The following is a 112,669-nucleotide window of genomic DNA, read 5'->3' on the forward strand; positions in this document are numbered from 1 at the left end:
TCGAAGCCGAGATGGTCGGCCGCGGCGACGACGTCGGCCGCGAGGGTGCCGAGGCGGTAGTCGCCGGACCAGCCGCTCTCGCCGTGACCTCGCAGATCCAGCGCGATCAGCCGGGCGGCGCCGCGCAGGCCGAGGCAGACGAAGTCCCACGTGTGGGCGGTCAACGCGCCACCGTGCAACAGCAGCACCGGGGATCCCGGTCCGCCCCAGTCGAACGCGTGCAACCGGCAGCCCGCCCGGGAGAAGTGGATCTCGCGGGGCGGAGCCGGATCGTCGATCGCGACACCCAGTGCCGCCGCCAGTTCGGTCATCGCCGGAATCGCCAAGTGTCCCCGCACGCGCCGCCTCCCTTACCTTGAGCAATCAAGGTAAGGGAGACTGCCTTGACCGGTCAAGGTAAGGTGGGCGCATGGCCGCCCGAGTACGACGTCAGCCCGAGGACGCCAAGCGGCTGATCCTCGAGGCGGCGAGCAGGCTGCTCGCCGCCGGCGGCCCCGCCGCCGTGCAGGTGCGCGCCGTCGCCGCGGAGGTCGGCGTGTCCGACGCCGCGGTCAACCACCACTTCGGCACGCGTGACCGGCTGCTGGAGTCGCTGCTGCGATTCGGCGGGGCCAAACTGAAGGCCGAACTGCACGTCGTGCTCGACACGTGGGCGGGCGCCCCCATCGATCCCGCCGAGCTGGTGCGCACGCTGGCCGCGCTGTACGCGGGTGGTTACGCCGAACTGGCGCTCGCGCTGCACCGTTCCGGCTGGCGGGACGCTGGTAGCGGAATGCTGGACGAGGTGGTGGACCGGCTGCACGCCCAGGCTCGGCAGCAGTGCGAGGCCACCGGGCGGACGCCGCCGTCCCGCGAGGCGATCCAGCTGACCGTGTGCGCGCTGCACCAGGCCGTCGCGACGGAGCCGTTGTTCGGCGACGAGTTCCGCCGGAGCGTCGGGCTGGACGACACCGCCCGCGATCGTCTGCTCGACTGGTGGATCGAGACCCTGCGCGCGACCGTCGCCGGACAGGGCTAGCCGATCAGAGCCCCTGGGGAGATCAGCCGGCCGATCGGCGGTTCCGCTGGGCCGTCGCGGCGATCCCGTCGAGCAGGGCACGCAGGCCGAGGTCGAACGCGCGCACCGCGGCCTCGGCCGCGCTGCGGTCGAGGCCGCCGTCGTGCCAGGTCTGTTCGATCGCCGGGTAGCGCGCCGGGTCGAAGGTGGTCTCCCAGAACTCCTGGCGGGCGGCCCACCAGTCGTCGCCGGACAGGCCGCTCAGCCGCTCGGCATGGGTGTGTTCGGCGAGGGTGGCGGCCGCGGCGTCGACGAAGGTGACGATGGAGTCGCTCGCCGCGGACGTCTCGGCGGCGGACAGCCCGGTCATGGACAGAGCGGCCAGCAGGAAGTCGGCCCTGGCGAGCAGGCCGGGACCCAGGGGCGGTCGTACGGTCGACACCATGCGCAGCCACGGGTGGCGTTCGTGCAGGGCCGTGTTCTGCTTCGCGTAGTGCTCGATCCGGTCCCGCCAGGAGCCCGATCGGGTCAGGTCGAGCTCCTGCCAGGCGGCGTCCACCATCAGGTCGACCAGTTCGGCCTTGCCGGGCACGTGGGTGTAGAGCGTCATCGTGCCGACGTCGAGGGACGCGGCGAGCCGGTCCATGGTCATGGCGGCCAGTCCTTCCCGGTCCGCCAGCGCCATGGCCGCAGCCACGATCTTGTCCAGGGACACCTTGGGCGGCCGGCCGCGGCCCGATCGAGCCTGCGGGGAACGCCAGAGCAGGCGCAAGGTCTCCCGAGGGTCTCCACCGCCGCTGCGTTCCATCAAGCCTCCCCTTTTCCGTAGATCGTACGGTAACGTTTTATCCGTAGGACGTACGGAAAAGGAGGACGGGCGTGCGAGTGCTGGTGACCGGGGCGACGGGGAACGTCGGGCGGCATGTGACAGCGGGCCTGGTCGAGGCCCACATTCAGGTACGGGCGCTGACCAGGAACCCGGGCCGGGCCCGGCTGCCCGGCGCGGAGGTCGTCCAGGGAGATCTCACCGAGCCGGACAGCGTGCCGTTCGACGGCGTGGACCGGATGTTCCTGTTCCCGGAGCCGTCGACGGCGAAGGAGATCGTCGAACGCGCGAAGCGGGCCGGCGTGCGGCGGATCGTCGTGCTCTCGTCGGGCGCGGTGAGCGGCGGGTTCGACACGACCTTCCATCCGCCGGTCGAACAGGCCGTGCAGGAGTCCGGTCTGGAGTGGACACACCTGCGGCCGGGCGAGTTCGCCGCCAACAAGCTCTCGCTGTGGGGGCCGTCGATCCGGGCCGAGCGGCTGGTCCGGGACGCGAACCCGGACGCGGCCTGGTTTCCCGTGCACGAGCGGGATGTCGCCGACGTGGCGCTGAAAGCCCTGCTGGAGGAGGGACATCACGGCCAGGCGTACGACATCAACGGCCCGGAGTTGATCAGCCTGCGCGGCCAGGTCCGAGCCATCGCCGACGCGCTCGGCGAAGAGGTGAGGTTCGAGGAGGTCACTCCGGCGCAGGCGCGCGAGATCTACCTGAAGATCGGCGGATTCGCCGCCGAGGCCGCCGACTTCCTGCTGGGATTCGCGGACTACGACGGCAATCCGGTCGATCCGGCCGGCAGCACGGACTTCGATCCGAGCACCTTGGGCCCGTTGCCCACGGCGCAGTCCGTGACAGGCAGCCCGCCGCGGACGTTCGCGCAGTGGGCGCGGGATCATGCCGAGGACTTCCGCTAGGAGAACTCGTCACCGCCGCTTGCCCGCACTTCGTGCCCGGCACTCCGCGACGACCCCCGCCGGAGGGTACGGTGCCAGGTGAGTGTCTAGGGTTCCGCCGCCGGGCCCGTTCCACGCGGGTCCGGCGGGCCTGGTCCGAGCGACACCGCCGGCGGCTCGGGTGGCCACCGGTCAACTGAAGGGGCAAAAGCCTGGAGGTCGTGCCTCCCGCGAGCGCGGGAGCCGGAGAGGCCTCCTGGTGTGCCCGACCGTTGTCCTGTTCATCCAGCATCTGCCCGGTGGGATCCCGCGGCAGAGCGCACCGTTTCTCGAGCCGTCCGCCGGCCTCGTCCCCGCGCTGCTGACCGCGTCGGTGCTGGCCTTCGCTCTGGCCTGGCTGTCGTCGGTGGGCGGCGTGGGCGGCGGCGTGTTGATGCTGATCGCGCTCACCGCCCTGTTCGGTCTTCAGGTGGCCCTGCCCACCCTCGCACTGACTCAGCTGGCCAGCAACGGCGGCCGCGTCTGGTTCAACCGGCGCGCGGTCCAGTGGCGGCTCATCACGTGGTACGCCCTGGGCGCCGTCCCCTTCGCCCTGGCCGGCGGTCTCCTGCTGCCCTACGTGCCGGTCGAACCGCTCAAGCGCGTGCTCGGCGCGTTCCTCGTCGTCACCGTCCTCTGGCGGCGGTTCCGGCCGGCCCCGGCGGTGCCGGCCGACAGGACGTTCGCCGCCGTCGGCGCCGGTTGCGGACTCGCCTCAGCCCTGTTCGGGGCGGCAGGGCCGCTCGCGGCCCCGTTCTTCCTCGTCAAGGGCGTCCTCGGCAGCGCGTACATCGGCACCGAGGCTGCCGCCTCCCTGGTCATCCACCTGACCAAGATCGTCGCTTATGGTGCGGGCAGCCTGCTGTCCGTCCACGTGCTCCTCCTCGGCCTGGCGCTCACCCCGGCCGTCGTCGCCGGCGCGTGGCTGGGCAGGAGAACCGTCGCCCGGATGAACGCCCGGACCCTCGTGCTGGTCATCGAGGGCGGAATCGTCGTCGCGGCGATCTTGTTGCTCGCCGGGATCTGAGCCTGGACGACGTCGTCAGGGCGGCGAGGGGATCAGCGCCGCGATGCCCTCCAGGAGGCGGTGGAGCCCGAACTCGAACAGGGTGTCCAGGTCGAGCGAACGAAGGGGGACGAGGGCGAGGTTCGGGAACGCCGTTCCGCCTGAAGGGCCCGTCAGCGCCGGTGTGCCGCGGGTGTCCATCCACTGCTCGCCGGTGATCCCCGAGTGGGCCGCGGCCGCCGCCTCGGACTCCAGGTCCGCGGCCACCCCTCGGACGTAGGCGGCCACGCAGGCGTGGATGTGCAGGCTGGTGGCCGGGTCCAGGCCGAGCCCGTCCAGGGCGCGCATCATCCACTCGCTGTGGACCATCGCGCGGGGAGCGAGCAGGGGGCGGGTGAAGGAGACGGCCTGAGCCAGCCACGGGTGACGCCGATACATGGCCCACTGCTGCCTGGCCGCCGTCTCCAGACGGTGGCGCCAGCCGGGCGGAAGGGGCTCCGGAAGCGGGAACTCGCCGAAGGCGGCGTCGGCCATGAGCAGGATCAGCTGCTCTCTGCCGGCCACGTGGCGGTAGAGGGCCATGGTGGTGACGTCCAGCTCGGCGGCGAGGCGACGCATGGACAGTGCGGCCAGCCCCTCGGCATCCGCGATGGCCGACCCCGCGCGGACGATCCGGCCCCGGTCCAAGGACGCCGCCGGACGTCTGCGGTCGTGCGGCGTCCTCGGGGAGACGCCCGGGGTGTCGACGACCGTGCCGACCCCGGGAACCGGCCGCGCCAGGCCGGCCTGCCGCAGGGCGGTCAGCGCCTTGCTGGCCGTGGCCATGGCGACGCCGAACTCCCGGACGATCTGCCGCGTGGAGGGCAGCAGATCACCGGGGCGGAGCTCGCCGCCTTCGATGCGTCGGCGCAGCTCGGCGGCGATGCGCAGGAAGGGCGGATCGGCGGAGGACTCGGCAGGGCTCGTCACAGAACTCCCTCCATGGGGCCGCACTAGTGCACCCAAGCTCGGGCCGGCCGTTGATCCGGCTTCATCATCCCACTTGAACCAGCTGCACTAGGGCGCGCTTGGCCGTGGGCACCTGCGCAGTCTACGGTGCACACATCCAGCCGGAACCCCTGGCCGGAGACCGAGACGAGCGGAGCACCGAGATGCCGAGCGCGATCCCCACCCCGGTACGCGCAGCACTGGAACTGGACGGACGCCACCTGTCCTACCTCGACTTCGGCGGCCCCGGCCGGCCCCTGCTGGCCCTGCACGGACATCTCGACCAGGGCGCGACGTGGAGCGGCCTGGCGGCCGAGCTGGGCCCCCACTGGCGGGTCATCGCGCCCGACCAGCGAGGGCACGGCGAGTCGGACCGAGCCGCGGACTACTCCCGCGAGGGGTACGTCGCCGACCTCGCGGCCCTGCTGGAGCACCTGGACGCCGGCCCGGTCGTGGCTCTGGGGCACTCTCTGGGCGGACTGAACGCCTACCAGCTCGCCGCCCGTCACCCGGCGCTCGTCCGCGCCCTGGTCGTCGAGGAGATCGGCGCCGTCGTCTCAGGTCCGAGCCGTCTGGACTTCCTGCTGTCCAGTCCGTACGAGGCCGCCACCCGTGACGAGCTGGTGGCCGGGCTCGGCGCAGCGGGTCCGATGTTCGCGGGCCGCCTGCGGCACCTGCCGGACGGCCGCTGGCGCCTGCCGTTCCATCCTCGCGACACGGTCGAGTCGGAACGCTCCAACTGGGGTGACCACTGGGCCGACTGGCTGGCGACCGACGTCCCCGCGCTGCTTGTGGTGGGCGAGAACAGCCCGATCACCTGCGGTCAGGCGCACGAGATGGCCGAGCGGCGGCCGCACACCCGGCTGGTGACCCTCCACGGTGACCACTTCGTGCACCTCCAGGACCCGGCGGGTTTCATCGGCGCGCTCCAGGACTTCCTGCGAACGCTCGACGTCCCCTCCGCGTGACCAGCGGGAGCCGGCATCGCCTGGGTCGTCGCGGCCCGTCTGATCGGACGGTGGCCTATTCGCAGGTGTTGACGTACTCGATCTCGCGGAGGTGTCTCTTCCACTCCGCGGGGCTCAACGGTCCGCGTGCCCGGTCGCAGACCGCCGTGGCGGCTCGCTCGCCGTCGAGGGGATGCGCGCGCACCACGCCGTCCGGCGTGGCGCTGAACAACGTCCGGCCGTCCGCGCTGAACGCCAGCGTCGCGCTGCTCTCGAAGCCCACGTCGACATGGCCGTCGAAGATCGTCCCCAGGGGTTGCCGGGTGTCCGCGTCCCACAGCCGGATTCTGTCGCCGGCCGCGTACGTGGCGATGGTCCGTCCGTCCGCGGACCAGACAAGGGTGTAGATCCCGCCGTCACCCACGGCCGGGAACCGGAGGCCGCTGGTGCCGGTGAAATCCGGACTCCAGAGCGACAGCGGCTCGGCCTCCATGCTGACGGCCACGCGCCCACCGTCAGGGCTGAACGCGTACGGTCCGCCGGGCAGGCTTCCCGCCCCTTCCGGCCGCGGCAACCGGGCGCCGCGCAGCGGATCCACCAGCGTGATCTCCGGTGCGAACCCGGCCACCAGCAGCTTCCCGTCAGGACGGAAGGCCATGTTCGCCGACCCGTGCACGTCCTTCACCGTCCGCACGGTGGAGGAGGACAGAGTCCACAGTTCGAGCGGGAAGGGCATGGCCCCGTCCATGGCCTCGCGGCCGGGGGCGACTGCGAGCGTGGCGCCGTCAGGACTGAAGGCGAGACCGTCGACGCTGTTCGCCTGCTTGTTCGCGACCCCGAAAGAGCTGACCGGCAGGGCCGTGGACGTGTCCACGATCATCACCCCGACAGGGGACCCGGCCATCCGTGGCGTGCCGCCGATGGCGAGTCTTCTCCCATCCCTGCTGAAAGCGAGCGCAGGGCGGTGCAACGTCCCTTCGCCCACGTCGATCGGCGGACCGAGACTTCTCCGGCCGGCCACGTCCCACAACCGCACCCGGCCGGCTCCGTACAGGGCGAGCACCCGCCCCCCGGGCCCGAGGAGGGCCCTTCCGCCAGCCGTTCCGGGCAGCGCGGGGCGGTCGTCCAGGCTCCGCAGGTCCATCGTCGACACGGTGCCCGTCAGGCGGACCCTCATGACGTGGTCCGGCTCGTCGAAACGGACCTGGTCGATCGGCGCGCCGAGTTCGCGCTGCAGGACCATCTGGCCGTCGCTGAGTCGCATCACGGTCAGGCTCTTCGCCCCCTCACCTTCGTAGGCGAGGAACCGGTCGCCGTAGCCGAAGGAGTAGATCTTGCCTGCCGGCCCCCCTCCGTCCCCCTTGAGCGCGGCTCCCGAGGGCACACTTCGCAACAGGAGCCTGTTTCCCGCCACACCAGCCTGACCAGGCGGATGCGGGACGGCGGCCGTGACGGCCAGTGCCCGGCCGTCCTCACTGAACACGGCGCTCTGGACGTCCTTCTTCCGAGGCAGCCAGTCCGCCCGGAGCGCTCGGTTCGTCTTCAGCGCCCACAGTTCCGCCCGTCCGCCTCCGGTGGAGTAGACGACGCCCAGGGTGCCGTCGGCGTTCACGGCGTCCACGCCCGCGCCGGAGCCGGCGCGGAGCTGGCGACGGGTGGCCACGTCCCACCAGTGCGCGCCGGTGCGGCTGCGCGAGAGGTCGGGGACGGCGAGGAACCGTCCGGCGGGGTCGAACGCCAATCTGCCCGCGTTGCCCTGACTTGCTCCGCCGGCGAAGCCGTTCCCCATCGCCGTGCCGGTCGGGACGTCCCACAACCGCACCTCGTGGTCGTCCTGGACCGCCAGGACTCGGCCGTCGGGACTCAGCGCCCCCATCACCGCCGTAGGGCTCACGCCCGGGAACTCGCGAACCTTCCGGTGTTCGCGTACGTCCCAGATCCTCACCAGACCGGCCCGGACGCTCACCAGCGTGCGCCCGTCCCGGCTGGTCGCGTAGACGGTGCCGGCGGTCACGTCCGGATCGGTGAACGAGTCGAGTCCGTCGTCCGACAGGGAGTCGTACAGACCGCCGCGCGACTGGGGGATCGAGGGGCTGAGCCGCCATGCCGCCACGCTCAGCCGCATCGCGAGCCGGGGGTCCCGCCGGCGCAGGTCCGCCGCGCGCAGCAGGAGCGACCGGGCCGTCGCCTCGTCGCGCTGGCGGCTGGAGACCTCCCGCAGGTGCTCCGCCAGGCCGAGCCCGCCGAGCGTCGCCACGAGCAGGACGACGAGCGTGACCGCGATCAGGCCGCGGCGCTTGGACTGCCGCCTGGCCTGCTTGGCTGAGACATCGAGGAACTCGCGCTCCAGCGCCCGCAGCGCGATGTCCCGGCGCTCGGCGGAAGCCCAGCCCAGCGTTCTGTCGAGGCCGGAGCCGCGCAGCAGGTCGGCGGGCTTGCGGCCGTGCTCGTCCCAGAACCGGGCGGCCGCGGTGAGCCGCCGGTGGACGTGCAGGCCCTCGCGGTTGTCCGCCACCCAGTGCCGCAGCCGCGGCCAGGCCTGCATCAGGGCCGGGCTGGCCAGGGTGTAGGCGGAGTCGACCTCGGTGATGAGGCCGGCGGCCACGTACAGGGACAACAGCGACTCGGCCGGTCCCGTCGCCTCAAGCTCGTCGCGGGGGACGTGCCTGACGGTCTCGCCGTCCTCCTCCGTGAGGCCCACCATCCGGAGGAAGAGATCAGGTGCGAGGGTCCGCTCGCCGTCGGAGAGCTCTCCGAACAGCTCCTCCGCGATGGTGCCCAGATCGGGCTCGGCCGGTAGCGGCGCCCGCACCGCCGCGGCGGCGTCGCCGCCCGCCGCCAGCAGCCGGTCGTCCAGCCGGCCGCCGTCGCGGGCGTCGTGGTGGACGTCGGCGCGGGCGTCATGGTGGACGTCGTCGCGGACGTCGAGCAGGCCGAGCAGCACTGTTCTGGCCGAGGGCCGTTCGTCCGGATTCCTGGAGGTCGCCGCCGTGACCAGCCCGTCGAGCGGCTCGGGCAGCACGCCGGGATCGGGCCGGAAGCCGAGCACGGTGTTGACCACCGACAGCGGCTCCTGCCCCGGGATCGGGTCGCGGCCGAGCGCGGCGAACAGGACGACCAGCGCCCAGGCCCACAGGTCGGCGGCCGCCGCGGCCCCGCTCCCCGTGAAGACCTCCGGCGCCATGTAGTTGGGCGTGCCCATGATCGGACCGGTCGTCGTCAGCGGCCCGGCCTCCCGGGCCACCCCGAAGTCGATCACCCTCGGTCCGCCGGGGCCCAGGATGATGTTGTCCGGCTTGAGGTCGCGGTGGACGACGCCCGCCTCGTGAATGGCCGTCAGCGCGGTGGCGACGCCGATGGCCAGCCGCCGCAGCGCGTCGCCTGCGTACGGCCCGGCCTCGGTGACGACCTGGCGCAGCGTGGGTCCGGGCACGTACTCGCTGACGATGTACGGCTCGGCGACGTCGGTTCTGGCCTCGATCACCCGGGCCGTACAGAACGACGACACCCGCTGGGCGGCCGCCGCCTCCTTGCTGAGCCGGGCGCGCGAGGCGGCGTCGCTCAGCCTGGGCACCTTGACCGCCACCCGCCGGCCCGTCTCGTCGTAGGCCTCGTAGACCACGCCCTGCCCGCCTGCGCCGAGCCGTCTGGCCAGCCAGTAGTCACCGAGCCGGTGCGGATCCGAAGGGGTGAGCGGAACAGGCGACATATGCGAATTCTGGGTCAAGGGAGGCGCGTGCCGGTACGCCGGCCGTTCATGAGCAGGGTCAGGCGGTCCCGGCTCCGGACTGGGATCGCGCGGTCGGCCGGGTGATGGCGGGGTCGGGGACGCGCGCGCATCGGGGCGGCGGTGGCGACGTTCGCGGTGCCGTGGGTGACGACGATCTGCTCGCCGGGGTCAATCCGTGAATTCCCGGCTATCCCGCGAAATCGATCTTGTCAAGAGTTGATCATTTAAGGCCGGTACCATACTTTTCGTTCATCCGACCCTGACGGGAGCGACGGATGAATCTGAATGCGGCAGTTGCGACCGGAGCCGCTGCTCAGGTCATACTCATCGTGGTTTTCCTGATAGCGACACTGTCAAAGACCATAACCCACCGCGAACTCGGCCGGACCATCGCACAACTCGGCCCGGCGGCTCTGGGAAGGCATGCCGCGATCGCGGTGATCGCCGTCGAGATGCTGGCCGTGATCGGCCTGACGGTGGCGCCGTCCGCCTTGTGGCCCCGCGTGCTCATCGTGCTGCTGTCGCTGGCGTTCGCCGGCGCCGGGATCCGCGCGCTGAGCCGTGGCGAGAAGATCAAGTGCGGTTGTTTCGGGAACGGCGGCGCGGTGCTCGGCTGGCGCCAGGTGCTGTACCTCCCGCTGTGGCTGGCGCTCGTCGTGCTGGCCGAGGCGAACCCGCCGACCTGGACCGGGCAGGAGGGCCTGCTCGGCCTGGCCGTGGCGCTGCTGGCCATGGTCGCCTGGAAGCTGAGGGCCGAACTGCGCCTGTTGCGCCCGCTGCGGGAGGACCGGATGGTGCTTCCCGACCCCACCCAACCCGAAGCGGAGGTGCACGCCGCATGACGACGGTGCTGCTCATCGTGATCTGCCTGCTGGCCGTGGTGCTGTTCGTCCAGATCGGCGCGCAGGTGGAGCTCTTCCAGCAGGTCAAGCAGATCCGGGGCTACCTCGACATGGAGGACAAGCCCACCCCGGTGGAGCTGGGAACCCTGGAGGGTGCCCCGCCGAGCCGCTTCGGCCTGCCGGCGGCCCTCGACGAGGCCGAGCGGGCCATGGTGCTGTTCCTGTCCAACAAGTGCGAGACCTGCCACAACCTGGCGTCGGCGCTGCGTGGGGGAGCGGTGCCGCCATCGATGTGGGTCGTGGTCGTCCCGGTGTCCGGGGACGGCAACGAGTTCATCGCCGAGTTCGGACTGTACGGCGACCGGGTCGTCCTCGACGAGGACGAGAGCATCGTCGGCAGCATCGGGCTCGACATCACACCCGTCGCACTCCACGTCACCGAGGGGAAGCTGACACGGGCCCACACGGTGCCGACGGTCAGGCAGATGTACGCGGCCGCCCCTGTTCCCTACAAGCACCACCTGGCCGGCAAGCCCTCCGTACGGCACTGATCCGATTTCACCCCACGGCCAGAGAGGGCCAGCATGGATCATCTCAACAAAATGTCGGACGGACCCGACGCGTCGGGCCGGCGCGGATTCCTCGGCTGGATGGGCAGGGTCGGTGTCGCGGCCATCGGCGCTGTCGCGGGCGCGACCCTGATGACCAAGCCGGCGGCGGCGGGCAACTGGCGCTGCTGCAACCTCGCCCTTCCCAACACTTTCTGCAAGACCAACAGCAGCGGGCAGTACGTCTGCCCGTCCGGCTACAGCATGAAGGTGTGGCAGTGCTGTAGCGGCTCGGCGCCGTACCAGCGGAAGTACGCCTGCGGTGAGTGCACCAAGGGCGCCGACTGTGGTTCGGGCCCGTTCATCTGCTCGGCCGGCTGGACCGTCAACGCCAACGGCTGCTGACAGCGACCGGGTGGCCGGTCCGGCGCGACGTCCGCGGCCGGCCACTCCGGATGGAGGATGTCGTGTCCTTTGACACCTGGCTGACCTTCGCGCTGCTCCTGCTCGTCGCGAGCGCGGGCTTCGCGCAGTTGTTCAGCTTTTGAGGCCTTTCTTTCGTCGGATACCTCCGCCCCCTGGTCCAGGGGAGAGTTCCCGGGGAGAAGCCCATGTACCGGCCGATCCTCATGCTCATGCTCGGCTTCAGCCTCTCCGCGCCGCTCGCGTACGGGCTGGTGCATCTGCTCGGCTCCGGCCTGTTCGGCGGAATGCCGGGGACGGGCGCCAAGCTCGCCGCGGCGACGGTGATGCTCGCCTGCCTGGTCATCGACTCCGGCCTGTTCGGGCTGCGCACGCCCATGTGGCGGCGCCAGACTCCGCAGCAGCACTTCTACCGGTTCGGCCCGGCCAGGGGCGCGCTCCTGTGGGGGCTGGACACCGGCCTGGTCCTGACCACGTTCAGGGTCACCTCGCTCACCTGGGCGGCGCTCGGCGTCACGCTGTTCGGGCTGGTGCCGTGGTGGGCGGGTCTCGCCTACGCGATCGGCTTCACCTGGCCGGGCTTCGCGCTGGTCGCGATCGTGCCGCCGTCGAAGGACCTGGTGGAGATCCCTGAGCCGATGTGGCTGATCGACTGGCTCATGGAGAAGGAGAAGCCGGTCAGGCGGCTGATGCTGGGCCTGCTCACGGTCGCCTTCGCCGGCGTCGTCGCTTCGTCGTTCCTGGGCTGACGCGCCGCCCGCCGCTCGCGCGGGCGGCGCGTCGAAGGTCAGCAGGCGCCGTTGAAGAAGGAGATCTCACGCCGGACGACGGGCTCGCCCGGCACCCGGAACTCCAGCGGGACGCACCTGGGCTCCTTCACGTAGAAGCCGCCGACGAACATCGTGTCGTGGTCGGAGCACGCGGTGAAGGACACCGAGTGATCGGCCTCGGCCGGGGTGCGGGCGTTCCTGGACGGCTCGGAGTAGAGCAGGCCCGCGCTGTCGTGGAACTTCGCCGGGATGGACACCGTGATCGTCTTGCCCTTCCTGACCAGCGCGCCGACCTTGAACTTGTGGCCGCTCCCGTACTGCTCGGCCCGGGCGTCGCCCCACGCGAGCAGCCCGGGGATGAGCAAGGGCCCCACCACGAGGTCGTCCGGCTCGGCCGCGCGGCTCGCCGTCTTCTCTCCGGGGAACTCGCCGTTGCGGTTCGCGCAGTTCAGCACCCGCGGATTCGCCAGGCTTCCCGGCCGGCCGGACGACTGCGCCGCCGTTCGCGCGTCGGCCTCCCCGGCGGCACAAGCGGTCAAGGACGGCAGCAGCGCCACCACCGCCGCCCAGATCGATCCCCTGCGTACACCTTTGAAGATCATTATCCAGTTGTACACCTCGTCGCCGGAGGTGGCCAGACGCCAGTGGATCACCTTCGGCGCCGTGGTCATCGGCTGCCGGTGAGGGGCTCGGCGCAAGAAGGATCTTCAATCGGAGCCCCGGAGCGGGCTAAGATCACCAGCGGAGGCGTCCGGGTGCCTGGTGGCCCCCTCGGTCTTCAAAACCGATGGCGCCGAGCATCTCGGCGCGGCGGGTTCGATTCCCGTCCGCCTCCGCCAGACCTCACCCCCTGGAGTCCTGCTGAGCATCGACGCGTTACTGGCTCGGGCACGTGCCGGGCTGCGCCGCCTGCCGCCTGCCGAGGCCTTCGCCGCGGCGAGTCGTGGTGAGGCCTACATCGTGGACACCCGCCCGGAGTTCCAGCGGCGCAGCGGCGGCGAGGTGCCCGGCGCCATCGTGATCGAACGCAACCACCTGGAGTGGCGGCTCGATCCCCGTTGCGACGCGCGAATCCCCGAGGCCACCTCGGCGCAGATCCGCTGGATCATCCTGTGCGACGAGGGATACTCCTCCAGCCTCGCCGCCTCGGCCCTCAGGCAGATCGGGCTGGCGAACGCCACCGACGTGATCGGCGGCTTCCAGGCGTGGATCGCGGACGGGCTGAGGGTGAGCCGTCCCGCCGCCCTCACCCGGCCGCGGGGTCCGGGCGAACCGGGCACCGACCCGAGGCCGACGGCCGCCGAGCGCGCATGTGGGTGATCGCCACCGCCGGGCACGTGGACCACGGCAAGTCGGCCCTGGTCCGCGCGCTCACCGGGATGGAGCCTGACCGCTGGGCCGAGGAACGACGCCGCGGCATGACCATCGACCTCGGCTTCGCCTGGACCACGCTCGGCTCCGGCCGGCAGGTGGCGTTCGTCGACGTTCCCGGGCATGAGCGGTTCGTCACCAACATGCTCGCCGGCGTCGGCCCGTGCCCCGCGGTCATGTTCGTGGTGGCGGCGGACGAGGGGTGGCGGGCCCAGTCCGCCGAGCACCTGGCCGCCCTGCACGCCCTGGACGTGCGGCACGGCCTGCTGGTGGTCACCCGCACCGACCTCGCCGATCCCGGACCGGCGCTGGAGGAGGCCCGCCTCCACCTGGAAGGGACGAGCCTGTCGGGGATCGACGCCGTCCCCGTCAGCGCCCGGACCGGCCAGGGCCTGCCCGAGTTGTCCGCCGCGCTCGACCGGCTCGCGGCCGGCCTCCCGGAACCGCGCCGGGACGGCCCGGTGCGGTTGTGGATCGATCGGGCGTTCACCGTCACCGGGGCCGGGACCGTCGTCACCGGCACGCTCACGCACGGCACGCTGCGGGTGGGCGACGAACTGCTCGCCGGGTCGCACCGGCTCCAGGTCCGCGGCCTTCAGACGCTCAACCAGCGGCGGGACGCGGTGCCGGCGACGGCTCGCGTCGCCGTCAACGTCAGGGGCGCCGATCGGGACGCGCTGCAACGCGGCACCCCGCTGCTGACCCCGGACTCCTGGATCACCACCCAGTCGGCGGACGTGCGCCTGGAGCCCGGCGCGGACGTCGGCCGGGAACTCGTCTTCCATCTGGGCTCCGCCGCCGTTCCGGCCCGGGTGCGCCCTCTCGGCGCGGGCACGGCCCGTCTCACCCTCGCCCGGCCCCTGCCGCTCAGGGGCGGTGACCACGGCCTGCTCCGCGATCCCGGCCGCCGGATGATCGTGGCGGGGGTGCGCGTCCTCGACGTGCGGCCGGCCCCCCTGCGGCGACGGGGAGCCGCGGCGGTCAGAGGGGCCGCGCTCGCCGGCGTCACCGTGCCCGCCGCCGCCGACCTGCTGCGCTGGCACGGACTGCTGAGCCGGGCCGAGCTGACCGCGATGGGCGCCGCCCCTGACGGGCCGCCGGTGACGGGCGACTGGTTCGCCGACCCCGGCCACTGGTCCGAGCTGCGGCGCCGCCTGAGCGAGCAGGTGTCGCAACACGACCAGGGGATCACGGTGCAGGCCGCCGCCCGGCTGCTCGGCCTGCCCGACCGGCGGCTGGCACGGGCGCTGGTCGCCGAGCCGCTGACGATCAGAGCAGGCGTGCTCGTCAACGGCGACCGGGCGCGGGCGCCGATGCCGCCGCAGGTCGAACAGGCCGTCGCCCGGCTGCGGACCGACCTCGCCGGCCGTCCCTTCGACGCCCCCACCGCCGAGCGCCTGACCGAGCTGCGGCTGACCGGCGCCGCCCTCGGCGCGGCCATGCGCGCGGCGGCGCTGCTGCACATCGGGAGGAACGTCGTCCTCCTGCCGGACGCGCCGGAGCTGGCGGTCGCCGTGCTGAGCACGCTGCCCGCGCCCTTCACCGTCAGCCAGGCCCGCACCGCCCTGGGCACGAGCCGCCGCGTCGCCGTACCGCTCCTGGAGTACCTCGACGCCCGGGGGCACACCCGGCGGGTCGACAACGACTCCCGGATCTGCGTCCCGCCCGTGGGGCGCTGACGCACCCGTCCACCTGCGGGTCCGCGGGTCAGAGGAGGGCGGCCTCGTGGACCAGGACCGCCGCCTGCACCCGGTTGCCGAGGCGCAGCTTGGCCAGCGCGCGGCTGACATGTGCCTTGACGGTCGTCTCGGTCATGGACAGCTCGCGGCCGATCTGCCGGTTGGACAGGCCGCGGGCGACGGCGAGGACGACTTCGTGCTCGCGGTCGGTCAGCCCGCCGAGGAGTCTGCGGGCGGCGTCGATCCTGGAGGGCTGCCGCCGTTCGGCGAACGCGCTGATGAGCCGCCTGGTCACGGTGGGGGCGAGCATGGCGTTCCCGGCGGCCACCGTGCGGACGGCGGCCGCGAGGTCACGCGGCGGGGTGTCCTTCAGCAGGAACCCGACGGCCCCGGCCCGCAGCGCTTCGTGCACGTACTCGTCGAGGTCGAACGTGGTGAGCATGACGACCTTCGGCGCGCCGGGCAGGGCCGCCATGCGGGCGGCGGCGGCCAGAGTTCGCCGCCCAGGCGACCGAGACGAGTGTCCGGGTCCGCACGCCGGACGCCGCCAGGTTGCGAGCGCCGCTGGAGCGTCCGGGGGCCAGCGTCCGCGTCGAAGACGACGCGCTGATCGTCACCGGCGCGCCCAGCTCCGTGATCGGCGAGGCCTGCGCCGCGAACGGGGTCGTGCTGCACGAACTGAGCCTCCGGCGCGGTGGTCGTCCCCATCGCCTTCGCCGCGCTGGCGGCGGGCGGCGCGGGAGATGCCGCGGCGATCACCGTCGGCGTCAGCCAGGCGGGTTTCCAGCTCGGCATCGCGCCCATCCTGGCGCTGGCGATGGCCTCGATCACCACCGAGTACCGTTACGGCACCATCAAGGCGACCTTCCACGCCGTGCCGAGACGCGGCTCGGTGCTCGCCGCCAAGGCGTCCGTGGCCGCTGCCGCGGCCGGCGCGCTCGGCCTGGTCTCCGCGTTCGGGTCGCTCGGCGCCGCGGCCCTGCTGGCGCCGGAGGCCGACCTCGCCCTGGACACGGGGGCCGACTGGCGGAACGTGGCCGGCATCGCCGCCTACTACGCGGTCGCCGCCGTCATGGCGGTCGCGGTCGGCGCGCTCGTCAGGCACACCGCCGCCGCCCTGACCCGGCTGCTGGGCTATGCGATGTTCGCCGAGTCGCTCGTCCCGGCGATCCCCGGCATCGGCGCCGACATCCACCGGCGGCTCCCGTTCAACGTCGGCAAGCAGTTCCTCATCGGCGTTCCGGATCCCGCCGCGGCACCCCCAGGCCCACCCGCCCCACCTCCGTCGACGTCGCTGCTCGGCCCGTGGTGGGCCCTCGCCTACTACGCGGCCTTCGGCCTCGTCCTCCTCGCGATCGCCGTCGTGACGGCGAAGCGGCGCGACGCCTGACGACACCCGGAACACTGGCGGGGAGTGCCACCGCCCCGGGCCTAACCTCTGTGGTCAGTACGGCTGGTCGCCGTGCACGCTGGTAGGGCGTAGGTGACTCCGGTCAGGCGTTCGGACAGTTGCCACAGGTGAGCGGCCGTGTCGGTGTCGCGGATGGCGCGTTCGCGGGTGCGGCGTACGGGCTCGCCGCGCAGTTGCAGCGGCCCGTCTGGAACGATGTAGCTGCCGCCGGACAGGTCCGGTACCGTCGCCGCGTACAGCGAGGTCTTCGCCCCTTCTGGCGTCGGGCGGAAGGCTGCGCGCACCAGCAGGCGCGTGACGGTCGCGTACAGTCGTCCTCTGCCGCTGTTGGCGCCGCCGGTGAGCACGTTGGTGCGGGTGAGCCCGGGGGCGACGGCCATGCTGCGCAGCCGCAGCCCGGCAGCGTCGGCCCGGCGCTGCAACTCCATGGCGAAGTAGAGATTGGCCCGCTTGGACTGCACGTAGGCGAACGCCGTGCGATATCTGCGCTCGGCGTTGAGGTTGCGCAGGTCGAAGCGGGCGAAGCGCTGACCTTCGCTGCTGACGGTGACCACCCGCGGGTCGGGCGCGGCGAGCAGATGCGGCAGCAGCACGCCGGTCAGGGCGAAGGTGCCCAGGTGGTTGATGCCGAACTGCGACTCGAACCCGTCGGCGGTCCGGGCGTACGGCACCATCGCCACCCCCGCGTTGTTCACCAGCAGGTCGAGCCGGCCGCGGTCCCACCCGGCGGCGAACTCGCGGACGGAGGCCAGGCTGCCCAGGTCCACCTGGCGCAGTTCCAGGCGGGCGCGGGGCACCTCGCCCTGCATGCGGGTCAGCGCGCGTCGGCCCCGTCCGGGGTCGCGGCAGGCCAGGACGACGTGCGCGCCGCGGCGGGCCAGTTCGCGGGCGGTGATGTAGCCGATGCCGCTGTTGGCTCCGGTCACCACCACGACCCGGCCGGTCTGGTCGGGGATGGCGTGGAAGGTCCAGGCGGGAGGGCTGTGCATGATGTGCCACCTCAGAGGAAGGGGACCAGCGCATCGCAACTTTGAGTTGCGATAGATTGATCCTGTCATTCGCCCTCGAATATCGCAACTTGGAGTTGCAATGCGGTCTGGTCCATCGCCTGCCCGGCCGGTCGGCCGCGGCGTCAAGGTACGCGCCGCCGTCCACGCCGCCACGCTCGCCGAGCTCGTCGACAAGGGCTATGCCGCGCTGACCGTCGAGAACGTCGCCCAACGCGCCGGGGTCCACAAGACAACGGTGTACCGCCGGTGGAAGGACCGCGAGAGCCTGCTCATCGACGCCCTGGCCGAACACATGGCGACGGACATCCCGGTGCCCGACACCGGCGCGATCGAGACCGACCTGCGGGCGCTGGCGCGCTCGATCGTCCAGGCGTTCACCAGCCCGGCCGGGCAGGCCATCCTGGCCGCCATGTTCACGGGGGCGGCTCACCTTCCGGAGATCGCCGCAGCCCGCCGGCTGGTGTTCGACGACCGGCTCGCCAGGGCTGAGCCGGTGCTGAGGCGTGCCGTCGAGCGCGGCCAGCTGCCCGGCGACACCGATCCCGCCGAAGTGCTGAAGACCCTCGCCGCGCCGATCTACCTGCGCCTGCTCATCACCGCCGAACCCGTCGACGACGCGATCGCCGACCAGGCGGTTCGCGTCACGCTCGCCGCCGTGCGCGCGGGCGCCCTACGGCCAGGGCGCGACGATGAGCCGGGCGGCGAGTGAGGAAGCCGGCCCGGTTTCGGCCGCTGCCGTCGCCCCCCGGCGTCAGCTCTGCGCGGTGAGGTGAGCTTGCCGAAGATCTCCTCCGCCCGCCGGCAGGACGGTCGCACCGGTACGTGCGCGCATCGGCTCTTGATCCACTTGGCCGGAGATCAGTAGGGTTGGGCGCTTTACTCCTCACCCCCAGTCCCGGAGTGCCTCATGCGCCGCCATCGTTTCGGCCGGCTCGCCGCCGGTGTCGCGGCCCTCTACCTGGCCGTCGTGATCGTCCTCGCCGTCGTCGGACTGGTCACCGGCGACCTCGTCCCTCTGTGGAGAGTCGTCGCGGACCCGGACGGCTACATGGCGGACGAGATCCGGCCGTGGCCGTGGCTGCCCGCCCTGCTGGTGCCCATCGCGGCGGTGCAGGCGTGGGCGTACCGGGAGGTGGCGCGCGGGCGGCTGCGCGGGGAACCGGCGCGGCACGGCAGGGAGGCGCGCCTGCTGCGGGTCGCTTCCTACGCCATGGTCGTGTACCTCCTGACCTGGCGGCTGCCGATCCCCTACCTGTGGTGGACGTCGCTGGTCGCCGACGTGATCGAGCTCGTGGCGATATGGCTGTTCTTCCGCGTGCTGCGGGGGAGCACCCGCCGATGGCCACGGGTGCTCATGCTCGTGACCGGCCTGCTCAGCGTGGCGCACGACGTCTTCAACACCATCACGTACCAGACGGGCGACTACCTCTTCACCGGGCAGAACTGGACGTGGGCGCTCGACGTTCTGTGGTCGGTGTGGCTGGCGTCGCTGCTGGTGGCGCAGGCGCGGGACCCGCGATGGAGCGGCGCGACGGTACGGGTCGGCGTGATCGCGGTCTTCTTCTCGCTCCTCTCGTCCGGGTCGCTCTCGATCGTGGCGTTCGGCGGCGTGGACGAGGTGCCGTGGAAGCTGCTGACGCCCTCGCTCCTGGGCGCGGCCTCGGTCTTCTCGCTGGTCTGGTGGGCGCGGTGCGCACACGACCTGGGCACGCCCCAGCCTTCCCCGCCCCGGACGGAGCCCGTGCAGGCGCGCGCCCGCCGGTGGCCGCTGCCGGCCGTGGCGGTCGTGCTCCCGCTGGTGCCCGCGGCCGTCAACCTCGCGCGGGGGGTGCCGTTCTGGCTCGGACCGAAGAACGTGCTGGGCGACGCGGTACGCGAGTACACCGGCTCGGAGGCCACCGCGTACTGGTTCGCGCTGGACCTCCTCGTCGGCGTCGGCGCGCCGGCGGTGCTGATCCTCGTGGCCGTGCGGCGGCGGACACCTACGTTACTGCGCGCCACGACGTTGAGCCTGTTCCTGCTGGGCGGGGTCGGCGCCGTGAGCGCGTTCACATCGGAGCACTCCACCTTCTTCGGGGAGCTGTGGCTCTACCCGGAAAGCCTCTACGTCGCGCGGGGCGCCGCCGTCCCCTACGACGGCGCCCAGCTCCTGTCTCCCGGCATCTCCCCGCTCTGGTACGCCCTCGCGCTCACCGTCTCCGGCCTCATCCTGCTCTTCCTGTACGCCGCCCCGCCCGCTCACCGCGTCCGCCACCACGTCCTCCTGGCCGGGCTCGCCTCGGTCGTGGCCCTGTGCCTGCTGCCCGCGGCGGACATGGCCCGCGGCCCCGTCACGGACTGCGTCATGCCGGAGCCGTGGCAGATCGACACGGGGGAGGCGGAGCCGCGCGAGCTGACGGCCGAGCAGAAGTTCGTGTGCTCCCTGCGCGGCGGCCACCGCGCAGGAAGCCTGCACGTGTTTCCCGACACGACGCCCGACCAGGTCGTGCTCGCCTACGGACGCCACCTGTGCGGCGTCCACACCCGCAACGACCCGCGGGAGCTGGCCCGGCTGAAGATCGACCGCGCGTCCCTCACCTATCCTCTGGACGGCATCTGTCCCAGCGCCACCACGATCGGCCAGGCCGCGAAGGCCGAGCAGGACAAGGAGATCGCGGCGATGGAGGCCGACTCCCAAGCCATGTGCGACGCCACGCCGCGCCACCGCCCGCGCACCAGGCCGGCCCGGGCGATCCGGATCAAGGAGCCGCAGTGGACCGACTACGGGGTGCTGCAGACGTACGAGGGGGAGGGAGAGGAGGAGACCGGGCCGGACATCGACCCCGGCAACGGGCTGGTCTCCTCCGCGCGCGGCATCCTGGCCGTCATGACCCACCCCGACTTCGACCTCTGCGTCACCCTGGAGACCTACACCCGCCGGCCGCCCGTCGAGACCAAGGGCTGGGACAAGGTGGTCGAGGTCGGCTACTACAGCCCGGGCGGAAAGATCGTGCTCTATGACAACGTCGGCGGCACCGAGCTGCCCAACCTCGCCCTCAACGGGCGCAAGGGGCACTACCGCATCCGCGTGCACTACGCCTGGTTCCCTTGGAAGGGCGAGGCGGAGGGCGGGCAGCGGCTGCTGATCATGGCGTATCCCGGCAAGGGCGACCGGGAGATCGTCCATCGGAACCGGAAGATGACCTGATCCTCTTTTCGGGGGTTTCATCCGATTAGTCGCCGATGGCGCTGCCTGCCCGTGATCGTTTACTGAGGTTTCGGGAGTGTCGGGTCGTTAGAGTGCTCGGCGTGATGCTTGCTGATCTTCGCATTCGCCGGCTCGGCCGCTTCCCGGTCGGCTTCATCGTGGTCATGCTCGTCATGGCCGCCGGCTGCTCGGAACGGTCACCGGCGGAGCCGAGCCGGCCTGCACAGGTTCCCGCCCCTTCGCCGTCGGCAAGTCCTCCGCCGGCGCGGCAGTTGGTCGATCTGCGGACGAAGGTGAAAGGCAAGGTCCTGTTGCATCATGTCGCCGACAGCGGTGATACCGAGTGGGTCGGCAAGCTCAAGGTGGGAACCTCATACAAGATCGCTCTGGATTGTGCCGGTTCCCAGGGGAAGCTGACGATCGTGATGAGTGAGGGTTTTCAGGCGTTGCGGCAGTGCGCTGCGGGTTACACCACGTATACAATCGGTGATTACCCTGTCTCGAGACCCGAACCATACACGCTGACGATCAACGCTCCGGCCGATGCCAGGTGGGCGGTGCTGGTGGCAAGAGTCTCGTGAGAGCCGGCGGTCGAACATCGGCACGCCGCATCGATCGCGCTCCCTTCGACCATCTGCCCCCTGGGCGCCGGCCGGTTCTGCGGCGGCGGGAGAGTTGCGCAGTTCCTGACCGTCCGTGCCAGCATGATGGATCATGCCGGGATACGAGACGAGTGACGCGACCCTGGCCGCCATCGCCGGCCTGCTCGGGACGACCGCCGAGCGCGTACGGCCCCTCCCGCAAGGCGGGGCCAACCATGTCCTCCTGCTCGGCGACGACCTGGTCCTGCGCATCCCACGGACCGAGCAGTTCCTTCCGGACCTGGCCAAGGAGGCCGCGGTCATCCCGTACGCCCTGCGCGCCGGCGTACGCACCCCGGAGATCGTCGCGTTCGACGACACCTGCTCGGTGGTGGACGTCCCCTACATGGTGCTCACCCGGACGCCGGGAACGGATCTCGCATGCCTTGAACTGCCCGACGCGGACGCCGAACGTCTCTACCGGCAAGTCGGGCGGGAGCTGGGCAAACTCCATCGGCTCACTCCGGACACCGCACCCGCCCTGGCCGGCGTCCCCGCGGACGACGGCAACGCGGACCCCTGGGCGCTCACCGGCCGCCTCCTCAAGGACGGCTGGATCGACGCCGAGACCGCCCGCTGGCTCACCGGCTGGTTCGACCGGCTCTCACCACATCTCCCCACGAGCCCGCCTTCGGTCCTGATCCACGGCGACATCGCGCCCCAGAACCTGCTCATCTCCCCGCACACGGCTCAGCTCAACGGGATCGTGGATTGGGGCGACGCCGAATGGGCCGACCCCGCTGCCGACTTCGCCAAGATGCCCCTCACCGGCATCCCGGCCATGCTCGACGGCTATCGGCAGGAAACCGGCCAGGAAAGCGCCACGGGCACGCCGGCCTGGGAAGCTCGCGTGTTGTGGTTCCACCTCACCTGGGCGCTGGGACGCCTGGCGGAACCCGTCCCGCGCCCGGGCGAACGCCACTGGACCGCACCTCCGGCCAGCCGACTCCTCGGCCTGCTCCGCTTCTTCACCTCAGCCCCACCCACTCCTTGGACCGATCTGTCCTGAGGGACGGCGCCCTCCGTCCCCCGGAGACGCCTAAAAGAGCACTACTCCCGTGTATGTGGTCAATGTCGCAGCCCAAAGCAACCAGCCTGCGAAAAACTCCTTGTACCGACTTCGGAGCAGGCCCACCAGACCCGTGCTCAATAGCGCCACACAAACAAGCGAAAACCCGAAGGGCACGCCGATGGCAAGGCTGGTGAAGGCCAGCAGTATCAGCGAGCCGACTCCGGTCAGGAACAACCCGGCTGCCACGTGAACAGCCTTGCTGATCGTCACGACGACACTCCCTTATTCACGAGCAAGACGAAATCGCGATGAGAAGCGCAGCGGCGTCGGATATCGGCGCCTCGCCGATCAAGAGCCTACAGATCGTGCCGTCGCCGGCGAACGAGCACCCTGCCTCGAGGAAACCTCATGCACGTCACCTACAGCGGTCCCAAGTCCGGGCCATCCTGCGGGACCTGAACGTGCCTGACGGCGTGCAGATGGCGAGTCGCTCGCCACGGATTCCATCCTGACGGGCGGTGCCAGGTTCACCCCTTCGGGTGAGGCCGGAGCGATTCCGCCCGGCCAAGCTTCGAGCTTGTGCGTTTCCTCCGTCTCATACCTCTCAGCGTCGTCATGCTCGTCGACCGGACGACCTCGGCCTCGCGCTCCACCAAGATCACTCATTGCGCTGGATCCTCGCGCCCGCAGGAATCGAGGTCATCATGACCGCGTCCGCCACGCGTTCTCGTTCTGCCGGATCATCTGTTGTCGATGTCACGTGGTTCTTCGCGATCGCCGTCCTGCTGTGTTTCGCGATGTCCGTCCCGATGGTCTTCCGGCTCGTCCCGACGGACCTCTACAACCTGATCACTCCGATCATGCAGCAGTCCCCGCTGCTCGCAGCGATCATCATGTGGCTTGCCCGCCGCCCCGGAACGTTCCGGGAGACGTTCGCCACCAGGTGGCGCGGCACACCCCAGTGGGCCGGCATCGGCATCGGCCTCATCGCCGCGATCGCCGCGATCCAGACCGCCGTCGCGCTGGCCTCGGGGATCTGGCGGCTCAACCCGCTCGACCAGATCCTCGCGGCGACCATCTGGATCGTTCCGGTCTTCCTCATGCAGTCGGTCCTCGCCATCGGCGAGGAGTTCGGCTGGCGCGGCTGGCTGGCGACGCGCGCCGCGTCATGGGGATTCTGGACGCTGGCCCTCGTCAGCGGTCTGGTCTGGATCGTCTGGCACCTGCCGGTCCTGGCCGTCATCGGTGATCGACCCCTCTGGGACATCGTCATCTACTTCGCGGGCATGCTGCCATGGGCGCCGCTGTTGCTCGCACTTCGCCGGCGGTCGGGGAGCGTCTGGCCCGCGGTTCTGACGCACGGAGCGATCAACAGCGTCCGGGTGTACCTGCTGCAATCCGTCCCTAACGCCACGGATCACCTGCTCATCGAAGTGATCGGCTGGGTCCTCACGCTGGCCGCCGCCGTGTGGCTGATGCGCCCGAGCCGGACGCAGTTCGTCCGCGGGCCTGCCGAAGGTTAGACCGTGCCGAGGCGCCGGCCTCCGCGACCGGAACTCCGGCGACCGCCGCAGCAGGACGTCCACCAGCTTGGCCGCCTCGGCGTCGCCCGTGCTGCCAGGCAGGTGAGCCACGGGGGGCTCCTCCTCCGGGAGGATCCATCTCCAGGGCTGTCTGGATACCGTTGACGCATGCGATGGCGTGGCAAGGCGCTGGATGTCCTGCTGGTGACGGCCGCCATCGGCTTCGACGTCCTGACCACGTGGCACACCTGGGGGACCGCGTCGGCGCCCGTGGTGATCTGCGGCGCCTTCTCCGTGCTGGCCGGGGCGCCCATGGGGTTCCTGCGGCGGTGGCCGGTGGCGGTGGCCGGCTACCTGGCGGCGCTGCTCGTCCTCACCGACCAGCTCGGCGCGTTCACCGTCAACACCGTGCAGATCCTGCTCATGGCGGCCCTCGGGGTCGTCGCCCACCGGGCGCGGCCGCTCACCGTGTCCTGCTCGGCCCTGGTCGTGGGCGTGACCACCGCGGTCAACCTGGCCGATCCGGGCCACCCCTTCACGGCCAACGCCTGGTGGTACTGCGGCGGAGCCGTCGTGGTGCCCGTCCTGATCGGCGTCTACCTGCGCGGCCCGGCCGGACGCCTTCCCGAGCGCGACGTCACTCCGGACGTGCTGCTGGCCGGCGGCGGCCTCACCCTGGCCGTCCTGAACACCTGGACGGACTGGGACGCCACCGGCGGGCCGGTCTGGGGCACGCATCGGTGGTGGTGCTCGCGGGCCTGTCCCTGGGCGTCGCGCGGCGGCTGCCGGGGCTGGTGTTCGTCCTCCAGGTCATCCTCATGCTGCTGGCCGACCAGTACTTCGAGGAGGCGACGGGCACCTGCGTCATGCTCGTCCTCGCTGCCGCGGGCGTGTTCGCCATGCGCGTGGCCTCCTGGCTCTGGACGTTCGTCGTCTACCTCGTCGCCGTTCTCGCCGTGGCCGCCTTCACCGCCGCGATGGGCGACGCCGGGTGGCAGCCGACGCGCGTCCTGGCGCTGATGACGCTCGTCATGGCGCCCGTGGCGAGCGGCCGCTACCTGCGGGCCCGGCAGGCCGCGAGCCAGGCGGAACGGCTGCGCCGTCGGGAGTCGCAACAGCGCGCGCTGACTCAGGTGCGCGCCGACCAGCTGGCCGAGCGCGAGAGCATCGCCCGCGAGATGCACGACATCGTCGCCCACCACGTTGGCGCCATGGTCCTGCGGGCCGGCGCCGCCCGCTACGCCGACCCCGGCGGGCCCTCCAGCCAGGCGCTCACCGACATCCGTGACACCGGCCACCAGGTGCTCGAAGACCTCCGCGGCCTGCTCGATCTGCTGCGTGACCCCGGCAAGCAGCCCGACCTGCCGGCCGACCCGGCCACCGTGATGCGCCAGTCGGCGGAACGCATGAGCGCGGCGGGGCTGCTCGTCGAGCTCGACATCGACCCCGAAGTGGCACGGGCGCCTCTGCTGGCTCGCGTCTCGGCTGCCAGGATCGTCCAGGAGGGGCTCACCAACGTCCTCAAACACGCGGGGGCGGGCACCTGGGTGCGGGTGAGCCTCACCGCGGCGCCCGGCGGGCTGGCCGTCAAGGTGCGCAACGGCCCCCCACCCGCCGCCCCGCTCGGCCTGCCCTCCTCCGGGCAAGGGCTGCGGGGCATCCGCGAACGCGCCCACGCGCTCGGCGGCACCCTCACCGCCGGCCCGGCCGAGGACGGCGGCTGGCTGCTGACCGTCCTGCTGCCCACCGGGCACGCGGCGTGATCCGCCCGGTCCGGCGATGGGGCGATCCGCAGGGACCGTCAGGAGGGGAGCACCGTCGAACAGCGGCACCGTCCGGAACTGCGGGCCGGTTCCCACTGCCGCACCTGTCCGACCCGGCCGCCACATCCGCCTGAGCCGGAAGTCCTCTGCCCGCTGCACTGCCGCGCCGGGTCAGCGGGCCGCGGAGCGCACGATGTCGTCGACGAGAGCGGCCAGACGGTGCGGCTGGGACAGGAACGGGCAGTGGCCGCTGGTCAGTCTGCGGATCTCGGTGGCTCGGGCTGCCATCCGCTCCTGCAGGGCGGGCGGGACGGCCTGGTCCCGCTCGGTGATGATGTACGTGGAGGGGATGTCGTGCCGGCCGGCCGTGTCGGCCTTCTCCGTGAAGGACCGTCTGGTCTGGTTGACCAGGCGGCTCATCTCCTGCTCGGCCTCGGCGTCCGGCAGGTCGCCGTAGAGCGCGGTGCGTGGCTGGTCGATGAGGGGGAACAGGCCGCTCGTGTCGTCGGGGTCCGGCAGGCCGTGGAGGGTGTGCAACGACTGTCCCCGGTCCGGCAGGTACGCGGCCAGGTAGATCAGCCCCTCGACGTTGTCCGCCCGGGTGGCGGCCTCGGTCGCCGGGATGCCCCCGTAGGAGTGGGCGAGCAGCACGACCGGGCCTTCGACCGCGGCCAGTTCCCCGGCCAGCACGGCGGCGTCGTCGTGCATGCCCGCGGTGGGACGTTCGCCGGCGCTCGGAAGCGCGGGCGTGCGCGTGGCGTAGCCGAGGGCGTGCAGCTCGGGCTGGAGCCTGGTCCAGGTGCTCGGCCGGTGCCAGGCGCCGTGGACCAGCATCACGGTGGTCATGAAGGGACTCCTCCTATGTGATCGATGGGGACATAGGGTGATGCGTCCTTCGGTCGTGGTCACCATGCGGCCGGAGCCGCCACCGGCGGAGTCGGATCAACTCGGCGCAGATGGCCACGGCCGTATCTTCCGACGTGCGCGAGCCGAGGTCGAGACCGATCAGCGAGCGCGCAGTCGGCGACTCCGCCCGGTCAGCCCCGGTCTGTCGCCCAGGGCGTCAGCAGGCCTGATCCTTCGCGCCGGGCGCGTGGCCGAGCAGTCGCAGGATCTCGTCGGACAGAAGCTCGTCCGGGCCCTTGAGAGCGTCGGCGAGTCTTGTGTCGGTGCAGAAGATCATGTCCGCGGCGATCTTGTCCTGCACGATCCGGGCCACGTTGTCCAGGGCGACGGGGATCGGCTCGGAGGGGAGCTCGGCCGTGGATATGTCGATCAGGTGGCTGTCGGCCTGGGCCGGGTCCATGAACTTCCTGATGATGATGGAGTTCTGGTTTCGGGAGGAGGTGGTCCAGATCGTGAAGACGACGACGTACAGGCCTTTCCAGGCGTCAGCGCCGAGTTGACCGCGCCAGCGGGTCATGATGTCCGTGACGCCTTCGATCTGCACTTTGGACGCCCAGTACATGTTGGTGCGGATGTTCGGGTAAACGCTGCCCGAGTAGTCCTCGAAGGAGTTCATGTCGAAGGAGCGGCTTCGTGTCGCGTCCGCGATGAATGCGCGTGACCTGTCGAGAATGTTGGCGCACGACTGCTGAAGGCCGAGGGGAAGTTCCGCCGATTCGAGTCGCCGCCGGGCCGTGTTGATCGTGGCGGAGACGTCCCGGAGCGGCTGGACCCAGCCGTCCCCCGGGCCCTTGGACGCGACCATGTCCAGGTCGTGCGGATCGATCCTGGCGCTCTGGAACGCCGGGACCTGCTTGGGCAGGTGAGGGGCGATGACGGTGAAGATGCCCAGCGGGAGGTGGGCGATCGACTTCGCCAGCTCGAAGATCTCGTCGACCGGGTGCAGCGACTCCAGGGTCCGCCCGTTCGAGACGAGGCTGTACAAACCACCCCGCCGGTCGTTCTGGACGACGATGACCGGGCTCAGGTGGTTGACGAGGTCGGCTTTCAGCGCGGCGTAGTTCCGCCGAGTGTCGGCGTTGACCGCACGGATCGCGTCGCGCGCCGTCCGTTGTCCGGCCGCGTCCGGCGGTGAGGCGCCGGCACGGGCGACGGGCAGGAGGTTGCCGCCGAGCAGCGTCGTGGCGCCGGCCGCGGTGGCGGTGCCGAGGAATGTTCTGCGTGTGACCACTGTCTGACCTGCCTCTCGAAAGCCGCCGTACCTCATGCATGTGGCAGGACCGGCGAGCCGTCCTGGGCCGGAGGGGTGACTTAATGTTTGTGTATGGTAACGGTAAGTAGCTGGCTCTTCGGGTCGCAACAGTGAGGGCCGCCGACTGTGGCCGTCGCGTCCTAGGCAGGAGGAGGAATGTCGATTCTCAAGGGGATGGCGATCGGCGGTCTCGCGCTGCTGGTCGCCGTGCTCGTCCCGGCCGCGACCGGCGCACGTGCCGCGATCGGGGTCACCAAGTGCGCCGGTTCTCAGACGGTGACGTACACCCCCGGCCTCACCGATCAGCCCCGGGAGGTCACGGTCAGCGGGAACGCCCCCTTGATCGAGTGCGTCTCCAGCAGTGATCCCACCATCTCCCAGGCCACGTCGACCTTCTCCGCCACCGGGACGTTCTCCTGCACCTCCGGCACGAGGGCCGGGAGCCGGAGGATCACGTGGAACAACGGCAACACCAGCACGCTGTCCTCCACGTCCACCGTCTCCGTCAACGGCGCCGAGAGCCTCGTTCTGATCAAGGGCGTGGTGGTCGACGGCGAGTTCAAGGGAACGCCGTGGACCGGCACGTTCACCATGTTCAGCACGAAGCCTCTGGCCTGTCTCACCGAGCAAGGGCTGGCCGGCGTCGTCGGCTCGCTCACCCTGAGCATCGGCTCACTGTGAACCGGGCCGGCTTCCGCGGACACGTCGCGGCGCGACTGTGTGTCAGCAGGGCTGGAGGGCGGGCAGGCGGCCTTCGAAGTAGGCGGCCGGTGTGACGCCCATCAGCGTACGGAACTCGGCCGTCATGTGGGACTGGTCGTAGTAGCCGGTGACGGTGGCCAGGTCGGCCCAGCGGGGGCCGTCGGCGCGACCGAGGGCGAGGGCTTTGCGGACGCGTTCGATGCGTTCGTAGCGTTTGGGCGACAGGCCGACGGCGTCGGCGAACAGGCCGCGCAGGTGACGTTCGCTGACGGCGAGGTGGCGGGCGAGCGCGGGCAGCGGTTCGCGTCGTGCGCCCGTACGACCGCGCAGCGCCCGGACGGCGGCCTGGACCAGGTCGCGCCTTGCCCCGTCCGCCGAGATCCTGGCCGGCAGCGCCGCCTCCAGATGCCGGAGTGCCAGGCCGTGGTCGCCGCCCGCGTGCCTCAGGGCGGCGACCAGCGGATCGCAGGAGGCGCCCCACAGGTCACCGAGGCGGACCACCCGGTCCACGACCTCGCTCACCGGGACGCCGAGCAACGGCCTGGTCGCGCCGGGACGCAGCCGCAACCGCAGGCAGAACGGGAGGTCCTTGCCGACGTGGTACGAGGCGCGCGTGCGCGGGCCGATCACGAGCAGGTCGCCCTGCCCGGCGCAGGTCGTACGGAAGATCAGGGACGTGCCGGGGTCGGGGAGGTGCACCAGCGGCGGCCGCCCGCCCGCCACGGGATCCTCCGCCCTCAGCACGCTCACCGCCTCGACCAGCGGACGCAGACCGTCCGGCACGGTCAGCGGGACCTCGATGCTCATGACCACACGGTAGCCGCGCCACGGGGTGCGCACGTGTGCCGAAAGTTCCTATAAGGGCTGGTGGGCGGGGCGGCAGAGTGAGCCGCATGATTGTTGTCACAGGTGCCACGGGCACGGTCGGCGGTGAGGTGGTCCGGCTGCTGGCCGGCCGGGGTGAGCGGGTCCGGGCGATGACGCGGGAGCCGTCGAAGGTCGCGGTGCCGCCGGAGGTGGAGGTCGTCCAGGGGGATTTCGACGACCCCGGGTCGTTGGCCGCAGCGGCGCGCGGCGCCGACGCCGTGTTCCTGCTCAGCGCCCCCGGCCCGTGGCTCGCCCGGCACGACGAGGCGATGATCGTGGCGGCGCGGGCCGCGGGGGTGCGGAAAGTGGTGAAGCTCTCGGCGATCGGCACGGGCGAGGAGCACGGCGGCGCCAAGGTCGGCGGCTGGCATCAGGCCGGGGAGCAGGCGTTGCGCGCGGGCGAGCTGGACTGGACGGTGCTGCGGCCGTCCAGCTTCGCCTCCAACGCCTTGAGGTGGGTTCCGCAGATCCGGCAGGGGCGTCCGGTGCCGAACACGACGGGCCGGGGCAGGCAGGGGGTCGTCGATCCGCGGGACGTCGCGGAGGTGGCGGTGCGGGCGCTGACGTCCGACGAGCACGGGCGATCCGTCCTCACGCTGACCGGGCCCGAACTGCTCAGCGTCCCGGACATGGCCGAGGTGCTGGGGGAGACGCTCGGGCGGCCCGTCGAGACGGTGGACGTGCCGCTGGATGTCTACCGCACGCAGCTGATCGCCGCCGGGATGGATGCCGAGTTCGCCGACGTCGCGGTCGACGGCTCCCGGCTGGTGGCGCGGGACGGCAACGCCCGGCTCACCCCTGACGTCGAGCGGGTGCTGGGACGTCCCCCTCGTACGTTCCGCGCCTGGACGGCCGATCATCTCCGGTGACGCCGGCCGCCGGGTCAGGGCGGGTGTGCCGTCACTTGTTCCAGGCCACCAGGAACTCCGCCAGTGAGATGCGCCCGTCCACGTCCCCGTCGTGCTCGTCGGAGGAGTGAAAGATCGAGTCGAGTTCGGCCGCGGTGACCTCCTCGCCGCGGGCGTTCATGGCGAGCGCGAACTCCTCGCGGGTGATGTATCCGTCCCGGTCGCGGTCGAACTCCTCGAACGTGGCGGCCGGGTCGTCAAGGTCTGGCATCGGTGACCTCTCCTTCGATGTGCTGACAGAGCAACATCGAAGCACAAGCGCGAACCCCGGCGAGGGACGACGGGCCGAAAAGCCGTGCGGGTGCACGCAGTCCGGCAAGCGAGGACGAGCACCGCGTGATCCAGCCCGCCTCCCCTCTGGACCTGCTGAAGTCGGGGGAGGTGGACGTGGCGCACCTGTGGCTGCCGATCCGCGAGCCCGATCTGACCGTCGTGCCGACCTCGTACGCCTCCGACGTGGTGTTGATGGTCTCCGCCGACCATCCCTACGCGGGACGTGACTCCATCTGCCTGGAGGACCTCGGCGACTGCACCGTGGTCGAGGGCCGGTCGATCCCCCCGTGCATGGAGGAGATCTTCAACCCCTGCCACACCCCTTCCGGACGCCCCGTCCGCCGCGGGCACAAGGTCACCACCTGGCGGAGACCCTCGGCGCCGTCGCCTCGGGCCAGGCCACCGCCGGAGTCACCACCGAGGCCGCGACCTTCTACCCCTGGCCCAGCCTCGCCTTCGTGCCGATCCGCGACGCCCCTCCGTGCCAGTGGGCCTTCGCCTGGCGTACGGCGAGCGAGACGCCGCTCGTCCGCGCCCCCGCGGCGGTGCTCCGGTCCGCGGCGGCGACGCATCGGGAGTTCCGACTTCCTCGACCGCCATGGCATGCGGCACGAGCAGCTGGCCGTCCGGACCGCCGCGCTGGCCGCCGCGCGGCGCGCCGGCGGCCGGCTAGGGCAGACGTGCGCCCACGGCAACCTGTCCGCCATGTACGGCATGCCGGGCCGGCACCGCGACGCCCTCGGCCACGCCACGCAGGCCCTCACCATGTACCGGGCGACGGGCCACCTGACCAGGCAGGCCCGCGAACTCAACCTGGTCGGCTGTCCAGGCGGACACCCTCGTCCGCCTCGGGGACTCCCTGGACGGGACGGGCCTCGGGGACGCCGCCGCCGACGTCCGGCGGCAGGCGCTGGCCCTCCTCGAAGAGCTCGGACACCCGTCGGCCGCCCGGCTCAAGGCCCGCCTGACCGGGTGACCGGGTGACCGGAATCCGCCGGCCGGGGCGGGCGCGAGCACCACGACCGGCGGGCTCAGCGCCAGGTCGCCCGCTGGAGAACCGGGCCGAGCCGGCTGTCGCTCCACTGGTCGAAGACGAGGATCTTCGACTTGGGCAGGTGCCAGATCCGCTCCTGATAGGACACGCCGGTCCGCTTGGCCGACTGCGTCGAGCAGCCGACGCGCCAGACGCGGTAGGTCGCCTTGTGGCCCGCGCCGACCGGGCGGACACCGCGGACGACGAGCTTGCCGGGGAAGTCCTCTATGTAGCGCTTGTCCGGTGCGCAGCTCGCGAGCCCGTTGCCCGGGTGGTACGGCTCGTCGGGGTCGTACGGGTTGCCGTGCCGGGCCAGGGAGATGCCCAACGGCCCGACGAGGTAGAACCCGCGGCACTCGACGGCGAGCCGGTCACAGCCGCCGGTCCTGACGTGGATGCCCCACCTGTCCTCCTTCCCGACCTTCCAGGCCGCGGGGATCTGGAGCGTCATGCCGCGGAAGGTCAGCGGCTTGGTCGCCGCGCTCTGCGCGGGTGCGCCGGTGAACAGCAGGGAGGCGGTCACCACCAGGGTCGTCAACATGATCCAGAGGCTAGGGACGCCCGCTTGTGGCTCGGCTGCAACGCACTTGGAGTCCGCTCGAACGGCCCGCTCCTGCCGGGCGCCCCTCGGTCCGTGACGGTTAGTCGCGGCCGCTGCCGCGGTAGAGGTCCAGCTCGCCGTCGAGTTCCAGGGCGAGCACCGTGGCGTGCGGGTCGATCGCGTGCGCGGGCGGCGCGTCGATCCACAGGACGCCGGGCACGCCGTTGAGCTCTCCGGTGATCGAGTGCCCGAGCTCGCAGTCGGCGCCCACCACCCTGGCCCGCAGGACGGTGTTGCGCAGCCCGCGCACCGTCACCGTGTCGCGGGGCGGGTCGAAGCAGACCAGGTACAGGGTCCTGCGGTCGGCGGACAGCGTGCTCGGGCCGTAGTGGTGGCCCGCCGGCAGCCCGGCGGTCGTGCCGTACACCGCCTCGGCGTGCCGGTCGATCCAGGCGCCGAGGCCCTTCAGGCGGTCGGCCTGTTCGGGGAGGATGCGGCCGTCGGCGGTGGGGCCGACGTCGAGCAGGAGGTTGCCGCCCGCGCCGATGGTCTCGGTGAAGTAGCGGACCAGGTGGCCCACGGGCTTGTGGTTGGTGTCGTGCGGGCGGAAACCCCAGTTGTCGTTGACGGTGAGGCACAACTCCCATGGGCCGTCGGGCGGCGTGATGGGGACGCCCTGCTCCGGTGTCGCGTAGTCGCCGCGCGAGAGCATGCGCGCGTTGAGCACGGTCCGCGGCTGTACGGCGAGGATGCGGTCGGCGAGGGCGTCGATGCCCCACTGCTCCTCCGAACGTTCCCATTCGCCGTCGAACCACAGCAGGTCGGGCCGGTAGCGCTCGACCAGCTCGTCGACCTGGCCGTCGCGGTAGGCCAGGTAGCGGGCCCACGCGGCCGGGTCCTCCTGCCCCTCCGGGGGAGTCACGTAGGGGCTCGGGTGGGCCTGCGGGCCGCGGACGCTGGGGTAGTCGGGGTGGTTCCAGTCGGAGTGCGAGTAGTACAGCCCGACCTTCAGCCCGCGCTCGCGCAGCGCGTCCGCGAAGGGGCCGACCAGGTCGCGTCCCGCCGGGGAGGCGGTGACGTTCAGCTCCCCGTACGCGCTGTCCCACAGCGCGAAGCCGTCGTGGTGCCGGGTGGTGAGCACGGCGTACCGGGCTCCGGCCTGGGCGAACAGCTCCGCCCACGCCGCGGGGTCGTAACCGTCGGCGGTGAATCCGTCGAGCTGGGCCAGGTAGGCCTCACGGGAGACGTCGCCGTAGTAGAACGACCAGGACTCGGCCACTCCCTCGACGGCGTAGAGGCCGTAGTGGACGAAGATGCCGAGCTTGGCGTCGGGAAACCAGGGCTGCATGGGCACAGGGGGATCCTTCTCCGGTTCTTACCATTTCCAGGGCGGCGTCGAGGCGCTGGAGAGCGTCTTGCCGCCCAGGGCCGAGGCGTAGAGCTGTTCCATGACCGAGGTGGCGGCCAGGCCGCCCGCGCCGGTGATCGACGCGCGGTCCTTCAACGCCGAGGGGACGATCGGGGGCGCGGGCCGTACGGTGCACAGCCTCTCGACGTGACGGCGCAGCGGGTCGAGAAAGGTGTCGCCCGCCTGGACGTTGCCGCCGCCGACGACCACGATCTCGGGATCGACGGTGAGCACCAGCGCGGCGATGCCGATCGCGATGACGTCGGCGAACCGGTCGACGGCGGCCACGGCCAGCGGGTCGCCCGCGGTGGCGGCGTCGAACACGCCCTCCCTGCTGACCCGCCGGCCGTCGGTGAGCTCGACGTCGTGCAGGTGCTGCTGGGCATGCTCCCAGCCCATCTGCGGCAGTGCGCCGATCTCGCCGGCGGCGCCGTTCGCGCCCCGCACGACGGTGTTGTTCAGGACGACCCCCGCCCCGGTGCGGTTGCCGGAGTGCACGTAGACCATCGAACCGGCCTCGGCGGCGCTGCCCTTCCACGCCTCGGCGAACGCGGCGAGGTTCGAGTCGTTCTCGACGGCGATCGGGCACTCGAAGGACTCCGCGAAGGCGGCGCGGACGTTGAGCCCCTCCCAGTCGTCGAGGCCGCGCGTGACGACGTCCTGGTAGACCACGGCGGGCACGGACACCCCCATCGCCCACACGTCGGCGCGCCCGCGGCCCTGCGAGCCGAGGAGCTGGTCGACCACCTCGACGGCGTCGGCCAGGACGGTCTCGGGCGGGTCCGCGGCGGAGACGGTGATCGAGCGGGTGGCCAGCACCTCGCCGTTCAGGTCGGCGAGCTCGGCCCGGGTGGTGTGCTGGCCGATGTCGATGCCGGCGACGACGGCCGCGGCCGCGTTGAACCGGTAGCGGTTGGCCGGGCGCCCGGCTCCGGTGGGGGAGAGGGGCTCGACGCTCGTCACCCAGCCGAGGGCCACCAGGTCGCCCACCACCGTGTCGGCCGCGGTCTTCGACAGCCCGGCGACCTGGGCGATCGCCGGGATGGTGAGCGGCTCTGCGCGGATCGCCTCGATCACCGCCAGCGAATTGAGGCGGCGCAGGCGCGACTGGCCGACGGGCTGGCGCAGCAGGCTCGCTTCACGTCCGATCAGCACTCACGTGGCCCTTTCGTTTCCTGGGACGTCTTCCATTAAAACACAAAGTGTATTTATTATTGCCAACCGTGCCTCCCAGCAAGAAGGGACCATCCATGCGCAATCGCGCCATAGCCGTCGCCACCTGCGCCTCCGCCGTGCTCGCCCTCGGCGCGTGCGGCCAGAAGCTCCAGGACGCCGGTCCGTCGGCGTCCGCCGGCGCCCAGCCCGCGAGCCTCCTCTATTGGGGCAAGTGGGCCAAGGGCACCCCGCAGGCGAACCTGTTCGAGAGCGTCATCGCCGACTACACCCAGCAGACCGGCGTCAAGATCGACGTTCAGTGGCTCGCCCAGGGCCAGGAGCAGCAGGTCAAGAACGCGGTCGCCACCGGCGCCGGTCCCGACTTCTTCGACACCGCCATCGACCACACCGCCGAGTTCCGCGCCGCCGGCGTGCTCGGCGACATGGGCCCGATCTTCCGGACCACGATCCCGGGCGAGGGCAGAACCGTCGAGGAAGTCCTGCCGAAGAGCGTGCTCAAGGCCGTCAGCGACGACAAGGGGTACGGCTTCGTCCCGCACAGCGTCTTCTCCATCGGCCTGTGGTACGACTCCGCCAAGTATCCCGACTTCGCCCCCAAGTCGTTCGACGAGTTGCTGGAGATCGCCAAGAAGGAGAAGGCGTCCGGCCGCGCGCCGATCGCGCTCGACGGCTCGGTCAACGCCTACAACTCCTTCTGGATCCACCAGATGCTGCTGTCCACGGCCGGCCCCGGCATCCTGCTGAAGCTCGCCGCCGACCCGGCCGCCTGGGACCTGCCCGAGGTGAAGCGGGCGGCCAAGGCGCTGGAGTCGCTGGTGAAGGCCGACCTCTTCGAACCCGACCACATGGCCACCAAGTTCCCGGCCGCGCAGAACGCCTGGGCGGCCGGCAAGCACAGCTTCATCCTGAACGGCTCCTGGCTCGGCAGCGAGACCGCCTCGCTGCGCGCCGCCGCGGTCAAGCCCCGCATCATCGCCTTCCCGCCGGTCGACCCCGCCAAGGGCTCGGTCGCCACGGTCGGCGCGCTCGGCTGGGGCGTGAACGCCAGGTCGAAGAACCAGAAGGCGGTCGCCGACTTCCTGGCCTTCGCCATGCAGAAGAAGTACATCGACCGCATCGGCACCGAGGCGGCCAACATCCCCTCGCGCGCCGACTCGCCCGCCCCGGTGGAGCTCCAGCAGCTGCAGGCGTCCATCCGCGACGCCGAGCAGGTCACGCTCGACGGCGACGGCGTCTCGACCGTGCAGCCCAAGTGGCTGGCCGACGTCTTCCTCCCGCTCGACGACAAGTTCGTCGCCGGCAAGCTCAGCGCCGAGGAGTTCCTGGCCGAGGGCAAGGCGAAGACCGCCGCCATGAACGGATGACCGTGACCGTGTCCGACACCGCCCCGCGGGCGCCGTCCGCGGACAGGCGGGCCAAGGTGTCCCGCGGCGCGCTCCAGGACGAGCGCCGCCGGTTGTACCTGCCGATGCTGCTTCCCGCACTGATCGCCTACCTGGTCTTCTTCGTGCTGCCGTCGTTGTTCGGCGTCGTGCTCAGCTTCGCCGAGTGGTCGGGGCTGGGGACCGAGCTGTCCTGGGTCGGGTTCGCCAACTACGTGTCGATGGCCGGGAGCGAGCTGTTCCGTGCCTCGTTCGTCCAGACGCTGGCCCTGACGCTGCTCGTGGGCCTGGCGCTGTTCCTCATCGCCGGCGCCTCCATGATCGTATTGCGTGCGGCGCGCGGCGGCGCGTTCATCCGGGCGGCCGTCTTCCTGCCCTTCATGATCTCGCCCATCGCCGTGGGCCTGGCCGTCTCGTTCCTGTTCAACCCGGACGGGCTGATCAACACCGTGCTGGGGGCCCTCGGCCTGTCCGAGTTGCGCCAGCCCTGGCTGGCCCCCGAGCTGATCCTCAACGTGATCATGGCCGGAGTGGTCTGGAGCGCGGCCGGCTTCTACGTCGTGCTGGTGATGTCCGCGGTCGACGGCATCCCGCCGAGCTACTACGAGGTGGCCAGGATCGAGGGCGCGAGCGAGCTCCAGCAGTTCCGCCACGTCACGCTCCCGCTGACCAGGGACATGCTGGCCATCGCCGCCTCGCTCTGGGCGATCGCCGGCATCAAGACCTTCGAGATCGTCATCGCCTTCGTCGGCACGGCGGGCACCCCGCCCCCCGAGGCCAGGACCCTCGCCGTCGAGCAGTACCTCCGGGTCACCGGCGGCCGTGAGGGCGGACTGGCCCAGCTCGGCGAGGCCGCGGCGATCGGGATCGTGATGACGGTGATCACCGCCGTCCTGATCGTCCTGTCGCGCAGGATCCAGCGGCGCGAACGACTGGAGCTGGCGTGATCCGCGCCGGGCTCGCCCTGATCAGAGCCCTGATCTGGGGCTGGGCGCTGTTCAACGTCGGCATGGTGGTCTGGGTCCTGCTGAACTCGGTGAAGAGCTCGCGGGAGATCTTCGACAACCCGGCCGGCCTGCCCGCCGCCTGGATGTGGGAGAACTTCGCCACCGCCTGGTCGGACTCCGGGCTCGGCGCCGCCGCGGTCAACTCGGTGGTCCTCACGCTCGTGTCCGTGGTGCTCATCATGGCGCTGTCCATCCCCGCCGCCTACGCGGTGGCACGGCTGGGCGGGCGCTCCAGCGGTCCGGTCGCGACCTTCTTCGCGGTGGGCATGAGCATCCCGTTCCAGGCGTTCGCCGTCCCCATGGTCCTCATCGGGGCGGGGCTGTCCCGGTTCATGATCGACTGGGTCACCGGCGCCTGGGACACGCGGATCACCGTCACGCTCTTCTACGTCGTGCTCAGCCTGCCGTTCAGCATCTTCGTGCTCATCGGCTACTTCCGCTCGCTGCCCGGCGACGTGGAGGAGGCGGCCGCGCTCGACGGCGCGTCGCCGTTCCGCACCTTCCTGCAGATCATGGTGCCGCTGGCCAAGCCCGGCATCACGACCGTGGCCGTGCTGAACGCGCTGAGCCTGTGGAACGAGACGGTGATCGTGCTGATGCTCGTCCCCGACCAGAGCGCGCAGACCCTCAACGTCGCCCTGCTCAACTTCTACTCCAACATGCAGTACACCTCGAACTGGGGCGGGCTCTTCGCCGGCGTCGTCATCGTGGTGCTCCCGATGATCGCGACCTATCTCTGGTTCGGCCGCCGCATCGTCAACGGCATGACGCAGGGCATCGGCAAATGACAAGAAACGGAACTCCCATGCACGCAACGGTCGGACTCATCGGCGCCGGTGGCATCGCCAACGCGCACCTCCCGGCCTGGCTCGACCTCGGCCACGACGTCGTCGTCCACTCGATCGCCGACGACGCCGAGGCGCTGATCCGGCGCCACGGGGGCGGCCGGACCGTCCCCAGCCTGGACGCCCTGTTCGAGGCGGCGGACGTCGTCGACATCTGCACGCCGACGCACACCCACTACGAACTGGCGCTCGCCGCGCTCGGTCACGGCCTGCCGACGATCTGCGAGAAGCCGCTGACCCGTACGCTCCCCGAGGCGGAGGACCTGGTCGCCCGCTTCGCCGACGCCCGCGTCCCGCTCTTCCCCGCGCACGTCGTCCGCTACTTCGCCGAGTACGCCGAACTGCACCGGGCCGTCACCCGCGGCGACATCGGCGGCGTCGCCGTGCAGCGGCACACCCGCCAGGGTCGCAGCCCGGCCGGCGGCTGGTTCCTGGACGAGGCGCTCTCCGGCGGCGTGCTGCTCGACCTCATGATCCACGACATCGACGTGGCGCGCTGGATCGGCGGAGAGGTCGAACGCGTCTTCGCCCGCACCCACGCGGTCGGCGGCAGCCAGAGCACCCAGGCGTTCCTCACCCACGCCAACGGCTCGATCTCCGTGCTGACGGCCACCTGGACCACCGCGCCGATCGAGTTCAGGACGCTGTTCGAGGTGGCCGGTTCGCACGGGCTGCTGCACGCCGACTCCGACGAGCGCCGCCCCTACCGCTACCAGGGCGACGCCGTGCCCGCGCCCGACATCCTGCCCCCCTTCTCCCCGCTGACCAGCCCCTACAGAGCCGAGATCGAGGACTTCGTGCGCTCGGTCGCCACCGGCGTCCCGCCGCGCGTCACCGCGCTGGACGGCCTGGCCGCCATGCGCATCGCCGACGCCGTCGCCCGCTCGGCCGCCGAAGGCCGGCCGGTCGACCTCAAGCCCCTGGAAGCCGCATGAAGATCGCCCTGCTCTCCTTCGCCCACCTGCACGCCACCGAGTACGCCGCCGCGCTGCTGCGCTGCCGCGACGTGGAGATCGGCGCCTACGCCGACGGCCACGACGGCGTCCCGGACGGCGTCACCGTCTTCGCCGCCGAGGACGAACTGTGGGCCTGGCGGCCCGACGGCGTGGTGATCTGCGCCGAGAACACGCGTCACCGGGAGTTCGCGCTGCGCGCCGCCGCCGAGGGCGTGCACGTGCTGTGCGAGAAGCCGCTCGCCACCTCGCTCGCCGACGCCACCGAGATGCTGGAGGCGGCCCGCGCGGCGGGAACCGTCCTCATGACCGCCTTCCCCGTCCGCTTCGCGCCGGCCTACGCCGACCTCCGGGCCGCGGTACGGCGGGGCGACCTCGGCCGGATCGTGTCGATCGCGGCCACCAACTGCGGCGGCGTCCCCACCACCCGCGACTGGTTCACCGATCCGGCCCGCAGCGGCGGCGGCGCCCTGACCGACCACGTCGTGCACGTCGCCGACCTGCTCGCCGACCTGCTGGACGACGACCCGACCGAGGTCTACGCGATCGCCAACTCCATCCCCAACCCGGGCAAGGCCGTCGAGACCGCCGGGCTGGTCTCCCTGCGCTACCGCGACGGAACCATCGCCTCCATCGACTGCTCATGGTCGCGCCCGCCCGGCCGGCCCAACACCGGCGACCTGGTCACCCTCACCGTGATCGGCACCGAGGGCGTGGCCGACGTCGCGCCCTTCTCCGGGGTCCTCACCGGATGGAACAGCGGCCCGCTCGCGCACGGGTACGGGGCGCCGCTCGACGACCTGCTCATCCGCGCCTTCCTCGACGCCGTCCGCGACGGCGAGGCCCGCCAGCCCGACGCCAGGGCGGGCCACCGGACCGTCGCCCTCGTCGAGGCGGCCTACCGCTCCCTGCTCGCCGCCGCCCCCGTCCCCCTGGAGCTCTGATGATCCGCCATCTCCTCGGCGTCACCGCGACGACCGCCGCCTTACTGGTGGCGCCCGCGCACGCCGCCTCCGCCGCCGGACCGGCCGCCGGCCGTACCACGGTGACCTTCTCCGACACCCACGAGATCCTGCACGGCAACCCGTACACCGGCACCGCGTTCGACGTGAACACCCACAGGACGCCCGGCACACCCGGCTACACCTTCACCGATGACCCGGGCATCACCGACTTCATCGAAGGCAGGAAGAAGATCCCCGCCGACGCCGACGTGGTGCGGCTCCAGATCGCCTGGGCCGACTTCGAGCCCGACGACGGCGTCTTCGTCTGGGACCGCCTCGACGCGTTCATGAAGCGGATCGGCGAGCAGGGCAAGACGGTCGAGTTCCAGCTGCTCATGTCGGAGGCGCCCGACTACCGGAACGACCCGGGCGTCTTCCCGTACGAGTACCCGCCGGCCTGGCTGTTCGACAAGGCCGGGGTGCCCTTCCGGATGGCGCCGTACAACGACTACTTCTCCAAGCAGCCGATCTACCACAACCCGATCTACCTGGACCGGCTCAAGCGCGCGGTGGACGCCTTCGCCGGCCGCTACGACGGCGACCCGGGCGTGGCGTGGGTGGACCTGCGCGCCTTCTCGCTGTTCGGCGAGTGGTCGGGCTGGAACGACGCGATGAACTTCCCGTGGCCCGACAACGCCACCCGCGTCTCGACGCTCCGGGCGATCCTCAAGATCTACGACGACGCGTTCGACAAGTCGATGGTCATGATGCAGAACGCCGGTGCGGAGGTGAACAAGAACGATCCCGACGCCGACACCCAGGCCAAGCGGTTCAGCGTGTACGGCTACGACAAGGCGGCCACGTTCGACAACTGGGGCGTGCGGTCCGACACGGTCAACGCCGGCTTCGTCTGGCACAACTACGGCGACACCGCGCAGGCCCCGTACGTCAACCGCAGGCTCCGCCGCGACATGATCCAGGTGTCCGAGGGCTCCAACTGGGACAACCCCACGATCATGCTGAACAACCCCCGCCTGTTCGTGAAGAACTCGCTGGAGGGGTACCACTCCAACCTCCAGGGCATCAACAACACCGGCTTCGCGAACTGGCAGGCGATGAAGGACGCCTACGGCGAGTGGTTCGAGACGCTGGCGCGGTTCACCGGCTACCGCTTCCTCATGCCCACCGCGACCTACGACACCGAGGTCGAGCCCGGTGGCGAGTTTCGCATCTCGCACACCTGGACCAACAACGCGGTGGGCTTCAGCCCCCGGCGCTACCCGGTCGAGGTGCGCTTCACCGACAGATCCACCGGCCACGTCGTGTGGCGCGGCACCGACGCCGCCCTCGACCAGACCAAGCTCTTCAAGGGCGACGTCCGCCAGATCAACTCGGCCTTCACCCTCCCGGCCGACCTGCCCGCGGGCTCCTACGAGGTGGCCGTCGCCATGCTCGGCGAGGACGGCAAGCCGCGGATCGAGCTGGCCATGCCGGGCGGCAAGGACAAGGTCTACCCGATCGGCGCCGTCCGGGTCGCCGCGGGAGCCGTACCGGCCGGGCGGCCGACGACCCCGCTGACGCAGTTCACCGTCCAGAACGAGGACTACACCGCGGCCGTCGGCGCCTACGGCGTCGAGACCCCGCCCGAGGGCGGCCTCGGCGCGCTCTACATGGACGCGGCCGGCGAGTCCGCCGAGTACGACAACGTCGACGTGCCCGCCACCGGCACCTACCGGGTCGAGTTCCGGGCCTCCTCCGAGGAGGCCAACCACCTGAGGTTCGAGGTCGACGGCAAGGAGGTCACCACCGTCAAGGTGCCGGACTCCGGCGGCTACAACACCTACCGGACCTTCGAACGGCGGATCCCGCTCACCGAGGGCCGTCACACGATCAAGCTCACCCGGCCCGACGGGCGCTGGTTCTTCCTCAACTGGATGCGGTTCACCCTGGAACGGCCCGAGTCGATCACCCTCCAGGCCGAGTCGGCGACCGGGCAGCAGGGCACTCAGAACACCGACCTCGCCGACAGCGACGACGGCACCCCCGGCGTCACCTCCATCGACACCGGCGACTGGTCGCGCTTCGACGCCGTCAGCGTCCCCGCCGACGGCAAGTACCTGCTGCAGCTTCGCTACTCGACCGTCGACGACAAGCCGCTGAAGTTCCGCGTCGAGATCGACGGCGCCGACGCCACGGGACCGCTGAGCCTGCGCCCCACCGGGGGCATGCTCAGCCCGCGGACCGAGGACTTCGTCCTGCCGCTGACCGCGGGCGAGCACTCGGTCAAGGTCGTCTGGATCGAGGCGAGCGCCGGCGTCGTGTGGAACTGGCTGCGGCTCGACCTGCAGGGCACGTCCGAGCAGACCGTCGAGGCCGAGCACTGGACCATGCAGTGGAACACCGACCAGGAGTGGAACTGGAAGGGTCCCGACACCGGCGTCGTCACGAAGGACGGCGTCGTCGGCGGCATCGACCCGAACGACTACCTGCGCTACGAGAACGTGTTCGTCCCGAACACCGGCATGTACAAGGTGACCTTCAAGGGCTCGGCCGCCCAGGACACCACGTTCAGGTTCGAGGTGGACGGCGACCGCACCACGGTCTTCGTCCCCAAGTCCGACGACGCGAACGTGACGACCTGGGGCAAGATGACCGCCGGCCTGCACACCCTCCGGATCGTCAGCGAGGGCGGCGGGCTGAAGCTCGACAAGTTCACCATCACCGCCACCACCGCCGCGATCAAGGCACTCGACGTCACGGGCGCCGGCACCCTCAAGGTCGGCGAGCCCGCCCGGCTGTCCGTCGCGACGGTCGGCGCGGACGGCACCCGCACCCCGGTCACCGAGGGCGTCACCTTCAAGAGCTCCGACCCGTCGATCGCCACCGTGGACGCGGACGGTCTCGTCACCCCCCGCACCTGGGGCACCGCCACGATCACCGCGATCCACGACGGATTCTCCGGCGAGCACAAGATCACCGTCACCGACCCGAAGGTGCTGCTCACCTACGTCAACGACACCGACAAGCGCATCGTCTACCCCGAGGACGACTTCACCTACAGCCCCGACCGCGGGCTGGGCGACCACGACGACGACGTGCACGCCGGCTGGCGCGCCGGGCAGGCCGTCGAGTTCGCCTTCACCGGCACCGGCATCAGCCTGCTGTCCGAACGCTACTCCGACATGAGCACCATCGACATCTACGTCGACGGGAAGCTCAAGGCCACGGTCGACTGCGACTCCCCGGTACGGCTCGCCGCCCAGCGGGTGTTCCAGCTCAGCGGGCTGCCGATGGGCGATCACACCATCAAGGTCGTCAACGGCGCGGACAAGTTCCTCATCATCGACGCGTTCGTGGTCGAGACGCCCAACACGTGGAACGGCGCCGACCTCGGGGTCGGCAACGTCAACGCCAAGTCGGTGACCCTGACCTGGCCGTCCGTGCCGGCCGCCACCGGCTACGCGGTCCTCGACGGCGGCACGCAGGTCATGCGGGTGACGGGGACGACGGCTCGGGTCACCGGGCTCCGGGGCCGTACGAGCTACACCTTCACCGTCCGCCCGCTGGCCGCCGACGGCACGACCCTCCCGATCGAACTGTCGGCCACGGTCCGCACGAAGGGCTGACCCTACCCGCCCGGCCGCCCCGGCCAGCCCGAACGCCCGGCCGCACCGGCCCCCTGGCCGCCCCGGCCGGGCGGGCCGGCTCGGCCGGGGCGGCCTTCGCCGCTGATCTGCGGGCTGTTCCAGCACCACCATGAGCGCGCCCACCCGGCGGCCGGCACGCGCTCGACGTGGATCGTCTCCAACCGGCTTCCGGCGTCCCGCGTTCATTAGGGCGGAAGGAGTCGCATGGACAAATATGAGGGATTCAGGGAGTTCGTCAGCGCCCGCCAGCAGGCGTTGATGCGCACCGCGTACCTGCTCGCGGGAGACGCCCACCGGGCTGAGGACCTCCTGCAGACCGTGCTGACCCGGATCGCCAGGCACTGGCCCAAACTGGCCAAGGACGGCAACCCGGAGGCGTACGCCCGGCGGGCCCTGGTCAACGAGCACGTGTCCTGGCTGCGGCGCAGACGAACGGACATCCTGACCAGCAGCCCGCCGGAACCGGCCTACGATCCGGAGTCGGCCGGGCTGCACCGGATGGTCCTGCAACAGGCGCTCGTCCGGCTGACTCCACGCCAGCGCGCCGTCCTCGTGCTGCGCTTCTACGAGGACCTCAGCGTCGAGGAGACCGCCGAAGCGCTGGGCTGTTCACCTGGCACGGTCAAGAGCCAGACCCACTACGCCCTGGGCCGCCTGCGCGTCCTCGCGCCCGAACTGGCCGATCTGCTGTCCGAAATCGATCCGGTGGAGGTGCCGCGATGACGAGGTTCCGTGACGAGCTCGACGCGATCGCCCGGCAGGCGCCCGACGTCGATCTCGCCGAGGTCGCGCTGCGCGGCGCCCGGCGTACCCGCACGACCCTGATCAGCGGCTCCGCGGTCGCGGCCGTCGCCGCCCTGACGCTGGCCGTCAGCCTGCTCGTCGATCCCGGCGGGCCCGCCGACGTCGGCGCCGTCACGAGCGGGACGCCCTCCTCCGCTCCGACCTTCCGCGGCATCCCCGCGCGGCCGACGCCGTCGCCGGAGGACCTCGTCCCCGTCCGCGCCGTCCTGCCCGCGTCCGGGGTGGGGCCGGCGCGCTACGCCTACTACGACTTCTGCCAGGACGCGTGGAAGCCCGGCCAGGACAACGCGCCGGTGGCCGACGAGACGTGCCTGCAGTGGAAGGTGGTCCTGCAGGACGGGACCCGGTACCGGGTCGCCGACGCGCTGAGCGTCTACACCGACCAGAGCAAGAAGAACTACATGAACACCGCCGCCCCGCTGGCGATCTCCCGCGACGGACGCCGCATCGCCTACTACGCGTCCGAGCGCGAGCGTTTCGCCGTCCGCGAGCTCGGCACCGGTCAGGTCTGGGAGATCCCGCAGGTCGTCAGGCGCACGACCATGGTCAAGGGCGGCGGGGTGATCACCTTCTCGCCGGACGGGCGCCGGCTCGGCCTGAACCTGGCCGGCGTCCCCGAGGTCGTCGTGGACGTGGAGAGCGGGCGGGTCGTCGAGGAGGTGCCCAAGGGCTGGCACTCCCTCCATCCCGCCGACGAGGGCGTGCCCATGGTCGTGGAGCACGAGCGAGGCCGGCTCGGCGTGCTCTCGGACGGCAAGGTGACGGTCTTCGCCGACCCGAAGACCCTGGCGCTGACGGGAACCGTCGGCCCGGACGGCACGACCGTGGCCATGCTGACGGGCCCGTCGGCGCCGGGGGAGACCGTGACGAACGGCGAGCCGTACGACAAGGTCGTCACCGTGGACCGGGCGAGCGGCCAGGTCCGATCCGAGGTCAAGCTCGACCGGCCGCGGCAGCTGAGCCCGCACCGGCTCGGGTACTGGCTCAACGAGCGTGAGGTCCTGGCCCTGGGCGGCGCCGTACGGGAGCCGGGCTCCGACCGGTGGCCCGACCTGGGGGACACGGCCTACGCCATCGATGTGACCACCGGCGAGATCCGGAAGCTCGGCGCCTACCGGCTGCCACCGTGGGGCGGCAGCGTCTCGGTGCCCGGCTTCCCCAGCGGCTGACGAGCGCGAGTCGGCGTCGACACCGGATGCGCCCTATGGGCAGGGTGGCGGCTCGCCGGTCCCGTTCGCCGGGCGAGGGTCAGTCGTGGAAACGGCCCTCGCGCGTGTACTTGCAGGACAGGCAGTCGGGGTCGGAGCCCCAGGTGTCGTCCTGGATGACCCTGCGGTAGCGGTTGACGAGCCCCTTCTCGACGTGCTGCTCCTGTCCCGGGTACACCAGGGTGTCGCTCTGCTCCGCCCACTTGCCGAGGGCGTTGTTGAAGTAGAAGAGCCGATGGCGGGCGGCGATCTGGGGCGGGTTGCCGGCCGCGGCACAGTTGATGAGCCAGCTGTCGGCGTTGACGTACTTGCCGCCGTAACTGGAGGAGTAGGAGTCCCTGGGCAGCATGCCGGGGTGGCCCACGTCGCGCCAGTGGTACCAGGGGTAGTAGGTCTTGTTGCAGTTGACCGCGCCGGACATGGTCCGGACCGCGGGGGCGGCGAGGCCGTCGGCCTCCACCGGCTCCTCGGTGACCGTCCGGCGCTGGAGCTCAGCCGGCAGCGGCTCGGCGCCATGGGCCTCCACCAGCCGCCGCGGGACCGCGACCGAGGCCGGGGTGATCTTCAGGTAGGTCTCCAGGAAACTGTCGCCGCTGTCGCGGACGAACAGGCCGGCCCGGCCGATGAAGGCGGTCTGGACGATGCCCACGTCGCCGGAGGGCCGGCTGTCGTTGAACTCCACGGTCAGCCCGTTGCCGTAGCGCAGCATCGCGAGCTTGACCTCGGCCTCCGCCTCTTCGGCGATCGGCGCCGCCCGCAGTTCCTCCGCTGTGGGCTCGTTCACGGCCTTCGTCGTGGCTGTGGCCGGGGTGGTGGCTGGCGCGGTCAGCATGAGAACGCCGGCGCTCGCCGCGAGCAGGCCTGGGATGACTCTCACGATCTTCTCCTCGCTGGTCGGGACTGAGGACAACGGTAGAAATGGATCTTTCAGTTGCCTTAAAGTCCAGCCCGGCAGATACTTCTCGCTGTGACGGCGACCGAGCCTCTGCTGGCACGAGCGCAACTCACCGCCCTTCTCGATCAGATCCCGCGACACCGGCTCACCGTGGTGACCGCCGGCCCGGGCGGCGGTAAAACCTCAGCCGTACGCGGCTGGGCGCGGGCCCGGCCTGATCATCCGGTGGCCTGGCTGACCTGGGCCGACGACGCCACCCTGATCGAGGAGATCTGCCAAGCCCTGGGCGCGCCCGCCGGATGGATCCGCTCCGCCGGGCTCGCCACCGAGCTGGCCGCCGCCGTCTGCCGGCCGACCGTGCTCGTCATCGACGAGGTGGAGCGGATCGAGCCGGGCACGCCCGGGGCGCGCCTGCTCGAAGAGCTCTGTCATCACGGCGGCGACGACCTTCACCTGGTGTTGATCTCACGGTCCGCCGTGCCCTTCCCGATCCAGCGCATGCGCGGCCTGGGTCACGTCTTCCAGGTGTCGGCCGAACAGCTGGCCTTCACCGCTGCCGAGACCCGCTCACTCACCTCGATCGTGCTGGGGTCGGACGACCTGGCGGAGGAGGTGCACGAGCTCACCAAGGGGTGGCCGGTCGCCGTACGGCTCACGCTGAGCTGGCTGAGCGGCCTGCCCCCGGTGGACCGTGCCAGGCGGATCGCTGCCACGCCGGTGTTCGACTATCTGGTCGAGGAGGTGGTGAAGGACGAGCATGAGGAATTCCTCCGCGCGACCGCTGCGCTGCCGTGGTTCACCGACGAGCTGTGCCGGGCGATGGGCGTCGCCGTCAGCCGCGAGGAGCTTCGCGCTCTGGCCGCCCAGCACATCCTGATCACGACCTGCGATCAGGGCTATGTGGTGTCGAACCTGGTCCGGGAGTTCATGGGCGATGCCGGACGGACGTCGGTGGCGGCCCACTGGTACGAGTCGCACGGGTTCGTCCGGGAGGCGCTGGCGGTTTGTGACGAGCCCGGCCATCGGGTGGTGATGATCGAAAGGTGGCATGCGTCGCTGCTTGCCGAGGGGCACGCGGCCGAGCTCGTCCGGGCCTGCGGCGCAGTGCCGGAGAAGTCGCGGACGTGTGCCGTGAACCTGGCCGAGGGGCAGGCGCGCCAGGTCCTGGGGGACTGGGCGGGCGCGCTGGAGTGCCTTCGCCGTGTCGATGCCACCGACCCCGCGGTGGCCTGGCGGATGGGGATGATCTATTACCAGCGGGGCGACTACCAGGCGGCGTTGTCGACCTTCGAGCTGGCCGGTGGCTTCGACGGGTCGGCGTTTCCGCTGCCCTCGTCGAGCTCCTCGGACCGGGCGATGTTGCTCGCCTGGTCCGCCAGCGCCCGCTGGCTGGTCGGCGAGAGCGCGCAGGCGACCCGGCTGGCCGAACAGGCCCTGGCGATGGCCACCCTCTGCCAGGACGAACGCGCTGCCGCCTGCGCCCACACCGCGCTGGCCATGGTCACCCACGACGCCGGCGACGGGGCCGGAAGCGAACGGCACAGCGCCCTCGCCCTCGCCGCCGCGGAGAGCTCAGGAGACCTGTTGTTGTCGGCCCGCGTCCTGGCCAACCGCGCCGCGAGCCGCGCGGAGGAGGCCCGCTACGAAGAGGCCATCGCCGACTCGGACCTGTCGGCACGGCGAGCGGACGTGGTCGGGGACCCCGTCCAAACCGCGATCGCCCTGCACAACCGCGCCGAGGCACTCATGGGCCTGGGCAGGCTCGACGAAGCCCTGGCCGACTTCCGACGGGCACGCGACATCTTCAGCCGGGTGGGCAGCGACAAGCTCGGCCACCCACTGGCCGGGCTCGGCAAGGTCCACCTGGAGCGCGGGGAGCTGATGCACGCCCGGATCAGCTTCGAGAACTCCCTGAAGCATGCCGAACAACTGCGAAACGCCCATCTGACCCAGACGGCCCTGGCCGGACTGGCCCGCGTGCACGCGGCCGACGATCCGGCGCTGGCCGTACAGCTGGCCGAACGCGCGGTCGCGGCAGGCGGCGGCTCCAGCCGGGTGGACGCGCTGCTGGCCGCCGGCTGGGTCCGGGCGGAGACCGGCGACCGGACCAAAGCCGGCGCCTACGCCCGGTCCGCCCACGAGGCGGCCGTCAGCCGCCGCGACCGGGCCAAGATGGCGGAAGCCCTGGAACTGTCGGCCTTCACGGTGGCCGAGTCCCCGGGCGAGCGGGCGGACCTGCTGGCCTCCGCCGCGGAGATCTGGGCACAGATCGGCAGCCCGGTGGACATCGCGCGCAACGCCTTCGCCCGCGCGCGGCTCAACGGCTCCGGCCTCGACGAGGCGGAGCGGGAGCTCCGCCGGGCCGGCATCCGCGGGCCGCACAGCTGCGGCGCCGGCCTGCTCCGCGTGATCACGCTCCTCGACCATGACGCCGTGCGGTTGTGCATGCTGGGCGGGGTACGGCTCAGCCGCCGCGGCGGCGCCGTCGAATGGCAGTCCCGCAAGGCGCGCGACCTGCTGACCTGGCTGGCGTGCCAACGCGGCCGCACTGTCGCCCGGGAAGCGGCGATGGAGATCCTCTGGCCGGGCGAGGAACCCGCGTCCTGCTCCAACCGGCTCTCGGTCGCTCTGTCCACCGTGCGCTCGGTCCTGGATCCGCAGCGGAAGTTCGGGCCCGCAGAGTTCGTACGCGCCGACAAGTACAGCATCCAGCTGGTCGGACTCCGTACCGATGTCGAGGAGTTCCTCTGCGCGGCCGCCGGGGCGCTCGCCGCCGGAGAGGAGGATCTGCTGGTCGCGGCGGAAGCTCGCTACACCGGGGACGTCTGCGAGGACTCTCCTTATGCCGAGTGGCTGGAGCCTCTCCGTGAGGAGGCACGCGCCGTGCACCAGGCCCTGCTCCGCGAACTGGCCGCACTCGCGGAGCAGGCCGACGACCCCGACAGGGCGGTCCGCTACCTGCTCCGGCTGCTCGAACGGGATGCCTACGACGAGGCGGCCCACCTGGACCTGGTCCGGACGCTGACCAAGGCCCGCCGCCATGGTGAGGCCCGTCGACGCTACCGGCTCTATGCCGAGGCGATGAGAGAACTCGACGTGGAACCGGCGCCCTTCACCCTCACATGAGCGCAGAAACGCCGCGCGGCGATGAGTTCTGTGCGGATGCGTGGTCGATACGGCGGGACACACCGGCAGCGGTGGGCCCGTGCTGGGAACGTCCAGCGCGGGAGGAAGCACATGGAGGCAGTGATGAGCGTCGGCGACGCCAAGCAGGAGCACACCATCCGGACCGGCGCGCAGCGGGCGGGCGGTCCCAGGGTGCTGGTGGCGGGGGCGAGCATCGCGGGACCCGCGCTGGCCCACTGGCTGCGCCGGCGGGGGGCCGAGGTGACCGTGGTGGAGCGGGCTGCCGAGCTGCGTCCCGGCGGGCAGGCAGTGGACGCGCGCGGGGTCGCCAAGGAGGTCATCGCGCGCATGGGGCTGGACGCGGCGGTGCGCGCGGCGTGCACCGACACCGCCGGCGCGCACACCGTGGACGCGGACGGCCAGGTCCTGGAGACCTTCCGCGCCGACGACGACGGTGGCGACGGGTACATCGCGGACATCGAGATCCTGCGCGGGGACCTGTCCCAGCTGCTCTACGACGACACCCGCGACGGCGTCGAGTACGTCTTCGGCGACCGGATCGCGGAACTCGCCCAGGACGCGGACGGGGTCGACGTGGTCTTCGCGGGCGGCGACCGGCGGCGCTTCGACCTGGTGGTCGGGGCCGACGGGCTGCACTCGGCGCTGCGGGCGACGGTCTTCGGGCCGCATGAGCGGTTCCTCCGCCACCTCGGGCACGTGCTGGCCTTCTACAGTGTGCCCAACAAGTTCGGGCTGGACCGCTGGCTGCTGGAGTACCAGGATCAGGAATCCGGGCGCTCCGCCCTGCTGCGGCCCATCCAGGACGCCACCCGGGCGATGGCCATCTTCTCCTTCCCCTCGGCCGACTTCGACGTCGACCACCGGGACATCGCGGCCCAGAAGGACCTGCTGCGTGCGCGGATGGCGGGCCTGGGCTGGTTGACCCCGGACATCCTCGCGCACCTGGACGACACCCCGGACTTCTACCTCGACCAGGTCGCCCAGGTGGTGATGGATCGCTGGTCCAGCGGACGGGTGGGGCTGCTCGGGGACGCGGCGTTCAGCTCTTCGCCGATGTCGGGGCAGGGCACCGGGCTGGCGCTGGTCGGCGCCTACCTGCTGGCCGGAGAGCTGGCCGCCGCCGGATGGGACCCCGCCGCCGGGTTCGCCCGCTACGAGGCGCGGATGCGCCCGTTCGTCGAGGCCAACCAGGAGATCGGCCGGTTGAACGCCCGCAGCCGCCTCGTCCCGGGGCCGGACGCCGAGCCGCTCCCCGATTTCACCGGCGAATGGTTCACCGAGCTGGTCGGGCGCGCGATCAACGGCGTCGAGCTGCCCGACTACGCGGGCATACCGGACTCCGCAGCCCCGATCACCTCGTCGGCCAAGCCGTAGAAAGACCATGCCGCTCCCGCCGCGTGATCCCGGCGGGAGCGGCGGAAGGCGGCGCGCGGAACGGCCGGCCCGGCTCGCGCCGGGCGATCACCCGCCGGTCGGGACGGGCCCCCGTGCCAGGGCCTGACGGATCCGGCGGGTGAGGTCGTCGGCCAGGATCTCGGCCTGGCCGGTGGCGAGTCCGTCGAGTGCCTGGGTGGCGACGTCGGCGGGGTCGGCCTTCGGGACGCCGTCCAGCCCGGCGGTCATGTCGGTGTCCATGAAGCCGACATGGAGGGCCGAGACGCTGATCCCCCTGGGCTGGAGTTCCTCGCGGGCCGCGTCGGTCAGTGCCCACGCGGCCGCCTTCGCCGCCGCGTACGCCCCGGCTCGCGCCGGGTGCAACCACGAGATCACCGACAGGACGTTCAGGATCGCGCCTCCGCCGTTGGCCTCGATGACCGGGGCGAACTCCCTGGTGACGGCGAGGGGGCCGTAGAAGTTCGTCTCCAGTTCCCGGCGCACCGCGTCGAGGTCGCCGCCGATGAGAGGCGTGCCGGTGGAGATCCCGGCGTTGTTGATCAGGACGTTCGCGTCGGCGGCGATCCGCGCGGCGGCCCGGATCGACGCGTGGTCGGTGACGTCGAGGAGCAGCGGGGTGACTCCTGGCAGGTCCAGGTCGTCGGGACGGCGGACGGCCGCGTAGACCGATGCGCCGCGGTCCAGCAGTTGTGCGGCCAGGTGGCGTCCCAGACCCCGGTTCGCCCCGGTGACCACCGCGACCGCGCCGTTCAGAACCATGCCTGCCTCCTTGATGCGGGTGAAATAGATGATGAACGTAATCTATGTGTCACAGCATAGGATAGATGACAACTGACATCCGAATGGGGGCGCAGATGGGACGCGGATCACAGGCGCAGGCGCGGCAGAACCGCCGGCGGGTCGTCGACACGGCGTCCCGCCTCTTCCGCGAGCAGGGCACCGAGGTCAGCGTCGCCGACCTGATGCAGGCCGCGGGTCTGACCCACGGCGGCTTCTACAAGCAGTTCCCCTCGAAGGAGGCCCTCATCGGCGAGGCGACCGCGCGCGCCTTCGCGGAGCACGCCGACGTTCGGGCCGGCGCGCTCGAACGGCACGCGGGAGATCGCGAAGCCGCCCAGCGGGCGTTCATCGACGCCTACCTGTCCGGCACGCACCGCGACAACGCCGCCGACGGCTGCCCCGCCGCCGGGCTCGCCGTCGACATCGCCCGCGGTCACGGGGACGCCGAGGCCCGCCGCGTGTTCACCGAGCAGGTCGGCGACATCGCGGCCTGGCTCGCCACCGCCGACCAGGACGGCGTCGCACGGCTGTGCACCATGGTCGGCGCCCTCGTCCTGGCCCGCGCCACCTCGGGCGACCCGCTGTCGGACGACATCCTCGCCGCCGCCCGCACGGCGCTGACCGGCGACCGGGCCACTCCCTAGAGAGACACCGCACGTGATTCGCCCGTTTCGCGACCCGCGGTGAAAGCTGCGCCTGCAGAACAGCCGCTTCAGCGACGCCTTCGCCACCCCGCGGCGCGGGGACATCGACGTCCTGATCGCCTGGTTGTCCAGGTCACCCGCCGCACGTCGGTCCCTCTGGACACGCCCGAGATCGCCCGCTGCCTCGGCCCTCTTCCACCTCAGAACTGACCTGTCGAGCCATGGACTGACATTTCCCCATCTCGGCAATATTCAGATGTGACGCGGCACGCTGATCGCTACTGTGGGATCAGCTTCGCGAGACCCGGAAATGCGTGGGTCGAATGGGCATCGGTTATCTTTCTCCAACAAAGAACCCTCCGGTGCTCGTCACGCACATCCGCGCCTTTCCGGGCCGCGCGAAGCCGGTCAGGTCTGGTGCCGGCACGGGGCGAATCTCATCGGTTATCGCCTTCTAAGCCGGTGGTTGCGGGTTCGAATCCCGTCACGGACTTCGGGTTCGTGTAGCTCAATGGCAGAGCACCGTAAACGGCCGGTGGATCACCCACATCCGTGCCGGTTCCAGACCTGATCGCACGCCAGCCTTGCCGGCGGTACGGGTCGAATTCGATCGGTTATCGATTCCCATTCGAGTCGTCCGGGTTCGAATCCCGGCGGCCCGCACTCGCGGGCCGTGGTGTAACCGGCAGCACGCTGAAGACCGGTCGGAACCCCCACATCCGTACCGCCGGCAAGGCTGACGCGCACAGGCAGGGGAGCGGGTCGAAGTTCGTCGGTTATCGGGAACAGGTTGTCGCAGGTTCGAGTCCTGCCCGCCCGGCCCGGCAGGACCGGGCGGTAGCTCAGCTGGAAGAGCGTCTGTCATAAAGACCGGCGGACATCACCACATCCGCTCCCCTTCGTCATATCCGCCCTCGGGCGGGTCGAAAGGAAGGAGCCCACGATGGCACGTGACCCTCTCGCGAGCGTTTCGGCGATCACGACCCCGCAGACGCAGCCGATCCCCGGCCGCACCGACCAGGTCATGAACGCCGCCGCCGGCTACGTGTTCGCCAAGGACGTGTGGCGCAGGCTGGAGGACTTCCTCATCCTCGGCACCACCGGCGGCACCTACTACGTGGACGAGAACACGCTGACCGCCGAGAACGCCGGCGTGCTGTTCCAGGCCATCGCCGAGGACGGTCCGCGCGTCGTCGGGCTGCTCACTGACATCTCGACGGCCCGGCCGCCGCGGGCGCCGAAGCAGCGTCCAGCCCTGTTCGCTCTCGCGGCCTGCTACGCCAAGGGCGACGCCGACACCCGGCAGGCGGCCAAGGCGGCGCTGGCGAAGGTCGCCCGGACCACCGACCACCTGGCCCAGTTCTTCGGCTACTACAAGAACCTCGGCGGCAAGGCGACCGGTCGAGGCACCGCGCCCACGATGGGCCGGAGCCTGCGCACGGCGCTCGGCTCCTGGTTCCTCACCGGTGAGGCCGACGCGGTCGCGTTCAAGGCGTGCAAGGCGGCCCAGCGCAGGACGCCGCAGGGCGAGGCGTTCGCGCTGCGGGACGTGCTGCGGATCGCCCACCCGGTCGCCGACTCCGACCAGCGCAGGACGCTGTTCGGCTGGATCGCCGGCAACGTCTCCGACGACGAGGCGCGCGACGAGCTGCCCGCCGTCGACCGGTTCCTGACCGCGAAGGCCGTCACCACGGCCGAGGACGCGGTCCGGGTGGTCACCGAGGCCAAGGTGCCGTGGGAGTTCCTGCCGGACCCGGTGCTGAGGGAGCCGTCGGTGTGGGAGGCGCTGATCGAGACGGTCGGCCTGACCGCGCTCATCCGCAACCTGGCCCGCATGACCCGGCTCGGCACCCTCAAGCCGGCGGCGGACGCCACGTCGCGGGCGGTGCTGCGGCTCACCGACCGGGAGGCGATCCTGCGCGCCCGCATCCACCCGATGGACGTCTGGCTCGCGATGCGCGTCTACGCCTCCGGGCAGGCGCAGCCCAACCCGCGCGCCGACCGGCACACCTGGCAGCCCGTCCCGGCCGTCCTCGACGCGCTGGAGGAGACGTACGAGTCGTCGTTCGGCGCGGTCGAGCCGTCCGGGAAGCGGCTGCTGGTCGCCGTCGACTCGTCCGGGTCGATGAGCTGGGGCGGCGGTGTCCGGGTGGGCGGTTCCCCGATCGGCTCCCCGTACGAGGTGGGCAACGCGATGGCGGTCATGTTGTCGCGTATCGAGCAGGGCGGCGTGCACGTCATCGACGTCGACACGTCCGTGCACGCCTCCAGGGTGACCCCGCGCACGAACCTGCGCGAGATCGCCTCGTGGCAGCCGTCGGGCGGCGGCACGGACCTGTCGCTGCCGTTCACGTGGGCGCGTGAGCAGCGCATGGAGGTGGACGGCATCATCGTCCTCACCGACAACGAGACCTGGGCGGGACGCTCCCACCCCACCCAGGCCCTGGACGCCTACCGCCGCACCGTCAACGCCGACGCTCGCGTGGTGGTCGCCGCGATGACGGCCGCGGGATACTCGATCGGCGACCCCGAGGACGAAGGCGTCCTGAACGTGGTCGGCCTGGACGCGTCGCTCCCGCTCATCGTCAACGGCTTCATCCGCGCCTGACCAGCGCGGCCCTTCGCCCGAAAGGCGCGACGCGTCACCTCCGCTTCCGGAGACGTGTGCCCCGGCCAGGAAGATAATCCCGGCCGGGGCTTCCCCGTACGCGCGCAGGCGATCGCGGCGGTTGCGTTGGCGGTCGGCGCGAACAGCCGCGCCTCCAGGTCGCCGGAACGTCCTGGGCGCGAGCACGACGAGTAGGGCCGAGCCCTTTCGGCCGGACGCCCTTCTCCCATGCCTGTTCGCTCTGCCGGGTGTCCTCGCTCTCATGCCCAGGCCGGTCCCGAACCCCTCCCGCGGGCTGTTTCCTGTAAAGATGAAGGCCCGTGACCGCGTCACGCGTCCGGTGTCACATCGACGACGGGCCCGGCCGCGTCAGCCTGCCGGCCGGGCGAGGGCCAGGGCGTGCGCCCGGTCGAGGGCTTCCGCGGCGGCGCAGGGGATGTCCGGCTGCACGCCGGTGCCCTCCCAGTTCGCGCCCGAGACGGGGTTGACGGCGCGGCCGATGGGGACGGTGGCCTCCAGGTGGGGGTGCACGGTCCAGCCCTTGCACGGGTGCGCCCCGCCGCGGGTGGGCTCGCCGACGACGACGGCGCGGCCGAGCTGCTGCAGGTCGTAGGCCAGTTCCTCGGCGGCGGAGAACGTGCTGCCGCTGGACAACACGTACAGCGGTTTGCTGCCGCCGAAACGCGCGCCCGGAACGTGCGGCAGGCTCCAGTACTGCTCGCCGCGCTCGCCGCCGCGCCAGTGCATGGTGTTGAGGTGGGTGCGCTCGTCCAGGAGGTAACTGCAGACGAAGGCGACGGTGTCCGGGTCGCCGCCCCGGTTGTCGCGAAGGTCCAGAATCAGCGCCTGGGCGCGGGAGGCCAGGGTGAGCGCGGCGCTCAGCGGTTCGGCGGCCCACTCCAGCGGGAACAGCATCGGCGCCAGCTCCACCACGGCGACCCCTCCGTCGAGCAGCTCCACCCGGGGCGCGCCGCCCAGCGAGGCGTCGTAGTCCCGGCGGATGGACTCCAGGGTGGCCGCGCCCTGCTCGGGGGAGACCGGGTCGGCGTGGTGCTTCAGCCTCAGGTGTTTGTCGCCGTTGACGGACTGCAGGTCCGCGGTGACCAGACGGGCGAGTTCCGCGGCGCCGCCGACGTCGTAGGCGCCGTCGGTGAGGCGTCGTCGTAGCAGGTCGGCGACTTGCTCGGCCACCTCGGGGAAAACGTAGTGCTCGGTCAGCAGGCGGGTGGTCTCGTCGATTACGGGGGCAGGCCGAAGGTTCGTCAGGGGCGTCATGGCAGGAAGTAGAGCACCGCCCTTCCGAAGACGTCAAAGACGTTCAACGCCTTCGAAAGGCGGCGAAACGGCCTGCGCGGTCGGTTTCCGGTGCCCGTCGTCGGGTCAGCGCGTGAGCGCGTCCGGGAAGCCGGCTGGGAGCGGGCCGTCCATCAGGTGGGTGGCTCGTTCCGTGCGCAGGTGGAGGGCCGTGCGGCCCTGGCGTTGTGTGGACACCAGGCCCGCCCCCCGCAGCGCGCCCAGGTGTTGTGAGACCGCGCTCGGCGTGATGCTCAGGCGGGCGGCCAGGGCCGCGGTCGTCAGGGGTTCGGCCAGGGCGGCGAGGATCAGCGTTCGCGTGTGGCCGAGCACCGGGATCAGGCCGGTCACCGCCGGCCGGGGCGACTCCCAGAGCAGGCCGACGCCCATCGCCGGATAGCGGATCGACGCGGCGGCGATCGGCGCCTTGTCGACGCCCACGTCCGGCCAGTTGAAGACGCTGGGCTGCAGGACGAGGCCGTGTCCGCCGGTGTCCACCGTGTACACCGCGTGCGGGGTGCGCCGGCCGTGCACGACCAGCTGGCCGTCGTCCCAGGCGATGTCGCGGTGCAACTCGGCGAACAGCGCCTGCACCCCGCCCTCCACCAGGGTCAGCGCACGCCGGCCGAGGTCGGCCTCCAGCACGGCGCGCATCCGGCCCCAGTGCGGCGCGATCAGCAGCTCGTGGCAGCGATGCAGCGCCTCGGCCAGCCGTGGCAGTACCGTCGCGGGCTCGGGGGCGTCCTCGGGCGGCATGCCGAGGACCGCGCCGTACTCCTGCCGGAAGAAGTCCTCCTGCGTGGCGCGTACCAGGTCCAGCTCTGCCGCGATGGACGGCAGGCGCTGCGCCGGCGCCGGGAACAGGAACGACGGCAGCGGCCCGGCGATCAGCGCGCGCAGCAGCGGCAGCTCGCGTTCGCGCGCCAGCAGGGGGCGCGCCCGGCGCACCCAGGGCCGGTGGACGGCATGACCGCCCGTGCCGAACAGGATCCGCAGCGCCAGCACCGTCTCGCCCAGCGGCGAGACGGCGAATCGCACCTTCGCGACCGACGCCGCGGTGAACCTGATCTCGACCGCCATCCGCCCTCATCATGTAGCTGTGGCTGAACGATAGCCGAGGCACGCCGTTTCCCCGCAGGCTGGCGGGCATGGACTTCTTCACCTCCCACGACGGCATCGAGCTCGCCTGCCACGTGTTCGGCGACGGCCCCCCTCTGGTCTGCCTGCCCGGCGGGCCGATGCAGGCCTCCGCCTATCTCGGCGACCTCGGGGGCCTCTCGGCGCACCGGCGGCTGATCATGGCGGACCTGCGGGGCACCGGGCGGTCCGCCGTGCCGCCGGACACCGCCTCCTACCGTTGCGACCGCCTGGTGGAGGACGTCGAGGCGCTGCGCGAGCATTTCGGGCTCGACCGGATGGACCTGCTCTCCCATTCCGGGGGCACGAACCTGGCCGTGCTCTACGCGGCTCGCCATCCGGAACGCGTCAGCAGGCTCGTCCTGGTCACTCCGAGCGTCGCCGCCGTCGGCATCAGGATCACCGAGGAGGTCCGGCGGGAGACCGCCCGGTTGCGCGAGGGGGAGCCCTGGTTCCCGGGGGCGTTCGCGGCCCTGGAGAAGGTCATGTCAGGCCAGGCCACGCCTGACGCCGTCCAGGCCATCGCGCCCTTCTGGTACGGCCGCTGGGACGAGACGGCCCAGGCGCACAAGGCCGCCGAGGACGAGCAGCGGAACAACGAGGCGGCGGCCGTCTTCGGCGCCGAAGGCGCCTACGACCCCGACGCAACCCGTGCCGCGCTCGCCCGCTTCACCTCGCCGGTGCTGCTGCTCGCGGGCGAGAGGGACCTGAACTCCCCTCCCGCCGCGGTGGCCGAGCTCGCCGCGCTGTTCCCGCACGCCGAGCTCGTCGTCCAGGCCGGGGCGGGGCACTTTCCGTGGCTCGACGACGCCGACCGGTTCGTGGCCACCACCTCGGCGTTCCTGCGTCAGGTCGGCAGGAGATCGAAGGGCGCGGGGGAGTGGCCCGCCCAGATCCGGCGGGAGACCTCTTCGGGGTAGGGCAGAGTGGCCGGTACGGCGTCCAGGACGCGGGTGAGCCGCCGGCCGGGCCGGTACGCGGCCCATCCCGCGTCGCCGGTGGTCACGAAGCGCACCCATGCCTCCCTGAGCTCGCGGGAGAGCGCGACGGCCTCGGGGGCGCGCTCGTCGCCGAGGAGCTGCGCGCCGACGGGGCTGTCCAGCGTGCCGAACGCCAGGGGGACGTCCAGGCTGTGGCAGGCGCCCAGAGCGCCGCCGAGCGCCGGGGCGGTCCAGCACAGCTCGAACAGGTACGAGGTGCCGCCGGCTGCGGCGTTCGCCTCGGCCAGCTGCTGTGACGGCATGCGGAAGAGCGCGTCGGAGTACACCGTCTCCACCAGCTCCTCCGGCCCGGCCTGCGGAAACCTGGCACGGTACGCCTGCCCGCCATGCGGCTGAGGGGCGAGCAGGTCCAGGGCTGTGCGCGCGTCCTGCTCGGTGAAGCTGCCCTGCCGTCCGCTCATGACGCTGAACAGCCGGAACTCGTCCCGGGTGTGGCCGACCAGCAGCTCGATCCCGCTGGCGCGCCCGCCGGTCAGCGCGGGCCAGGGCGTTTCGGGCAGAACCTCGCCGTCGACGACGGGGCACAGGGCGGTGCCGGTCTGCGTGAGCCGTCCCCAGCTCTCCCGGTGCGCCTGGAGGCCGGCGTTGAAGGAGGTGAGCTCCGCGGCCAGGCGCCAGGGGTCGAGGTCGCGCAGGGCCGCGGCGGTGGGGGCGGCCGCGCCGAGCCGGTCCGCGAGCGCGGCGGTGACCTGCCGGGCCAGCGCGGGGGTGCTGTGCAGCCCCGGCACCGAGTGGGCGAGGGCCCGCCGGAACAGGCCGCGCGCCGCCTTCATCGTCAGGAGGGCGGCGACCGACCCCGCCCCGGCGGACTGCCCGGCCACGGTGACCCGGCCGGGGTCGCCGCCGAACGCGGCGATGTTCCGCTGCACCCACTCCAGCGCCGCGATCTGGTCGAGGAAGCCGCGGTTGGGCGGCGCGTCGTCGAGGAACGCGAAACCCTCCGCGCCCACGCGGCAGTTGACGGTCACCACGACGAGCCCCGCGCCGGCCAGCACCGCCGGGTCGTACATCGGGTCGCTCGACGCCGCCGAGACGTAGCCGCCCACGGGGAGCCACACCAGCACCGGCAGCCCGGCCGCGCCCGGATCCGGGGTGCCGACGTTCAGCGTCAGCCAGTCCGTGCCCCGCGGCGCGCCCACGTCGACCGGCAGGGAGAGCGGCACCGGGGGGCCGAACTCCGCCGCCTGCCTCGTCCCGTCCCAGCGGCGCGGCGGGGCGGGCGCGGCGAAGCGGAGCGCTCCCACCGGCGGCTGGGCGTACGGGATGCCGCGGAATACCGCGTGCCCCTGCCGCCGGCGCCCCTGCACCACGCCTTCCGCGGTCCGCACCTTCGGCTCCTCGGACATGACGCCTCCTCCCTCGAACAGACCCTCATGGTTATAGGTCAGGTGTATTATGTCAACTGTATGGGAAAGGCTCGACGAGGGAGAGACCCGGGATGCCGAAACAGGTGGACCACCGCGAACGCCGCGAAGCGATCGCCCGCGCGTTGTGGCGGGTGGTGGAACGGCGCGGCGTCACCCACCTGACGACCCGGGTGGTGGCGCAGGAGGCGGGCATCTCACTCGGGCAGCTGCAGCACTACTTCGCCTCCCGGGCCGCCATGCTCTCCTTCGCCATGGAATTCGCCGCCGAGCAGACCTCGCTCCGCGTCGAGCAGGGCCTCGCGGGGCTCGGCGACCGGCCGCACCCCCGCGACGTGCTGCGACTGACGCTCGCGGAGATGCTTCCCCTGCACGCCGACGCCCGCGCCACCAGCCGGATGAGCGCCGCCTACGTCTTGGAGGCGCTGCACGACGAGGCCGTCCGCGAGCGGGCGCGCCGCGGCCTCCTCCAGGGACGGGCCCTCGTCGAGCGACTGGTCCGCCAGGCGATCGCCGACGGGCACCTCGCCCCCGACCGCGACCCGGCGACCGAGACCGACCTGCTCCTCGCCCTCACCGGCCTCACCCCCCTCCTCGAACTGGACGTGATCACCCCCCAGGACGCCCTCACCGCGATCGACCTGCATCTGGACCGGCTGTTCGCCGGGCCGGCCCGAAGCGGGTGACCTGAGCCCCTACGACTGCCCGGGAAAGCGGCACCAAAAGATCTTCAACGTCACGACGCGCCGGGGGACGACCTGAGGCCCGGCGGGGACGCCCAAGGACGTAGCGGCGGGAACGGCGCCGTCAACCTCGCCGACCCGCACATGGGATCCGGCGGCGGCGGTGGCGGAGGGTCGAGGACCGGCGATCTGGACCCGGGTGAGACGGCCACGATCAGCTACACGGTGATCGCCCGCACGCCCGGTTTCCTGCGCAACATGGTCACCTGGCGCTGCAAGTCGGCCGAGGCCCGCTTGACCTGCACCGACAGCACCATCGTGAAGGTCGTCCACAAATCACCGCACAAACCCCGGCCCTGGTAACCGGCCCATGCCGCACGGGGGCCCCAGACGCGGCCTGAGGCCCCCGGAGGTCCCCCCGCCCGCCGGCGGCACCAGCCGCACCCACGTCCGCGTCCCGGTCGACCGGCGTGACAGGTGATCACCAGTGGATCACAAGACGGCGCCGGTAGACCAGGACGGGTGAACGATGCTCTTCATCCGCTCAGCCGCAGGGAAGGCCCGTCCGGGGCGGACGAGCCGTCCGAGGCCGAGCGGCCGGTGATTCCGCTCGACACCTCGTTGCCCGACGTGTGCGTGCGCCTGCCCGCGTGCCTGGCGCGGCACGTCCGGTCGGAGGGCGGGATGGGCCGGCTGCTGGGCGGCCTGGCCCTCGCGTGGGGGGCGTACGGGCTGCTGTGGGTCGCGGCCGGGATCTGGCTGCCGGGGCAGCCCGCGCTCGCGGTCGCGACGGCCATGACACTGCCGCCCACCCTGGTGTCGCTGGTGCTGCACCGCAGGTGGGGGCATCGGGGGTGGTGCTGGGTTCTGCGGTCGCTGGACCCGGACGCGGTCATGATGGTCCTGGCGCTCCTCCTCGGCCCGTTCCGGTGGCTCGAACCGGTCTTCTGGGCGGCGGTCTGGCCGTTCCGTCAGGTCCTGCGGTTGTTCGCCTGGATCGGGCGGGTCCTGTCGGCGCTGGGCGATCTGTAGCGCTTGCGTGCGCGGCCGCCTCGACCCCGGCCGGGGTCGAGGCGGCCGTACGGGTGTGGGGACGGTCAGCTGGTGAAACGTCCCTCACGGGTGTACTTGCAGGCTCCGCCGAGGCAGTTCGGGTTGGACCCCCACCCGTCGTCATAGCTGACCCTGCGGTGGAGCTTGATCGTGCCCTTGACCTCTTCCGCCTGGAGGCCGGGGCCGACCTTCTCCTCCGCCTGCTTCCACCAGCTCGTGCCGTTCCAGTAGTACAGCCGGTGCCGGGCCCACAGGTAGCTCGGCGAACCCGCCGGCAGGCAGTTGAAGATGAAGCTCTCCGCGCGACGCTCCTTGAAGCCGCCGAAGTCGAGGGTGGTGAACGACTTGGGTGCCATGCCGGCCTGGCCGTTCTCGTGCCAGAGATGCGAGCTGAAGTGCTCGGCGGTGCACGAGGCGGACAGCACGGCGCCGGCCGGAGCGGTCAGGCCGCGTACGGTGACCGGCTCGCTGGTGATCCGCCGTCCCTGCAACTCGGCGGGCAGGTCGGGGCCGTGGTCGTCGACGAGACGCCGGGGCACCGGCACGTCGGGCGGCGTGATCTCCAGGTACGTCTGCAGGTAGCTGTTGCTCCGGTCCCAGGCGATGAGCGGCGCGCGGCCGATGATCCCGAGCTGGGACATCCCGACTTCGTCGGAGGGCTGGCTGTCGGAGAAGGTCACGGTGAGACCGGTCGTGTACTCGATGGACGCGAGAGGGATCTCCCGGTCGCTCTCCTCGGGTTCGGCCGCGGCCGGGGAGGCGGCGAGCGCGATCGTGGCGGCGATTGCTGCGATGAACCTCATGTCGCTCCTTGCGGTTGGTGTCGGCCCGCGCAGAACGTTAGGCAGCGACCTTTCAGCGGCCTTAAAGCCGAGCTCAGCGCCTGCTTCCGGCGCACCGGACCGGAACGCCGGAAGCGGGGGCGCGGCGTCATCGGCTCATGGGCCCACGGTCAGGGTGAGGGTGGCCGTGTGGTCGAGGGCGACGCCGTCGCCCAGCACCGTGATCGGGTAAGTGCCGGCCGCGGTGGTCGCGCCGACCGTGACGGTCAGCGTGGAGGTGGCGCCGGTGGTGATGCTCGCCGGGCTGAAGGAGGCCGTCATGCCCGCCGGAAGCCCCCTGGCGGACAGCGAGATCTGCTGCGCGGCGCCCGAGACGACGGCGCTGCCGACGGCGACGCTCACGGTCTGGCCCGGCTGCACGGTCGCCGCGGTGGGGCTGACCGCGACCGAGAAGTCGCACGTGTACGGCTCGCCGGCCCGGGCGGGCACGCGCACGGCGTTCCACGCGGCCTTGACCGTGTTGTACTCCAGGCACGACGAGGGGGACATGTCCAGGGCCGCCTGCAGCGAGGCGCGGCGGGCCATGGTGTGCGGCCAGGCGGAGGTCTTGCGCAGCAGCGTGCCCATGTAGATCTGGCCCGCCTTGCGCGCGCCGAGCCCGACGATGGAGGAGGAGTCGCAGGTCGGGCTGGGCGGCTGGCCGTTCGCCGGGTTGCTGCCCTCGGCCAGCAGGTAGAACCAGTGGTTCTGGACGCCGGCCCCCACCTGCGGCGGCATCGACGGCACCGCGCTGCTGTAGCAGTCGGGGTGGCCGGGGATCAGCGACGGCTTGTACATGTAGCGGATCGGGCCGGTTCCGTCGACGTTGACCTCCTCGCCGACGGTGTAGTCCGGCGGGTCGAGGGTGGCGGGCTCGTTGGCGTACTGCTCGGTCAGCGCGCCGAAGATGTCGCCGGTGGACTCGTTGAGTATGGCCTTCTCGTTGTCGCCGAGGTCGATGCCGGGCGTGGTGGCGAAGACGATGTGGCCGTACTCGTGCGCCACGACGTCCATCGCGGTGAGCTGGCGCAGGTTGTCGGAGGTGTGGCCGAAGACGGTGTTGACGCCGTTCCAGTAGGCGTTGACGTCGTTCAGGCCGACGCGGGCGGGGTAGCCGTCGCCGGCGCCGTTGAAGCCGGAGCGTCCCAGCCACGCCTTGAGCATGTCCCATTCGGTGTCGATCGCGAAGAGCGTGTCGACGCAGGCGGTTTCGAGGTTGGTGCCGCTGCCGTTGCCCCAGAAGTCGTCGGGCCCGGTGAAGGCGGCGCCGTTCGGGCCGCCGCAGCGCACGTTCCGCCGTACCGGATCGATCATGGCGAAGGAGGAGCCGGTCGCCATGGTGCCGATCGTGACCGGGTTGCCGTTGTAGTAGCTGTTGCCCACCCCCGCCCTGACCTCGTCGGACTTCAGGACGACCGCGCCGGTCAGCGCGTCGACGAAGACGTGCAGCTTGCTCTCCCTGCCGCCGACGGCGCCGTGGACGAGCACCTCGTAGGCCAGCCGGCCGCGTCCCTGGGCCATGACCAGCAGCCGGGGCGTGGCGACGGAGGAGACCCGGGGCAGCTGGCTTGCGGCCACCCGGGCTGCTTCGGCGGCGCTGAGCCTGGGCGTGGTGGCCACGTCCAGGGGACTGTCCTGGGAGACGGAGGTGCTCAGGACCTCGCCGGTGGCGGCGCTGACCACGACGAAGTCGCCGCCGTAGACCGGCAGCCCCCGGTAGGTGCGGGTGTAGGGCGTGTAGCGCAGGCCGCCCTGCCCTTCGGTCGGGCTCTGCCGTACGTACGCGTCCTCGGGCGAGCTGTGCAACAGTGCGGGCCTGGCCTTCACCAGGAGGTCGGCGGGATCGCCTTTGGCGGCGTCCGCCGGACCGGGGACCGAAGTGGCCACGAGCACACAGACGGCACTCGTGACCAGGGCTAACACGGCATTGCGTCTCATGGGGTCGCTCCCTTTGCGCCGGCGGGCGATGGATGGGGTCACCTGCATTTGAGTTGATGAACTACAGGAGGTCAATATCGAGGTAAATAGGCAGAAAAATCGGGATTTATGGCCCTTTGAGGGACGTGTAACTGGCCGTGTCGGCCGCCGGGCTGCTTCGGCTGCAAGATCACCGGTAGGCTGTCGCGCCGAACACCTGGAGCCCCGATTGTCGCGATCAGCCCTGCTGGTCTGGGCGGCCGCCCTGACCGCCGCCGCCTACCCGACCTGGATCGCCTGGCAGCCCAAAGACCTCGCCTCGCAGCTCTACTTCTGCATGGGCGGGGTCGGTGATCTCGGGGGCATCTCGCCGTTCCTGCCGCTGCGCGGGGACCTCGGCACGCTGACGGCACTCATGACGACCTGGGGAATCCCGGTGCTCGTCGTGCTCGCCGCCCTGGGACACTGGCGTTCGGCGGCGGCCGGGAGACGGGCCGCGGGGCTGCTCGTCCTGACCGCGATCGCGATCCCGCTCACCCCCTGGTACGCCGGCGACGGGCCGTGCGGCGAGGAGCTCGAACTGTTCGGCCTGGACTGGTTCCAGGCCGTGATCGGCTCCTGGGGGCGCGTGGAGAACGCCCTGCTGATCTCCGCCGCGCTGGTGCTGCTCGCGACGCACGCGTTGGGCCCCGCCCAGGAACCCGCCGTGACGCCGATCTGGCGCGCGGGGCTGTTGTTCCTGATCGACTACCTCGTCGTCGCCTGCGTCGTCACCCTCGCCGTCGTGCTGACCGACGGCTGGGCGACCGGCGCGAGCGGCGGCCTGCTGAACTGGCTCAGCTTCGAGGCGATCCTGGACGAGCCCGCCCGGCTGCTGTTCTGGCCGGCGCTGGTCGGTTACGTCCTGCTCAGGCGGCGGCTCGCGGCACGTCCCGCCGTGGTCGCGGGCCTCCCCCGGCGCTCTGCGCTGCCGCCGTGGGTCTGGCTGGTCCGGACGGCGGCCGTGGCCGCTGCCGCCTTTCCCACCTGGCAGTCCTGGGGGACCGTGCCCGCCGAGTGGGCGCATCGGACGTCCGGCTCGGGAACGCTCAGGACCGTCCTGGAAACGCTGCGCGGCGACGCCGGCCGCGTGGTGGAGTTCGCGGTCGGCTGGGGTGTGCCGGTCATCGCCGTCGTAGCCTGCATCGGCCTGGTGCTGATGCTGCTCGCCGCACGCTTGATGCCCCCCCGACGACCGGCCGGCGCGCACACGGTCGTCGCGGCGGGTGACGGCGCTGCTGATCGACTACCTGGTCGTGATCACGATCCTCCTCGCCCTGCCCAGGCTGGGCGCCACGTACGCGCCGGACCTCGACCACGGCCTGCTGGACTCGATCTGGCGGGAGCCGATCTTCCAGGACGACGGGCGGCTGATCGTCCTGCCGGTGGTCTTCCTCTACGCGCTGAGCGGGCACACCCTCGGCAAGCTGGTCATGCGCCTGCGGATCGTCGCCGCCGGCGCGGGCCGCCGCCCGGCGTGGCGCAGGCTGGCCGTGCGGGCGCTGGTCTTCCCGCTGCTCGCCTTCGTCCCGCAGGCCGGGATCGCGCTGCTGGCCCTGGACGGACTGTCGGCCCTGACCGACCCCGCCGGCCGCGGACTGCACGACCGGCTCGCCGGGACCCTCGTGGTGGACAGACCGGGCAGCCGGCGGAGCCGGTGACGAAAGGAACTCCACCCGTCAGCACGTATCTGGGGCACGCCGGACCTGCTCGGGAGGGGCAGCCACGCACATCCCCAGGAGGCGCCCATGCCCAGGATCGGGTTCGAATGGCAGTTCCAGCGTGACGAGCTGCGGTTTCTGGCGAACACCAAGAACGGCTGGCAGACCGAGAACGCCCTGCCGTCCAAGGGACGGGTCTGCTATTGGCAGGACCCCGGGGTCGCCATCGAGTCCGACGGCGGCGACGTCGAGATCATCACCGACTCGGTGACGACGTGGGCCGCCCTGCGCCGTCAGCTCGTCTTCATCGGCGAGCTGATCAGCCTGCTGACGGGCCGTTCCCCCGACAGCACCCAGCTTCCTGACCCGTTCCTGCGATCCGACGAGCAGGAGGACGAGCCGACGACCGGCACCAGGCGGTCGAGCAGGGCCCGGACGAGCACCAGGACGCAGGCCGTGCGCGTGGCCCAGGGACACCTCAAGACCCACGACGACGTCCAGCCGTCCGACGGCCTGCGCTTCGTGCCGGGCACCAACGTGGGCAACATCATGACCGTGTCCCTGGCCGCGCCCGTCAAGAGGTGCGACTTCGACCTCACCGGCAACCCGGTGATGACGACCGTCTACCCCAAGGGCGACGTCCTGGCCCTGACCGCCGGCAGGGACCTCGTCCACGGCACGGCTCAGGCCACCCTGGACGTGCCGCTGGCCGAGCTGCCCGCCCGGCTGGGGGTGCTCGGCTTCGATCCCAGCGCCCGGGTGGGCGCGTGGTTGCAGGGACGCCACCAGACGGCCAACCTCATCGGGTTCGTCACGCTGATCCAGTACATGCTGTGGGTCTTCGCCCATCAGAACCTCACCTCCGGCGACGGGCCGAAGGCGGGCTTCGCGCTGCTGCCGCGCACGAACCTGCGCTCGGTGTACATGAACGCCCTGACGGAGGTGGAACGGTCCGCCTTCGACGCCATGGTCAACGCCCTGCCCGACGGCGACCAGAATTCCCGGGTGTGCCCCCGGCCGTACGGTCTGGGCGGGCGGCAGACGTACGACAACCAGCTCAGCCTGTTCTGGTGGCTGCGGTCGATCCAGGCCGGCGACCCCGGCCAGGGCAACGAGACGCTGGCCGTCCACATGAGCGGCGACGGCCCGCGCGGCATCGCCTACGACGCGATGTCCCCGCCCCGCGGCTACCCCGCCCACGAGCCCTTCCCCGGACGGCCGCCGGAGTGGTTCACGTACTCCATGGGTCAGAAGACGACGCCGTACAAGGCGACCCACGTGGTCGTGGAGTACCGGCAGACCGACCTCTTCGGCCTGAAGAACGGCATGGGAACCTACGAGCAGTTCGTCACCGCGGCGATGCACGCGGCCCGCAGCGCCGGCCTGGACGTGCCGAACTGACCACCGGATCAGCCGGAACGGCTCAGGCACGGGCAGCGGGCGTGATTTTGCGACGGCGGACGTCACCGCAGCGGGGCCGGCTGAGCTGCTCCGCCGGCCACAGATCCGACAGATCGCTGTGGTACTGCACCGCGCACAACAGGGTGACGGCGATCTCCCGGGCACGGTCACGCCCCACGGACGTGTTTCTGCAGGTCAAGCGGTAAGTGTCTGGGGGGAGCGGGTGGCGGGCCGGCGTGTCGCCGACGCTCGAATTCAATCTACATTGTAAAGGCGGGCGGCCGGTAAGGTCAGCGTGCATGTATCCGGTCACGATCTCGTCCCCGAGGCTGGCCCTGCGGGAGTTCGTCCCGACGGACGTCGACGGGCTTCTGGCCATCTACGGCGACCCGCGGGTCGCCGAGCACATGAGCTTCGAGCCCCGAAACCGCGAGCAGGTCGAGAGCATCATGACCGGCGTGATGGAGTCGGCCCGCCACGACCCGAGGACGGACTACTGTCTTGCGGCGGTGCTGCCGGACGGCGAGCTGGTGGCGTTCGCGCGCATCTCGATCGACCTCGGCCACCCGCTGCAGAACAGTGCCCAGATCGGGTTCGCGCTGCGCTCGGACCGGTGGCGTCAGGGGCTGGGCGCCGAGGTCGTACGTCTGCTCCTGCGGCTCGGGTTCGAGCAGCTCGGCGTCCACCGCGTCTGGGGCGCGCGCAGCCCGGTCAACGAGGCGTCCGGGCGGGTCATGAGCAGGCTGGGGATGGTCGAGGAGGGCGTCATCCGCGGGCACCTGAAGCTCGCCGGCGGGTGGCGGGATTCGGTCGTCCACTCCATCCTGGCCCCGGAGTGGAAGGCGGCGTCCGGCTGATCGAGCACCGCCGGCATCGTGGTCAGGGGGCTGACGCGCCCCAAGCAGCTGATCGGGCTCACCCGATCAGGGGTGGCGGCGATGTAGGGCGTACAAGGCCAGAAATGTCTGCATGACCGGTCCGAGCGTCGCGGCCTCGTAGCCGGTCTCCTCCAGCAGTTCCCGAGCCGCCGCGGCCTCGACCGGCTCGTCCCCGTCCGCGTTTCCGCCCGGCAACTCCAGCAGTACGCGTCCAGGCCCCGGCCGGTACTGCATGGCCGGCGTCACCTGCTCATCGTCGGTGAGGGCAACGGTCGCGCCGCCCGCGAGGTGTCCCAGACGTCTTCGTTGCCGTCCGGGTAGCGGTTCGGGCGGGCGAATGCGGGCCGCCGACTCTGGAAAACCGGGCGCGTCCGGTCATCCGGACGAAGAAACAAGGTTCACCGTGTAGGTCACGAGGATTTTTGCGTCCACATCTTCAGTGAAGGCGTGATAGTTGCACTCGATCGTCTGGAAACCGTCGATCTCATCGAAGCGTACCTTGCGGTTGAAGGGGCCTTGATAAGGAAGGTCTTCGTTCAGGAACGCTATGTGTTCTTCCAGGCTCTGGTTGAATACCAGCATTTGGTTGAGATGACCTTCGGTCTCCTGCTCGAAGTGCGAAACCGTGAGCTGCTTCGTGACGTTGTAGGTGAGGCTCTCGCCTGGCTTGATGCGTGTCGCGCCGCTTGGATGAATCGGCTCTTCCAGGTTGAGGCGCAGATATAGTTCCTCGGCCTCGAAGGTTTGTTCGTCGTCTACGGCGCGGACGATTCTGGCGGTTATGGCACCTTTCGGCGAGACGCTGCGCGTGCCTACGTTGTGAATGGTCGCCAAAGAAACGTCGATTGTCTTGGTGGCCATGATGCCCTCGCCATATCCGTGATCGCTACAGTGCGGAACCGATCGATGTCGCTCGGCAACCACATACCCGGCTGGCGGCGTCGGCAAAGACGTAGTCCGGGCTCAGCTGAGCGATTCTGGCGGCCCCGCGCCCCTCGGGCCGCGCTCCGGGGCCATGTGCGCCAGGCTCACACCCTTGGACGGCGCGCGAGCCTGGCCTTGCTCACGGTCTGGGCGAGTCCAGGCCGACGCTCACCCGCCGGCGCCGGGGTAGAAGTCCTCCTTCATGGGCGCGAACCCGCCCGTGCTGGGGTAATAGTCTCCTTTCGGGGCGATCCCACCGCTGTGGGGCCAGAAGTCGTCGCCCATCGGGGCGATCCCGCCGGTGCTGGGGTAGAAGTCGTCCTTGGCGGCTGCCGGGCCGGCGGCCAGGGCGAGTCCGGCTGCGGCCAACAGCCCGATCGCGGCCAGTTTGAGCGCTGTCCTGGTCATGCCATCACCTCTCGTCACCACTCTTGATGCGGGTTTCCGCTCGTGCCTCGGCGTGGGTACGCATTCAGTGCCCAACGGGGGGCCGCCGGCGATCCGGTCCGGTCGGTTCCGGGTCGCGCGGCCCCACCAGCCGGTCCGACGGCCTCCGTGGCGTCGGACCGGCCCCGGGTGCTGCTGGGATATCGGCGGCTGCGGACTACTTGGCGCAGCCTTCCCTTCTCCACTGGATCCAGGTGACGGTCACGGGAGAATCGACCGTCCTGTGTCCCCGCTTGAGGTCGCCGTTCAGGGCGCGGGGGATGCACTTCGAGTACTCGGCGCCGTTCGAGTAGACGTATGTGACAAGGACGTAGTCATAGTCATAGGGGTCGTGCGTGCCGTTGTTGAAGAAGGATCGGACGCCCTTGTACTGGCTGTTGGCCACGCTGACCGGCCCGTAGTCTTCGCCCCGGCCGATGCCGATCTTCGTGCCTGCGGAGATGACCTCTGTCGAGTACATGCAGAAGTCTCCGGCTGCGCAGCCGTACTCCAGGTTGTCGGACATCGCTTCCGCGTTCGCCGGTGACGCGAATGCCAGCCCCGCCAGAGAGGCGGCGGCGACGGCTGCCGGGATGAACCTTTTCAGCATGACTTCTCCTCGCATTGTTGCCCGGGTGGTCCCAGGGCGTGAAATGGCCGGCCCGCCGAGCGGATAACGGCAGGCAGGGGCCAGTCTTGGTGGCGGCTGCATTGTCTGGAACCCCGATTCGCCACCTGAACAAAACTTGATCGTCTCCACAGGGCTGGGTACGTTGTGCTGGTTTGCCCGTATTCGGGGATATGGGGGATCGTGTGGGGCGTCGTGAACGGCCGGTCGATCCGGCGGACGGCCCGGTAGCCGCCTTCGCCGTGGAGTTGCGCAAGCTCCGGCACGAGGCGGGTGGGCCGTCGTATCGGGCGATGGCCGCGCGGGTGCCGTGTTCGGCCGCCACGCTGGCGCAGGCTGCGGCGGGAGACCGGTTGCCGACGCTGCCGGTCGCGCTGGCCTATGTGCAGGCGTGCGGCGGGGACGTCGAGCAGTGGCGGGCCCGGTGGGAGCAGGCTCTGGCCGCGGCCCGTGCGGCCACCGGCTCGGGCGAAGGTGAGGGCCGGGCGCCGTATCGGGGGCTGGCCAGGTTCGAGACCGCCGATCAGGCGTACTTCTTCGGCCGGGCCGCGCTGGTCGAGCGGGTGGCCGAGTTGGTGGAGGCGCATCGCCTGGTCGTGGTGGTGGGCCCGTCGGGCTGCGGCAAGTCCTCGCTGCTGCGTGCGGGGCTGGTGCCCAGACTGCGGCCGCGCGCGGTGCGGGTGGTCACGCCGGGCGCCCGCCCGCGGGCGGCGCTGCCGGACGCCGGCGGGGAGGAGGTGATCGTGGTCGACCAGTTCGAGGAGACGTTCACCCTGTGCCAGGACCCGGACGAACGGCAGGCGTTCATCGACGCCCTGGTCGGCAAGAGCAAGGATGATCAGGACGGCCGGGTGGTCGTGGCCGTCCGCGCGGACTTCTTCGACCACTGCGCCCGCCACCCCGCCCTGATGGAGGCCGTCCGGGACTCCACGGTCCCGGTCGGCCCGATGAGCCGGCCGGAATTGCGGGAGGCGATCGTCAAACCGGCGGGGGCCGCCGGGCTGATCGTCCAGCGTGAACTGACCGCGACCGTCATCGAGGAGGTGGCGGGCGAGCCCGGCGGGCTGCCGCTGATGTCGCACGCCCTGCTGGAGACCTGGCGGCGTCACCACGGCAAGGCACTCACCCTGGCCGACTACGAGGCCACGGGAGGAATCCACGGCGCGGTCGCCCACACCGCCGAAACCCTGTACGCCGATCTCACCGCTGTCGAGCGGCTGCGGTTACGCGAGCTGCTGCTGCGCCTGGTCACGCCGGGCGAGTCCGGCGCGCAGGACACCCGCCGCCCGGTACGGCGTGCCGAACTGCTCACCGGCGACCCGCACGACCCGGGCCCGGCCCTGCTGGAACGCCTGGCCGCCGCCCGTCTGATCACTTTGGACGACGACACCGCCGACCTGGCCCACGAAGCCCTCCTGACCGCCTGGCCCCGCCTGCGCGACTGGGTGGAGGAAGACCGCGAACGGCTACGCGTCCACCGCCGCCTGACCGAGGCCGCCACCGCCTGGAACGACCACGCCCGCGACCCCGGCACCCTCTACCGCGGACTGCAACTGGCCACCGCCCGCCAACACCTCACCGGCCACCTCGACACGCTCACCCCAGACGAGCGGGACTTTCTCCAGGCCAGCACGGCCACCCACCATGCCGCACGCCGCCGGAGCCGCCTGCGCACGTTGGTCCTGTCGGTCGTGGCAACGCTCGCGCTGGTGGCCGCGTCCCTGGCCTGGCAGCAGAACACCGTCAGCAGCCGACGGCAGCGCGAGGCGTACGCCCGCCAGATGATCGGCACCGCCGAGAGCCTGCGCCAGTCCGACCCGCGCCTGGCGATGCAGCTCAGCCTCGCCGCCTGGCGCCTGGCCGACCTGCCAGAGACCCGCGGCGCGCTGCTGACCGCCGGCCGTCAGCCCCAGCAGGACACCTTCACCGACCCCGACCTCGCCCCGGACGCCTTGCGCTGGCTCAGCACCGACGGCCACTTCCTCGTCAGCGTCGGCGACCGCGAAATCACGCGCTGGGATGTGGACACCGGACGAGCCACTCTTACCACTCTCGGCCAGATGTCAGGTGAGTTGTCACAAGTCGCCCTGGGTATGGGCGATGCCCGCTTGCTACCTCTCCTGGGCGTTCGTGCCGTCAACTCGACCGTGACGCTGTTCGACATGGTCACCGGCCGCTACGACCTCTCGCCGTTGGACACCACCAACCTCGGTGCCGAGGTCAGCCGCAGCGGAAGGCATGTCATCGTCTACCAGGCGGACGGCTCCCGCTACCGCGTCCGCGTATGGAACCCCTTCGCCCGGCAGAAGGTCCTGGAGGTGAGCACCTCCCGGAAGAAGCCAGGACTGTACCGCGGGGGAGGAGCCCCTGCGGAGGCCATGGCACGCGTGCGAGGGCGTGAGCGCATGGAAACCGGCGCTCCCGACGCCACGATCAGCGCGAACGGCAAGATCATGGCGCTGTGCGTGCCCGGCGCGCCGCTCCAGCTGTGGAACCTGGACGACGGCCACAAGATCACGGCGTCCTGGGCGCCGACGCTGTCGGCCGAACAGTGCCGGGAAGAACGCCTGTTCCTGGCCCCGGACGGGCGACGCCTGCTGCTGGCCGAAGACGGCCGGGTCCGGCAGTGGCACCTGCCCGACGGCAGGCCAGCCCCCGCCCTCCCGGCGCCGGACGTGTATGAGATCGGATTCAGCCAGGACGGCTCCTTCCTGGCCACGGCCGGCATGGACGAGCTCCTGGTATGGCGGTCGGGCCAGACCGACGAACTGCTGTTCCGGCACCCTCTCGGCGGCGAGCGCGCGTTCGACCTCAGGATCGACCCGGCCGCTGACCGCATCCGCTACCTGGCCGGGGCGCTCACCGGTTCGGCCACCGTCCGCACGCTTCGACTCAACGCCGCCTCGGAGAGCAGCTGGGGAGAGGACCTCGCGACGGGTGCGACCTTCAGCCCCGACGGTCGGCGCCTCGCCGTCACCTACGACAACCGCGTGGAGCTACGTGACGGCACCAGCGGGCAGCGCCTTCCCGGCCCACCGCCGCTGCCCTGTCCGGCGACCACCTCAGGAGGGCCCGGATGCCGCGCCGTCGCCGCCTTCCGGCGTGACGGCCGGGTCCTGGCCTACGGCGACGTCCTTCAGGCCCCGTCGTTCAAGGCGTGGATGTGGGATCTCGACAGCCGGCGCGTCGGCGCGAGCTCGCCTCTCCTGCCGACGGGACAGGACCTCGCCTTCGCGGGCGGCAACCTGTTGATCAGCGGCGTGACCTTCGCCGACTTTCCCTCTGCCGTCACGACGATCGCCGTCTGGGATCCGATCAAAGGCCGGGTCTCCGCGACCGTGCCCGGCATCACCGGCCGCCTTGCCGTCGACCCCGCCGAGCGGCTGCTGGTCACCACGCAGGGGCACGTCGCCGATCTCGCCACCGGAACACCGATCCGCCGTGCGGGCAGGACCGGTGTGGCCGGCGCGTTGGCCTTCAGCCCTGACGGACGTTTCCTCGCCGTCGGCAGCGGGGGTGGGCAGACCGCGCTCTGGGACGGCACAGTGCAACGGCACCTCGGCACCCTGACGTCCACGGCCCTGGCCGCGGACGTCAGCGCCCTCGCCTTCTCCCCGGACGGGCGCGTGTTCGCTGTCGGGATGACCAACGGCGCGATCCAGCTGTGGGACACCGACACCCGGCAACCCATGGGAGCTCCCATCACGGCTCCTGGCAGCACCGTCCTGGCCATGACCCTGCACGACAACGCCCTCTACGTCGCCTCCGAGCGCATCCCCTACCAGCGCTTCGACCTCACCCCGGCGGCCGCGGCCGCCACCATCTGCCAACGGGCAGGCGGAGGCCTCACGCCGGAGAAGTGGGCCACCTACTTCCCGGGCTACCCCTTCCGGCCCACCTGTGGCCGTGACGCCCGATGAGGCGCGGCTTCACATCGGTCACGTCATCGGGTGGGCTCCTCCGCGGCGGTGGGAGCCGGTCGGTTCTTCATGGTCAGGGCCAGGAGGATGGCGGCGGCGGTGAAGGCCGCGGTGACCCCCTCGGTGAGGACCTGGTGGGCCGGTCCGCGCGAAGCGCGCCTGGCCGCGCCGAACACCGTGACGACGGGCTCCGCCGCCGGGCGGGTCAGCCGGCCTGAACCTGCCGGTCCAGGGGGCTCAGCGGGGCGGCTCGTCGCCGGTGAACGTCGCCGCCTGCGGCGTGGCCGCGAAGACGGTGCGCAGCTCGGCGAGCAGGTCGTCGAGCGTGGGGTCCGGTGAGGCGGTGGTCCAGCCGCGCAAGGCGGCGTGGAAGGCCGCCACCAGCAGGTCGAGCGCCAGCCTGGGCCGCGGGTCGCGGTCGCCGAGGCCGAGCCGCCTGCGCAGGGTGGCCTCGAAGGCCGCGCTGGTGCGGTCGCAGAACTGCAGCCCGTGCGCGGCGATGGACGGCGTGCGCTGCGACAGCTCCTGGCTGAGCCGCACGCGGGCCACCCATTCCGGCCCCTCCGCCGACATCCGCCGCACCGCCGCGAGCATCGCCTCCTGCAGCACCTCCAGCACGGGACGGCCGCCGCCGAGCGGCGCGTGCTCGACGTCGTCGAGGAGGGCGGTCCACAGGGCCTCCAGCGGGGCGGAGGCGACCTCCTCCTTGCTGGCGAAGTTGCGGAAGAACGTGCGCTTGGAGACCTCGACCTCCGCGCACAGCTCGTCGAGGGTCACCTGGTCGAAGCCGCGCTCGGTGAACAGCGCGAGCGCGGTGTCCACCAGGGTGGCCCGGGTCTTGAGCTTCTTGCGCTCGCGGAGCGGCAGCAGGTCGGCGGTCATCGTCCCCAGTGTATCCGGGGCGCATATGCCTCCTATAGGCTTATGCCACTCAGTGGCACTTTGGAGGATGTCGTCATGCGCGCTCTGATCGTCGACCGTTCCGTTCCCGGTGGCCTGCGGGCGGGCCAGGCGCCCGACCCGGTGCCGGCGCCCGGCGAGGCGCTGGTCCGCGTCACCGCCACGTCGCTCAACTACGGCGAGGTCAGGCACGCTCTGCAGGAGGCGCCCGAGGGCACGGTGCTCGGCTGGGACGCGGCGGGGGTCGTCGTCCAGGCCGCGGCCGACGGCTCGGGGCCCGCCGTGGGCACGCCCGTGGTCACGCTGGGCTGGGACGGCGGGTGGGCCGAGCTGCGGGCCGTCCCGACCGACCGGATCGGGGTGGTGCCGCAGGGCGCGGACCCCGGCGCGATCAGCACGATCCCGGTCGCCGGCGCCACCGCGCTGCGCGCGCTCGACCGCCTCGGACCGATCCTGGGGCGGCGGGTCCTGGTCACCGGCGCGACGGGCGGCGTCGGCCGGTACGCCGTGCAGCTCGCCCGGCTCGGCGGCGCGTACGTCATCGCCGCCACCGGCGACCCGGACCGGCACGGCGACGGGCTGCGCGCGCTCGGCGCGGACGAGGTCGTCGCCGCCCCCGCCGAGAGCGGCGGACGGCTCGACGGCGTCCTGGACCTGCTCGGCGGCGTCCCGCTGGTCGAGGCGTTCGACCAGCTCACGGAGGGCGGCACGCTGGTCGCCGTCGGACACTCCACCGGCGAGGGCGAGAGCTTCCCGTTCGGCGCGCTGTTCGGCGGCGCCGACCGCCACGACCGCTCGCTCGTGACCTTCCACCTGCTCTACTGCCACGGCCTGCACCGCGACCTGACCTGGCTGGCCGGGCAGGTCGCGGGCGGCAGGCTGAGCCCGGAGATCACCTGGCGCGGCGGCTGGGACGAGGCCGCCGAGGCGGCGGCCGCCCTCCTCGACCGCCGCGTGCACGGCAAGGCGGTCCTCGACCTGGCGTGAGAGCGGGCCGGACGAGCAAGGCGGAGAGCCCGTGCGGGGTCCGGGGTCTCCAGAAAGAATGCGGAAAGCTATGACATGTGACCTCCAGCTGGGCCCGCATCCATGCGAGGCGGCGTACCCGCCGGACGTGGACCACGCAGCACCGGGTGGTCCGCGGCGCCCAGGAGTACCACCAGATCCAGTTCGGCCACCGCGTCATGTTCGTCAGGAGCGAGGACGTCGTGGTGACCGACGCGTGAGCGCCGGACCGGCCGGCTGCCGCATCGCCGGCGCGGCCCGGAGCCGGCGGGCCCGGTCAGCCGATCGGCGGTGCGAGGTACTCCAGCGCGTAACCCTCGCCGGCGGGCGTCACGCGGGCGATGCCGGGTGAGTCGAGGTGGGCGCCGGCCACGAAGTGGTGCGGCCGGCTCAGTCGTTCCAGCAGCGTCGCTCGCGCGGCGCGGGCGCGGGACTGGTCGCCGTCGAGCTCCCAGGACACCTTCGGCTGGTCGAACTGCAGCGTGGGGACGTGCACGGTGTCGCCCCAGACGAGAAGGTGGCCGGCGCCGCTCCTGATCTCGTAGACGGTGTGCCCGGGGGTGTGGCCCGGCGTCGGCAGCGCCGTGGCCCACTCGTTGATCGCGACCTTCTCCGACACGGGCACGACCCGGTCGCGGACCGGCTCCAGCCGCCGCCCGCCGAAGACCGAGGTGTCGCCCGCGCCGATCCACACGCGCTCAAGCTTGGGGAACGCCTCCGAGCCGTCCGGCGCGATCAGGCCGCTCACGTGGTCTTCGTGGTTGTGGGTGATGGCCGCGTCGGTCACCTCCGCGCGGTCGACCCCCGCCTCGTCGAGCGCGTCGTAGATCAGGCCCATGGTGGGGTCGTGCCAGGCATCGGACGCGCCGGTGTCGATGAGCAACGACCGGGTGCCGTCGGTGACGTAGAAGGCGTTGACCGACAGCCGCAGGTTGTCGCCGGCCAGCGGGACGGCGGCGGGCAGCTCGCCGAGCGGGCGCCCGTCCTCGTCGCGCAGCCGTGTGGGCGGCATGTCGATGTAGCCGTCGCGCAACGAGATCACCTGCAGCTCGCCGAACTCGAACGTGGCATGGAGCCGGCCACCCGAACTGAAACGCATGGAACCTCCGTCATGTCGGGCGCACATCGCCCGTCTTCTATAGAAGACTCTGTCTTCTTTAGGAGAAACCCTACACTGTGGGACAGCGAGGTACGGATCGATCGAGGAGCACGGTGGTCGAGAAAGACGGAAACGTGGCAGAACCACAACACGGTGACGACCTGGCCGGTGCGTTCGGCGTCAACGTGCGGCGACGCCGCGAGGAGGCGGGCCTGACGCTGGAACAGCTGTCCGCGCAGTCGTCGGTCAGCCGGGCGATGTTGTCCAAGGTCGAACGCGGTGAGAAGAGCCCGACGATCGGCGTCGCCTCCAGGATCGCCCACGCGCTCGACGCGTCGCTGTCGGACCTGATCGGCGCGCCGGCCGGGGCCGCGTCCGGCGTGGCCGTCGTCATGCGCAGGAGTCACCGTCCGGTGTTCCGTGACCCGGAGACCGGCTTCGAGCGGCACATGGTGTCGGCGGCCCCGGGCGCGGGAGGGGCCGAGATGGTCTTCCACCACCTCCCCGCCCAGGTGTCCACCGGGCTGCTGCCCGCCTACCCGCCGGGTACGGAGAAGCAGCTCGTGGTGCTCGAAGGCACCCTCACCGTCGCGATCGGCGGGATCAACGAGACCCTGGAGACGGGCGACTCGCTGTTCTTCCAGGCCGACGCCGACCACGGCTTCGCCAACCGGACGAACGCTCCCTGCGAGTACATCATGTTCATCTCCCGCCGAACCTGATCGGCCGGGGCGAAGGCACGACACGCTGCACGCCCTGCTCGGCGACCCCGTCGACTTCAAGGCGCTCACCCCCGGAGCCCACTGGGACGCCGACGACCCCGGCGAGCGCATCGCCTGGCTGCGTATCCTGTGCTCCGGCTTCCGGCCCGTCCCGGACGAGGAGCCGTCGGAGGACTGATGGTGTTCATGGTGATCGAACGATTCCGCGGCCAGGACGCCAAGGCCGTCTACCGGCGGTTCCGGGAGAAGGGCCGCATGACCGGCGAAGGTCTGGTGTTCGTCTCCAGCTGGGTGACGGCTGATCTGAGCCGCTGCTTCCAGCTCATGGAATGTGACGACATCGCACTTCTGCAACGCTGGGTCGCCGAGTGGTCGGACCTCGTCGAGTTCGAGATCGTGCCGGTGGCGCCCGGAGCCGCGACCGCCGCCGCCCTTGACGGCTGATCCGGACGTCGCCGGTCAGAGCATCGGACGCGGGTAACCGGCCGGGGGCGTGCCCAGCAGCCACGGCTGGTGGACGTGGGCGGCGGGCACGCCGGCGAGCTCGGGGACGTGACGGCGCACGTAGTCGCCCGCCGGGTCGTACCGCTGGGCCTGGCGCAGCGGGTTGAAGCCGCGGTTGGGGCGCGTGTCGTTGCCGGTGCCGGCGATCCACTGCCAGTTGCCCGAGTTGTTGGCCACGTCGCCGTCGAGCAGGTGCTCGAAGAAGTGCCGGGCGCCGGCCCGCCAGTCGATCCCGAGGACCTTGACCAGGTAGGAGGCCACGATGAGGCGGGCCCGGTTGTGCATCCAGCCCTCGGCGAGGAGCTGGCGCATGCCGGCGTCCACGACGGGCAGCCCGGTCATGCCCTCCCGCCAGGCCTGCAGCGCGTGCTCGTCGTCGCGCCAGCGGTGGCCGCGGGGGCGGTAGTCGTCCCGGTTGATCCGCGGGAAGGCGAAGGTGACCTGGTGGTGGAAGTCGCGCCAGCACAGCTGGCGGACGAACGGCTCGCTGCCCGCGGCCAGGTGGGCCAGCTCCAGCGGGGACAGGCAGCCGAACCTCAGGTACGGGCTCAGCCGGGAGGTGCGGTCACCGGCCAGGTCGTCGTGGCCGTCGGCGTACCCCGGCAGGGCGCGGCGGATCCACTGCCGGGCGCGGTCGCGGGCGGCGGTCTCGCCGCCAGGCACGGGTTCCGGCCGGGCCGGGCGCGGCAGCCGCCCGGCGTCGAGGTCGTGAGGCGTCGGCACGTGGCGGGGGGCCGCGAGCAGCGGACGGCGCCGGTGCCCGCTCCAGGCGCGCCAGTACGGCGTGAAGACCCGGTAGTGATCCCCGCCCCCGGACGGGGTGAGCGTGCCGGGCGGCACCACCGTGACCCCGGGGAAGAGCTCGTAGCAGAGCCGTTCGCGGGCCAGCCGGTCCTGCCTGCGCCTGGCCAGCAGGCTGACGTCGGCACTGGCGAAGACCGCCGCCGCTCCCGTTCCGTGGACGAGCTTCATGGTCTCGGTCACGACGTCGCCGTGCCGGACGACCAGGTCCCCGCCGCGTTCCCGGAGACAGGCCCGCAGGTCGGCCAGGCACTCCAGCAGGAAGCCGCGGCGGCGGCCGGCGGGGACGGCGTCGTCCAGCACGAACAGGGGGAGCACGGCGCGGGCGCGTTCGCAGGCGGCCGTCAGGGCCGGGTGGTCGTGCACCCGCAGGTCCCTGTTGAACAGGACGATCACCGTGTCCATCGACGTCCCTTCACGACGAGACCGGATGCGGTCGCGGGTCGAGTCACGACGTGGCCGCGCCGGCCGGTCCGGTGCGCAGGCAGTCACGATCGTGCACTTCAGACATGCCTCACAGATGCCCAGCCGGCCGCGCCCGCACGCGCACGATGACCGGACCGCTCCGGCATGAGGCCCAGGGGATGGGGAAGGTGCGTGGGCATGGCAGTGTGCCTGGTGACAGGGGCGACGGGGTACATCGGCGGGCGGCTGGCGCCCGAGCTGCTGGCCGCCGGTCACGACGTGCGGTGCATGGTGCGCTCGGCCGGACGCCTGCGCGACCTGCCGTGGGCGGAACAGGTCGAGGCCGTCGAGGCCGACGCCACCGACGCCGAGCGCACGCGCCGTGCGCTGGACGGGGTGGACGTCGCGTACTACCTGATCCACGCGATGGGGACGAGCGGCCGGTTCGCCGAGCGGGACCGGCTGGCGGCGCGCACGTTCGCGGCCGCGGCGGCCGAAGCGGGCGTGCGGCGGATCGTCTATCTGGGCGGGTTGACGGCGGACGAGCGGCTCTCGCCGCACCTGTCGTCGCGGGCAGAGGTGGGGGAGATCTTCCTGCGCGGCGCGGTCCCGGCGGTGGTGCTGCGGGCCGCGGTGATCATCGGGTCGGGGTCGGCCTCGTTCGAGATGCTGCGTTACCTGACCGAGCGGTTGCCGGTGATGACGACGCCGCGCTGGGTGCGCAGCCGTACCCAGCCGATCGCGGTGCGGGACGTGCTGCGTTATCTGGTGGCGTGGGCGCAGGTGCCGGGGACGGTCAACCGGGGGTTCGACATCGGCGGGCCTGATGTCCTGACGTATGCCGACATGATGCACGGCTATGCCGCGGTGGCCGGGCTGCCGCCCAGGTTGATCATTCCGGTGCCGCTGCTCACCCCCCGGCTGTCGAGCCTGTGGGTGGGGCTGGTCACGCCCGTCCCCGCGAGCATCGCCCGCCCGCTGGTGGAGTCGCTGCGCAACGAGGCCGTGTGCGGCGAGCACGACATCGCCCGCCACGTCCCCGACCCCGAGGGCGGGCTGGTCGGCTTCCGCCAGGCGGTGTCGCTGGCGCTGATGAAGATCAAGGGGGCCGACGTCGCCACGCGCTGGTCCTCGGCGTCCACGCCGGGCGCGCCGAGCGATCCGCTGCCCACCGATCCCGACTGGGCGGGCGGCAGCCTGTTCGTGGACGACCGGAGCCTGGCCGTGCAGGCCAGCCCGGAGGCGTTGTGGCAGGTGATCGAGGGCATCGGCGGCCGTAACGGCTGGTACTCGCTGCCGGTGGCCTGGCAGTTGCGGGGCCTGGCCGATCTGCTGGTGGGCGGGGTCGGGCTGCGGCGCGGCCGGCGCGATCCGGCCCGGCTGCGGGTGGGCGACTCGATCGACTTCTGGCGGGTGGAGGAGGTGCTGCCCGGACGGCTGCTGCGGCTGCGCGCCGAGATGCGGCTGCCCGGACTGGCCTGGCTGGAGCTCGGCGTCACCCGCTCCGGCGGCCGGACGATCTACACGCAACGTGCCATCTTTCATCCGCACGGCCTGCTCGGCCATCTGTACTGGTGGGGGATCTCGCCCTTCCACGGTCTGATCTTCGGCCGGATGCCGGTGAACGTGGCCGCCGCGGCCCGCCGCGGGGACCGGTCCGCGGCTACGAGCTGACCAGCGCCAGATCGAGCACGTCGATGCCGACCGGGGTGCGCCCGATCGCGATCCGGCTCAGCGACCACGGGCCCGGGAAGCGGTGCAGCAGTGCGTGCACCGCGATCGCCACCTCGTGCCGGGCCAGGTGCGCGCCGAGGCAGAAGTGCACACCGTGGCCGAAGGACAGGTGCTCGTTGGGCGTCCGGTCGAGCCGGAACACGTGCGGCTCGGCGAACACCCGGGGATCCCGGTTGGCCGAGAGCACCATGGCGACCACCCGCCGGCCCGCCTCGACGGGGTGCCCGGCGATGCGGGCCGGGCCGGTGGTGAACCGGTCGGTGCCGCCGACCGGGGGCAGGAAACGCAGCACCTCCTCGACGGCGGCGGGCACCAGCCAAGGGGCGGCACGCAGCCGGGCCGGCGCCTCCGGGTGGGCCGCCAGGCACAACACGGCGTTGACCAGCAGGGTCCTGGTCGACTCGTGGCCGTTGACGAGCAGCAGTGTGCAGAAGTCGAGCAGTTCCTCGTCGGAGAGCCGGCTGCCGTCCGGTTCGGCGGCCAGCAGGGCGCCGATCACGTCGCCCCGGGGCCGGGCGCGGTGCTCGGCGAACACCTCGCCGAAGTACTCGGCCAGTTCGGCGTGCGCGGCGCGGAACGCGGCCCGGCGCGCCGGGTCCTCGCTGAACGCGCCGGCGAAGGAGGTGATCGCCTCGGTCCAGCGCACGAAGTCCGGTTGCCGGTCCGGTTCCACGCCCAGCAGCGCGGCGACGGTGCGCACGGGCAACGGATGACCGAGCCGGCCGATCACGTCCAGCTCGCCGTCCACGCCGGCCAGTTGCGTCCGTACGGTGTCGGTGATCGAGGGCAGCAACGACTGGATCGCGCGGGGCGTGAAGGCCCGGCTGACCAGCCGGCGCAGCAGGTGGTGCCGGGGCGGGTCGATCGCCGACAGGCTGCCGAGCATCGGGTTGTCCCGGTGCGGCGGGGGTTCCGCGCTGTGACGCAGCTCGTCGGACGAGAACGTCCGGTGGTCGGTGAGCACCTGCTTCACCTCGGTGTGCCCGTGCACCAGCCAGCTCTGCAACGGCTCGGCGAAACGCACCCCGTCCCCGGCCAGACCGTCCTGCGCGGTCTGCCGGTACCAGTCGAGGATCTCCTTGACGACGTCATCGGTCATGCGTCGAGTGTGTTGCCCCCCGGCCGGCCGATGCTTGGAGAAAACGGCCACCCTGCAGCAGCGCGGTCGGTGGCGCGCCCACCGCGTGCCGGAACTCGGCGAGCAGGTGCGACTGGTCGTAGCAGCCGCTGCGCACGGCGATGGCCGCCCAGTCGGGGCGCTCGCCCCTGGCCAGCGCGGCGCGCGCGGCGGCGAGCGCGTGGTGCAGCCGCACCACCCGCGCGTAGGACTTGGGCCGCAGCCCGACCGCCACCCCGAACCGCCGTCGCAGTTGCCGCTCGGACAATCCGGCCCGGACGGCATGCTGCTCCACCGGCGCACCCGGCGCCGCGTGCATCGCCGCCAGTACGACGCGCACCCGCTCGTCGACGCGGCATCGTCCGGCGCGCGCCCGTACCAGGGCCAGCGCCCCGGCCAGCCGCTCGCCCACCGCCCCGGCCGGCCGCCCGCTCTCTGACCCGACCGGCCGCCCGACGTCGATGGGCGCCCTCGGCGGCCGCCCGGCGTCGATGGGCGTTCCGGCCAGTGGGACCTCGTCGGCCGCGATCCCGAACAGCCCGGTCACCGCCCCCGGTCGCAGCCGCACCCCGACCAGGGGCCCGCCCCCGGGCAACCGTCCCTGCCGGACGCGTGTCTCCGGACCGGCCAGCCGGCACCCTCCGTCCGGCATGACCAGCAGGTCGACGGCGGGGTACGGCAACCCTCCCGGCACGGTGTCGCCGCCCAGCACCCAGATCCCGGCCACGAGGTGGGCCAGGTCGGCGGGCACGGGCAACGCGGTCACCCGTGCAGTCAACCGGGCGACCGCCGCGCCCGCCACCGATTAACCGGACCGCGGGACGCCCGACAGGCGCCACCGCCGCGGGACCCGGCGAGGCAGGCCGGATCCTCACCTGGTCAGTCGGACGAGATGTGCGGACCGGCGTCCAGCTTGACCTCGTTCAGCCGGCCCGTGGTGACGTCGTAGACGAACCCGCGGACGGAGTCCTTGTGCGGGATGAACGGGTCGGCCAGGATGCGCCTGGCCGACTGGCGCACGTCCGCCTCCAGGTCCTGGAACGCCTCGGCGGACCAGTCGGGCTTGACGCCGACCTCCTGGTAGATGTCGTCCTTGAAGCCGTCGTCGGTGAAGGTGAGCATGCCGCAGTCGGTGTGGTGGATGAGGATGATCTCGCGGGTGCCCAGGAGGCGCTGGCTGATGGCCAGGCTGCGACGTTCGCCGGCGGTGACGACGCCGCCGGCGTTGCGGATCACGTGCGCGTCGCCCTCGCGCAGGCCGAGCAGGCCGTAGACGTTGAGCCGGGCGTCCATGCAGGCCACCACGGCCACGCCCCGGGCGGGCGGCAGCGGCAGGTCGCCGGAGTCGAAGGCGGCGGCGTAGCGTTCGGAGTTGGCGATCAGCTGGTCGGTGACGCTCATGGGGGACGTCCTCCTGTCACGTGCCGGGACCCGCGGTCATAGTCCACATTCCCTACTGACTGTACATGTTATTGCCCCGCTGTGTAGCCCCCCTGCGTTCGGCGACGGCGGAGGCGGACAGGAGGGTCGCGGTGGAGAGGGTGCCCCAGAGGGTGGCCGGACCGTGGGAGGCGAGGGCGGTGATGACCGCAGGGGAGACGGCGAGGCCGAAGCCCGTGGAGAGCTGGAAACGGGCGAGGGCGCGTCCCAGGAGATGGGCCGGCGCGAGGGCGGTGACGAGCGCCGTCGCGCTGCCGGCGTAGATGATCTCGCCGATGGTGCAGACCACGGACACCATGGCGACGGCCGGGACACCCCAGCCGGGCCCCAGGGACGTGGCCGCCAGGAACCCGAGGTAGGACGCGGCGAGCAGCACACCGGCGAGCGCCAGCACGGTCCGCCGGGAGAAGCGGGACAGCAGGACGGTGACCGGCACCTGCAAGGTGACCACCAGCACCGTGTTGGCCACGAAGACGGCCGCCGGCCACACCGGTGACGCGTGCATCTGCGTCACCAGGACCAGGGGCACCGCGATCTCGGGGACGTTGAGGCAGAAGACGTAGACCACGTTGGCGGCCAGCAGCGCGCGCATCCGGGGCGCGGGCCCGCCGGCCATGTCCTTGGCCGGGGCGGCGGCCGGACGCGCGCGCAGGCGCACCGACCACGCCAAGGCCGCCGCCGCCAGATATGCGAGCCCGGTGACGGCCGCCAGCACCCGCAACGCAGGGGCGCCGCCCGACAGGCACGCGGTGGCGAGCAGGGCGCCCACGCCCAGAGCGGCGTTGCGCAGGGCGCGGCCCGCCGCGAGGGCGGCGTCGCGTTCGCGGCCGTGGGCGACCGTGGCCACGAGGGCCGCGTGGGCGGCCGGCCATGCCTGGTTGCCGATGCCGAGGAAGAGCGCCGCCGCCGCGAACAGCCAGACGTGCCCCGCGGGGGCGGCCAGCAGCAGCGCCACGCCCAGCACCCGCACCAGCATCGACGCCGCCACGACCGCGCTGCGTGCGCCCCGGTCCAGCCATCGGCCGACCGCGGGCATGCACACCAGGCCCACGACGACGCCGGCCGTCATGGCGAGGCCGGTGACCGGCGCGGAAAGCCCCAGCACCGTCACCCCGTAGAGCAGCAGGAAGGGCCGCAGCAGGCCGGTGCCGAGCGCGTCCACGGCCAGGGCGACGGCGTAGCGGGGGCCTCCGGAGGCGCGGACGAGGGCGCGCGGCCGGATCGTGGTGGTGGATGCCATGGCGTCAACCATGCGTCCGGCCGCGGGGGGTGGCTCCGTCAGTTGACGGACACCGTCAATCGGCGCGGTCGTCGGCCGTCCGACCAGGGATGATGGGGGGATGACGCTGAGGATCGACATCGGCGGGCCGCCGTCCGGGCGGCTGCGGTTCGCCGCCTCCCCGCTGGCCGAGCTGACCGCGATGCTGCACGTGCTGGCCGAACCCGGGCATCACCCGCAGCTCGCCGGCTGGGCCGGGGACGTCTGGGCCGGGCTGCGGCCGGAGCTGGCCGAGCGGCTCAGGGAGGCGGAGTTCCTCTGGCGTTCCTCACGAGCCGACTTCCTGGTCCCCGCGCGTCCCCGGCCGACCCTCGCCGAGGAGCTGGACGATGTCGACCGCATCGACGACGAACACTACGTGACCGCCGCGCTCATCACCACGTGCGGCAGCAACCGGGTGCACTTCGCCGCGCCCTCGCCGCTCACCGACGCGGCGGCGCGCGAGCGGGCCCTCGACCTGGCCCAGGCTCGCGGCGCGCTCCAGGAGGCCTTCGCCGAACGGCTGCTCGCCGACCCGGCAGCCGTGCGGGCGCGGGTGCGTGAGACCCTCGAACAGTGCGCCGAGGCGTTCTTCGACGCCGCCTGGACGGGCGTCGCCGCGCGACTCGCCGCCGACCTGCGCCTGAAGAAGGACCTGCTGAAGCGCCAGGGCATCGGGGCGGCGCTCGCGTCCGTCTCCGGCGCCGTCACCCTGGCGCCGGACGGCAACCGCATCATCGTGGACAAACTGCAGGACAACGCCACCACCGCGCACGACGCCGGGGTCACCTTCCTGCCCAGCGTCTTCGGCCGCCCGCACCTGGTGGTGGTGCACGCGCCCGGATGGCAGCCGGTGGTGCAGTACCCCGTGGCCGAGGCGGGCCCGTCGGAGCCGGTGTCGCTGGAGACGGTCACGCTGCGGCTGGAGGCGCTCGCGCATCCCGTACGGCTGCGGCTGCTGCGCACCCTGGCCCGCGGCCCGCACACCACCGGTGAGCTGGCCCACGCCTGGGAACTCTCACCTCCGGAGGTCTCCCGCCACCTCGCCGTCCTGCGCCGCGCGGGCCTGCTCACGGCCCGGCGGCACGGCCGTTATGTGCGTTACACCGTCAATGTCCCCGATCTGACGGCGCTGGGCGCCGACCTGTTGACGGCCGTGCTGCGTTGAGCGGCTCCGGCTGTCAGGCTGAGTACGTTCGAGACGGCCCTTTCGTGGAGGTCTGATGCGCGCAGGTGTCGTGGTCGCCGCCCAGCCCGGTGTGGAGGAGCTGGCCGTGCGGGCCGAGGAGCTGGGCCTGCACAGTTTCTGGGTCAACGACAGCCCGATGGTCCACGGCGATCCCTTCGTCGCCCTGGGGCTGTGCGCCAAGGCCACCAGCCGCATCAGGCTGGGCGTCGGCGTCACCTCACCGGCGCTGCGCTCGGCCCCGGCCGCCGCGAGCGGGCTGGCCAGCCTCAACGCCCTGGCGCCGGGCCGGATCAGCTGCGGGGTCGGCACCGGGAACACCGCCCGGCGCACGCTGGGCATGCGGCCGGCCTCGGTTGCGGCGACGGAGAGCTTCATCGCCGCGTTGCAGGACCTGTGCGCCGGCCGGAGCGTCGAGTACCGCGAGGGCGACCAGGCCTGCGACGTCCGGTTCCTGCACGCCGGGGCGCACGTGCACACGGACGACCCGATCGAGTTCGTCGTGGCCGCGCTGACCGGGCCGAAGGCCGCCGCCGTCGCCGGCCGCCGCGGCACCGGCCTGATCTCCTTCGGCCTGCTCGACCCCGCCGCCTGGCGCGCCCTGCACGACGCCCGCCGCCAGGCCGCCCGCGGCGCGCCCCGCGACCCCGCCTCCTACGTGGTCACCGCGCTGCACGTACTGGACGAGGACGAGGATCCGGGCGGCGCCGCGGCCAGGGACGCGACCGGCCACCTCGTCCTGTCACTGCTGACCTTCGCCGCCGACACGGCCGCCGACACGGCCGCCTTCGCCGAGCGTCTCGGCCCCGAGGAACGCGAGGCCGTACGGCGGCTTCTCGGCCGGCGCGGCACCACCGCCACCGCACCCGACCGGCACACCAAGCTCTACCCCGGCTACCTCGGGCGGATCGCGCCGGAGGATCGCGACCTGATCCTGCCCTCGCTGATGAACACCCTGGCTCTGGTCGGCACCCCCGACGACCTGCGCGCCCGCATCGCCACCCTCGAACGGGCCGGCGTTGACGAACTGCTCATCCAGCCGGTGGTCGACCCACCCGCCGAGATGGCCCGGCTGGCCGAACTCCTCACCTGAGCGGACCCGCTCCTGGGCGCGGTGGAGGTCCGACACGGGGGCGAGGACCCGCCACCGCCGGTCAGTGGCATCCTCATGTGCGCACCCGCCCTCCCCGGACGACGTGGGCGACCTCACCGATCGTCTCGATGTCGGCGAACGGATCTCCCGCGACGACGACGAGATCCCCGCGCGCACCGGGCCGCAGGACACCCAGGTCGGCCCGGCCGAGCAGCCGCGCGGCCTGCGAGGTGGCGGCCCGGAGCACGGCCAGGGGCGTCATCCCCTCAGACACCAGCACCACGAACTCCCGCCAGCTGTCCTCGAACGGCACGGTACCCGCGTCCGTGCCGAAGGCGACGGGGACCTGCCCCGACAGCAGGCGGCGTGCGTTCCGCAGGATGTCGTCGGCCACCGGCGCCACCTTGTCCCTCGCGCCCGCCGGCTGGCCCGCCCAGAACCGCGCGTCGTCGAGATGGTCGATGTAGACGTGGCAGGCCCATCGGGTGGGCACGAGAGTCGTCCGGTGTTCCGCCATGACGCGCAGGGTCTCGTCGGTGGCGAAGGTGCCGTGTTCCACGCTGCGGACGCCCGCGCGCACGGCCCGGCGGACGCCCTCGTCGAAGTGCGCGTGCGCGGCGGTGGGCAGGTTCAGGTCACGAGCCGCCGCCACCAGGGCGGTCATCTCCTCCTGGGTGTAGGCGACGGTGTCCGCCGCGTCCGCGGGGCTGACGAAGCCGCCGGTCGCGGCGAACTTGATCCAGTGGGCGCCCAGCTGGCGCTCGATCCTGACCTGGCGGACGATCTCGTCCACCCCGTCCGCGACCGCCGCCGCGCGGCCTCCGTAGGGCGGCTGCAGGGTGGAGCGGGGATCGCCGTGGCCGCCGCGGGCGGAGATGATGTGGGGGGCCACGAGCATGCGCGGCCCCTCGATCAGGCCGGCGTCCACGGCGCGGGCCAGTTCCACCGTCACCGGGTCCGCGGCGGGGCAGCCCAGGTCACGGACGGTGGTGAAGCCGTGGGACAGCAGGGTCCGTAACGCGGGCAGCGCGTCGAGGGCCTGGCGGGAGGCGGGCCGGCCGCCCGTGCCGTCACCGGAGGCCACGTGCACGTGACAGTCGATGAGGCCGGGCAGCACCGTCCCGGACGCCTCCAGGACGCGGGTCCCGCGCGGACGCTCCACGCGCGTGCCGGTCTCGACGATCAGGTCACCGCGCATGAGCACCTCGAAGGGGCGAAGACAGTCGTCGCGCAGGCCGTCCCAGCCCTGCGCGGCGGTGACGAGGAGGTGCGGCTCGCCGGGGCCGGTCATCGGCCCGGGACCTTGGGCGGGAGCTCGGGACGGTGGGCGGTGGCCGGCTCCAGGGCGGGCGGCGGCCAGATCTCCTCGTAGGCGCATCCCATCTGGAGCAGATGGGCGTCGGCGCCGGCCGGCGCGCACAGTTCGAGCCCGACGGGAAGCCCGTCGGCGGTCAGGCCGGCGGGCAGGCTCAGCGCGGGCAGGCCGAGGACGCCGGCCCAGTCGGTGTTCCGGATGAAGGTGGGGAAGGTGGGATGTTCCCGGCCGTCGATCACCACGGACTCCTCGCAGGCGAACGGCTGGGCAGGCAGCGGAGTGGTGGGGTAGACGAGGGCGGACAGCCGGTGGGCGCGCTGGTGGTCCGACAGGGCGCCGGCCAGACGGGAGAGGTTCTCGCACGCCGCCCGGTAGTCGGCGGCCGGCACGCGCGCCGGGCCCAGGGCGTCGTTCATCGCCGCCCGCACGCCGGGCGAGGCGATCTGGGCGAGCAACTGGTCGAGGGTGGGCGCGGGCGACGTCTGGGCCAGGTAGTAGGGGATCTCCCAGGCCGCCTCGTACAGGGCCACCGTCATGGCGTCGCGGGCGAGCGACGCGCCGGCGCCCGCCGGAAGCGCGGCCTCGACCAGCACGGCGCCGGCCGCGCTCAGCTCCTCCAGGCGGCGTTCGGCCACCGCGGCCAGCGACGGCTCCAGCCCTTCCCAGAACGGCCGGCGGGGCACGCCCAGCCGCAGCCCCGCCCAGCGCACCGGTTCGGGGGCGGGGCCGGGCGCGGCCACGACGGAGTCGAGCAGCACGATGTCGCGCATGGTACGGGTCAGGAAGCCGGCGGTGTCCCTGGTGCGGGAGAGCAGGAGCAGGCCGCGCTGCGGATACCGGCCGGCGGACGGACGGTAGCCGAACACGGCGCACAGGGCCGCCGGGATCCGCACGGAACCGCCGGTGTCGGTGCCGAGACCGGCCGGAGCCAGGAAGGCGGCCACGGCGGCGGCGCTGCCGCTGCTGCTGCCTCCGGCGAAGCGATCGGCGGCCCACGGGTTGCGGACGGGGCCGAAGCCGGGATTGTTGCCGGTGATGCCGACGGCCAGCTCGTGCATGTTGGTCTTGCCGAGCGCCAGTGCGCCGGCGGCGCGCAGCCGCCGCCAGATCTCGGCGTCCCGCCCGGGACGATGGGCGCGCAGCGCCGGCGTTCCTGCGGTGGTGGGATGGCCGGCGACGTCGACGTTGTCCTTGACCGCGATGAGGACGCCGTGCAGGGGGCCGCGCCGGTCCGCCCTGTCGGCCTGCGCGGCGGCGTCGAGGACGGCGCCCTCGTCGCACGTGACGAATGCGCCGAGCGACTCCTCCGCGCATCGCCCGAGCAGACATCGCGCGTATTCGGAAACGGATATGCGCCTGTCCCGGATTGCGTTGACGGCCGCCCTCGAACTCCAGGCGGCCACGTCGTCACACATGAGCGTTCACCTTTCGGAGGCGCCGCGCGAGCCGGCCACGAACCAACGTAACACCTCCCGGCGGGACGGAATGTCGGGTCCCTCATAGGACTGGAACGCGAGTTCGCCGGACACTCAGGAGGCTTTTGCGGCCGGTGTGATAAAAGCCGCGAAAAGTCTGTTGTTAAGGCGGGAAAATGCCGGGTAATCGTGCCGACCGACCGGAATCACCGGACGGCGGAGTTGACATGGGAACCGTTCTCGACGAGGTGACCGAGGATTCCTGGCTGCGCGGTCATTTCAAGGACGCCGAATGGGTGGCGGAATACCTGGACGCCGGCGCGCCGTCCGGCGACCCGATATACCTCAGCCTGGGGGAGACGTGGTCGGAGGCGCCTGAGGGGCTGGCCCGTCTGCTCGGCAGCGGGCTGCCGTCGTACGCGCACGGATACGTCATCTCCCAGTACGGCCTGCCCGCGCTGCAACGCCTGCTGCGCGGTTACGTCGCCCGGACCCACGCCCTGCCCGCCGGCTTCACCGCGGGCGCCGGCTTCGAGGTCGCCGTCACCTGCTCGGGGACCAGGAACGCCATGTTCGACTACGGGCGGCTGATCCTGGCGGACCTGCCGCGCAGCGCGTCCCCCACCGTCATCGCCCCCGCGCCCGGCTGGGACTACCGGGGCGTGTTCGCCGGGCTGGGTTTCCGGATGACCTACCTGCCGCTGGCGCCCTCGCAGGGCTTCCAGCCCGCACCGGAGGCGCTGCGCGAGGCGCTGGCACGGGCGGGCGATCCGCGCGGGGTCATCGTCGTCATCAACGCCCAGCACAATCCCACCGGCGTCAACTGGGACGAGAACCTCGTCGCCGACATGGTGCGCCTGACCGTCGAGGCGCGGGCGAACCTGCTCATCGACGACGCCTACTACGGGGTCACCGATCCGGGCACCGCGCCCACCAGCGCCCTGCGGCTGCTCGCCGAACGGCTCGCCCGTCCAGGCGCCGGGGACCGGCCCGTCCGCTGGCTGGCCGTGCGCTCCCTGGGCAAACAGTTCAACTGCAACGGCTGGGGCATCGGGGTCAGCGTCGCGCCGCCGCCGATCCTGGACCGGCTCGTCAACGACTTCCAGCTCCAGCGCTCCTTCACCGCCGCGGTGCCGTTGCAGAACGCCATGGCGAGGTGGCTGGACGGCGGCGAGTCCGAGCAGTACCTGCGGGCGTTCCGGCAAGGATGCGCCGACAAGCGGACGTGGGCGGCCGGCTTCCTCCGGCAGGAGCTCGGCTGTCCCGCCGAAGCGCTCTGCCCGGGAAACTGCACCAGCTACTTCCTGTTCCGGGTGCCGCCGTCGTACGCGGCGGACGCGCGCGACGGCGTCACCCGGTTCCGCCGCGACTGCCTGCGCCGCGCCGGGGTGCTGCTGGGCGCCGGCACCATGACCCCGCAGGCGGCGCCCGAGGAGGGACAGGCCATGGCCGTCCCCTACGTGCGGATGTTCCTCGGCCCGCCGATGAGCAGCGTCGAGACCGCGCTGCACCGGCTGGCGGAGGCCGGGATGAACTGGGAGCGGTCATGCTGAGACGTCGCCGGAGCGCCACCGCGCCCGCCGGCCTGACCTACGAGAACTACCTCTGCCTGGACCGGCTGCTCGGCGCCCAGCGCCCGATCTCGGAGCCGCCGCACCACGACGAGCTGCTGTTCATCGTTCAGCACCAGACGACCGAGCTGTGGGTGAAGCTGATCCTGCACGAGCTCGACGACGCGATCCGGGAACTCCGGCACGACCGGCTCCGGTCGGCGTTCCGCTCCCTCGACCGGATCTTCGTGATCCAGCGGCAGCTCATCGAGCAATGGTCGGTCATCGCCACCCTGAAACCTGACCGTTTCGCCGAGTTTCGCCCGGTGCTCGGGGGCGCCACCGGTTTCCAGTCCGTTCAGCTCCGGATGCTGGAGTACCGGCTCGGCGACAAGCGCCCCGAACTGGTCGAGGAATACGACGGGTCCGTCCGGCAGGACGCGCTGCGCGCGGCGATCGCGCAGCCGACGGTGTACGACGAGTTCATCCGGTTCCTGCACCGGGCAGGGCATCCTGTCCCCGCCCGCCACCTCGGCCGGACCCACAGCTGTCACGAGGAGCCCGACCAGGAAATCGTCGCCGTGCTCCGCCGCGTCTACGAGGACCAGCGGGCCTACGCCGCCGAGTACGAGATGGCCGAACGCCTGGTGGAGCTGGAGGAGCGGCATCAGATGTGGCGGTTCCGCCACATGCGCACCGTGCGGCGCGTCATCGGCGACAAGCCGGGAACCGGCGGCTCCCGCGGCGTGCCGTACCTGGCCTCCCTGGTCGACCGGCCGCTCTTCCCCGAGATCTACGCCGCCCGCACCATCATCGACCCCTGACCGGCACCACACTCACGCGCCCAGGAGCCCGCCATGAGCGACCGACCTCAGGACCCGCGCCACCAGCGCGGTCTGGAGCTGATGAACGAGATCGACCCTGCCGACGGCGGACGCATGCTCGACGAGTTCGCCACCATCGCCCCCGATCTCGGACGGTTCCTGGTCGAGTTCGCCTTCGCCGACATCTACGGCAGATCCGTGTTGTCGCTGCGCGAACGGCAGTTCGTCCGGCTCGCCGCCCTGGCCGCGATGGGCATCGGCGGCGCGCCGATGCAGGCCAACATCAACTCCGCGCTGAACGTCGGCGTCCCGGTCTCCGACATCGCCGAGACGTTCATCCAGTGCCTGCCCTACGCGGGCTTCCCCCGGGTCATCACCGCGGTGGAACAGCTCAAGGCCATCGTGGCGGAGCGGGCGGACCAGGACTGACCCGACCGGCACCCCGGCACACGGAACGGCACCACACGCGGGTGAACGCACGTCCCATCCGCGCCGTGACGCCGGCCGCCGCGGTGCGGACGGCCGCTCAGGGCGCCGCCGGCGACGGCCCGGGCCGCCCAGAGTCCGACGGGGCGGGGACGATCGCCACCGGACACGCCGAGCGCCGGATCAGCCGGGCCAGCCCCCACGGCCGCCGCCACGCCAGAACCCCCATCGGACGCCGGGCCTCCACCACGAGCAGGCGGGCCGCGACCGAGGCCGCCAGGAGGGCGGAGCGGGCGTCCCCGTCGCAGCGCTGCTCGTGCACCCGGACCTCCGGATGCAGCCGCCGCCACCTGCCCAGCGAAGGTCCGGTGGCCGAGCCGGCGCGCAGGACGCGCAGCCGGACGCCGTGCGCGGACGCGGTCCGGAAGGCGTAGCCGAGGAGGGCGTCCGGCGCGGGCCCGGGCTCCAGGAACACCACGACGTCGTCGTACGGACGTGCCGTCGCGCGCTTGGCCACGACCACCGGCGCGTCGGCCCTGGCGGCCAGCGCAAGGGCGACCGAGCCGAACAGCAGGTCGATCACCTCGTTGCGGGGACGGTGGCCGATCACGATCTCGACGGCGTCCCGCCCCGCGTCGCGCAGGACGGCCGCCGGCGCACCGGGCGCGACGTGCGCCGTCACCGCCGGGTGCCGCCCCCCGCCGCGGACCCGGGCCAGCGCGTCGGCGGCGACCCCCACGGCGATCTCGTACGCCGATTCGACGATCATCGGAGCGGCGAACGCCTTGGCCGCCGGAGGTCCCGCGAAATATCCGGCCAAATCCATGGCATGCACGATCCGCAACGGCCTTTTCCGGCGGATCGAGTCCTCCGCCGCCCATTCCAGGGCGACCGACGAAGGCGCGGACACGTCGGCGCCGACCACCACGGGGGCTCTGTTCGACGGCCCGTTCATGGGAATTCCTCCTTCGTCGCGCCAGCATTGCCGGACAATTCGCTGCCACGCATTCCTGACAGGGCCCTGAATTCGCGCTGACATCCGCCGTACGCCCGGCGATTTCCCCGGAAGTCGCCGTGCGATCTCCAGGGCGACGGGTAATGGCGCGCTACCGGAGCAGGTCCCCTCTAGCTTTCTCAAGGTGAAATGACATGCGCGTCGGAATCGTCGGAGCCGGTCTGTCGGGGCTCACCCTCGCCTGGCTCCTGGCCGACAGTTGCGAGACCGTGGTGCTCGAATCCCGCGACCGCGTCGGCGGCACGATGCGGTCGGTCCGCGTCCGCGCCGACGGCGGCGAGGCGACACTCGACCTAGGCGCCCAGGACATCTCGCCGGACCTGTTCCCCACGCATCGCAGGCTGCTGGAGCTGCTGGGGTACGGCGACGAGCAGTTCGTGGACCTGCCGGCCTCGCTCACCGTCCTGAAGGCGGGACGGCGGGAGCCGCTGCTGGTCAGTCCGCACACCCCGGAGCCGTCCTGGCCCCGGGACGAGCGGCTGGGGGCGGCCTGGCAGGCGGTCGGGGCCTTCCTCCAGCGGGCCACCGAATGGGACAAGGAGGACGTCAGCTGGGAACGACCGCTGGCCGACCTGGTCGAGCCCCTGCCGGTGAGCCAGGAGATCAAGCGGGACGTGTTGTACGCCCGCCCGGCCTTCCTGTTCTGCTGCAGCCTCGACCAGGCCATGGCCCTCTCGGCCCGCGCCGCCGTCGCCTTCTACGTCAACACCGCGGGCGAGCCGAGATGGCAGCAGCTCCTCCCGGGGCTGGAGAGCACGGCCTGGGCCCTGGCCGCGCGCGCCCCCGCCGCCAGGATCAGGACCGCGGCCGGGGTGCGGCAGGTCCGCCGCGAGGACGGGCGCTACGAGCTCCTCGACACCGCCGGCGAGCGGCACGTCGTGGACGAGCTGGTCCTCGCGGTGCCGCCGTGGGAGGCGGTGCGGCTGCTCGGGCCGCTGGCGGGCACCCAGGAGGTCCGCGACGTCCTGGCCTGCTTCGAGCCGGTGGACACGACGTACGCGCTGCACCTGGATCCCGCGTACCTGCCGGAGAGCCGCGCCCACTGGTCGACCAGCGCCTTCGAGGTGCACGACGGCTGGAGCGAGAGCACCGACTGGTTCGGCCCGTCCAGGGGCGTCGAGGTCTTCAAGAGCCAGCTCACCCACCGCGACCGCCTGCCGAGGCAGGTGGTCCTGCGGGAGGACTACCGGCATCTGCTCATCACGCCCGCGGCCGTCCGGGCCCAGCGCCGCCTCGACGCGCTGCAGGGACGGGGTGGGCTGTACCTCGCCGGCCAGTACACCACGTGGGTCTCCAGCCAGGAGTCGGCCGTGCGGTCGGCGGTCGCCGTCGCCCGCAGGCTCGCGCCGCGCTCGCCGCGCCTGGCGGAGCTCCTGTCCGCCTGACCGGGACAGATCCGACCGGGACAGATCCGACCGGGACAGATCCGACCGGGACAGATCCGACCGGGACAGATCCGACCGGGACAAATCCGACAGAGGCAAGGAGGTATGTCATGCGCGCCGTGCGGTTCCACCATCACGGTGACCCCGCCGCCGTCCTGTCCGTGGACGACGTGCCCGTCCCCGTCAAAGGGCCGGACGACCTGCTCGTACGGATGACCACCCGGCCGATCAACCCCTCCGACCTGATGTACGTGCGAGGAGAGTACGGACGCGAGGCGACGTTCCGCGCACCGGCGGGCTTCGAGGGCGTGGGCGTGGTGGAGCGGGCCGACCGGGCGGGCACGTACCGCGAGGGCGCGCGGGTCGCCGTAGCCGCCACCGGCACCTGGCAGGACTACGTCAGCGCCGCACCCGCCGAGCTGATCCCGGTCCCGGACGCCATGCCCGACGAGGTCGCCTGCCAGCTCACGGTGAACCCCTTCGCGGCGCGCCTGCTGGTGGACCAGCTCGACGTGCCGCCCGGCGGGTGGCTGCTGCTGTCGGCGGGCGCGTCAGCCGTCTGCCGGATGGTCCTGGCCTACGCGGCCAGACGCCGGATCCGGTGCCTGCACCTGGTCAGGCGGCCGGAACAGGTGACGCAGCTGCGCCTGCTGGGGGCGGACGCGGTGATCGACGTCTCCGCCGGCCCGTGGGTGGACCGGGTGCTGGCCGTCACGTCGGGCGGGGCGGCCGCCGCGATCGACTCGGTCGGCGGCCAGGTGGGCCGCGGCCTGCTGGACTGCCTGCGTCCCGGTGGCCGGCTCGTCGTGTTCGGGGCGCTGTCCGGCGAGCCGATCCCGCTGCCGTCCCGCCAGGTCATCTTCTCCTCCCTCACCGTGCGCGGGTTCTGGCTGCCCGAACGGCTCGCCGCGCTGGAGCCGCACGACCGTGCCCGCCTCACCGAGGAGGTGGTCGCGGACGTCGCCGACGGCTGGCCCGGCGTGGACGTGGCCGGCCGGTACGCGCTGCCCGAGGTCAGGGCGGCGGTGCGGCACACCGCCCGGACCGGCGGCGCGGGAAAGGTGCTGCTCACCGAACGACGACCGGACGTCCCCGCCCCGGGGCCGGCCGGCAACCCCCAACCCGAATGACGGAAAGGACATCATGAACGACCTCATCATCCCGTGCATCGACGTGGCCGGCGGCAGGGCAACGCCCCCCTCGGGCATCCCCGGCCTGGCCGACCCCGCCGACGCCGTCGAGATCGCCTCGGTCTACCTGCGCGACGGCGCCGGGCCGATCTTCGTGGACGTGCAGGAGCCATGGACCGAGCACGAGACGTTCCTGCCCCTGATCCAGGCGCTGAGCGGGACGGGCGGCACGTTCTGGGTCACCGTGGACAACGGCTACATGCCCTCGATCGAGGCGGCCGAGGCCCTGCTGACGGCGGGCGCGGCGGCGGTCGGCCTGAGCACCACCTCGGTGGAGCACCCCTCGGTCCTGCACACGCTCGTGCAGCGGCACGGATCCGGCCGCGTGGTGGGCGTCATGAACGTCGCCCGCGCCGGCGACGGCCGCTGGAACGTCGCCATCCGCGGCGGCGAGCAGGAGACCGACCTGGACGCCGTCGTCTGGGCGAAGATGCTGGCCGACCTGGGCGCCGGCCGCCTGCTGGCCAACAGCCTCGACCAGGAGGGCACCGGCAACGGCTACGACCTGGAGATGACGCCGGCCATCGCCTCGGCGGTGGGCGTCCCCGTCATCGCCTCGGGCGGCGCCGGCGCCGTCGAGCACCTGTACGAGGGGCTCACGACGGGCGGCGCCCGGCACGCCCTGGTCAACAACCTCTTCCACAGCGGCCAGGCCACGATGACCCAGGCGCACGAGTTCCTCGACAAGGGCGGCCTCAGAAACCCCGTGGAAGGCGCCGCGGAATGACCGCCGAGACGCTGATCAAGGAGCTGGCGCGGGCCCGGGCGCAGTCGCCGCCGCCCAACCCGCTGCTCGCCCTGGCCGCCGACGGCCGGGTCACCGTCGGCCACCTGCGCCGCCTCGTCGCGATCGAGCGCGCCTACCACCATGCCGAGCTCGTGGCCTACGGCGAGCTGCTCACCCAGTTCCCGCACCCGCCGGCCGCCGGTTTCCTGCTCAAGGTGGCCGGGCTGGTGGACGAGGCGCGTGCCGCGCTCGCCGTCGTGGCCGAGCGGCTGGGCGAGCCGCCGGACCTCGGCGACGACCTGGCCGCGCACGCCTTCTGCGGGTACGTCTCCTGGCTGGCCCTGCACGGCAGCCAGGCGGCCATGGCACTGTCGCTGTACTCGGCCCCGGACGGCGTCTACTACGGCGGCGCCGTCGAGCTGGTGCGGCTGCTGGACGAGCACGGCGTGACGGTGCCCGGGGAGTTCACGGCCTACTACGGCAACAGCCCCGACCCCCTGCTGACCGAGGACGCCGCGGCGGTCGTGGACGACGGCCTGGCCCGGGGCGACGACCCCGGCGAGGCCCTGCGCGCGGCCCGGCTGTGCGACAGGTACATGGCCCTGCTCTGGACGGCGGCGGCCCGCACGTGAGGGGCCGGCCCGGACGCCACGGCAGGAGCCCGGCATGACCGCCCCGGTCCGGGCCGACGTGCACGTCCGCCTGGCCCCCGGCGTGACGACGCGCGACTACGAGCGAAGGTTGCGCGAGATGAGCGGCGTGGTGCACGCGCACGTGGTCGTCGGTGACTTCGACCTGACCGTGCGGGTGGCCTGCGAGGACGGCGCGCAGCTCCGGGGGACGATGGCCCGCCTGCGCCAGGCCGGCGCGCAGGCCCTCGCCGCCGAGCTGATCGTCCGCACGCTGCTCGGCTAGGGACGCGCGGCCGGGGACGCGCGGCAGCCGGATGTCAGCTCCGCGTCAGGCCCTTGTCACGACCTCGGGGAACGCAGACATGTCCGCACAAGAGAAAGGTTTCACCATGACCGCCACCACAGAGCTCACCCTGGCCACCTCCGCCGTCACCGAGCTCCGACGGCTGCGCGACCGCTCTCCGGTCGGCAACCGCCTGCTGGACCTGGCCGAGGTCGGCGGGCTCACCCTGGAGCACCTGCGCCGGCTCGTCGGGATCGAGCTGCAGTGCCACATCGCCGAGCTGGCCGCGTACGGCACCGTGATCGCCCGCTTCTCCGACAGCCCGGTCGTCGGCCTCTACCTGGACGTCGCCCGCCTGGTGTACGACGCGCACCCCAAGCTGCTGGCCTGCGTCCGCCCTCTGGGCATGGACCCGGCCGCGGCGGGGCGGTGGCCGTCCGGGCCCGACGCGCAGGCGTTCAACGGCTGGGTCTCGTGGCTGGCGCTGCACGGCGGCCAGGCCGACAACGCGCTGGCCCTCCACACGGACATGACGGTCTACTTCCCCGGCTGCCAGGCCCTGCTCGAAGCGGTCCGCAAGCAGGGGCTGGACGTGCCGCAGGAGTTCGTCGACTACTACGAGGGCGGCCAGTCCGACGAGCTGGAACGGCGGGCGCTGGAGGTCGTCGAGCACGGCCTGCGCAACGGCGAGGACAAGGCCACCGCGATCACCCGCGCCCGGCAGCTGGAGGAGCACATCGGCAGCTTCTGGAAGGCAGCCGCGCACACCGGCTGAGCTGGAGAGGACCCCGCATGAGCCTGAAGGAATGGAACGACACCGCCCGCCCCTACCCGCGCGACGCCGTGCTGCCCGAGCTGTTCGACGCCCAGGCCGCCCGGACCCCGGACGCGCCCGCGCTGACCGGCGGCGGCCGGACGCTGACCTACCGGGAGCTGGCCGGCCGCGCGGACGCGCTGGCCAGGGTGCTGCGGCGGCAGGGCGTGCGGGCGGGGACGCCCGTGGCCCTGCTCGTGGAACGGTCGGCCGAGGCCGTCGTGGGGATCTGGGCCGTGCTCAAGGCGGGCGGCGCGTACGTCCCGCTCGACCCCGAGGACCCGGTGGCCCGGCTGCGCGAGCTGACCCGGCGGCTGGGCGTCGAGCACGTCGTGACGCGCGCCCACCGGCGTCCGTTGCCGGACGCGCGGCACGTGCTGCTGCTGGACGGGCCGGTGCCCGAGGCCGGGCCGCTGCCGCCGAAGGTGGCCTCGGCGACCGATCCGGCCTACGTCATCTTCACCTCCGGGTCCACCGGCGTGCCGAAAGCGGTCGCCGAACCGCATCGCGGGCCCGTCCGGCTGGCGACGGGGACCGACTGCGCCGCGTTCGGCCCCGACGACGTCGTCCTGGCCACCACGAACCCGACGTTCGACGTGTCCTGCTTCGAGATCTTCGGGGCGCACCTGAACGGCTCCCACCTGGTCGTGCCCGAGCCCGAGGCGCTGTTGTCGCCGCCGGACCTGGCCCGCGAGCTGCGCGAGCGCGGCGCGACCGTGCTGTGGCTCAGCGCGGGCCTGTTCCACCAGCTCGGCTTCGCCGACCCCGGCATGTTCTCCTCGCTGCGCTACCTGGTGGCGGGCGGGGACGTGCTGAACCCCGACTGCGTGCGCGGCGTCCTGGCCGCCGGGCCGCCCGAGCACCTGGTCAACGGCTACGGTCCCACGGAGAACGGCACGTTCTCCACCGCCCACGAGGTGACCGAACTGCCGCCGGACGCCGAACGCGTGCCCATCGGACGGCCGATCGCCAACTCCACCTGCTACGTGCTGCGCGAGGACGGCAGCCCGTGCGAGCCCGAGGAGGAGGGGGAGCTGTACGTCGGCGGCGACGGCGTGGCGCTCGGCTACGTGGGCGACGAGGAGCGCACGGCCGAACGTTTCCTGCCCGACCCGTTCCTCGGCGGGGACGCGCGCATGTACCGGACCGGCGACCGGGCGGTCTGGCGGCCGGACGGCGTGCTGGAGTTCCTGGGCCGGCTGGACCGGCAGGTCAAGGTCAGCGGCCACCGGGTGGAGATCGGCGAGGTCGAGTCGGAGCTGGCGGCCCATCCGGAGGTGCGCGAGGCCGCCGTGACCGTCCAGGAGTCCGGGCGGGGGGACCGGGCGCTGGTGGCGTGGGCGGTGCCGCGGCGCGAGGGGGACCGGCGGTCCTTCGCGCTGCGGGTGCGGGCGTTCCTGCGGGACCGGTTGCCCGCGTTCATGGTCCCCGGCCGGGTGGCGGTCGCCGACGAGCTGCCGCTGAACAGCAGCGGCAAGGTCGACACGCGCGCCCTGGCCGAAGCCGGCGACCCGCCGGCCGGTCCCGCCGACCCGCCGCGTGGCGAGGACGAGCGGTGCGCGGCCGAGGTGTGGGCGGCCGTCCTCGGCACGCCGGTGGAATCCCGCGCCGACGACTTCTACGAGCTCGGCGGCACGTCGTTGCAGGCCGTCCAGATCGTCACCGCGCTGCGCGCCCGTCCCGGCATGGGCGGCCTCCCCGGCCCCGCGCTGGTCCGCGCGCTGCTGGACTCGACGTCGCTGGAGGGCTTCGCCACGCGCATCGCCGCCCTGCGCAGGGGGGCCGACGACGGCGGCGGAGGCGAACCGGCCGTGGACTTCGCCCGGGAGGCCCGGCTCGACCCCGGCCTCCGCTTCGGCCCGGCCGACCCGGCGCCCCCTCGCGAGATCCTGGTCACCGGCGCGACCGGCTTCCTGGGCGCCTTCCTGGTCCGGCGGCTGCTCGACGCCACGGACCTGCGCCTGTCGTGCCTCGTACGGGCGGCGGACGCCGAGGACGGGCTCCGCAGGATCGGCGCGGCCCTGCGCGGGTACGGCCTGCCCACGGCGGACCTCGGCACGAGGGTGACCGCGGTGCCCGGCGACCTCGCCCGGCCCGGCCTGGGGCTCACGGCGGCGGAGTTCGACGGGCTCGCCGGCCGCACGGACGCCGTCCTGCACGCCGCCGCCAGGGTGAACTTCGTCTATCCCTACGCCCGGCTCCAGGACGCCAACGTCGGCGGCGTGCGCTCGCTCATCCGCCTGGCCGCCCACGGCGGGCGCGCCCGCCCGTTCCACCACGTGTCCACGGTGGACGTGCTCGCCGCCGCGGACGGGCCGCTCACCGGCGGGCGCGTGCGCGAGGACGATCCGCTGCCGCGCCCGGAACGGCTGCGGCAGGGGTACGCGGAGACCAAATGGGTGGCCGAGGCACTGCTGGCCGAGGCCGCGGGGCGCGGGCTGCCGGTCGCCCTCTACCGGCCGTACGAGATCACCGGCAGCCGGGACCGGGGCGTGTGGAACACCGGCACCATGATGGCCGCCGTGATCAAGGCCATCGCCGAGACCGGGCTCGCGCCGGACGTGCCGCTCCGGCTGGACTTCGTCCCCGTGGACTACGTGGCGCAGGCCGTCGTGGCGCTGCTGACCGGGACGCCCGCGCGCGGCCGGGTCTACCATCTGGCGAACCCGCGCCCCGCCGCCCTGCCGCTGCTGGTCGAGCGGCTGCGCCGGCACGGCTACCCCGTCCGGGTCATCTCCCGGCAGGACTGGGTGCGGGAGATGGAACGTCTGTGCGCCGCCGACCCGGCCGCGCCGCTGGCCGGGTACCTCACGCTGGTCACCGGCGAGGAGGCCCCCGACGGCTCGGTGGCGGCCCGGCAGCTCACCGGCGCCCTGCCCGAGCCGGATCTCGTGAACCTGGCCGAGGCGGCCCCGGACGTGCCGGCCGCCTGCCCGCCCGTGGACGCCGCACTGCTCGACCTCTATATCGGCTGGCTGCGCGAAACCGGCTACCTGAATCAGAGCACAACAGCACCCCGGGAAACACATTCTCCGCGCGGTTCACGTGGGTAAGTTAATATTTACAGGAATACCTGCGTGGCGGCGCGGCACAATCGATGCGGGCGATGATGATCTCATTTGACATTCTGGGCCCATTGGAAGTCAGGGTCGATGAAGACCGGATTCAGATTGCCGGCCCGAAAAAACGCTCGCTGTTCGCCGTGCTGCTGCTCCGGCACGGCGACGTCGTCCCGGTCGAGGACCTGGTCGCCGAGTTGTGGCGGGACGACCCGCCCAGGCAGGCGGCGAACGCGCTCCACGCGCACGCGTCCCGGCTGCGGATGTCCATCACGCGCTGGCGGGAACGCCACGGCCTGCCGATATCCCTGCAGACCCGCTATCCCGGATATTGTCTCCAGGTTCCAGCCGAGGCGATCGACGCCGTGCGCTTCGAAGAGCTCGACGCCGCGGCGAACACGGTGAAGTCGGCCGACCCGGACAGGGCCGTCGCCCTCCTCCGCGAGGCGCTGGCGCTGTGGCGCGGCCCGGCGCTGCAGGACGTGCCGCACGGCCCGATCAGGGACCAGGCCGCGCAGCTCCTGGAGAGCCGGCGGATGCTGACCACCGCCAGCCTCATGGAGATCAACCTCGACCTGGGCCGGCACGTCGAGATCATCCCCCAGCTCGAGGCGCTGGTGCTGCAGAACCCCCTCGAAGAACGGCTCTATTCGCAGCTGATGGTCGCGCTGCATCGCGCGGGCCGTCCCGCCGACGCGCTCGGGATCTACCAGCTCGCCCGCGTGTCCTTCGCGAAAGAGATCGGGCTGTCCCCCTCGCCCGCGTTGGAAAGGCAAATGCTGGCCATTCTCAATCGATCCACCAAATAGCCGGACGAGACAAGGAGAAACCGATATGAAGACCGACCGCAGGCTCGACGCCGTCTCCCTAGTGCAGGAGATCGGCCGGCGGACGGCGGAAAACCCGATCGACAATCCGATCGTCGCGAAATTGCGGGAGGACCGGTTCACGCCGGCGGATCTGCGGCGGCTGCTGGAATTCGAGGTGCGGCTGAACCGCACCGAACTCGCCGCCTACGCGCTGGCCGCGTCCAGGTTCGCCGGCCAGCCGGAGGACGTGTACTGCCTGCGTCTGCAGGAAATGGCGTCGCGCGCCCGGACGAAACTTCTGGACTGCGCGCGCGTCCTGCCCATAGAACCGCGCACCGGAGACGACGGCCGGGCGGAGGGATTCACCGCCTACGCCTACGGCTCCTACCTGAGCTGGCTCGCGCTCAACGCGAACCGGGCCGGCCTGGGCGCCGCCTCGCTGGTGGACGTCCGCTCGTACTTCGACACCTCCGACGAGCTGGGCGCCTGGTTGCGCAGCCCCGGCAGCGGCGCGCCCGAGGAGGCGGTGGCCTTCTACGGCGGCGAGCCGGAGGGGCTGAGCGCGTCGGCCGTCGCCTTCATCCAGGCCGGGCTCGACGCCGGCGACGACCCGGACGAGGCGCTGCGCCTCAGCGACGTGATGCGCGACGTCATGGGGTACTTCTGGCGAGCGGTGTCGGCCGGCTGACGCTCCGGCGGCCCCCGGGGATCAGGCCACCGGACAGCCCAGCCGGCGAGACCCGGGGACCAGGCCCTGCCCGCCCGCATTCCTATCCCCGGCCCGTGTCCGGCGGGCCGGCGACGAGGGCGGTCAGGGCCTCGGGCGTCGGATGGTCCTGGACGGCGGACACCGGAAGCCGGACGCCGCACACCTCCTCGACCCGCTGGACGATGCGGGTGGCCGCCAGCGAGTGGCCGCCGAGGTCGAAGAAGTCGGATCGGGGGCCGACGTCGTCCACCATGAGGACCTCACGCCAGATCTCCACCATGCCGGTCAGGGGGATGGTCATCGCCCGCTCCTGTTCTGCTCCTGTGCCAGCCGGCGCCGCACGCCGGGCCGGTCGATCTTGCCGTTGGGCGTCAACGGGATCCTCGGGCCGGGCACGACCCGGGTGGGGATGGCACTCTCCGGCAGGTCCGCCGACATGAAACGCCGCAGTTCCCCCACGGTGGGGCACGGCCCGGACACCACGACGAGGGCCCCGAGGGCACGCGTGTCGCCGACGGTGGCGACGGCCGCCTGGCGGACGCGCGGATGGCGCAGCAGCGCGGCCTCGATCTCGGCTGCCTCGACGCGTACGCCGCGCACCTGGAGCTGGCCGTCGTCCATCCGTCCCTGGAACTCCAGCTCGCCGCGGGCGTTCGCGGCGGCCAGGTCGCCCGTCCGGTACCAGCGGCCGGGAAGGCCGGGCAGGGTGACGAAGCGGCGGGCGGTCTCCTCGGGCCTGCGATGGTAGCCGAGCGCGAGCACCGTGCCGCCGATGTGGATCTCCCCGGTGCTCCCGGCAGGCACGGGCCGCCCCCGCGGGTCCACCAGGACGACGCGGGCGCCGTCGATCGGCCGGCCGATGGGCGGCAGGCCCGAGTCCGGCACCCGCCCGATGGGGTGCCAGGTGGCGCAGACGGTCGCCTCGGCGGGCCCGTAGTGGTTGACCAGGTCCCAGCCCCGGGGGAGCCGGCGCAGGCGCAGCGCGTCACCGCCGGTGAGCATCGTGCGCCAGGGGATGTCGTCGTCGGCGTCCAGCTCGACGATCATCTCGGCGAGCGGGGTGGGCGCGAACAGGATGTCGATCGCCCGCTCGCGGCCGAACTCGACCAGCTCCACGGGCGAGACCCGCACCTCGTCGGGAGCGACCACGAGCGTGCCCCCGGCGCACAGACAGGGCCAGATCTCCCAGACGGCCGCGTCGAACCCCAGGCCGGCGGTGTGCAGCTGACGGGTGCGCGGGCCGGTCCGGTAGGTGCGGTGGTGCCAGGCGACCAGGTTGGCCAGGCTCTCGTGGCCGACCAGGACCCCCTTGGGCGTCCCGGTGGTCCCCGAGGTGTGCACGATGTACGCGGCCCGGGCCCGGGTCCGCCGGAACTCCGTCCCGCCCCGGTCGAGCTCGCCGGGCGTGCGGCCGCAGCGGCCGGACACCAGGATCGTGCCCGGCCCCATCTGGTCCAGCAGGGCCCGTTGCCGCCGTCGGGGGAGCGCCGCGTCGATGGGCGCGTACGGGCGGCCGGACAACATGGCCGCCAGCGCGGCGACCACGAAGTCGCGCCCCCGCGGCAGGCGCACGCAGACCGGCGCGCCCGGCGGGCCCGCCCGGTCCAGGGCCGCGGCGCCGCTGACGGCGCGCCGTAGCAGCTCGCCGTACGTGAGGCCGCCGCGGTCGTCCTCGATCGCGACGTGGCCGGGATGGACGGCGGCGATCCGCGACACCATGTCGGGCACGGTCACGTTCATGGGCAGCTCACCTCTCGCGTGGTCGGGGGCAGGACGTCCTGCACGGCGTGGGCGATCGCGGCGGCCCCCTCGTCGGTCAGCACGCTCCAGTGGTCGCCGGGGATCGGCCGCACCCGCACGCCGGCCGGGTACAGGGACGAGAGCCACCGTTCCAGCCACCGGCAGCGGCGCGGCGAGGCGCCGGCCCGCAGGACGACCGCCGGGCAGGGCACCGGGCGGGGGCGGTGGAGGAGGAGTGCGCGCAGGTTGCGGCGGTAGACCCCCGCGAGGTCGAACCCGTCGCCGGACGCCTCGACGAGCCCGGCGATGCGCCGCCCGGCCTCGGTGGCGGCCTCGGTGGCGGCTCCGGTGGCGGCTCTGGTGGCGGTCCCGGTGGCGGCTGCGCCGGGGCTACGGCGGGCACGGCGCAGGTGGCGCAGGTGGCTCAGCGCGTCGGCCAGATGGCGGGGATGGGCGCCCACGGGGATGCCCGGCCCTGGTGGCGGATGCCCGTCCACGCAGATCAGGAGGGCGACCTGGTCACCGTCCCGGGTCAGCTGCCGGGCCATCTCGTGGGCCACGACCGCCCCCATCGACCACCCGAGCAGGACGACGGGCCGCCCGTCCGGCCGTACCCGCCGGAGCTGTCGTACGTGGCCGGCGGCCAGGGCCTCGACCGTGCCGGGGTGGCGGGTCCCGGGGACGAGCCCGGGGGTGTCGAAGGCGTGGCAGGTCCGGCCGGTCAGGGCGCCGGCCAGCGGCCGGTAGGCGAGCGAGCTGCCCGACGCGGGCGGCACCAGGAAGATCGGGTCGGGCGACGGGCCCCGGGCGAGGAGCGTGGGCTCGGCGTCCGGCCCGTCCTCGGCGTCCGGCCCGTCGCCGGCGTCCGGCTGGTCGGCGGCGGACGGCCGGTCGGCGAGGTCGATCAGCTGCCCGAAGGTGGGGCGTCCGGCGAGGTCGAGCAGGTGGCCGAAGGTGGGGCGTTCGGCGAGGACGCCGACCGGGATCTCGGCCCCCAGCCGCTCCCGCGCGGCGGCGGCCAGCCGGACCAGCCCCAGGGACTCGCCGCCCAGCCGGTAGAAGTCGTCCTCGGGGGAGACCGCGTCCACGCCGAGCGCGTCCCGCCACAGGTCCTCCAAGGACGTGCGGGCGGCGTCCGGCCGGTCGGGGGAGGTCGCGGGCGGCGGGAGCGGGGTGGCGTCGTCCGGCGTGACCGGGTCGAACGGCGGGGCCGGGAGCGCCCGGCGCCGCCAGGCGGCGGGGTCGTCCCGGGTGGGGGCGTCCTGGTCGGGATTGTCCACGTCGGCCCAGTTCACGGGGGCGCCGTGGGCCCACAGGGAGCCCAGCGCGTCGAGCACGCCGATCCGGTCCGTGCCGTGGCGGCCGGGGAGGGCGACGGCCGCGAGATCCGCGTTCCAGAACGGATGGCGCCGCAGGGAGGCCGTCGTCGCGGTTCCCGCGCCCAGTTCGGCGAACAGTTCGGCCGGACCGTTCAGCAGGTCGCCCACGCAGGCGCGCATCCGGACGGTGCCGCACAGCTGCGCCACCCAGTAGCCGGGATCGGCCGCGGTCCCGGCGTCCAGGGGCTCGCCGGTGAGGCCGGACAGCACGGTGAAATCGAGGCCGCCCCGCACGGGGGTCCTGGCGACGGCCCGCGACAGCGCGTCGGCGGCCGCGCGCATGGACGGGGAATGGAAGGCGTGGCCCGTACGCAGCGGCGCGTGGGCCACTCCGGCCGCCGCCAGCTCCGCGCGCAGCCGCTCGACGCGTTCGCGCGGGCCGGCCAGGATCGTACGACCGACGTCCTCGACCGCCACCGACAGGCTGGTGTCCCGCCCGAACCCGGGCACCGCCTCCGCCACCCGGTCGAGCGGCAGATCGACGGCCAGCATCCGGCCGGGCGGGCAGGCGCGCATCGCGGTCGCGCGCTCCGCCACCAGGACCAGGGCGTCCTCGAACGTCCACAGCCCGGCGGCGGCCACCGCGGTGTACTCGCCCAGGCTGGAGCCCAGCGCGGCGACCGGCCGCAGGCCCCAGTCCATGAGCTGGCGCGCGATCCCGTAGCCGAGCACGAACAGGTTCACCTGCTGGACGAGCGTGTCGTCGCCGCCGTCCCGGCCCAGGACGTCCGGGTCGAGCCCGAGCCGGTTCGCGAGGACGGTCCGGGCGCGTGCGTCGGCCTCCCGCACGGCGGGCAGGCAGGCGCGCAGCGCCTCGGCGGCGCCGCCGGCCCGCGGACCGCCCTGGCCGGGGAACAGCAGCGCGACCCGCCCGGCGTCCCGCGCCCGCAGCGGTGTGATCTCCCTGGCCAGCTCGCGGACGGCCGCCTCCGGCGTCTCGGCCACCACCGCCCGTCGCAGGGGCAGTTCGCGGCGGCCGAGGCTCAGCGTGCGGGCGGCGTCCGGCATCGAGGGGGCGTCCGGGGCGCCGAGCCGGTCGGCGAGGTCCTTGCGGTAGGCGGACAGGGCGGGCGCGCTGTGCGCCGACAGGCACAGCACCCGCGGCCCGGGACGGGGTGTGCCCGCCGTCCGCGCCGGGGGCGAGGCGAGCACGACGTGGACGTTGGTCCCGCCCATGCCGAGCGAGCTCACCCCGGCCAGCGCGGGGCCGGGCCACGGCCGCCGCTCCGTCGCGACGCGGAAGGGGCCGCCGTCCAGGCCCAGGTCCGGGTTGGGGCGCTCGAAGTGCGCGCTCGGGACGATCTCCTCGTGCCGGAGCATCAGCGCGGTCTTGATGAGGCCCGCGACGCCGCTCGCCGCGCCCGCGTGCCCGATGTTGCCCTTGACCGAGCCGAGGCCGCAGAACCCGGCCCGCCCGGTGTGCGCGCCGAACGCCTGGGTCAGGGCCGCCACCTCGACGGGGTCGCCGAGCCGGGTCCCGGTGCCGTGCGCCTCGACGTAGGACACCTCGGCCGGATCGACGCCCGCCGCGTCGAGGGCGCGCGCCGTCACGTCCCGCTGCCCCTGCACGGACGGAGCGGTGAAGCCCACCTTGCGGGCGCCGTCGTTGTTGGCCGCCGACCCGCGGACGACCGCGACGATCTCGTGCCGCTCGCGCAGGGCGTCCTCCAGCCGCCTCAGCACCACGACGCCCACGCCGTCGGCGGGCACGGTGCCGCGGGCCCCGGCGTCGAAGGGCCGGCAGTAGCCGTCGGGCGAGAGCACGTCGCCCTCGACATGCCGGTAGCCGCCCTCCGGATGGACGCCGATGCGCACGCCCCCGGCCAGCGCCACGTCGCACTCGCCGTCGCGCAGGCTGCGGCACGCCAGGTGCACCGCCAGCAGCGAGGTCGAGCACGCCGACTGCACGGTGATCGCGGGTCCGCGCAGGCCGAGCTTGTAGGCGACCCGGGTGGCCAGCATGTCCTTGTCCCAGGCGGTCTCCGGAGCGCCGTCCTTGACCAGGGGAGGGTCGCAGCCGCCGAAGACGCCGATCGCGCCGTCGAAGCGGGCCGGGTCGAGGGCGGCGTCGTCGAGCGCGAGCGAGGCCGTCTCCAGGAACACCCGCTGCTGCGGATCGATGAACGCGGCCTCGGCCCGGCTGTAGCCGAAGTAGCGCCAGTCGAACAGGGCCGCCCCCGGCATGACGCCGTACGCCGCGACGAACCCCTCGCCGGACGGGTCCGCGCCGCCGCGCGGATTCGGGCGGCGCTCGATCGTGTCGGCGCCGGTGCGCAGGTTGTGCCAGAACCGCCGCACGTCCGCCGCGCCGGGGAAGCGGCAGGCCATGCCCACGATGGCGATCAGGTCAGGCATGCCCGCCTCCTCCGACGGCCGCCGTCACGCCGTCCGCGGCCAGACGGGCGGCGAGGGAACGCACGGTCGGGCAGGCGAAGAACACCGTCACGGGCACCTCGGCGCCGAGCTCGTCCTCCAGCCGCACCTGCACGCGGGTGAGCAGGCCGGAGTCGCCGCCGGCCTCGAAGAAGTTGTCGTCCAGGCCGATCCGCGGCCGGCGCAACACCTCGCGCCACACGCCCAGGACGTGCTCCTCCAGCGCCGCCGCCGGCCCGCCGGGGCGGCCGGCGCCTCCCGCGTCCGCCCGTGGCGGAGCGGCCGCCGGCGGGTCGCCGGGTCTCAGCGGGGTGGTCCGGCCCCGGGCGAGGTCGTCCAGGGCCGCGGCGACGAGCCGCGCGAGGCGGGCCGCGTCGCCTTCGTCCAGCAGGCCGCCCCGGCAGGTGATCGTTCCGTCCAGGCCGCCGTCCGCGGCCGTCCAGACCGTGATCATGACGGGGTGGGCGGCGTGCGGCCGGGTCTCCGGGAAACGCATCCTGGTCAACGGGCGCCCGCCCAGCTCGGCCGGCTCGCCGTCGTCGCCGGTCTCGAAGGCGAGCAGGACCTCGCAGAACGGCGCCGCGTCCAGCCGCCGGGCCGGACGCAGCCTGGCCACGACCCGCTCGTAGGGCACGTGCTGGTCGTCGACGGCTTCGGCGATCTGGTCGCGCAGGACGGCGACCAGCTCGTCCGGGGTGCCGGCCGGCCCGGTGCGGGAACGCAGGACCACCAGGTTGACGCACGGCCCGACGGCCTGGGCGAGCGCGGGATCGGCCCGGTTCTCGGCGGGCACGCCGAAGGTGACGTCGTCGCGTCCGGTCCAGCGGTGCAGAGCGGCGGCCACGGCGCCGGCCACCACCGTGAACGGGGTGGCCCGCAGCCGCCGCCCGGCGGCGCGCAGCTCCGCACCCCGCACCGGCGGCAACGGAACCGTGACGGGCTCCTCGCCGGGATGCGCGGCCGGCCGCAGGATCGTGCTCGGAGCGCCGGCCAGACGCCGTCCGGCACGGGCCAGCGCGGTCTCGTCGTCCCGCGCGAGTTCGGCCGCCGCGACGTCGCGGAACTGCGGCCCCTCCCACGGCGGCGGTGCGCCGCCCGCCTGCGCGGCCGCGTAGCAGCGGCCGAGGTCGCGCATGAGGACGCGCACCGAGCCGCCGTCGGTGACCAGGTGGTGCTGGCGCAGCACCAGCACGTCGTCCCCGTCGGCGGGGCGCAGGACGGCCAGGTGCAGCAACCGTCCCGCGGCGGGGTCCAGGGCGGGAGCCCCGGCCGCCCACCGCGCGACGTGGTCCTCGGACACCTCCCGCGCCCGGATCTCCCGCACGTCCACGTCCGGCTGCCAGGGGTCGCCGACGAGCTGGCGCAGCCCGTGCTCGCCGGAGCGGAAGCGGGTGCGGAGGATCTCGTGCCGCCCGGTCAGCTCGGCCGCGGCCCGGCGCAGCGCGCCGTCGTCCAGCCGCCCGGCCACCCGCCAGGCGACGGTTTCCTGGTAGGAGCCGGGGAGCAGGCGGTCGGCCAGGTGGATCTGCCGCTGGGTGGCCGAGGCCGGCGCCTCGTCCGCGTCCGCCTTGCGCAGGTCGGCGGCGTTCTCGGCGAGCGCCTCGACGTCGAGCTTGCCGTTGACGGTCACCGGCAGGCCGGGCACGGTGGCGTAGGCGTGCGGGATCATGTACGGCGGCAGCCGTTCGGCCAGGTGGCCGCCCAGCTCGTCGGGCGTCGGCGGCGCGCCCGAGAGCACCAGGTAGGCCACGATCCTGCCCTCGGAGCCGCCCTCCAGCAGCACGGCCGCGTCGCCGACGCCGGGGTGCTCGCGGAGCCGGGCGGCGATCTCGCCCGGTTCGATCCGGTAGCCGTGCCACTGGAACTGGTCGTCCACGCGGCGCAGGTAGAGCAGGCCGCCGTCGGGGCCGAGGCGGGCCAGGTCACCGGTCCGCAGGAGCACGTCCGCGCCGAACGCGTCCCGCACGAACCGTTCCCGGTCGAGCTCAGGCCGGCGCAGGTACCCCGCGGCGACGCCCGCTCCGCCGAGCCACATCTCGCCGGTCGCGCCCTCCGGGACGAGCCGCCGTCCCGTACGCGGGTCCACCAGGCGCACACTGGTGTGCGGGAGGGGGCGGCCGATGGGGCTGACGTCCCGTTCGCAGTCCTCGGCGGTCACCTCGTGGACCGTGGCGTGGACGGTGGCCTCGGTGATCCCGTACAGGTTGACCAGCCGGGCGCCCTGATGGCGGCGGCGCCAGTCGCGTAACCGGGACGGGTCCAGCCGCTCGCCGCCGAACAGCACGTACCTCAGGTCCGGCAGCGGCTTGGGGTCGGCGTCGTCCACGGCGACCAGCCGGGCGAAGGCCGACGGCGTCTGATTGAGGATCGTGACGCGCTCGCGCAGCAGCGTCTCGCGCAGCGCCCACGGGTTCTGGACGTCCCCGTCCGGCATGACGACCAGCCGGCCGCCGGTGGCCAGGCAGCAGAAGATCTCCCAGACCGACATGTCGAAGGCGCAGGAGTGGAACTGCGCCCACACGTCGTGCGGCGAGAAGTCGAAGGGGAAGTGCGGGCCCGAGATCCGGGACACCACGTTGGCGTGGGTGACCAGGACGCCCTTCGGCTGCCCCGTCGTGCCCGAGGTGTACAGGCAGTAGGCGGGTGATGATCCCGGAAGCTCCGCAAGCGGGGCGTCCCCGGCCGCCGCTCGGAGGTCGTCGAGCGTGACGGCGCTGTCCTCCCCGGACGGGGTCTCCTCGACCAGGAGCCGGCTACGGCTGTCCTGGAGGATGAACGAGGCCCGGGATCCGGGATGGCGGGGATCGATCGGGACGTACCAGGCGCCCGCCAGGAGCGTGCCGAGGATGGCCTCCACGGTGGCGGGGGCGCGCGGCAGCCTGAGCGCGACGGGGTCTCCCGGCCGGACCCCCGTCGCGGCCAGGCCGCCCGCGATCCGGGTGGCCCGTCGCCACAGCTCGCCGTACGTGACGCGCTCGCCGTCCCCGACGACCGCCACGGCTTCCGGCTGCGCCTCGGCCTGTGCCCGGACGAGACCGTGGACGGTCGCGCCGGACGCCGCCGGCCCCGCCGGGGCCGGAGCCGGGCGGGTGACGAGGTCGAGGTCGCCCAGCCGCCGGTCCGGCGCTCGGGCCACCGTGTCCAGCAGGGCGCCCAGGTAGCCGGTCAGCTGTCCGACGCGTTCCGTGGCCGGGCGGGGGCCGGACACGCCCAGCCATGCCCGTGGCCGTCCCTCCTCCAGGGCCAGGCGCACGTGCAGCGGGCCCGGCGCGTTCCCCCCGGGGCCGGTCGTCCGTACCGTGAGGGTGGCCGGCGGCGGGGAGAGCGCGGGGCACTCCGACACCTCCCGGCACAGCCGGGAGAACGGGACGTCCACCCCGACCCGCACCTCGACCGTCCGGGGCGGGCCGTCGCCGGGGAGGTGCAGGGCGAGCCGCACGCCGCCGTCCGCGCCGTACAGGGACAGCAGGGCGGCGAGGCCCGCCACGAGGCGGACCGCCGGCTCCCGCGCCGCGTCCGGCGGAACGGGGACCGGCCGTTCCACGGTCGTCTCATGCAGTTCCGGAGAGGCGTCGCCGCCCACTTCTGCCAGGAACGCCTCGATCCCTTCCTGCGGTCGTCGTGTCACTGGGAGCTCCCGTTCGACTGGTCAGGTGGTCGCGTGAGCGTCTGCTCGCGTGATCGTGC

General features: G+C 72.4%; 99 protein-coding genes, 1 tRNA gene and 2 pseudogenes (1 of these 102 only partly in view). 60 read left to right on the forward strand and 42 right to left on the reverse strand.

The window, feature by feature from the left end:
- Window positions 1-338, reverse strand: the 5' portion of a protein-coding gene (locus AB0J76_RS12735; protein WP_352324271.1) for an alpha/beta hydrolase. 541 nt of this gene lie to the left of the window's left edge; 338 of the gene's 879 nt are visible here — the first part of the coding sequence; its start codon is at window positions 336-338; the stop codon falls past the left edge of the window.
- 71 nt (window positions 339-409) lie between these two features.
- Here AB0J76_RS12735 and AB0J76_RS12740 point away from each other — a divergent pair, with 71 nt between their 5' ends.
- Complete coding sequence (locus tag AB0J76_RS12740; RefSeq protein WP_352324272.1) at window positions 410-1,018, forward strand: TetR/AcrR family transcriptional regulator; 609 nt, start codon at window positions 410-412, stop codon at window positions 1,016-1,018.
- A 22-nt stretch (window positions 1,019-1,040) separates the two neighbouring features.
- On the opposite strand, the gene AB0J76_RS12745 is transcribed toward AB0J76_RS12740, so the two are convergent.
- Window positions 1,041-1,805 (reverse strand): TetR/AcrR family transcriptional regulator, encoded by a 765-nt coding sequence (locus AB0J76_RS12745; protein WP_352324273.1) that lies wholly within the window; start codon window positions 1,803-1,805, stop codon window positions 1,041-1,043.
- Between the two features lie 71 nt (window positions 1,806-1,876).
- Between AB0J76_RS12745 and AB0J76_RS12750 the strand changes: the two genes are divergently transcribed.
- Both AB0J76_RS12750 and AB0J76_RS12755 read left to right on the forward strand, forming a co-directional pair.
- Window positions 1,877-2,734: an NAD(P)H-binding protein gene (locus AB0J76_RS12750; protein WP_352324274.1), complete on the forward strand. Its 858-nt coding sequence runs from the start codon at window positions 1,877-1,879 to the stop codon at window positions 2,732-2,734.
- A gap of 238 nt (window positions 2,735-2,972) precedes the next feature.
- Complete coding sequence (locus AB0J76_RS12755; protein ID WP_364389457.1) at window positions 2,973-3,779, forward strand: sulfite exporter TauE/SafE family protein; 807 nt, start codon at window positions 2,973-2,975, stop codon at window positions 3,777-3,779.
- A 15-nt stretch (window positions 3,780-3,794) separates the two neighbouring features.
- Here AB0J76_RS12755 and AB0J76_RS12760 read toward each other — a convergent pair whose 3' ends face one another.
- Window positions 3,795-4,727, reverse strand: a complete 933-nt coding sequence (locus AB0J76_RS12760) for a TetR/AcrR family transcriptional regulator C-terminal domain-containing protein (protein WP_352328419.1) — start codon at window positions 4,725-4,727, stop codon at window positions 3,795-3,797.
- A 182-nt stretch (window positions 4,728-4,909) separates the two neighbouring features.
- On the opposite strand from AB0J76_RS12760, the gene AB0J76_RS12765 reads away from it, so the two are divergent.
- Entirely contained in the window at window positions 4,910-5,713 is an 804-nt protein-coding gene (locus AB0J76_RS12765) for an alpha/beta hydrolase (RefSeq protein WP_352328420.1), read from the forward strand.
- A gap of 55 nt (window positions 5,714-5,768) precedes the next feature.
- On the opposite strand, the gene AB0J76_RS12770 is transcribed toward AB0J76_RS12765, so the two are convergent.
- Window positions 5,769-9,401, reverse strand: a complete 3,633-nt coding sequence (locus tag AB0J76_RS12770) for a serine/threonine-protein kinase (protein ID WP_352328421.1) — start codon at window positions 9,399-9,401, stop codon at window positions 5,769-5,771.
- A 296-nt stretch (window positions 9,402-9,697) separates the two neighbouring features.
- Between AB0J76_RS12770 and AB0J76_RS12775 the strand changes: the two genes are divergently transcribed.
- From AB0J76_RS12775 to AB0J76_RS12790, 4 genes are all read left to right on the forward strand, one after another.
- Entirely contained in the window at window positions 9,698-10,264 is a 567-nt protein-coding gene (locus AB0J76_RS12775; protein WP_352328422.1) for a MauE/DoxX family redox-associated membrane protein, read from the forward strand.
- The gene (locus tag AB0J76_RS12780; RefSeq protein ID WP_352328423.1) at window positions 10,261-10,815 is read left to right on the forward strand and encodes a hypothetical protein; all 555 of its coding nucleotides are present in this window, start codon (window positions 10,261-10,263) and stop codon (window positions 10,813-10,815) included. The genes AB0J76_RS12775 and AB0J76_RS12780 overlap by 4 nt, the downstream gene beginning before the upstream one ends.
- Before the next feature lie 33 nt (window positions 10,816-10,848).
- Window positions 10,849-11,217, forward strand: a complete 369-nt coding sequence (locus tag AB0J76_RS12785; protein WP_364389460.1) for a hypothetical protein — start codon at window positions 10,849-10,851, stop codon at window positions 11,215-11,217.
- 206 nt (window positions 11,218-11,423) lie between these two features.
- The gene (locus tag AB0J76_RS12790; protein ID WP_352328425.1) at window positions 11,424-11,984 is read left to right on the forward strand and encodes a hypothetical protein; all 561 of its coding nucleotides are present in this window, start codon (window positions 11,424-11,426) and stop codon (window positions 11,982-11,984) included.
- A gap of 38 nt (window positions 11,985-12,022) precedes the next feature.
- On the opposite strand, the gene AB0J76_RS12795 is transcribed toward AB0J76_RS12790, so the two are convergent.
- A complete protein-coding gene (locus tag AB0J76_RS12795; RefSeq protein WP_364389462.1) occupies window positions 12,023-12,676 on the reverse strand; it encodes a hypothetical protein in 654 nt (217 codons plus the stop codon).
- 72 nt (window positions 12,677-12,748) lie between these two features.
- Here AB0J76_RS12795 and AB0J76_RS12800 point away from each other — a divergent pair.
- The 3 genes from AB0J76_RS12800 to selB all read left to right on the forward strand — a co-directional run bounded on the left by AB0J76_RS12800 (window position 12,749) and on the right by selB (window position 15,055).
- Window positions 12,749-12,844: transfer RNA gene (locus tag AB0J76_RS12800), tRNA-Sec, on the forward strand.
- Window positions 12,845-12,914: 70 nt separating this feature from the next.
- A complete protein-coding gene (locus AB0J76_RS12805; protein ID WP_364389790.1) occupies window positions 12,915-13,325 on the forward strand; it encodes a rhodanese-like domain-containing protein in 411 nt (136 codons plus the stop codon).
- Entirely contained in the window at window positions 13,316-15,055 is a 1,740-nt protein-coding gene (gene selB / locus AB0J76_RS12810) for a selenocysteine-specific translation elongation factor (protein ID WP_352327458.1), read from the forward strand. Before AB0J76_RS12805 ends, selB begins: the two co-directional genes overlap by 10 nt.
- 28 nt (window positions 15,056-15,083) lie before the next feature.
- On the opposite strand, the gene AB0J76_RS12815 is transcribed toward selB, so the two are convergent.
- Window positions 15,084-15,548 (reverse strand): response regulator transcription factor, encoded by a 465-nt coding sequence (locus AB0J76_RS12815; protein WP_352327464.1) that lies wholly within the window; start codon window positions 15,546-15,548, stop codon window positions 15,084-15,086.
- A 201-nt stretch (window positions 15,549-15,749) separates the two neighbouring features.
- Here AB0J76_RS12815 and AB0J76_RS12820 point away from each other — a divergent pair, with 201 nt between their 5' ends.
- Window positions 15,750-16,445 carry a hypothetical protein gene (locus AB0J76_RS12820; protein ID WP_352327457.1) on the forward strand — a complete coding sequence of 232 codons (696 nt, stop codon included), beginning with the start codon at window positions 15,750-15,752 and terminating at the stop codon, window positions 16,443-16,445.
- Between the two features lie 41 nt (window positions 16,446-16,486).
- Here AB0J76_RS12820 and AB0J76_RS12825 read toward each other — a convergent pair whose 3' ends face one another.
- On the reverse strand, window positions 16,487-17,455 hold the full coding sequence (locus tag AB0J76_RS12825; RefSeq protein WP_352327456.1) for an oxidoreductase: 969 nt from the start codon (window positions 17,453-17,455) through the stop codon (window positions 16,487-16,489).
- A gap of 100 nt (window positions 17,456-17,555) precedes the next feature.
- On the opposite strand from AB0J76_RS12825, the gene AB0J76_RS12830 reads away from it, so the two are divergent.
- The 4 genes from AB0J76_RS12830 (at window position 17,556) to AB0J76_RS12845 (ending at window position 22,313) form a co-directional block, all read left to right on the forward strand.
- Window positions 17,556-18,185: a TetR/AcrR family transcriptional regulator gene (locus AB0J76_RS12830; RefSeq protein ID WP_352327455.1), complete on the forward strand. Its 630-nt coding sequence runs from the start codon at window positions 17,556-17,558 to the stop codon at window positions 18,183-18,185.
- A 198-nt stretch (window positions 18,186-18,383) separates the two neighbouring features.
- Entirely contained in the window at window positions 18,384-20,663 is a 2,280-nt protein-coding gene (locus tag AB0J76_RS12835) for a hypothetical protein (protein ID WP_364389465.1), read from the forward strand.
- Between the two features lie 101 nt (window positions 20,664-20,764).
- Window positions 20,765-21,244 (forward strand): hypothetical protein, encoded by a 480-nt coding sequence (locus AB0J76_RS12840; protein WP_364389467.1) that lies wholly within the window; start codon window positions 20,765-20,767, stop codon window positions 21,242-21,244.
- 133 nt (window positions 21,245-21,377) lie between these two features.
- Window positions 21,378-22,313 carry an aminoglycoside phosphotransferase family protein gene (locus AB0J76_RS12845; RefSeq protein ID WP_352324681.1) on the forward strand — a complete coding sequence of 312 codons (936 nt, stop codon included), beginning with the start codon at window positions 21,378-21,380 and terminating at the stop codon, window positions 22,311-22,313.
- Window positions 22,314-22,343: 30 nt separating this feature from the next.
- Here the strand turns inward: AB0J76_RS12845 and AB0J76_RS12850 are convergent, their stop codons facing one another.
- Entirely contained in the window at window positions 22,344-22,586 is a 243-nt protein-coding gene (locus tag AB0J76_RS12850; protein WP_352324680.1) for a hypothetical protein, read from the reverse strand.
- Window positions 22,587-22,981: 395 nt separating this feature from the next.
- Between AB0J76_RS12850 and AB0J76_RS12855 the strand changes: the two genes are divergently transcribed.
- From AB0J76_RS12855 to AB0J76_RS12865, 3 genes are all read left to right on the forward strand, one after another.
- A complete protein-coding gene (locus AB0J76_RS12855) occupies window positions 22,982-23,839 on the forward strand; it encodes a CPBP family intramembrane glutamic endopeptidase (RefSeq protein ID WP_352324679.1) in 858 nt (285 codons plus the stop codon).
- A gap of 168 nt (window positions 23,840-24,007) precedes the next feature.
- A complete protein-coding gene (locus AB0J76_RS12860; protein WP_352324678.1) occupies window positions 24,008-24,859 on the forward strand; it encodes a hypothetical protein in 852 nt (283 codons plus the stop codon).
- A 191-nt stretch (window positions 24,860-25,050) separates the two neighbouring features.
- The gene (locus AB0J76_RS12865; protein ID WP_364389792.1) at window positions 25,051-25,602 is read left to right on the forward strand and encodes a hypothetical protein; all 552 of its coding nucleotides are present in this window, start codon (window positions 25,051-25,053) and stop codon (window positions 25,600-25,602) included.
- Window positions 25,603-25,773: 171 nt separating this feature from the next.
- Here AB0J76_RS12865 and AB0J76_RS12870 read toward each other — a convergent pair whose 3' ends face one another.
- Together AB0J76_RS12870 and AB0J76_RS12875 are read right to left on the reverse strand one after the other, a co-directional pair.
- Window positions 25,774-26,448 carry an alpha/beta hydrolase gene (locus AB0J76_RS12870; protein ID WP_352324677.1) on the reverse strand — a complete coding sequence of 225 codons (675 nt, stop codon included), beginning with the start codon at window positions 26,446-26,448 and terminating at the stop codon, window positions 25,774-25,776.
- A 217-nt stretch (window positions 26,449-26,665) separates the two neighbouring features.
- Window positions 26,666-27,739 carry a hypothetical protein gene (locus tag AB0J76_RS12875; RefSeq protein WP_352324676.1) on the reverse strand — a complete coding sequence of 358 codons (1,074 nt, stop codon included), beginning with the start codon at window positions 27,737-27,739 and terminating at the stop codon, window positions 26,666-26,668.
- Window positions 27,740-27,916: 177 nt separating this feature from the next.
- On the opposite strand from AB0J76_RS12875, the gene AB0J76_RS12880 reads away from it, so the two are divergent.
- Window positions 27,917-28,441: a hypothetical protein gene (locus tag AB0J76_RS12880; protein ID WP_352324675.1), complete on the forward strand. Its 525-nt coding sequence runs from the start codon at window positions 27,917-27,919 to the stop codon at window positions 28,439-28,441.
- A gap of 42 nt (window positions 28,442-28,483) precedes the next feature.
- Here AB0J76_RS12880 and AB0J76_RS12885 read toward each other — a convergent pair whose 3' ends face one another.
- Window positions 28,484-29,269, reverse strand: coding sequence for an AraC family transcriptional regulator (locus tag AB0J76_RS12885; RefSeq protein WP_352324674.1), 786 nt, complete (start codon window positions 29,267-29,269; stop codon window positions 28,484-28,486).
- Between the two features lie 86 nt (window positions 29,270-29,355).
- Here AB0J76_RS12885 and AB0J76_RS12890 point away from each other — a divergent pair, with 86 nt between their 5' ends.
- Window positions 29,356-30,198, forward strand: coding sequence for an NAD(P)H-binding protein (locus AB0J76_RS12890; RefSeq protein ID WP_352324673.1), 843 nt, complete (start codon window positions 29,356-29,358; stop codon window positions 30,196-30,198).
- A gap of 31 nt (window positions 30,199-30,229) precedes the next feature.
- On the opposite strand, the gene AB0J76_RS12895 is transcribed toward AB0J76_RS12890, so the two are convergent.
- Window positions 30,230-30,448 carry an EF-hand domain-containing protein gene (locus tag AB0J76_RS12895; protein WP_352324672.1) on the reverse strand — a complete coding sequence of 73 codons (219 nt, stop codon included), beginning with the start codon at window positions 30,446-30,448 and terminating at the stop codon, window positions 30,230-30,232.
- Window positions 30,449-30,624: 176 nt separating this feature from the next.
- Here AB0J76_RS12895 and AB0J76_RS12900 point away from each other — a divergent pair.
- A pseudogene (locus AB0J76_RS12900) lies at window positions 30,625-30,723 on the forward strand (LysR family transcriptional regulator); the annotation flags it as partial.
- Between the two features lie 595 nt (window positions 30,724-31,318).
- On the opposite strand, the gene AB0J76_RS12905 reads toward AB0J76_RS12900, so the two are convergent.
- The 4 genes from AB0J76_RS12905 to AB0J76_RS12920 all read right to left on the reverse strand — a co-directional run bounded on the left by AB0J76_RS12905 (window position 31,319) and on the right by AB0J76_RS12920 (window position 34,647).
- A complete protein-coding gene (locus AB0J76_RS12905; RefSeq protein ID WP_352324687.1) occupies window positions 31,319-31,447 on the reverse strand; it encodes a hypothetical protein in 129 nt (42 codons plus the stop codon).
- 94 nt (window positions 31,448-31,541) lie between these two features.
- On the reverse strand, window positions 31,542-32,084 hold the full coding sequence (locus AB0J76_RS12910; protein ID WP_352324671.1) for a hypothetical protein: 543 nt from the start codon (window positions 32,082-32,084) through the stop codon (window positions 31,542-31,544).
- Window positions 32,085-32,184: 100 nt separating this feature from the next.
- On the reverse strand, window positions 32,185-33,432 hold the full coding sequence (locus AB0J76_RS12915; RefSeq protein ID WP_352324670.1) for an alpha-L-fucosidase: 1,248 nt from the start codon (window positions 33,430-33,432) through the stop codon (window positions 32,185-32,187).
- A gap of 27 nt (window positions 33,433-33,459) precedes the next feature.
- Window positions 33,460-34,647, reverse strand: a complete 1,188-nt coding sequence (locus tag AB0J76_RS12920) for an ROK family protein (RefSeq protein WP_352324669.1) — start codon at window positions 34,645-34,647, stop codon at window positions 33,460-33,462.
- 95 nt (window positions 34,648-34,742) lie between these two features.
- On the opposite strand from AB0J76_RS12920, the gene AB0J76_RS12925 reads away from it, so the two are divergent.
- The 8 genes from AB0J76_RS12925 (at window position 34,743) to AB0J76_RS12960 (ending at window position 45,419) form a co-directional block, all read left to right on the forward strand.
- Entirely contained in the window at window positions 34,743-36,032 is a 1,290-nt protein-coding gene (locus AB0J76_RS12925; protein WP_352324668.1) for an ABC transporter substrate-binding protein, read from the forward strand.
- Entirely contained in the window at window positions 36,029-36,997 is a 969-nt protein-coding gene (locus AB0J76_RS12930) for a sugar ABC transporter permease (protein WP_352324667.1), read from the forward strand. Before AB0J76_RS12925 ends, AB0J76_RS12930 begins: the two co-directional genes overlap by 4 nt.
- Window positions 36,994-37,845, forward strand: coding sequence for a carbohydrate ABC transporter permease (locus AB0J76_RS12935; protein WP_352324666.1), 852 nt, complete (start codon window positions 36,994-36,996; stop codon window positions 37,843-37,845). The genes AB0J76_RS12930 and AB0J76_RS12935 overlap by 4 nt, the downstream gene beginning before the upstream one ends.
- Before the next feature lie 17 nt (window positions 37,846-37,862).
- Window positions 37,863-38,837: a Gfo/Idh/MocA family oxidoreductase gene (locus tag AB0J76_RS12940; protein ID WP_352324665.1), complete on the forward strand. Its 975-nt coding sequence runs from the start codon at window positions 37,863-37,865 to the stop codon at window positions 38,835-38,837.
- On the forward strand, window positions 38,834-39,799 hold the full coding sequence (locus AB0J76_RS12945; protein WP_352324664.1) for a Gfo/Idh/MocA family oxidoreductase: 966 nt from the start codon (window positions 38,834-38,836) through the stop codon (window positions 39,797-39,799). Before AB0J76_RS12940 ends, AB0J76_RS12945 begins: the two co-directional genes overlap by 4 nt.
- Window positions 39,799-43,425 (forward strand): carbohydrate-binding protein, encoded by a 3,627-nt coding sequence (locus AB0J76_RS12950; RefSeq protein WP_352324663.1) that lies wholly within the window; start codon window positions 39,799-39,801, stop codon window positions 43,423-43,425. Before AB0J76_RS12945 ends, AB0J76_RS12950 begins: the two co-directional genes overlap by 1 nt.
- Before the next feature lie 225 nt (window positions 43,426-43,650).
- On the forward strand, window positions 43,651-44,169 hold the full coding sequence (locus tag AB0J76_RS12955; protein ID WP_364389474.1) for a SigE family RNA polymerase sigma factor: 519 nt from the start codon (window positions 43,651-43,653) through the stop codon (window positions 44,167-44,169).
- Window positions 44,166-45,419 carry a hypothetical protein gene (locus AB0J76_RS12960; protein WP_352323435.1) on the forward strand — a complete coding sequence of 418 codons (1,254 nt, stop codon included), beginning with the start codon at window positions 44,166-44,168 and terminating at the stop codon, window positions 45,417-45,419. Before AB0J76_RS12955 ends, AB0J76_RS12960 begins: the two co-directional genes overlap by 4 nt.
- A gap of 79 nt (window positions 45,420-45,498) precedes the next feature.
- Here AB0J76_RS12960 and AB0J76_RS12965 read toward each other — a convergent pair whose 3' ends face one another.
- Window positions 45,499-46,335 carry a hypothetical protein gene (locus AB0J76_RS12965; RefSeq protein ID WP_352323434.1) on the reverse strand — a complete coding sequence of 279 codons (837 nt, stop codon included), beginning with the start codon at window positions 46,333-46,335 and terminating at the stop codon, window positions 45,499-45,501.
- A 90-nt stretch (window positions 46,336-46,425) separates the two neighbouring features.
- Here AB0J76_RS12965 and AB0J76_RS12970 point away from each other — a divergent pair, with 90 nt between their 5' ends.
- Both AB0J76_RS12970 and AB0J76_RS12975 read left to right on the forward strand, forming a co-directional pair.
- A complete protein-coding gene (locus tag AB0J76_RS12970; RefSeq protein ID WP_352323433.1) occupies window positions 46,426-49,479 on the forward strand; it encodes a tetratricopeptide repeat protein in 3,054 nt (1,017 codons plus the stop codon).
- 123 nt (window positions 49,480-49,602) lie between these two features.
- On the forward strand, window positions 49,603-50,874 hold the full coding sequence (locus AB0J76_RS12975; RefSeq protein WP_352323432.1) for an FAD-dependent monooxygenase: 1,272 nt from the start codon (window positions 49,603-49,605) through the stop codon (window positions 50,872-50,874).
- Window positions 50,875-50,961: 87 nt separating this feature from the next.
- Here the strand turns inward: AB0J76_RS12975 and AB0J76_RS12980 are convergent, their stop codons facing one another.
- Complete coding sequence (locus AB0J76_RS12980; RefSeq protein ID WP_352323431.1) at window positions 50,962-51,654, reverse strand: SDR family oxidoreductase; 693 nt, start codon at window positions 51,652-51,654, stop codon at window positions 50,962-50,964.
- Window positions 51,655-51,719: 65 nt separating this feature from the next.
- On the opposite strand from AB0J76_RS12980, the gene AB0J76_RS12985 reads away from it, so the two are divergent.
- Together AB0J76_RS12985 and AB0J76_RS12990 are read left to right on the forward strand one after the other, a co-directional pair.
- The gene (locus AB0J76_RS12985; protein WP_352323430.1) at window positions 51,720-52,319 is read left to right on the forward strand and encodes a TetR/AcrR family transcriptional regulator; all 600 of its coding nucleotides are present in this window, start codon (window positions 51,720-51,722) and stop codon (window positions 52,317-52,319) included.
- Between the two features lie 943 nt (window positions 52,320-53,262).
- Window positions 53,263-54,927 carry a TROVE domain-containing protein gene (locus AB0J76_RS12990; protein WP_352323429.1) on the forward strand — a complete coding sequence of 555 codons (1,665 nt, stop codon included), beginning with the start codon at window positions 53,263-53,265 and terminating at the stop codon, window positions 54,925-54,927.
- Between the two features lie 369 nt (window positions 54,928-55,296).
- Here the strand turns inward: AB0J76_RS12990 and AB0J76_RS12995 are convergent, their stop codons facing one another.
- Entirely contained in the window at window positions 55,297-56,202 is a 906-nt protein-coding gene (locus AB0J76_RS12995) for a S41 family peptidase (RefSeq protein WP_364389477.1), read from the reverse strand.
- A 105-nt stretch (window positions 56,203-56,307) separates the two neighbouring features.
- Window positions 56,308-57,300 carry a DUF5937 family protein gene (locus AB0J76_RS13000; RefSeq protein WP_352329997.1) on the reverse strand — a complete coding sequence of 331 codons (993 nt, stop codon included), beginning with the start codon at window positions 57,298-57,300 and terminating at the stop codon, window positions 56,308-56,310.
- 68 nt (window positions 57,301-57,368) lie between these two features.
- On the opposite strand from AB0J76_RS13000, the gene AB0J76_RS13005 reads away from it, so the two are divergent.
- The gene (locus AB0J76_RS13005; protein WP_352329995.1) at window positions 57,369-58,277 is read left to right on the forward strand and encodes an alpha/beta hydrolase; all 909 of its coding nucleotides are present in this window, start codon (window positions 57,369-57,371) and stop codon (window positions 58,275-58,277) included.
- Here AB0J76_RS13005 and AB0J76_RS13010 read toward each other — a convergent pair.
- A complete protein-coding gene (locus AB0J76_RS13010; RefSeq protein WP_352329994.1) occupies window positions 58,205-59,704 on the reverse strand; it encodes a carboxylesterase family protein in 1,500 nt (499 codons plus the stop codon). The two genes, AB0J76_RS13005 and AB0J76_RS13010, sit on opposite strands and share 73 nt — an antisense overlap.
- Before the next feature lie 92 nt (window positions 59,705-59,796).
- Between AB0J76_RS13010 and AB0J76_RS13015 the strand changes: the two genes are divergently transcribed.
- Together AB0J76_RS13015 and AB0J76_RS13020 are read left to right on the forward strand one after the other, a co-directional pair.
- Complete coding sequence (locus AB0J76_RS13015; protein WP_352329992.1) at window positions 59,797-60,408, forward strand: TetR family transcriptional regulator C-terminal domain-containing protein; 612 nt, start codon at window positions 59,797-59,799, stop codon at window positions 60,406-60,408.
- A 519-nt stretch (window positions 60,409-60,927) separates the two neighbouring features.
- Entirely contained in the window at window positions 60,928-61,437 is a 510-nt protein-coding gene (locus AB0J76_RS13020) for a hypothetical protein (protein WP_352329989.1), read from the forward strand.
- Window positions 61,438-61,502: 65 nt separating this feature from the next.
- Here the strand turns inward: AB0J76_RS13020 and AB0J76_RS13025 are convergent, their stop codons facing one another.
- Both AB0J76_RS13025 and AB0J76_RS13030 read right to left on the reverse strand, forming a co-directional pair.
- A complete protein-coding gene (locus AB0J76_RS13025) occupies window positions 61,503-62,261 on the reverse strand; it encodes a hypothetical protein (RefSeq protein WP_352328190.1) in 759 nt (252 codons plus the stop codon).
- Between the two features lie 135 nt (window positions 62,262-62,396).
- A complete protein-coding gene (locus tag AB0J76_RS13030; RefSeq protein ID WP_352328189.1) occupies window positions 62,397-64,217 on the reverse strand; it encodes a M4 family metallopeptidase in 1,821 nt (606 codons plus the stop codon).
- Window positions 64,218-65,461: 1,244 nt separating this feature from the next.
- Between AB0J76_RS13030 and AB0J76_RS13035 the strand changes: the two genes are divergently transcribed.
- From AB0J76_RS13035 to AB0J76_RS13045, 3 genes are all read left to right on the forward strand, one after another.
- A complete protein-coding gene (locus tag AB0J76_RS13035; protein ID WP_352328188.1) occupies window positions 65,462-65,896 on the forward strand; it encodes an RDD family protein in 435 nt (144 codons plus the stop codon).
- A gap of 87 nt (window positions 65,897-65,983) precedes the next feature.
- Window positions 65,984-67,297, forward strand: a complete 1,314-nt coding sequence (locus AB0J76_RS13040) for a hypothetical protein (protein ID WP_352328187.1) — start codon at window positions 65,984-65,986, stop codon at window positions 67,295-67,297.
- Window positions 67,298-67,596: 299 nt separating this feature from the next.
- Complete coding sequence (locus AB0J76_RS13045; RefSeq protein ID WP_352328186.1) at window positions 67,597-68,154, forward strand: GNAT family protein; 558 nt, start codon at window positions 67,597-67,599, stop codon at window positions 68,152-68,154.
- A gap of 66 nt (window positions 68,155-68,220) precedes the next feature.
- Here the strand turns inward: AB0J76_RS13045 and AB0J76_RS13050 are convergent, their stop codons facing one another.
- From AB0J76_RS13050 to AB0J76_RS13065, 4 genes are all read right to left on the reverse strand, one after another.
- On the reverse strand, window positions 68,221-68,514 hold the full coding sequence (locus tag AB0J76_RS13050; RefSeq protein ID WP_364389794.1) for an NUDIX hydrolase: 294 nt from the start codon (window positions 68,512-68,514) through the stop codon (window positions 68,221-68,223).
- Between the two features lie 36 nt (window positions 68,515-68,550).
- The gene (locus tag AB0J76_RS13055) at window positions 68,551-69,036 is read right to left on the reverse strand and encodes a hypothetical protein (protein WP_352328185.1); all 486 of its coding nucleotides are present in this window, start codon (window positions 69,034-69,036) and stop codon (window positions 68,551-68,553) included.
- Window positions 69,037-69,267: 231 nt separating this feature from the next.
- Window positions 69,268-69,507 (reverse strand): hypothetical protein, encoded by a 240-nt coding sequence (locus AB0J76_RS13060; RefSeq protein ID WP_352328184.1) that lies wholly within the window; start codon window positions 69,505-69,507, stop codon window positions 69,268-69,270.
- A 196-nt stretch (window positions 69,508-69,703) separates the two neighbouring features.
- Window positions 69,704-70,135: a hypothetical protein gene (locus AB0J76_RS13065; protein ID WP_352328183.1), complete on the reverse strand. Its 432-nt coding sequence runs from the start codon at window positions 70,133-70,135 to the stop codon at window positions 69,704-69,706.
- Between the two features lie 203 nt (window positions 70,136-70,338).
- Between AB0J76_RS13065 and AB0J76_RS13070 the strand changes: the two genes are divergently transcribed.
- Window positions 70,339-74,073 (forward strand): hypothetical protein, encoded by a 3,735-nt coding sequence (locus AB0J76_RS13070; RefSeq protein ID WP_364389483.1) that lies wholly within the window; start codon window positions 70,339-70,341, stop codon window positions 74,071-74,073.
- 237 nt (window positions 74,074-74,310) lie between these two features.
- Here the strand turns inward: AB0J76_RS13070 and AB0J76_RS13075 are convergent, their stop codons facing one another.
- Entirely contained in the window at window positions 74,311-74,955 is a 645-nt protein-coding gene (locus AB0J76_RS13075; RefSeq protein ID WP_352327518.1) for a TetR family transcriptional regulator, read from the reverse strand.
- A 75-nt stretch (window positions 74,956-75,030) separates the two neighbouring features.
- Here AB0J76_RS13075 and AB0J76_RS13080 point away from each other — a divergent pair, with 75 nt between their 5' ends.
- Window positions 75,031-75,960 (forward strand): zinc-binding dehydrogenase, encoded by a 930-nt coding sequence (locus tag AB0J76_RS13080; RefSeq protein ID WP_352327519.1) that lies wholly within the window; start codon window positions 75,031-75,033, stop codon window positions 75,958-75,960.
- Between the two features lie 77 nt (window positions 75,961-76,037).
- Window positions 76,038-76,199 (forward strand): hypothetical protein, encoded by a 162-nt coding sequence (locus AB0J76_RS13085; protein ID WP_352327520.1) that lies wholly within the window; start codon window positions 76,038-76,040, stop codon window positions 76,197-76,199.
- A gap of 56 nt (window positions 76,200-76,255) precedes the next feature.
- On the opposite strand, the gene AB0J76_RS13090 is transcribed toward AB0J76_RS13085, so the two are convergent.
- Window positions 76,256-77,077, reverse strand: a complete 822-nt coding sequence (locus AB0J76_RS13090) for an MBL fold metallo-hydrolase (RefSeq protein ID WP_352327521.1) — start codon at window positions 77,075-77,077, stop codon at window positions 76,256-76,258.
- Window positions 77,078-77,211: 134 nt separating this feature from the next.
- Here AB0J76_RS13090 and AB0J76_RS13095 point away from each other — a divergent pair, with 134 nt between their 5' ends.
- Both AB0J76_RS13095 and AB0J76_RS13100 read left to right on the forward strand, forming a co-directional pair.
- Window positions 77,212-77,799, forward strand: coding sequence for an XRE family transcriptional regulator (locus AB0J76_RS13095; RefSeq protein WP_352327522.1), 588 nt, complete (start codon window positions 77,212-77,214; stop codon window positions 77,797-77,799).
- A gap of 186 nt (window positions 77,800-77,985) precedes the next feature.
- On the forward strand, window positions 77,986-78,243 hold the full coding sequence (locus tag AB0J76_RS13100) for a DUF3303 family protein (protein WP_352327523.1): 258 nt from the start codon (window positions 77,986-77,988) through the stop codon (window positions 78,241-78,243).
- A 15-nt stretch (window positions 78,244-78,258) separates the two neighbouring features.
- Here AB0J76_RS13100 and AB0J76_RS13105 read toward each other — a convergent pair whose 3' ends face one another.
- On the reverse strand, window positions 78,259-79,509 hold the full coding sequence (locus tag AB0J76_RS13105; RefSeq protein WP_352327524.1) for a deoxyribodipyrimidine photo-lyase: 1,251 nt from the start codon (window positions 79,507-79,509) through the stop codon (window positions 78,259-78,261).
- A 198-nt stretch (window positions 79,510-79,707) separates the two neighbouring features.
- On the opposite strand from AB0J76_RS13105, the gene AB0J76_RS13110 reads away from it, so the two are divergent.
- A complete protein-coding gene (locus AB0J76_RS13110) occupies window positions 79,708-81,183 on the forward strand; it encodes an SDR family oxidoreductase (RefSeq protein WP_352327525.1) in 1,476 nt (491 codons plus the stop codon).
- Here AB0J76_RS13110 and AB0J76_RS13115 read toward each other — a convergent pair.
- The 4 genes from AB0J76_RS13115 to AB0J76_RS13130 form a co-directional block, all read right to left on the reverse strand.
- Window positions 81,173-82,342, reverse strand: coding sequence for a cytochrome P450 (locus tag AB0J76_RS13115; RefSeq protein ID WP_352327526.1), 1,170 nt, complete (start codon window positions 82,340-82,342; stop codon window positions 81,173-81,175). The two genes, AB0J76_RS13110 and AB0J76_RS13115, sit on opposite strands and share 11 nt — an antisense overlap.
- A complete protein-coding gene (locus AB0J76_RS13120) occupies window positions 82,332-83,126 on the reverse strand; it encodes a helix-turn-helix domain-containing protein (RefSeq protein ID WP_364389488.1) in 795 nt (264 codons plus the stop codon). Before AB0J76_RS13120 ends, AB0J76_RS13115 begins: the two co-directional genes overlap by 11 nt.
- A 113-nt stretch (window positions 83,127-83,239) precedes the next feature.
- The gene (locus tag AB0J76_RS13125) at window positions 83,240-83,761 is read right to left on the reverse strand and encodes a carbonic anhydrase (protein ID WP_352324712.1); all 522 of its coding nucleotides are present in this window, start codon (window positions 83,759-83,761) and stop codon (window positions 83,240-83,242) included.
- Window positions 83,762-83,813: 52 nt separating this feature from the next.
- Window positions 83,814-85,040 (reverse strand): MFS transporter, encoded by a 1,227-nt coding sequence (locus AB0J76_RS13130; protein ID WP_352324711.1) that lies wholly within the window; start codon window positions 85,038-85,040, stop codon window positions 83,814-83,816.
- Window positions 85,041-85,140: 100 nt separating this feature from the next.
- Between AB0J76_RS13130 and AB0J76_RS13135 the strand changes: the two genes are divergently transcribed.
- Window positions 85,141-86,226 carry a helix-turn-helix domain-containing protein gene (locus AB0J76_RS13135; protein ID WP_352324710.1) on the forward strand — a complete coding sequence of 362 codons (1,086 nt, stop codon included), beginning with the start codon at window positions 85,141-85,143 and terminating at the stop codon, window positions 86,224-86,226.
- Between the two features lie 55 nt (window positions 86,227-86,281).
- Window positions 86,282-87,337, forward strand: a complete 1,056-nt coding sequence (locus AB0J76_RS13140) for an LLM class flavin-dependent oxidoreductase (protein WP_352324709.1) — start codon at window positions 86,282-86,284, stop codon at window positions 87,335-87,337.
- A gap of 73 nt (window positions 87,338-87,410) precedes the next feature.
- On the opposite strand, the gene AB0J76_RS13145 is transcribed toward AB0J76_RS13140, so the two are convergent.
- Window positions 87,411-88,628: an amidohydrolase family protein gene (locus tag AB0J76_RS13145; RefSeq protein ID WP_352324708.1), complete on the reverse strand. Its 1,218-nt coding sequence runs from the start codon at window positions 88,626-88,628 to the stop codon at window positions 87,411-87,413.
- Entirely contained in the window at window positions 88,625-90,067 is a 1,443-nt protein-coding gene (locus AB0J76_RS13150) for an amidase family protein (protein WP_352324707.1), read from the reverse strand. Before AB0J76_RS13150 ends, AB0J76_RS13145 begins: the two co-directional genes overlap by 4 nt.
- Window positions 90,068-90,294: 227 nt before the next feature.
- On the opposite strand from AB0J76_RS13150, the gene AB0J76_RS13155 reads away from it, so the two are divergent.
- The 3 genes from AB0J76_RS13155 to AB0J76_RS13165 are packed head-to-tail and all read left to right on the forward strand — an operon-like array spanning window position 90,295 to window position 92,870.
- Entirely contained in the window at window positions 90,295-91,620 is a 1,326-nt protein-coding gene (locus AB0J76_RS13155) for an aminotransferase class I/II-fold pyridoxal phosphate-dependent enzyme (protein ID WP_352324706.1), read from the forward strand.
- Window positions 91,614-92,441 carry a tryptophan 2,3-dioxygenase family protein gene (locus tag AB0J76_RS13160; protein ID WP_352324704.1) on the forward strand — a complete coding sequence of 276 codons (828 nt, stop codon included), beginning with the start codon at window positions 91,614-91,616 and terminating at the stop codon, window positions 92,439-92,441. Before AB0J76_RS13155 ends, AB0J76_RS13160 begins: the two co-directional genes overlap by 7 nt.
- 33 nt (window positions 92,442-92,474) lie before the next feature.
- Entirely contained in the window at window positions 92,475-92,870 is a 396-nt protein-coding gene (locus AB0J76_RS13165; protein WP_352324703.1) for a carboxymuconolactone decarboxylase family protein, read from the forward strand.
- 97 nt (window positions 92,871-92,967) lie between these two features.
- Here AB0J76_RS13165 and AB0J76_RS13170 read toward each other — a convergent pair whose 3' ends face one another.
- Window positions 92,968-93,822 (reverse strand): universal stress protein, encoded by an 855-nt coding sequence (locus tag AB0J76_RS13170; RefSeq protein ID WP_352324702.1) that lies wholly within the window; start codon window positions 93,820-93,822, stop codon window positions 92,968-92,970.
- 194 nt (window positions 93,823-94,016) lie between these two features.
- Between AB0J76_RS13170 and AB0J76_RS13175 the strand changes: the two genes are divergently transcribed.
- Window positions 94,017-95,267 carry an FAD-dependent oxidoreductase gene (locus AB0J76_RS13175; RefSeq protein WP_352324701.1) on the forward strand — a complete coding sequence of 417 codons (1,251 nt, stop codon included), beginning with the start codon at window positions 94,017-94,019 and terminating at the stop codon, window positions 95,265-95,267.
- Window positions 95,268-95,282: 15 nt separating this feature from the next.
- Here the strand turns inward: AB0J76_RS13175 and AB0J76_RS13180 are convergent.
- Window positions 95,283-95,366: pseudogene (locus AB0J76_RS13180) on the reverse strand (pentapeptide repeat-containing protein); the annotation flags it as partial.
- Between the two features lie 11 nt (window positions 95,367-95,377).
- Between AB0J76_RS13180 and AB0J76_RS13185 the strand changes: the two are divergent.
- The 8 genes from AB0J76_RS13185 (at window position 95,378) to AB0J76_RS13220 (ending at window position 103,469) form a co-directional block, all read left to right on the forward strand.
- Window positions 95,378-96,397, forward strand: a complete 1,020-nt coding sequence (locus AB0J76_RS13185; protein WP_352324700.1) for a zinc-dependent alcohol dehydrogenase family protein — start codon at window positions 95,378-95,380, stop codon at window positions 96,395-96,397.
- A gap of 13 nt (window positions 96,398-96,410) precedes the next feature.
- Window positions 96,411-97,184: a HisA/HisF-related TIM barrel protein gene (locus AB0J76_RS13190; RefSeq protein WP_352324699.1), complete on the forward strand. Its 774-nt coding sequence runs from the start codon at window positions 96,411-96,413 to the stop codon at window positions 97,182-97,184.
- The gene (locus AB0J76_RS13195; RefSeq protein WP_352324698.1) at window positions 97,181-97,816 is read left to right on the forward strand and encodes a hypothetical protein; all 636 of its coding nucleotides are present in this window, start codon (window positions 97,181-97,183) and stop codon (window positions 97,814-97,816) included. Before AB0J76_RS13190 ends, AB0J76_RS13195 begins: the two co-directional genes overlap by 4 nt.
- 34 nt (window positions 97,817-97,850) lie before the next feature.
- A complete protein-coding gene (locus AB0J76_RS13200; protein ID WP_352324697.1) occupies window positions 97,851-98,099 on the forward strand; it encodes an Lrp/AsnC ligand binding domain-containing protein in 249 nt (82 codons plus the stop codon).
- 106 nt (window positions 98,100-98,205) lie between these two features.
- Entirely contained in the window at window positions 98,206-98,874 is a 669-nt protein-coding gene (locus tag AB0J76_RS13205; protein ID WP_352324696.1) for a hypothetical protein, read from the forward strand.
- A 17-nt stretch (window positions 98,875-98,891) separates the two neighbouring features.
- Window positions 98,892-101,966, forward strand: a complete 3,075-nt coding sequence (locus AB0J76_RS13210; RefSeq protein WP_352324694.1) for an amino acid adenylation domain-containing protein — start codon at window positions 98,892-98,894, stop codon at window positions 101,964-101,966.
- A 44-nt stretch (window positions 101,967-102,010) separates the two neighbouring features.
- Window positions 102,011-102,781 (forward strand): BTAD domain-containing putative transcriptional regulator, encoded by a 771-nt coding sequence (locus AB0J76_RS13215; protein ID WP_352324693.1) that lies wholly within the window; start codon window positions 102,011-102,013, stop codon window positions 102,779-102,781.
- Between the two features lie 25 nt (window positions 102,782-102,806).
- The gene (locus AB0J76_RS13220) at window positions 102,807-103,469 is read left to right on the forward strand and encodes a hypothetical protein (protein ID WP_352324692.1); all 663 of its coding nucleotides are present in this window, start codon (window positions 102,807-102,809) and stop codon (window positions 103,467-103,469) included.
- Between the two features lie 82 nt (window positions 103,470-103,551).
- On the opposite strand, the gene AB0J76_RS13225 is transcribed toward AB0J76_RS13220, so the two are convergent.
- Genes AB0J76_RS13225 through AB0J76_RS13240 form a run of 4 tightly spaced genes read right to left on the reverse strand, consistent with a single transcriptional unit; the run spans window position 103,552 to window position 112,610 of the window.
- Complete coding sequence (locus AB0J76_RS13225) at window positions 103,552-103,791, reverse strand: phosphopantetheine-binding protein (RefSeq protein WP_352324691.1); 240 nt, start codon at window positions 103,789-103,791, stop codon at window positions 103,552-103,554.
- On the reverse strand, window positions 103,788-105,230 hold the full coding sequence (locus tag AB0J76_RS13230; protein ID WP_352324689.1) for an amino acid adenylation domain-containing protein: 1,443 nt from the start codon (window positions 105,228-105,230) through the stop codon (window positions 103,788-103,790). Before AB0J76_RS13230 ends, AB0J76_RS13225 begins: the two co-directional genes overlap by 4 nt.
- Complete coding sequence (locus AB0J76_RS13235; protein ID WP_364389496.1) at window positions 105,227-108,964, reverse strand: alpha/beta fold hydrolase; 3,738 nt, start codon at window positions 108,962-108,964, stop codon at window positions 105,227-105,229. Before AB0J76_RS13235 ends, AB0J76_RS13230 begins: the two co-directional genes overlap by 4 nt.
- Window positions 108,957-112,610, reverse strand: a complete 3,654-nt coding sequence (locus tag AB0J76_RS13240) for an amino acid adenylation domain-containing protein (protein ID WP_364389498.1) — start codon at window positions 112,608-112,610, stop codon at window positions 108,957-108,959. The genes AB0J76_RS13235 and AB0J76_RS13240 overlap by 8 nt, the downstream gene beginning before the upstream one ends.
- Window positions 112,611-112,669 lie beyond the last annotated feature (59 nt).

Source organism: Nonomuraea sp. NPDC049624, from assembly GCF_040675255.1.
GTDB lineage: Bacteria > Actinomycetota > Actinomycetes > Streptosporangiales > Streptosporangiaceae > Nonomuraea.

Bases quoted from the DNA above. Each gene is read 5' to 3' on its own strand.
- AB0J76_RS12770 (WP_352328421.1), bottom strand. From the start codon at position 9,401: ATGTCGCCTGTTCCGCTCACCCCTTCGGATCCGCACCGGCTCGGTGAC.
- AB0J76_RS13015 (WP_352329992.1), top strand. From the start codon at position 59,797: ATGCCGAAACAGGTGGACCACCGCGAACGCCGCGAAGCGATCGCCCGC.
- AB0J76_RS13230 (WP_352324689.1), bottom strand. From the start codon at position 105,230: ATGAACGTGACCGTGCCCGACATGGTGTCGCGGATCGCCGCCGTCCAT.
- AB0J76_RS13135 (WP_352324710.1), top strand. From the start codon at position 85,141: ATGACGCTGAGGATCGACATCGGCGGGCCGCCGTCCGGGCGGCTGCGG.
- AB0J76_RS13130 (WP_352324711.1), bottom strand. From the start codon at position 85,040: ATGGCATCCACCACCACGATCCGGCCGCGCGCCCTCGTCCGCGCCTCC.
- AB0J76_RS13195 (WP_352324698.1), top strand. From the start codon at position 97,181: ATGACCGCCGAGACGCTGATCAAGGAGCTGGCGCGGGCCCGGGCGCAG.
- AB0J76_RS13110 (WP_352327525.1), top strand. From the start codon at position 79,708: ATGGCAGTGTGCCTGGTGACAGGGGCGACGGGGTACATCGGCGGGCGG.
- AB0J76_RS13000 (WP_352329997.1), bottom strand. From the start codon at position 57,300: ATGGCGGTCGAGATCAGGTTCACCGCGGCGTCGGTCGCGAAGGTGCGA.
- AB0J76_RS13100 (WP_352327523.1), top strand. From the start codon at position 77,986: ATGGTGATCGAACGATTCCGCGGCCAGGACGCCAAGGCCGTCTACCGG.
- AB0J76_RS13150 (WP_352324707.1), bottom strand. From the start codon at position 90,067: ATGTGTGACGACGTGGCCGCCTGGAGTTCGAGGGCGGCCGTCAACGCA.
- AB0J76_RS13220 (WP_352324692.1), top strand. From the start codon at position 102,807: ATGAAGACCGACCGCAGGCTCGACGCCGTCTCCCTAGTGCAGGAGATC.
- AB0J76_RS12930 (WP_352324667.1), top strand. From the start codon at position 36,029: ATGACCGTGACCGTGTCCGACACCGCCCCGCGGGCGCCGTCCGCGGAC.
- selB (WP_352327458.1), top strand. From the start codon at position 13,316: ATGTGGGTGATCGCCACCGCCGGGCACGTGGACCACGGCAAGTCGGCC.
- AB0J76_RS12890 (WP_352324673.1), top strand. From the start codon at position 29,356: ATGATTGTTGTCACAGGTGCCACGGGCACGGTCGGCGGTGAGGTGGTC.
- AB0J76_RS13125 (WP_352324712.1), bottom strand. From the start codon at position 83,761: ATGAGCGTCACCGACCAGCTGATCGCCAACTCCGAACGCTACGCCGCC.
- AB0J76_RS13155 (WP_352324706.1), top strand. From the start codon at position 90,295: ATGGGAACCGTTCTCGACGAGGTGACCGAGGATTCCTGGCTGCGCGGT.
- AB0J76_RS12865 (WP_364389792.1), top strand. From the start codon at position 25,051: ATGGTCCTGCGGGCCGGCGCCGCCCGCTACGCCGACCCCGGCGGGCCC.
- AB0J76_RS12740 (WP_352324272.1), top strand. From the start codon at position 410: ATGGCCGCCCGAGTACGACGTCAGCCCGAGGACGCCAAGCGGCTGATC.
- AB0J76_RS12845 (WP_352324681.1), top strand. From the start codon at position 21,378: ATGCCGGGATACGAGACGAGTGACGCGACCCTGGCCGCCATCGCCGGC.
- AB0J76_RS12860 (WP_352324678.1), top strand. From the start codon at position 24,008: ATGCGATGGCGTGGCAAGGCGCTGGATGTCCTGCTGGTGACGGCCGCC.
- AB0J76_RS13170 (WP_352324702.1), bottom strand. From the start codon at position 93,822: ATGAACGGGCCGTCGAACAGAGCCCCCGTGGTGGTCGGCGCCGACGTG.
- AB0J76_RS13030 (WP_352328189.1), bottom strand. From the start codon at position 64,217: ATGAGACGCAATGCCGTGTTAGCCCTGGTCACGAGTGCCGTCTGTGTG.
- AB0J76_RS13190 (WP_352324699.1), top strand. From the start codon at position 96,411: ATGAACGACCTCATCATCCCGTGCATCGACGTGGCCGGCGGCAGGGCA.
- AB0J76_RS13075 (WP_352327518.1), bottom strand. From the start codon at position 74,955: ATGACCGCCGACCTGCTGCCGCTCCGCGAGCGCAAGAAGCTCAAGACC.
- AB0J76_RS13215 (WP_352324693.1), top strand. From the start codon at position 102,011: ATGCGGGCGATGATGATCTCATTTGACATTCTGGGCCCATTGGAAGTC.
- AB0J76_RS12870 (WP_352324677.1), bottom strand. From the start codon at position 26,448: ATGACCACCGTGATGCTGGTCCACGGCGCCTGGCACCGGCCGAGCACC.
- AB0J76_RS12990 (WP_352323429.1), top strand. From the start codon at position 53,263: ATGGCACGTGACCCTCTCGCGAGCGTTTCGGCGATCACGACCCCGCAG.
- AB0J76_RS13010 (WP_352329994.1), bottom strand. From the start codon at position 59,704: ATGTCCGAGGAGCCGAAGGTGCGGACCGCGGAAGGCGTGGTGCAGGGG.
- AB0J76_RS13040 (WP_352328187.1), top strand. From the start codon at position 65,984: ATGCCCAGGATCGGGTTCGAATGGCAGTTCCAGCGTGACGAGCTGCGG.
- AB0J76_RS12775 (WP_352328422.1), top strand. From the start codon at position 9,698: ATGAATCTGAATGCGGCAGTTGCGACCGGAGCCGCTGCTCAGGTCATA.
- AB0J76_RS13140 (WP_352324709.1), top strand. From the start codon at position 86,282: ATGCGCGCAGGTGTCGTGGTCGCCGCCCAGCCCGGTGTGGAGGAGCTG.
- AB0J76_RS12895 (WP_352324672.1), bottom strand. From the start codon at position 30,448: ATGCCAGACCTTGACGACCCGGCCGCCACGTTCGAGGAGTTCGACCGC.
- AB0J76_RS13200 (WP_352324697.1), top strand. From the start codon at position 97,851: ATGACCGCCCCGGTCCGGGCCGACGTGCACGTCCGCCTGGCCCCCGGC.
- AB0J76_RS12825 (WP_352327456.1), bottom strand. From the start codon at position 17,455: ATGCACAGCCCTCCCGCCTGGACCTTCCACGCCATCCCCGACCAGACC.
- AB0J76_RS12790 (WP_352328425.1), top strand. From the start codon at position 11,424: ATGTACCGGCCGATCCTCATGCTCATGCTCGGCTTCAGCCTCTCCGCG.
- AB0J76_RS12745 (WP_352324273.1), bottom strand. From the start codon at position 1,805: ATGGAACGCAGCGGCGGTGGAGACCCTCGGGAGACCTTGCGCCTGCTC.
- AB0J76_RS12960 (WP_352323435.1), top strand. From the start codon at position 44,166: ATGACGAGGTTCCGTGACGAGCTCGACGCGATCGCCCGGCAGGCGCCC.
- AB0J76_RS12880 (WP_352324675.1), top strand. From the start codon at position 27,917: ATGTCGATTCTCAAGGGGATGGCGATCGGCGGTCTCGCGCTGCTGGTC.
- AB0J76_RS13090 (WP_352327521.1), bottom strand. From the start codon at position 77,077: ATGCGTTTCAGTTCGGGTGGCCGGCTCCATGCCACGTTCGAGTTCGGC.
- AB0J76_RS13025 (WP_352328190.1), bottom strand. From the start codon at position 62,261: ATGAGGTTCATCGCAGCAATCGCCGCCACGATCGCGCTCGCCGCCTCC.
- AB0J76_RS12910 (WP_352324671.1), bottom strand. From the start codon at position 32,084: ATGTTGACGACCCTGGTGGTGACCGCCTCCCTGCTGTTCACCGGCGCA.
- AB0J76_RS13105 (WP_352327524.1), bottom strand. From the start codon at position 79,509: ATGGACACGGTGATCGTCCTGTTCAACAGGGACCTGCGGGTGCACGAC.
- AB0J76_RS12765 (WP_352328420.1), top strand. From the start codon at position 4,910: ATGCCGAGCGCGATCCCCACCCCGGTACGCGCAGCACTGGAACTGGAC.
- AB0J76_RS13055 (WP_352328185.1), bottom strand. From the start codon at position 69,036: ATGGCCACCAAGACAATCGACGTTTCTTTGGCGACCATTCACAACGTA.
- AB0J76_RS12925 (WP_352324668.1), top strand. From the start codon at position 34,743: ATGCGCAATCGCGCCATAGCCGTCGCCACCTGCGCCTCCGCCGTGCTC.
- AB0J76_RS12975 (WP_352323432.1), top strand. From the start codon at position 49,603: ATGAGCGTCGGCGACGCCAAGCAGGAGCACACCATCCGGACCGGCGCG.
- AB0J76_RS13175 (WP_352324701.1), top strand. From the start codon at position 94,017: ATGCGCGTCGGAATCGTCGGAGCCGGTCTGTCGGGGCTCACCCTCGCC.
- AB0J76_RS12985 (WP_352323430.1), top strand. From the start codon at position 51,720: ATGACAACTGACATCCGAATGGGGGCGCAGATGGGACGCGGATCACAG.
- AB0J76_RS13115 (WP_352327526.1), bottom strand. From the start codon at position 82,342: ATGACCGATGACGTCGTCAAGGAGATCCTCGACTGGTACCGGCAGACC.
- AB0J76_RS12795 (WP_364389462.1), bottom strand. From the start codon at position 12,676: ATGACCACGGCGCCGAAGGTGATCCACTGGCGTCTGGCCACCTCCGGC.
- AB0J76_RS13225 (WP_352324691.1), bottom strand. From the start codon at position 103,791: ATGACCATCCCCCTGACCGGCATGGTGGAGATCTGGCGTGAGGTCCTC.
- AB0J76_RS13005 (WP_352329995.1), top strand. From the start codon at position 57,369: ATGGACTTCTTCACCTCCCACGACGGCATCGAGCTCGCCTGCCACGTG.
- AB0J76_RS12980 (WP_352323431.1), bottom strand. From the start codon at position 51,654: ATGGTTCTGAACGGCGCGGTCGCGGTGGTCACCGGGGCGAACCGGGGT.
- AB0J76_RS13165 (WP_352324703.1), top strand. From the start codon at position 92,475: ATGAGCGACCGACCTCAGGACCCGCGCCACCAGCGCGGTCTGGAGCTG.
- AB0J76_RS12945 (WP_352324664.1), top strand. From the start codon at position 38,834: ATGAAGATCGCCCTGCTCTCCTTCGCCCACCTGCACGCCACCGAGTAC.
- AB0J76_RS13060 (WP_352328184.1), bottom strand. From the start codon at position 69,507: ATGACCAGGACAGCGCTCAAACTGGCCGCGATCGGGCTGTTGGCCGCA.
- AB0J76_RS12915 (WP_352324670.1), bottom strand. From the start codon at position 33,432: ATGCAGCCCTGGTTTCCCGACGCCAAGCTCGGCATCTTCGTCCACTAC.
- AB0J76_RS12885 (WP_352324674.1), bottom strand. From the start codon at position 29,269: ATGAGCATCGAGGTCCCGCTGACCGTGCCGGACGGTCTGCGTCCGCTG.
- AB0J76_RS12995 (WP_364389477.1), bottom strand. From the start codon at position 56,202: ATGACGCCCCTGACGAACCTTCGGCCTGCCCCCGTAATCGACGAGACC.
- AB0J76_RS12785 (WP_364389460.1), top strand. From the start codon at position 10,849: ATGGATCATCTCAACAAAATGTCGGACGGACCCGACGCGTCGGGCCGG.
- AB0J76_RS13145 (WP_352324708.1), bottom strand. From the start codon at position 88,628: ATGACCGGCCCCGGCGAGCCGCACCTCCTCGTCACCGCCGCGCAGGGC.
- AB0J76_RS13210 (WP_352324694.1), top strand. From the start codon at position 98,892: ATGAGCCTGAAGGAATGGAACGACACCGCCCGCCCCTACCCGCGCGAC.
- AB0J76_RS13205 (WP_352324696.1), top strand. From the start codon at position 98,206: ATGACCGCCACCACAGAGCTCACCCTGGCCACCTCCGCCGTCACCGAG.
- AB0J76_RS13160 (WP_352324704.1), top strand. From the start codon at position 91,614: ATGCTGAGACGTCGCCGGAGCGCCACCGCGCCCGCCGGCCTGACCTAC.
- AB0J76_RS12780 (WP_352328423.1), top strand. From the start codon at position 10,261: ATGACGACGGTGCTGCTCATCGTGATCTGCCTGCTGGCCGTGGTGCTG.
- AB0J76_RS13185 (WP_352324700.1), top strand. From the start codon at position 95,378: ATGCGCGCCGTGCGGTTCCACCATCACGGTGACCCCGCCGCCGTCCTG.
- AB0J76_RS12835 (WP_364389465.1), top strand. From the start codon at position 18,384: ATGCGCCGCCATCGTTTCGGCCGGCTCGCCGCCGGTGTCGCGGCCCTC.
- AB0J76_RS12940 (WP_352324665.1), top strand. From the start codon at position 37,863: ATGCACGCAACGGTCGGACTCATCGGCGCCGGTGGCATCGCCAACGCG.
- AB0J76_RS13065 (WP_352328183.1), bottom strand. From the start codon at position 70,135: ATGCTGAAAAGGTTCATCCCGGCAGCCGTCGCCGCCGCCTCTCTGGCG.
- AB0J76_RS12830 (WP_352327455.1), top strand. From the start codon at position 17,556: ATGCGGTCTGGTCCATCGCCTGCCCGGCCGGTCGGCCGCGGCGTCAAG.
- AB0J76_RS12955 (WP_364389474.1), top strand. From the start codon at position 43,651: ATGGACAAATATGAGGGATTCAGGGAGTTCGTCAGCGCCCGCCAGCAG.
- AB0J76_RS12950 (WP_352324663.1), top strand. From the start codon at position 39,799: ATGATCCGCCATCTCCTCGGCGTCACCGCGACGACCGCCGCCTTACTG.
- AB0J76_RS13045 (WP_352328186.1), top strand. From the start codon at position 67,597: ATGTATCCGGTCACGATCTCGTCCCCGAGGCTGGCCCTGCGGGAGTTC.
- AB0J76_RS13235 (WP_364389496.1), bottom strand. From the start codon at position 108,964: ATGCCTGACCTGATCGCCATCGTGGGCATGGCCTGCCGCTTCCCCGGC.
- AB0J76_RS13080 (WP_352327519.1), top strand. From the start codon at position 75,031: ATGCGCGCTCTGATCGTCGACCGTTCCGTTCCCGGTGGCCTGCGGGCG.